This window comes from Alishewanella aestuarii B11 (assembly GCF_000280055.1).
Lineage (GTDB): Bacteria > Pseudomonadota > Gammaproteobacteria > Enterobacterales > Alteromonadaceae > Alishewanella > Alishewanella aestuarii.
Genome location: NZ_ALAB01000039.1, coordinates 1 through 115,343 on the forward strand (window position 1 = coordinate 1; position 115,343 = coordinate 115,343).

111 protein-coding genes, 1 tRNA gene and 2 pseudogenes are annotated in these 115,343 nt (G+C 49.9%); 75 read left to right on the plus strand and 39 right to left on the minus strand.

Annotated features, from left to right (window positions below):
• Positions 1 to 33: 33 nt before the first annotated feature.
• The 6 genes from AEST_RS14285 to AEST_RS14310 form a co-directional block, all read right to left on the minus strand.
• A complete protein-coding gene (locus AEST_RS14285) occupies positions 34 to 954 on the minus strand; it encodes a CHASE domain-containing protein (RefSeq protein WP_008609882.1) in 921 nt (306 codons plus the stop codon).
• 82 nt (positions 955 to 1,036) lie between these two features.
• Positions 1,037 to 2,239: a methyl-accepting chemotaxis protein gene (locus AEST_RS14290; RefSeq protein ID WP_008609883.1), complete on the minus strand. Its 1,203-nt coding sequence runs from the start codon at positions 2,237 to 2,239 to the stop codon at positions 1,037 to 1,039.
• A gap of 255 nt (positions 2,240 to 2,494) precedes the next feature.
• Positions 2,495 to 2,917, minus strand: coding sequence for a DUF6691 family protein (locus tag AEST_RS14295; RefSeq protein ID WP_008609884.1), 423 nt, complete (start codon positions 2,915 to 2,917; stop codon positions 2,495 to 2,497).
• A 10-nt stretch (positions 2,918 to 2,927) separates the two neighbouring features.
• Positions 2,928 to 3,332, minus strand: a complete 405-nt coding sequence (locus AEST_RS14300; RefSeq protein ID WP_008609885.1) for a YeeE/YedE family protein — start codon at positions 3,330 to 3,332, stop codon at positions 2,928 to 2,930.
• Between the two features lie 9 nt (positions 3,333 to 3,341).
• Positions 3,342 to 3,743 (minus strand): rhodanese-like domain-containing protein, encoded by a 402-nt coding sequence (locus tag AEST_RS14305; RefSeq protein ID WP_008609886.1) that lies wholly within the window; start codon positions 3,741 to 3,743, stop codon positions 3,342 to 3,344.
• A 30-nt stretch (positions 3,744 to 3,773) separates the two neighbouring features.
• Positions 3,774 to 4,526: a sulfite exporter TauE/SafE family protein gene (locus tag AEST_RS14310; protein WP_008609887.1), complete on the minus strand. Its 753-nt coding sequence runs from the start codon at positions 4,524 to 4,526 to the stop codon at positions 3,774 to 3,776.
• A 113-nt stretch (positions 4,527 to 4,639) separates the two neighbouring features.
• Between AEST_RS14310 and AEST_RS14315 the strand changes: the two genes are divergently transcribed.
• Positions 4,640 to 5,515 (plus strand): MBL fold metallo-hydrolase, encoded by an 876-nt coding sequence (locus AEST_RS14315; RefSeq protein WP_008609888.1) that lies wholly within the window; start codon positions 4,640 to 4,642, stop codon positions 5,513 to 5,515.
• Between the two features lie 54 nt (positions 5,516 to 5,569).
• Here AEST_RS14315 and AEST_RS14320 read toward each other — a convergent pair whose 3' ends face one another.
• The 3 genes from AEST_RS14320 to tsaA are packed head-to-tail and all read right to left on the minus strand — an operon-like array spanning position 5,570 to position 9,091.
• Complete coding sequence (locus tag AEST_RS14320) at positions 5,570 to 7,297, minus strand: proline--tRNA ligase (protein WP_008609889.1); 1,728 nt, start codon at positions 7,295 to 7,297, stop codon at positions 5,570 to 5,572.
• A gap of 53 nt (positions 7,298 to 7,350) precedes the next feature.
• On the minus strand, positions 7,351 to 8,409 hold the full coding sequence (locus tag AEST_RS14325) for a Kelch repeat-containing protein (protein WP_008609890.1): 1,059 nt from the start codon (positions 8,407 to 8,409) through the stop codon (positions 7,351 to 7,353).
• Complete coding sequence (gene tsaA / locus AEST_RS14330) at positions 8,363 to 9,091, minus strand: tRNA (N6-threonylcarbamoyladenosine(37)-N6)-methyltransferase TrmO (RefSeq protein WP_008609891.1); 729 nt, start codon at positions 9,089 to 9,091, stop codon at positions 8,363 to 8,365. The genes AEST_RS14325 and tsaA overlap by 47 nt, the downstream gene beginning before the upstream one ends.
• Positions 9,092 to 9,253: 162 nt before the next feature.
• Here tsaA and purU point away from each other — a divergent pair, with 162 nt between their 5' ends.
• The gene (gene purU, locus AEST_RS14335; protein ID WP_039925573.1) at positions 9,254 to 10,087 is read left to right on the plus strand and encodes a formyltetrahydrofolate deformylase; all 834 of its coding nucleotides are present in this window, start codon (positions 9,254 to 9,256) and stop codon (positions 10,085 to 10,087) included.
• Between the two features lie 2 nt (positions 10,088 to 10,089).
• On the opposite strand, the gene can is transcribed toward purU, so the two are convergent.
• Both can and AEST_RS14345 read right to left on the minus strand, forming a co-directional pair.
• Complete coding sequence (gene can, locus AEST_RS14340) at positions 10,090 to 10,725, minus strand: carbonate dehydratase (protein WP_008609895.1); 636 nt, start codon at positions 10,723 to 10,725, stop codon at positions 10,090 to 10,092.
• 45 nt (positions 10,726 to 10,770) lie between these two features.
• The gene (locus AEST_RS14345) at positions 10,771 to 11,958 is read right to left on the minus strand and encodes an IS4 family transposase (RefSeq protein WP_083840448.1); all 1,188 of its coding nucleotides are present in this window, start codon (positions 11,956 to 11,958) and stop codon (positions 10,771 to 10,773) included.
• Between the two features lie 384 nt (positions 11,959 to 12,342).
• Here AEST_RS14345 and AEST_RS14350 point away from each other — a divergent pair, with 384 nt between their 5' ends.
• Complete coding sequence (locus AEST_RS14350; RefSeq protein ID WP_008609901.1) at positions 12,343 to 12,870, plus strand: H-NS family histone-like protein; 528 nt, start codon at positions 12,343 to 12,345, stop codon at positions 12,868 to 12,870.
• Positions 12,871 to 12,935: 65 nt separating this feature from the next.
• Here the strand turns inward: AEST_RS14350 and AEST_RS14355 are convergent, their stop codons facing one another.
• Positions 12,936 to 13,688 (minus strand): YciK family oxidoreductase, encoded by a 753-nt coding sequence (locus tag AEST_RS14355; RefSeq protein WP_039925608.1) that lies wholly within the window; start codon positions 13,686 to 13,688, stop codon positions 12,936 to 12,938.
• Between the two features lie 222 nt (positions 13,689 to 13,910).
• On the opposite strand from AEST_RS14355, the gene AEST_RS14360 reads away from it, so the two are divergent.
• The 3 genes from AEST_RS14360 to AEST_RS14370 all read left to right on the plus strand — a co-directional run bounded on the left by AEST_RS14360 (position 13,911) and on the right by AEST_RS14370 (position 18,102).
• Positions 13,911 to 16,289 (plus strand): VolA/Pla-1 family phospholipase, encoded by a 2,379-nt coding sequence (locus AEST_RS14360; protein WP_008609903.1) that lies wholly within the window; start codon positions 13,911 to 13,913, stop codon positions 16,287 to 16,289.
• Positions 16,290 to 16,432: 143 nt separating this feature from the next.
• A complete protein-coding gene (gene sohB, locus AEST_RS14365) occupies positions 16,433 to 17,431 on the plus strand; it encodes a protease SohB (RefSeq protein ID WP_008609904.1) in 999 nt (332 codons plus the stop codon).
• Positions 17,416 to 18,102: a class I SAM-dependent methyltransferase gene (locus AEST_RS14370; protein ID WP_238534622.1), complete on the plus strand. Its 687-nt coding sequence runs from the start codon at positions 17,416 to 17,418 to the stop codon at positions 18,100 to 18,102. Before sohB ends, AEST_RS14370 begins: the two co-directional genes overlap by 16 nt.
• 67 nt (positions 18,103 to 18,169) lie before the next feature.
• On the opposite strand, the gene AEST_RS14375 is transcribed toward AEST_RS14370, so the two are convergent.
• Positions 18,170 to 19,510: a dicarboxylate/amino acid:cation symporter gene (locus AEST_RS14375; RefSeq protein ID WP_039925575.1), complete on the minus strand. Its 1,341-nt coding sequence runs from the start codon at positions 19,508 to 19,510 to the stop codon at positions 18,170 to 18,172.
• 166 nt (positions 19,511 to 19,676) lie between these two features.
• Here AEST_RS14375 and AEST_RS14380 point away from each other — a divergent pair, with 166 nt between their 5' ends.
• On the plus strand, positions 19,677 to 22,997 hold the full coding sequence (locus tag AEST_RS14380; protein WP_008609907.1) for a hypothetical protein: 3,321 nt from the start codon (positions 19,677 to 19,679) through the stop codon (positions 22,995 to 22,997).
• A 104-nt stretch (positions 22,998 to 23,101) separates the two neighbouring features.
• Here the strand turns inward: AEST_RS14380 and astB are convergent, their stop codons facing one another.
• Positions 23,102 to 24,442, minus strand: a complete 1,341-nt coding sequence (gene astB, locus AEST_RS14385; protein ID WP_008609908.1) for an N-succinylarginine dihydrolase — start codon at positions 24,440 to 24,442, stop codon at positions 23,102 to 23,104.
• 220 nt (positions 24,443 to 24,662) lie between these two features.
• Between astB and topA the strand changes: the two genes are divergently transcribed.
• A complete protein-coding gene (gene topA, locus AEST_RS14390; RefSeq protein WP_008609910.1) occupies positions 24,663 to 27,248 on the plus strand; it encodes a type I DNA topoisomerase in 2,586 nt (861 codons plus the stop codon).
• Between the two features lie 34 nt (positions 27,249 to 27,282).
• Here topA and AEST_RS14395 read toward each other — a convergent pair whose 3' ends face one another.
• Positions 27,283 to 28,047 carry a hypothetical protein gene (locus AEST_RS14395; RefSeq protein WP_008609911.1) on the minus strand — a complete coding sequence of 255 codons (765 nt, stop codon included), beginning with the start codon at positions 28,045 to 28,047 and terminating at the stop codon, positions 27,283 to 27,285.
• A gap of 266 nt (positions 28,048 to 28,313) precedes the next feature.
• Between AEST_RS14395 and cysB the strand changes: the two genes are divergently transcribed.
• Complete coding sequence (cysB, locus tag AEST_RS14400) at positions 28,314 to 29,291, plus strand: HTH-type transcriptional regulator CysB (RefSeq protein ID WP_008609912.1); 978 nt, start codon at positions 28,314 to 28,316, stop codon at positions 29,289 to 29,291.
• On the opposite strand, the gene mutH is transcribed toward cysB, so the two are convergent.
• Positions 29,277 to 29,954: a DNA mismatch repair endonuclease MutH gene (gene mutH, locus AEST_RS14405; protein WP_008609914.1), complete on the minus strand. Its 678-nt coding sequence runs from the start codon at positions 29,952 to 29,954 to the stop codon at positions 29,277 to 29,279. The genes cysB and mutH overlap by 15 nt on opposite strands.
• Before the next feature lie 380 nt (positions 29,955 to 30,334).
• Here mutH and rppH point away from each other — a divergent pair, with 380 nt between their 5' ends.
• The 8 genes from rppH (at position 30,335) to AEST_RS14445 (ending at position 37,938) form a co-directional block, all read left to right on the plus strand.
• Complete coding sequence (gene rppH, locus AEST_RS14410; protein ID WP_039925610.1) at positions 30,335 to 30,841, plus strand: RNA pyrophosphohydrolase; 507 nt, start codon at positions 30,335 to 30,337, stop codon at positions 30,839 to 30,841.
• 26 nt (positions 30,842 to 30,867) lie between these two features.
• A complete protein-coding gene (gene ptsP / locus AEST_RS14415; protein WP_008609917.1) occupies positions 30,868 to 33,126 on the plus strand; it encodes a phosphoenolpyruvate--protein phosphotransferase in 2,259 nt (752 codons plus the stop codon).
• Positions 33,127 to 33,276: 150 nt separating this feature from the next.
• The gene (locus AEST_RS14420; protein WP_008609918.1) at positions 33,277 to 34,071 is read left to right on the plus strand and encodes a sulfite exporter TauE/SafE family protein; all 795 of its coding nucleotides are present in this window, start codon (positions 33,277 to 33,279) and stop codon (positions 34,069 to 34,071) included.
• Between the two features lie 30 nt (positions 34,072 to 34,101).
• Entirely contained in the window at positions 34,102 to 34,911 is an 810-nt protein-coding gene (lgt, locus tag AEST_RS14425; protein ID WP_008609919.1) for a prolipoprotein diacylglyceryl transferase, read from the plus strand.
• Complete coding sequence (locus AEST_RS14430; protein ID WP_008609920.1) at positions 34,908 to 35,756, plus strand: thymidylate synthase; 849 nt, start codon at positions 34,908 to 34,910, stop codon at positions 35,754 to 35,756. Before lgt ends, AEST_RS14430 begins: the two co-directional genes overlap by 4 nt.
• A 69-nt stretch (positions 35,757 to 35,825) precedes the next feature.
• A complete protein-coding gene (locus AEST_RS14435; RefSeq protein WP_039925612.1) occupies positions 35,826 to 36,449 on the plus strand; it encodes a FlgO family outer membrane protein in 624 nt (207 codons plus the stop codon).
• Positions 36,446 to 37,105, plus strand: coding sequence for a FlgO family outer membrane protein (locus tag AEST_RS14440; RefSeq protein WP_008609922.1), 660 nt, complete (start codon positions 36,446 to 36,448; stop codon positions 37,103 to 37,105). The genes AEST_RS14435 and AEST_RS14440 overlap by 4 nt, the downstream gene beginning before the upstream one ends.
• Before the next feature lie 149 nt (positions 37,106 to 37,254).
• Complete coding sequence (locus AEST_RS14445; protein ID WP_237709290.1) at positions 37,255 to 37,938, plus strand: FlgO family outer membrane protein; 684 nt, start codon at positions 37,255 to 37,257, stop codon at positions 37,936 to 37,938.
• Between the two features lie 4 nt (positions 37,939 to 37,942).
• Here AEST_RS14445 and AEST_RS14450 read toward each other — a convergent pair.
• Positions 37,943 to 38,017: transfer RNA gene (locus AEST_RS14450), tRNA-Arg, on the minus strand.
• Between the two features lie 55 nt (positions 38,018 to 38,072).
• Positions 38,073 to 39,200, minus strand: a complete 1,128-nt coding sequence (locus tag AEST_RS14455) for a flagellar assembly protein T N-terminal domain-containing protein (RefSeq protein ID WP_238534617.1) — start codon at positions 39,198 to 39,200, stop codon at positions 38,073 to 38,075.
• 205 nt (positions 39,201 to 39,405) lie between these two features.
• On the opposite strand from AEST_RS14455, the gene AEST_RS14460 reads away from it, so the two are divergent.
• Entirely contained in the window at positions 39,406 to 39,867 is a 462-nt protein-coding gene (locus AEST_RS14460; RefSeq protein ID WP_008609925.1) for an LPP20 family lipoprotein, read from the plus strand.
• 6 nt (positions 39,868 to 39,873) lie between these two features.
• Here the strand turns inward: AEST_RS14460 and flgN are convergent, their stop codons facing one another.
• From flgN to flgA, 3 genes are all read right to left on the minus strand, one after another.
• Entirely contained in the window at positions 39,874 to 40,308 is a 435-nt protein-coding gene (gene flgN, locus AEST_RS14465) for a flagellar export chaperone FlgN (RefSeq protein WP_008609926.1), read from the minus strand.
• Complete coding sequence (gene flgM, locus AEST_RS14470; RefSeq protein WP_008609927.1) at positions 40,305 to 40,646, minus strand: flagellar biosynthesis anti-sigma factor FlgM; 342 nt, start codon at positions 40,644 to 40,646, stop codon at positions 40,305 to 40,307. The genes flgN and flgM overlap by 4 nt, the downstream gene beginning before the upstream one ends.
• Positions 40,647 to 40,730: 84 nt before the next feature.
• Complete coding sequence (flgA, locus tag AEST_RS14475) at positions 40,731 to 41,432, minus strand: flagellar basal body P-ring formation chaperone FlgA (RefSeq protein ID WP_008609928.1); 702 nt, start codon at positions 41,430 to 41,432, stop codon at positions 40,731 to 40,733.
• A 127-nt stretch (positions 41,433 to 41,559) separates the two neighbouring features.
• Between flgA and AEST_RS14480 the strand changes: the two genes are divergently transcribed.
• The 22 genes from AEST_RS14480 to AEST_RS14585 all read left to right on the plus strand — a co-directional run bounded on the left by AEST_RS14480 (position 41,560) and on the right by AEST_RS14585 (position 63,870).
• Positions 41,560 to 42,489: a chemotaxis protein CheV gene (locus AEST_RS14480; RefSeq protein ID WP_008609929.1), complete on the plus strand. Its 930-nt coding sequence runs from the start codon at positions 41,560 to 41,562 to the stop codon at positions 42,487 to 42,489.
• A gap of 16 nt (positions 42,490 to 42,505) precedes the next feature.
• The gene (locus AEST_RS14485; protein ID WP_008609930.1) at positions 42,506 to 43,339 is read left to right on the plus strand and encodes a CheR family methyltransferase; all 834 of its coding nucleotides are present in this window, start codon (positions 42,506 to 42,508) and stop codon (positions 43,337 to 43,339) included.
• Between the two features lie 63 nt (positions 43,340 to 43,402).
• Entirely contained in the window at positions 43,403 to 43,804 is a 402-nt protein-coding gene (gene flgB, locus AEST_RS14490; protein WP_008609931.1) for a flagellar basal body rod protein FlgB, read from the plus strand.
• A gap of 2 nt (positions 43,805 to 43,806) precedes the next feature.
• On the plus strand, positions 43,807 to 44,229 hold the full coding sequence (flgC, locus tag AEST_RS14495) for a flagellar basal body rod protein FlgC (protein ID WP_008609932.1): 423 nt from the start codon (positions 43,807 to 43,809) through the stop codon (positions 44,227 to 44,229).
• A gap of 10 nt (positions 44,230 to 44,239) precedes the next feature.
• The gene (locus AEST_RS14500) at positions 44,240 to 44,965 is read left to right on the plus strand and encodes a flagellar hook assembly protein FlgD (RefSeq protein WP_008609933.1); all 726 of its coding nucleotides are present in this window, start codon (positions 44,240 to 44,242) and stop codon (positions 44,963 to 44,965) included.
• 12 nt (positions 44,966 to 44,977) lie between these two features.
• On the plus strand, positions 44,978 to 46,285 hold the full coding sequence (flgE, locus tag AEST_RS14505; protein ID WP_008609934.1) for a flagellar hook protein FlgE: 1,308 nt from the start codon (positions 44,978 to 44,980) through the stop codon (positions 46,283 to 46,285).
• Between the two features lie 169 nt (positions 46,286 to 46,454).
• A complete protein-coding gene (gene flgF / locus AEST_RS14510) occupies positions 46,455 to 47,201 on the plus strand; it encodes a flagellar basal-body rod protein FlgF (protein ID WP_008609935.1) in 747 nt (248 codons plus the stop codon).
• Positions 47,202 to 47,270: 69 nt separating this feature from the next.
• Positions 47,271 to 48,059: a flagellar basal-body rod protein FlgG gene (flgG, locus tag AEST_RS14515; protein ID WP_008609936.1), complete on the plus strand. Its 789-nt coding sequence runs from the start codon at positions 47,271 to 47,273 to the stop codon at positions 48,057 to 48,059.
• Positions 48,060 to 48,070: 11 nt separating this feature from the next.
• Positions 48,071 to 48,751 carry a flagellar basal body L-ring protein FlgH gene (gene flgH / locus AEST_RS14520; protein WP_008609937.1) on the plus strand — a complete coding sequence of 227 codons (681 nt, stop codon included), beginning with the start codon at positions 48,071 to 48,073 and terminating at the stop codon, positions 48,749 to 48,751.
• Between the two features lie 9 nt (positions 48,752 to 48,760).
• On the plus strand, positions 48,761 to 49,864 hold the full coding sequence (locus AEST_RS14525; RefSeq protein ID WP_008609938.1) for a flagellar basal body P-ring protein FlgI: 1,104 nt from the start codon (positions 48,761 to 48,763) through the stop codon (positions 49,862 to 49,864).
• 1 nt (position 49,865) lies between these two features.
• On the plus strand, positions 49,866 to 50,987 hold the full coding sequence (flgJ, locus tag AEST_RS14530) for a flagellar assembly peptidoglycan hydrolase FlgJ (RefSeq protein WP_008609939.1): 1,122 nt from the start codon (positions 49,866 to 49,868) through the stop codon (positions 50,985 to 50,987).
• A gap of 34 nt (positions 50,988 to 51,021) precedes the next feature.
• On the plus strand, positions 51,022 to 53,052 hold the full coding sequence (gene flgK / locus AEST_RS14535) for a flagellar hook-associated protein FlgK (protein WP_008609940.1): 2,031 nt from the start codon (positions 51,022 to 51,024) through the stop codon (positions 53,050 to 53,052).
• Positions 53,053 to 53,056: 4 nt separating this feature from the next.
• Complete coding sequence (gene flgL, locus AEST_RS14540) at positions 53,057 to 54,292, plus strand: flagellar hook-associated protein FlgL (protein WP_008609941.1); 1,236 nt, start codon at positions 53,057 to 53,059, stop codon at positions 54,290 to 54,292.
• Between the two features lie 166 nt (positions 54,293 to 54,458).
• On the plus strand, positions 54,459 to 55,286 hold the full coding sequence (locus AEST_RS14545) for a flagellin N-terminal helical domain-containing protein (protein WP_008609942.1): 828 nt from the start codon (positions 54,459 to 54,461) through the stop codon (positions 55,284 to 55,286).
• A gap of 193 nt (positions 55,287 to 55,479) precedes the next feature.
• A complete protein-coding gene (locus AEST_RS14550; protein WP_008609943.1) occupies positions 55,480 to 56,304 on the plus strand; it encodes a flagellin N-terminal helical domain-containing protein in 825 nt (274 codons plus the stop codon).
• 65 nt (positions 56,305 to 56,369) lie between these two features.
• Positions 56,370 to 57,194, plus strand: coding sequence for a flagellin N-terminal helical domain-containing protein (locus tag AEST_RS14555; protein ID WP_008609944.1), 825 nt, complete (start codon positions 56,370 to 56,372; stop codon positions 57,192 to 57,194).
• A gap of 339 nt (positions 57,195 to 57,533) precedes the next feature.
• Complete coding sequence (locus tag AEST_RS14560) at positions 57,534 to 58,358, plus strand: flagellin N-terminal helical domain-containing protein (RefSeq protein WP_008609945.1); 825 nt, start codon at positions 57,534 to 57,536, stop codon at positions 58,356 to 58,358.
• Positions 58,359 to 58,426: 68 nt separating this feature from the next.
• Positions 58,427 to 58,816: a flagellar protein FlaG gene (locus AEST_RS14565; RefSeq protein WP_008609946.1), complete on the plus strand. Its 390-nt coding sequence runs from the start codon at positions 58,427 to 58,429 to the stop codon at positions 58,814 to 58,816.
• A 9-nt stretch (positions 58,817 to 58,825) separates the two neighbouring features.
• Positions 58,826 to 60,289, plus strand: a complete 1,464-nt coding sequence (fliD, locus tag AEST_RS14570; protein ID WP_008609947.1) for a flagellar filament capping protein FliD — start codon at positions 58,826 to 58,828, stop codon at positions 60,287 to 60,289.
• Between the two features lie 11 nt (positions 60,290 to 60,300).
• On the plus strand, positions 60,301 to 60,735 hold the full coding sequence (gene fliS / locus AEST_RS14575; protein ID WP_008609950.1) for a flagellar export chaperone FliS: 435 nt from the start codon (positions 60,301 to 60,303) through the stop codon (positions 60,733 to 60,735).
• Positions 60,735 to 61,040 carry a hypothetical protein gene (locus AEST_RS14580; RefSeq protein WP_008609951.1) on the plus strand — a complete coding sequence of 102 codons (306 nt, stop codon included), beginning with the start codon at positions 60,735 to 60,737 and terminating at the stop codon, positions 61,038 to 61,040. Before fliS ends, AEST_RS14580 begins: the two co-directional genes overlap by 1 nt.
• A gap of 19 nt (positions 61,041 to 61,059) precedes the next feature.
• Positions 61,060 to 63,870, plus strand: a complete 2,811-nt coding sequence (locus AEST_RS14585) for a 6-hydroxymethylpterin diphosphokinase MptE-like protein (protein WP_008609952.1) — start codon at positions 61,060 to 61,062, stop codon at positions 63,868 to 63,870.
• Positions 63,871 to 64,115: 245 nt separating this feature from the next.
• Here AEST_RS14585 and tnpC read toward each other — a convergent pair whose 3' ends face one another.
• From tnpC to pseB, 11 genes are all read right to left on the minus strand, one after another.
• A complete protein-coding gene (tnpC, locus tag AEST_RS14590; RefSeq protein ID WP_039925579.1) occupies positions 64,116 to 65,678 on the minus strand; it encodes an IS66 family transposase in 1,563 nt (520 codons plus the stop codon).
• Between the two features lie 92 nt (positions 65,679 to 65,770).
• A complete protein-coding gene (tnpB, locus tag AEST_RS14595; RefSeq protein ID WP_008609957.1) occupies positions 65,771 to 66,127 on the minus strand; it encodes an IS66 family insertion sequence element accessory protein TnpB in 357 nt (118 codons plus the stop codon).
• Between the two features lie 2 nt (positions 66,128 to 66,129).
• Positions 66,130 to 66,414, minus strand: coding sequence for an IS66 family insertion sequence element accessory protein TnpA (gene tnpA, locus AEST_RS14600; protein ID WP_008609959.1), 285 nt, complete (start codon positions 66,412 to 66,414; stop codon positions 66,130 to 66,132).
• Between the two features lie 181 nt (positions 66,415 to 66,595).
• On the minus strand, positions 66,596 to 67,468 hold the full coding sequence (locus tag AEST_RS14605; protein ID WP_008609962.1) for a class I SAM-dependent methyltransferase: 873 nt from the start codon (positions 67,466 to 67,468) through the stop codon (positions 66,596 to 66,598).
• Positions 67,461 to 68,132: an HAD family hydrolase gene (locus tag AEST_RS14610; RefSeq protein WP_008609963.1), complete on the minus strand. Its 672-nt coding sequence runs from the start codon at positions 68,130 to 68,132 to the stop codon at positions 67,461 to 67,463. Before AEST_RS14610 ends, AEST_RS14605 begins: the two co-directional genes overlap by 8 nt.
• Positions 68,116 to 69,093 carry an ATP-grasp domain-containing protein gene (locus tag AEST_RS14615; protein WP_008609964.1) on the minus strand — a complete coding sequence of 326 codons (978 nt, stop codon included), beginning with the start codon at positions 69,091 to 69,093 and terminating at the stop codon, positions 68,116 to 68,118. Before AEST_RS14615 ends, AEST_RS14610 begins: the two co-directional genes overlap by 17 nt.
• Positions 69,090 to 70,139, minus strand: a complete 1,050-nt coding sequence (pseI, locus tag AEST_RS14620; protein ID WP_008609965.1) for a pseudaminic acid synthase — start codon at positions 70,137 to 70,139, stop codon at positions 69,090 to 69,092. Before pseI ends, AEST_RS14615 begins: the two co-directional genes overlap by 4 nt.
• Complete coding sequence (pseG, locus tag AEST_RS14625) at positions 70,139 to 71,170, minus strand: UDP-2,4-diacetamido-2,4,6-trideoxy-beta-L-altropyranose hydrolase (RefSeq protein ID WP_008609966.1); 1,032 nt, start codon at positions 71,168 to 71,170, stop codon at positions 70,139 to 70,141. The genes pseI and pseG overlap by 1 nt, the downstream gene beginning before the upstream one ends.
• A gap of 1 nt (position 71,171) precedes the next feature.
• Positions 71,172 to 71,870 carry a pseudaminic acid cytidylyltransferase gene (gene pseF, locus AEST_RS14630; protein WP_039925580.1) on the minus strand — a complete coding sequence of 233 codons (699 nt, stop codon included), beginning with the start codon at positions 71,868 to 71,870 and terminating at the stop codon, positions 71,172 to 71,174.
• Positions 71,870 to 73,033 (minus strand): UDP-4-amino-4,6-dideoxy-N-acetyl-beta-L-altrosamine transaminase, encoded by a 1,164-nt coding sequence (gene pseC, locus AEST_RS14635; RefSeq protein WP_008609969.1) that lies wholly within the window; start codon positions 73,031 to 73,033, stop codon positions 71,870 to 71,872. Before pseC ends, pseF begins: the two co-directional genes overlap by 1 nt.
• The gene (gene pseB, locus AEST_RS14640; protein ID WP_008609970.1) at positions 73,030 to 74,031 is read right to left on the minus strand and encodes a UDP-N-acetylglucosamine 4,6-dehydratase (inverting); all 1,002 of its coding nucleotides are present in this window, start codon (positions 74,029 to 74,031) and stop codon (positions 73,030 to 73,032) included. Before pseB ends, pseC begins: the two co-directional genes overlap by 4 nt.
• Positions 74,032 to 74,228: 197 nt before the next feature.
• On the opposite strand from pseB, the gene AEST_RS14645 reads away from it, so the two are divergent.
• From AEST_RS14645 to AEST_RS14810, 34 genes are all read left to right on the plus strand, one after another.
• Positions 74,229 to 75,023: a flagellin gene (locus AEST_RS14645; protein ID WP_008609971.1), complete on the plus strand. Its 795-nt coding sequence runs from the start codon at positions 74,229 to 74,231 to the stop codon at positions 75,021 to 75,023.
• A 131-nt stretch (positions 75,024 to 75,154) separates the two neighbouring features.
• Positions 75,155 to 76,645 (plus strand): sigma-54 dependent transcriptional regulator, encoded by a 1,491-nt coding sequence (locus AEST_RS14650; RefSeq protein WP_051030632.1) that lies wholly within the window; start codon positions 75,155 to 75,157, stop codon positions 76,643 to 76,645.
• Between the two features lie 180 nt (positions 76,646 to 76,825).
• Positions 76,826 to 77,935, plus strand: coding sequence for a sensor histidine kinase (locus tag AEST_RS14655; RefSeq protein WP_008609973.1), 1,110 nt, complete (start codon positions 76,826 to 76,828; stop codon positions 77,933 to 77,935).
• Positions 77,928 to 79,274, plus strand: coding sequence for a sigma-54-dependent transcriptional regulator (locus tag AEST_RS14660; RefSeq protein WP_008609974.1), 1,347 nt, complete (start codon positions 77,928 to 77,930; stop codon positions 79,272 to 79,274). Before AEST_RS14655 ends, AEST_RS14660 begins: the two co-directional genes overlap by 8 nt.
• Before the next feature lie 50 nt (positions 79,275 to 79,324).
• Entirely contained in the window at positions 79,325 to 79,663 is a 339-nt protein-coding gene (gene fliE, locus AEST_RS14665; RefSeq protein WP_039925582.1) for a flagellar hook-basal body complex protein FliE, read from the plus strand.
• A gap of 24 nt (positions 79,664 to 79,687) precedes the next feature.
• On the plus strand, positions 79,688 to 81,388 hold the full coding sequence (gene fliF / locus AEST_RS14670) for a flagellar basal-body MS-ring/collar protein FliF (protein ID WP_008609976.1): 1,701 nt from the start codon (positions 79,688 to 79,690) through the stop codon (positions 81,386 to 81,388).
• Positions 81,381 to 82,412, plus strand: a complete 1,032-nt coding sequence (fliG, locus tag AEST_RS14675) for a flagellar motor switch protein FliG (protein WP_008609977.1) — start codon at positions 81,381 to 81,383, stop codon at positions 82,410 to 82,412. Before fliF ends, fliG begins: the two co-directional genes overlap by 8 nt.
• Positions 82,413 to 82,422: 10 nt before the next feature.
• Positions 82,423 to 83,226, plus strand: coding sequence for a flagellar assembly protein FliH (fliH, locus tag AEST_RS14680; protein WP_008609979.1), 804 nt, complete (start codon positions 82,423 to 82,425; stop codon positions 83,224 to 83,226).
• Between the two features lie 34 nt (positions 83,227 to 83,260).
• Positions 83,261 to 84,604: a flagellar protein export ATPase FliI gene (fliI, locus tag AEST_RS14685; protein WP_008609980.1), complete on the plus strand. Its 1,344-nt coding sequence runs from the start codon at positions 83,261 to 83,263 to the stop codon at positions 84,602 to 84,604.
• The gene (fliJ, locus tag AEST_RS14690) at positions 84,601 to 85,053 is read left to right on the plus strand and encodes a flagellar export protein FliJ (protein WP_008609981.1); all 453 of its coding nucleotides are present in this window, start codon (positions 84,601 to 84,603) and stop codon (positions 85,051 to 85,053) included. Before fliI ends, fliJ begins: the two co-directional genes overlap by 4 nt.
• A 221-nt stretch (positions 85,054 to 85,274) precedes the next feature.
• A complete protein-coding gene (locus AEST_RS14695) occupies positions 85,275 to 87,206 on the plus strand; it encodes a flagellar hook-length control protein FliK (RefSeq protein ID WP_039925583.1) in 1,932 nt (643 codons plus the stop codon).
• 90 nt (positions 87,207 to 87,296) lie between these two features.
• On the plus strand, positions 87,297 to 87,812 hold the full coding sequence (gene fliL / locus AEST_RS14700) for a flagellar basal body-associated protein FliL (protein WP_008609983.1): 516 nt from the start codon (positions 87,297 to 87,299) through the stop codon (positions 87,810 to 87,812).
• Between the two features lie 15 nt (positions 87,813 to 87,827).
• On the plus strand, positions 87,828 to 88,916 hold the full coding sequence (gene fliM, locus AEST_RS14705; protein ID WP_008609984.1) for a flagellar motor switch protein FliM: 1,089 nt from the start codon (positions 87,828 to 87,830) through the stop codon (positions 88,914 to 88,916).
• 5 nt (positions 88,917 to 88,921) lie between these two features.
• Entirely contained in the window at positions 88,922 to 89,299 is a 378-nt protein-coding gene (fliN, locus tag AEST_RS14710) for a flagellar motor switch protein FliN (RefSeq protein ID WP_008609985.1), read from the plus strand.
• The gene (gene fliO / locus AEST_RS16855; protein ID WP_051030630.1) at positions 89,299 to 89,880 is read left to right on the plus strand and encodes a flagellar biosynthetic protein FliO; all 582 of its coding nucleotides are present in this window, start codon (positions 89,299 to 89,301) and stop codon (positions 89,878 to 89,880) included. Before fliN ends, fliO begins: the two co-directional genes overlap by 1 nt.
• Before the next feature lie 8 nt (positions 89,881 to 89,888).
• On the plus strand, positions 89,889 to 90,635 hold the full coding sequence (fliP, locus tag AEST_RS14720) for a flagellar type III secretion system pore protein FliP (protein WP_008609989.1): 747 nt from the start codon (positions 89,889 to 89,891) through the stop codon (positions 90,633 to 90,635).
• Positions 90,632 to 90,901 carry a flagellar biosynthesis protein FliQ gene (gene fliQ, locus AEST_RS14725; protein ID WP_008609991.1) on the plus strand — a complete coding sequence of 90 codons (270 nt, stop codon included), beginning with the start codon at positions 90,632 to 90,634 and terminating at the stop codon, positions 90,899 to 90,901. Before fliP ends, fliQ begins: the two co-directional genes overlap by 4 nt.
• A gap of 10 nt (positions 90,902 to 90,911) precedes the next feature.
• Positions 90,912 to 91,685 carry a flagellar biosynthetic protein FliR gene (fliR, locus tag AEST_RS14730; RefSeq protein WP_176714589.1) on the plus strand — a complete coding sequence of 258 codons (774 nt, stop codon included), beginning with the start codon at positions 90,912 to 90,914 and terminating at the stop codon, positions 91,683 to 91,685.
• A 9-nt stretch (positions 91,686 to 91,694) separates the two neighbouring features.
• Positions 91,695 to 92,825 carry a flagellar biosynthesis protein FlhB gene (flhB, locus tag AEST_RS14735; RefSeq protein ID WP_008609994.1) on the plus strand — a complete coding sequence of 377 codons (1,131 nt, stop codon included), beginning with the start codon at positions 91,695 to 91,697 and terminating at the stop codon, positions 92,823 to 92,825.
• 93 nt (positions 92,826 to 92,918) lie between these two features.
• Positions 92,919 to 95,027: a flagellar biosynthesis protein FlhA gene (gene flhA / locus AEST_RS14740; RefSeq protein WP_039925584.1), complete on the plus strand. Its 2,109-nt coding sequence runs from the start codon at positions 92,919 to 92,921 to the stop codon at positions 95,025 to 95,027.
• A 9-nt stretch (positions 95,028 to 95,036) separates the two neighbouring features.
• On the plus strand, positions 95,037 to 96,419 hold the full coding sequence (flhF, locus tag AEST_RS14745; RefSeq protein WP_008609999.1) for a flagellar biosynthesis GTPase FlhF: 1,383 nt from the start codon (positions 95,037 to 95,039) through the stop codon (positions 96,417 to 96,419).
• A complete protein-coding gene (locus AEST_RS14750) occupies positions 96,412 to 97,278 on the plus strand; it encodes a MinD/ParA family protein (RefSeq protein ID WP_039925586.1) in 867 nt (288 codons plus the stop codon). The genes flhF and AEST_RS14750 overlap by 8 nt, the downstream gene beginning before the upstream one ends.
• 47 nt (positions 97,279 to 97,325) lie before the next feature.
• The gene (locus AEST_RS14755; RefSeq protein WP_008610001.1) at positions 97,326 to 98,006 is read left to right on the plus strand and encodes an RNA polymerase sigma factor FliA; all 681 of its coding nucleotides are present in this window, start codon (positions 97,326 to 97,328) and stop codon (positions 98,004 to 98,006) included.
• A 42-nt stretch (positions 98,007 to 98,048) separates the two neighbouring features.
• Positions 98,049 to 98,432, plus strand: a complete 384-nt coding sequence (gene cheY / locus AEST_RS14760; RefSeq protein WP_039925588.1) for a chemotaxis response regulator CheY — start codon at positions 98,049 to 98,051, stop codon at positions 98,430 to 98,432.
• 26 nt (positions 98,433 to 98,458) lie between these two features.
• Positions 98,459 to 99,208 carry a protein phosphatase CheZ gene (locus tag AEST_RS14765; protein WP_008610003.1) on the plus strand — a complete coding sequence of 250 codons (750 nt, stop codon included), beginning with the start codon at positions 98,459 to 98,461 and terminating at the stop codon, positions 99,206 to 99,208.
• A 15-nt stretch (positions 99,209 to 99,223) separates the two neighbouring features.
• On the plus strand, positions 99,224 to 101,386 hold the full coding sequence (locus tag AEST_RS14770; RefSeq protein ID WP_008610004.1) for a chemotaxis protein CheA: 2,163 nt from the start codon (positions 99,224 to 99,226) through the stop codon (positions 101,384 to 101,386).
• A gap of 11 nt (positions 101,387 to 101,397) precedes the next feature.
• Positions 101,398 to 102,555 carry a protein-glutamate methylesterase/protein-glutamine glutaminase gene (locus tag AEST_RS14775; protein WP_008610005.1) on the plus strand — a complete coding sequence of 386 codons (1,158 nt, stop codon included), beginning with the start codon at positions 101,398 to 101,400 and terminating at the stop codon, positions 102,553 to 102,555.
• Positions 102,548 to 103,291: a flagellar motor protein gene (locus AEST_RS14780; protein WP_008610007.1), complete on the plus strand. Its 744-nt coding sequence runs from the start codon at positions 102,548 to 102,550 to the stop codon at positions 103,289 to 103,291. The genes AEST_RS14775 and AEST_RS14780 overlap by 8 nt, the downstream gene beginning before the upstream one ends.
• Before the next feature lie 3 nt (positions 103,292 to 103,294).
• Complete coding sequence (locus AEST_RS14785) at positions 103,295 to 104,266, plus strand: OmpA family protein (protein ID WP_008610009.1); 972 nt, start codon at positions 103,295 to 103,297, stop codon at positions 104,264 to 104,266.
• Between the two features lies 1 nt (position 104,267).
• A complete protein-coding gene (locus AEST_RS14790; protein ID WP_008610011.1) occupies positions 104,268 to 105,044 on the plus strand; it encodes a ParA family protein in 777 nt (258 codons plus the stop codon).
• 1 nt (position 105,045) lies between these two features.
• On the plus strand, positions 105,046 to 105,909 hold the full coding sequence (locus AEST_RS14795; RefSeq protein WP_008610012.1) for a chemotaxis protein CheW: 864 nt from the start codon (positions 105,046 to 105,048) through the stop codon (positions 105,907 to 105,909).
• A gap of 25 nt (positions 105,910 to 105,934) precedes the next feature.
• A complete protein-coding gene (locus tag AEST_RS14800) occupies positions 105,935 to 106,429 on the plus strand; it encodes a chemotaxis protein CheW (protein WP_008610013.1) in 495 nt (164 codons plus the stop codon).
• Positions 106,429 to 106,863: a DUF2802 domain-containing protein gene (locus AEST_RS14805; RefSeq protein WP_008610016.1), complete on the plus strand. Its 435-nt coding sequence runs from the start codon at positions 106,429 to 106,431 to the stop codon at positions 106,861 to 106,863. Before AEST_RS14800 ends, AEST_RS14805 begins: the two co-directional genes overlap by 1 nt.
• 24 nt (positions 106,864 to 106,887) lie before the next feature.
• Positions 106,888 to 107,208 (plus strand): EscU/YscU/HrcU family type III secretion system export apparatus switch protein, encoded by a 321-nt coding sequence (locus AEST_RS14810; RefSeq protein WP_008610017.1) that lies wholly within the window; start codon positions 106,888 to 106,890, stop codon positions 107,206 to 107,208.
• Here AEST_RS14810 and AEST_RS14815 read toward each other — a convergent pair.
• The 3 genes from AEST_RS14815 to AEST_RS14825 all read right to left on the minus strand — a co-directional run bounded on the left by AEST_RS14815 (position 107,197) and on the right by AEST_RS14825 (position 111,053).
• Positions 107,197 to 108,228, minus strand: a complete 1,032-nt coding sequence (locus tag AEST_RS14815) for an MJ1255/VC2487 family glycosyltransferase (RefSeq protein ID WP_008610018.1) — start codon at positions 108,226 to 108,228, stop codon at positions 107,197 to 107,199. The genes AEST_RS14810 and AEST_RS14815 overlap by 12 nt on opposite strands.
• A gap of 11 nt (positions 108,229 to 108,239) precedes the next feature.
• Positions 108,240 to 108,830, minus strand: coding sequence for a thymidine kinase (locus AEST_RS14820; RefSeq protein WP_008610019.1), 591 nt, complete (start codon positions 108,828 to 108,830; stop codon positions 108,240 to 108,242).
• Positions 108,831 to 108,995: 165 nt separating this feature from the next.
• Complete coding sequence (locus tag AEST_RS14825; RefSeq protein WP_008610020.1) at positions 108,996 to 111,053, minus strand: site-specific recombinase; 2,058 nt, start codon at positions 111,051 to 111,053, stop codon at positions 108,996 to 108,998.
• Positions 111,054 to 111,183: 130 nt separating this feature from the next.
• Between AEST_RS14825 and AEST_RS14830 the strand changes: the two genes are divergently transcribed.
• Positions 111,184 to 111,600 (plus strand): MAPEG family protein, encoded by a 417-nt coding sequence (locus AEST_RS14830; protein WP_008610021.1) that lies wholly within the window; start codon positions 111,184 to 111,186, stop codon positions 111,598 to 111,600.
• Between the two features lie 76 nt (positions 111,601 to 111,676).
• Here the strand turns inward: AEST_RS14830 and AEST_RS17615 are convergent.
• The 4 genes and pseudogenes from AEST_RS17615 to AEST_RS14845 form a co-directional block, all read right to left on the minus strand.
• Positions 111,677 to 112,036 (minus strand): annotated as a pseudogene (locus AEST_RS17615) (ABC transporter permease); the annotation flags it as partial.
• Between the two features lie 135 nt (positions 112,037 to 112,171).
• Positions 112,172 to 112,903 (minus strand): annotated as a pseudogene (locus tag AEST_RS17620) (ABC transporter permease); the annotation flags it as partial.
• A complete protein-coding gene (locus AEST_RS14840) occupies positions 112,900 to 113,652 on the minus strand; it encodes an ABC transporter ATP-binding protein (RefSeq protein ID WP_008610024.1) in 753 nt (250 codons plus the stop codon). The gene AEST_RS14840 and the pseudogene AEST_RS17620, both read right to left, overlap by 4 nt.
• Positions 113,653 to 115,089, minus strand: coding sequence for an efflux RND transporter periplasmic adaptor subunit (locus AEST_RS14845; protein ID WP_008610025.1), 1,437 nt, complete (start codon positions 115,087 to 115,089; stop codon positions 113,653 to 113,655).
• Positions 115,090 to 115,343 lie beyond the last annotated feature (254 nt).

Sequence of the window (115,343 nt, forward strand, 5' to 3'; positions counted from 1 at the left end):
GATCGCGGTCAATCAGTTATGTTAAAGTGCGCGTTAAATGTTCGTGATCTTGCCCTGGTCTTGCAATGCATTTAAGCGAGCTTGTCGATAGGCGTAGTAAAGACTAAATAGTGCCAGAAAGAGCAAGATACACAGGCTGTAACCCACCAGCCTGACTAACAGACTACTTAAGCCAAACCGCCCTTGTTGGTCCTGAGGTAAGGCAAGAGCAATTTGCCAGCTGCCACTTAACAGACGAATATTCTCGATGGCAAAGGCATTGTTAAAGACGGCGGCATTCCCCAAAAACAGCTCTCCTTCAGCACCGGTGCCATCCACGCCACGCATCGCCAACTGGCCCTGGTTTGCCAGTGCGAACAACCCTGTGCTTTGGAACAGTTTGTCGATATCAATAACGACACTACAGGTGCCCCAATATTGCTGATTAGTTGGCGCATCATTAAAAATCGGCATCCGGGCGATCACCGCCGTGCCACCCTGCACCAAGGTCAGGGGGCCGGCGATCATAATATCCTGACGCTGTCGAGCCAGCTCCACTGTGCGAAATTGTGCCGGGACAGTACGGTAATCCAGACCGAGCGCGGCCTGATTACCCTCTATTGGGTAAATAAAGCGAATGATATTATCGGGAGCCACGGCGATATTACGGATACTGGTTGCTTTTCGCATCAGGGCCTGTGCTAATAGCTCCCAGTCGTCAGGGCCAGAAGAGGGGTTAACGCTGATAATGGTGGCCAGACTATCGGCCAGAAAAATATTGGCATTAAGTTCAGACTCAATATTAGCTCTGACCAAGGATAACTGCCGGCTCAGGCTTTGCTGTTGCTCAAGCGTCAGTTTCTGTAATAGGTTCTGGTGAAAAAATTCAACCAGCATAATGCTGCCAGCAAACAGCAGCGCACTGAGTGAACCAAGTAACCAACGATGGCGACGGCTGAGCAATCTTACTAGCATGGTCAGCACCGCCTGACTATCGAGGCGGTACCAATATGGTCCGGGCTACAGGGACGTTGCATTTGCCCTGGCAAGCCCATAACTAACTCTTGCGGGCAAAGCGCGCTAATTGCGCCTGCGTTGCCGCTGTGCCACTCAGTAAGTTGCGGGCAGCCTCGTCAATAGCAGCCATTTGTTGATAGGCCTGATTGGTCATCTGTTCGATGGCGCTCAAATGTCCCTGCGTTTGCTGATACTTTTGTTCCAGACTGGATACGCTGCCACTGATATTTTTCATGCCACCCTGAGCTGACTGTAACTCGGTTTGCAGCAATGAAAATTCGTGATTGGTGTCATGGATCTGGCTGCTGGCATCTTTGGCCTGTTGATTCAAGCTATCCGATTCTTGCTTGGTTTCCTTGACCAGCCGTTCCATATCATTAAGGAAGCCTGAAATTTGTTTCGTGGCATCATTAACTTTGGCGGCCAGCGTGCGGACTTCATCGGCAACCACGGCAAAGCCACGGCCGGCATCACCGGCTCTGGCCGCTTCAATGGCGGCATTTAGCGCTAATAGATTGGTCTGATCAGAAAAGCCCTCGACCATTACCAGGATTTGTCGCACGTTTTCCGAGTTTTTCTGCAGGCCATTGATGGTGGCGCCAAAGGAATCAAGTAAGCCAGCGATAGCGGCTAACTGGCGATTCAACTGCTGCATCTGGCCACTGGCGATTTTGGCTTTATCCGCTGCCAGATTAGTAACCTGGCCCATTTGGTCACTGCTTTGCACGATCCTGGCCAGGTACTCGATCACTTCATCACTATCTTTACGGATCTGCTGATTCCGATGTTCAGTATCCTGTAAATTACGGCGGGTCTGCTTAACCGCATCAGAGACTTTTTCATTGATCTGATGGTTGTCACTGGCTTGTACGTGAACTTTTGTTAATACCTCACTAAGCTGGCCAACAAAATGATTAAACTCTTCCGACAGGGTGCGGAATTCGTCAAAGGTGAAGGCGGGCAAGCGCTGACTGAGATCTGCGCCCTGACGATTGCTTTCATGTAGGGTGCCAACCAGCGCCTGTACCGGCCGTACAATCAGGTGCCGCAGATAAAACCCGGTAAACAAAAAAGCGGCTGCGCCACTTAACAATAACAACCACCAAAGTGTCGCATCGCCATTGGCCGGATACGCCATCCATAATGCCAAACCAAAGAAAATACCAATAAACAGCATATTGCCGGCAATTTTTCGGTTAAGGGTAAAGAAAAAACTACGCTCAATAAAGCTGTACAGGGCCATGAATCTCTCCATTACGACTGAGACCTCTTCTGTTTTTCAAGCAGCATAACATAAAGGATAAGCGAAACTTTGATCTCGGCGGGGTTCGCTGTTGTTTAACGTCTTGTGGCGACAAAACAAATAGTATACCCGGACCAAAACGCTGGTTTCAGACTGTTGCTACAGACAATAGCCTAGTTTTTCGCTGGCGCCAAGATAGCGTTACGATAAGAAGAGATACTCCCGGTGGTTTAGCCGGGAGTCAGACAAAGAAGGTTATGCCTGTGAAAACGGCAGTTTGATTTTTCGGGCAATAAACCAGCCTGCGGTCATCGCCAAAACAAAACCCAGGGTACCGCTGCTACCCGAGGATAAAGCACTGATAGCAGGTCCCGGACAGTAACCGACCATACCCCAGCCTAAGCCAAATACAGCAGCACCAATCAATAAGGGTTTATCGATATAACGGGCTGTGGGCAGATAAAACTGTTTATCAAACAATGGCGCCGGTTTATGGATAAATAACCGGTAGCCGACAGAATACACCGCCAGGGCGCCAGCCATGACCAGTGCTAAACTCGGATCCCAGCTGCCACTCAGATCAAGAAAGGCCAAGACTTTCTGTGGGTCAATCATCTTCGAGATCGCCATGCCCACTGACATCAACAAACCGGCGATAAAAGCGACTAATAACTTCATGGTTGACTCCTTAAAACAGCAGGCTGGCGGCTAGCACACCAAACAACATAAAAACCAGGGTGGCAGCTAAAGATCGTGGCGAAAAGCGGCCAATCCCACACACGCCATGACCAGAAGTGCAACCTGAGCCCCAAGCGGTGCCGAGGCCAACCAGCAAACCCGCGGCCAGCGTAAAGGGGCTAAGCTCAGGGGTGCTATAACTAAAGTCCTTATAAAACAGGGTTGTTAACAGTGGTCCTGCAACTAAGCCCAGCACAAAGGCCAGCCGCCAGAGCTTATCTTCTTTCTGAAATAGCAGAGTACTGGTAATGCCGGAGATACCGGCAATCCGACCCAGGCCAACCAATAATAATAAGGTGCCCAAGCCGATTAACGCACCGCCTAATAGTGCAGATACCGGGGTAAAGTTTTCCATTTAAACCTCCTACGCTTTAACAGGATAACCGGCGTCTTGCCAGGCCTGCATACCGCCGGCAACCGAATAGACATCGCTAAAGCCCATGCGCAGTAATGATTCTGCTGCCAGGGCTGAGCGGGCACCGGAGCGGCAAATCAGATAGAGCGGTCGCTCCGCTAGTTGCGCTAACGCCACTTCAGCGGCGCAGCCACTGGCGGCGACCAGTGGATGATTAGGTAATTGCATTTCTAACACGCCACGCGGGTAATTTACCGCGCCAACGATATGGGCCTGGGTAAACTCAGCCGGTTCACGCACATCAATCAGTAAGGGTTCGCTTTGCTGCTGCAGGTAAGCAGCCAGCTGAGCAACATCGACTTCTTTAATTGCCGCTTTAGCTTCGGCGACCAGCTGTTGTGAGGTTTTCATAAAGATCTCCGTTAAGTTGCAAGCATTAAGTTATTTCAGTACCGACTGGCTAATCACGACTACCGCCATCACCGCCAGGAAGAGTGCAAAACCTTTTTGTAATTTTGCTTTTGGCAATTTTTGACCGAGCCAGTTGCCGGCAAAACTGCCAATAAAACCCGCCACCACCATTATTGCAATCACCTGCCAGTTAAAGCTCATGCCGGCGGCACTAAAAGCCAGATAATACTTGGTAAAGCCAGCAAAAGACTTCATCGCAATGATGCCAAGGCTGGTTGCCACGGCGATACCCAATGGCAAGCCAGCCATCAGTACCAGTGCAGGTACAATTAAAAAGCCACCACCGACACCGACAAAGCCAGTAATGGCACCAACAACTAAACCGTCGGCCACCACTTTGACCGGTTGAAATGGTCGTTGATTTGCTGTTTCCTGCTGGTTGTTACGCCACATAAAAATAGCAGCAACCACCATCAGGATTGCGAAGACGAGTAGCTGCCAGCGGCTATCGACCAGAGTTCCGATCCAGGCGCCACCGTAAGTACCGAGCATGCCAGGTAAGCCAAACCACCACAGATGACGCCAGCTAATGCGCTTTTGCCAGGCGTTTTGCACGGATCCCAGTAAACTTATTCCGGCCACGATTAGCAGGGAGGAGGCAATGGCCAGCTCCGCCGGCATTTGCAGTAAATACAACAGCACCGGCACCGTCAGAATAGAACCGCCCGAGCCGAACAGACCTAAACTGATACCGATAATAAGTGCACCAAGCAGAACTAACATAATCACCTTATATTCTATTTTGGAATATGCTTATAACTTGTTTGCATTCTAGGCGCCTTTTCGCTAAGCTGCAACTAAAATTTAGTATTAACTAATTTTAGAGGCTGAATGCGATGTCACAACAAAATTTGCTGATTGAAATGTTCTTTGATCACGACAGCTCCACCTTTAGCTATGTGGTAGCAGATAAAGCAACAGGTCAAGCTGCGATTATCGATCCGGTATTAAATTATGATGCAGCAGCTGGCGCCGTAAGCACCATTGATGCCGATAAGATGCTGGCGTTTTTAAAGGCTAACAACCTGACGCTGCAATGGGTGCTGGAAACCCATGCCCATGCCGACCATTTATCAGCAGCACATTATTTAAAGCAACAAACCGGTGCCAGCATTGCTATTGGCGAAGGGATCCGTAAGGTGCAGCAAACCTTTAAGGTGGTATTTAATCTCAGTGATCAGGAGCTGCTGGCCAAGGGCGATTATTTTGATAAGTTATTTGCTGATAATGAGGAATTTCAGATTGGTACCATTAAGGCTAAGGTGATCAATACGCCTGGCCATACCAACGACAGCGTCAGTTATCTGATAGCCGGTAATTTGTTTGTGGGTGACTCCTTGTTTATGCCTGACGCAGGTACAGCGCGCTGTGATTTCCCGGGCGGCGATGCCCATATTCTGTATCGCTCGATCCAGCGTATCTATCAGCTGCCGGAGGAAACCGTGATCTATATGTGCCACGATTACCAACCAAATGGCCGCGAGCTGTTATATAAAACCACCGTCGCCGAGCAAAAACAGCACAACATCCATGTCAAAGCCGATACGGTTGAGGCAGATTTTGTCGCCAGACGTGAAGCGCGCGATAGAACCCTGGCGGTGCCACGGCTGATTTATCCTTCGGTGCAGGTGAACATTCGCGGCGGGCAGTTACCGCAGGCGGAGGCAAACGGCAGCCGTTATATTAAGATCCCGCTAAAAAGTGCGCTCTGACATCTCAAAAAAATAAAGGCAGCCTCGGCTGCCTTTATGCTATCAAGCGGTCACTCAGCGTTTGAGCTGCTGATTAACAAAGGCCAGCACCTCATCGATAGCCAGCAACTCGGTGGCACCGCTGCGGCGGTTTTTATATTCCACCTGACGGTTATCCAAGTTACGCTCGCCAATCACGATATGATGCGGAATACCGACCAGCTCCATATCGGCAAACATCACACCCGGGCGCTCTTTACGATCATCAAACAGGACTTCAATACCGGCAGCAGTCAGTTGCTGGTACAGCAGTTCAGTGGCTTCGGCGATCCGTACTGATTTGTGCATATTCATCGGAATTAACACCACCTGAAATGGCGCTATCGCGTCAGGCCAGATAATACCGCGCTCGTCATGGTTTTGCTCGATGGCTGCAGCGACGATACGTGACACGCCAACGCCATAGCAGCCCATGGTCATGATCTGGTGCTTGCCTTCTTCGTTCAGTACACCGGCTTTCATCGCCTGTGAGTATTTGTCACCCAGTTGGAAGATATGGCCCACTTCAATACCGCGCTTGATCACCAGCTTACCAAAGCCGCAGGGACTGGCATCGCCTTCCACCACATTGCGCAGGTCGGCAACCTGATAATCGGTGACATCGCGGTCCCAGTTAACACCGGTCAGATGGAAGCCATCCTGATTAGCACCACAGCTAAAATCGGCCAGATGCGCCGCGCTACGATCGACAATCAGCGGCAGCGGGCACTTTACCGGGCCTAATGAACCCGGGCCGGCACCCATTACGGCGCGGATTTCTTCTTCCGAAGCAAACACCAGCGGGCTGGCAACTTGTGGCAGCTTTTCGGCTTTGATTTCGTTTAATTCGTGATCGCCACGCAGTACCAGGGCGACCAACGTCTGGGGCGCATCGTCACTGGGTTTGGCGGCATAGACTATCAGCGTTTTGCTGATTTGACTGGCCGGCTGCTGTAACAGCGCGGCAACTTCAGCGACCGTTTTCGCGCCAGGGGTTGCTACCTGTGTCAGCTGCTGCGTCGGGGCAGGGCGGGAGCCTGCCGGTGCCTTGGCTTCCGCCATTTCGATGTTTGCGGCGTAATCGCTGGTATCTGAAAAGGCAATCGCATCTTCACCTGAGGCAGCAAGGACATGGAACTCGTGCGAGACACTGCCACCGATAGCGCCGGTATCAGCCAGCACCGGCCGGTAGTCCAGACCTAAGCGGTTAAAAATATTGCAGTAGGCGCTATACATCGCGTCATAGGTTTGCTGCAGCGATTCCTGACTTAAGTGGAAAGAGTAGGCGTCTTTCATCAGGAATTCACGGGCGCGCATTACGCCAAAGCGTGGCCGGCGCTCATCGCGGAATTTGGTTTGGATCTGATACAGATTCAGTGGCAGCTGTTTGTAACTGGTGATTTCGCGGCGTACCAGATCGGTAATCACTTCTTCATGGGTTGGCCCCAGCACAAAGTCGCGCTTGTGGCGGTCAACAAAGCGCAGCAGCTCAGCGTCCATTTTTTCCCAGCGCCCCGACTCCTGCCACAGCTCAGCCGGTTGTACCAGCGGCATTAATACCTCAATGGCGCCGGCTTTATTCATTTCTTCGCGGACAATTTGCTCAACTTTACGCAGCACCCGCATACCAGAGGGCAGATAGGTGTACATACCCGAGGCCAGACGACGGATCATCCCGGCGCGCAGCATAAGTTTGTGGCTGATCACCTCGGCATCGGCCGGGGTCTCTTTCATGGTCGATAATAAATACTGACTGGTGCGCATGCGATTCTCTGCAAAAAGCTGATTCTTAAGTGGCGGCTATTCTAGCAACGCTTTTACTCGGGCAGAAGTTTAATCTGCTGATTAATTACCTGATTGGTCACTTGCTGCTGTGCGAGCATCCCGCCCAGGCTGTAAAAACTGCCGTTGATCTCCACCAAAGCCCGTAGATCCATCACTGCGGTGGCGGCCTCGCCTTTAAACCAGCGTTGCTGCTTGGGCGAATATAGCCATACCGCAGCCGAGGGCTCTGCGGCCTCGCCCTGATAACCGACACCATTTAAGCGATAAGGGGTATTACTGCCGCCAATAAAGGCTGCAAATTCTTCACCATTGAAGCGCACTGTGCTGGCGGCTAAACGATACCGACCTTGTTGATCGGGGTGCGGGATCTGGCGCCAACTGATTTTAAGCGGATCGCTACCCAGAGTACCGGCCCAGCAAGCTGGCGATTTTTGTAACGCTGGCGCCTGGTCTTTGGCGTAATGCAGGGTGACGCCATCACAGACAACTAACTGATTGGCGGCGATGGTGGCAGCATGGCCGAATACCGGCGCACCGGGAAAAGGTGTGGCCTGCGCCCAGCGCTGGGTAAAGTTATCAAATACCTGCACCAGATTGACGGTGCCATGATCGCTCCAGCCGCTGACCAGATAAATATAACGGTTCTGGTGTGGCACTGCCGCAGCATGGTCAACCGGCACTGGCATATCATTCAGACGGGTAAAGCGCCGGGTGACAGGGTCCAGCCGGTAACTGTCTGAGGCGGTGGTCACATTACCATCGGACTGCATAAAAGCGCCGCCGAAAATAAAAAAGTTGTTATTCAGAGCAACGGCGCTAATACCAATCCGACCGGCCAGGCGTTGCTGACTGGGCAGGGCTGGCAAACTGTTCCAGCTAAACTCGCCGACGGTATGCAACCAGACCTTGTTATGCTGATCAGCGGTGTTTTTTCCCGGCGCTATGCCTCCGACTGACAAAACATAGGTTTTATCGCGGATGCTGGTACTCGCCACCGCATTGTTACTGACCGGCTCTGGCAAGTCAGGCAGGGCCAGTACGATACTACTGGCAGCCAGCAGGCTCAGACAGCTTAATGATTTCAGTAACATAGTTATGTTCTCCGTTTACCGTCCACTTAATATTGAAGTTATACAGCGTCATACCATAGGTTTGTTCACTCTCGCGCTGTTTTTTATAAGGCGGGCGTGGGTCTTGTTTCAACACCTTCTCTATCAACTGCTGCAACTTCGGGTAGGCGCTTTGTTGCCGGCAAAACTGCTCGGCTGCTGCACTAAACTCAACCGTCATACTGGTTTCCGGCGCCGCGTCAGCGAAACCACCCCGGGCATCAGCCAAGGCATCAGAGTAGGGTAGATAGGGTTTAATATCCAGGATTGGCGTGCCATCGAGCAGATCGATACCACTAATAAGTAACGTTACTGCGCCATTATGGATCTCAACCCCGTCCAGTTTGACTACCGACAAACCCAGTGGGTTAGGCCGAAAAGTTGCCCGGGTCGCAAAGACCCCTTTGCGGGTGTTGCCACCCAAGCGTGGCGGGCGCACCATTGGCGACCAGCCTTTATCGGCGGTTTCGTGAAACACAAATACCAACCACAGATGACTGAATGCTTCGATACCCCGAATCATCGTTTCGCTGGCGTAGGGTGCCTGCAGTTTAAGCTTGCCGGTGGCCTCTGGTATTAATCCCGGCTGCCGGGGAATCGCAAATTTTTGTTTGTAGGGTGACTCGATATAGCCAATCACCTGCATCTGATACGGGTTAGTCATGCGGCCTTAGCAGTTAAGTTGTGGGTTTTATTCGGACTTTATTATGCAAGCACCGGCTTGAAACAACAAGAAAAGTTAATTTTAGCTGTCTAAATGGCTTTGACGCCAGATGGATATGTTGTCAAAATGACAGGCATGATAGTTGAGTTGGAAGTTAACCAGATGGAACAACGGATCCTGCTTACCGCCTGCCCGGACTCGAAAGGGTTGATCGCCCAAATCACCAATATTTGCTACAAGCATCAGTTAAATATTAGTCGGAATACTGAATATGTGGATCCGGTCAGTGGGCAGTTCTATATGCGAACCGAGCTGGACGGTTTTTTTAACGAAACCACCTTACTCGCCGATCTGGATCGGGCTTTACCGGCAGGCAGCTCCCGCAGTTTGTTGCGTCGTCAGGCAAAGCGGGTAGTGATTCTGGTAACCAAAGAGGCACATTGCCTCGGTGATATCCTGATAAAAGTTTACGATGGCTCGTTATCGCTGGATATCGCGGCGGTAGTGGGGAATCATCCGCAACTGGCCACACTCGCGGAACGCTTTGCGATTCCTTATCATTACGTTAGCCATCAGGGATTAAGTCGCAAAGCGCATGAGCAGGCGTTACTGCAGACGATTCAGCCCTATCAGCCGGAGTATTTAATTCTGGCCAAATTTATGCGAATTCTAACGCCGGCCTTTGTCGCCGAGTTTCCAAACCGGATTATCAATATCCATCACAGCTTTTTGCCTGCCTTTATTGGTGCCAGACCCTATCAGCAAGCGTTTGAGCGTGGGGTGAAAATCATCGGAGCAACAGCGCATTTTGTAAATAATCAATTGGATGAAGGTCCGATTATTCAGCAGAAAGTGCTGCCGGTTGATCACAGCTACAGCGCGGAAGATATGGAAAGAGCCGGTCGTGATGTTGAAAAAGCCGCGCTTAGCGAAGCGTTGCAGTTTGTTACTGAGGATCGGGTCTTTGTACACGGCAACAAAACGGTGATTTTGTAGCCCTAGTCGCTGTCTGGCAGTTCCAGCGGATCCAGTGCGTAGATCCTGTCAATTTGCTCCAGACTCGAATGGCTGACTTTTAAATCCTTGACCCGGCCATTACGTAAGCTATACACCCAGCCATGAACACTCAGTTGTTGGCCGCGTTCCCAGGCTTCCTGGACAAAGCTGGTATGGCAGAGATTTTTTACCTGCTCAGCGACATTGAGTTCAATCAAGCGGTTCACCCGTTGATCCTCGGTTTCCAGGCAATCAATTTGCTGGCGGTGCAGCGCATAAACATCTTTTACATTACGTAGCCAGTTATCGACGAAACCTACCCGCTGATTTAATAGCGCTGCTTTAACACCACCACAGCCATAATGGCCAACCACTAAAATATGTTTCACTTTCAAAATATCGATAGCGTATTGCAATACCGACAAGCAGTTCATATCGGAATGCACCACCAGATTAGCGACGTTGCGATGTACAAAGAGTTCGCCCGGCATCAGGCCGACGATTTCATTAGCAGGAACCCGGCTGTCAGAGCAACCAATCCACAGATACTCGGGTGCCTGTTGCTCGGAGAGTTGTTTAAAGAAGCCAGGCTGTTCACGTTCAATACGATCGGCCCAATTGCGGTTGTTAATAAACAAATTGTTAAAGTCTGCTGAGGGATCCCCACAAATTGCTCCCCCATATTATCCACACTCTATCAGATCGTCCGGTGTCCAGCACCACTGAGCTATCCACTGCAAAATTTGCTTTAGCCCTTGCTGATAATATCGCCTACTTATATTAAGCTTTTGCTCTTTACAGAGCAGTATCCCAAGGGAACAAAGAGCGAGCACTCGTCTATGCTTAACGGTATTAGCCTGATAACGTCGTTGTAAGCCAGCCTTCTCACCCGCACTGCCAAGCAGGTAATGAAACCAGTTAGCTAGGGCTGCCAAGAGCAGTAAGATCTCCAAGCGTGATTTCTTGCGAGTACCATGTAGCTCGCTACCTAACCCGTAACGGTGACTTTTTTGATCCCGGAAGCTTTCTTCTATCTGCATTCGGCAGCTATAGCATTTGGCAATTTTCTCGGCATATCCATGACTTTCTGGTAAAGAGGAAACTAATAGCCAAGGCTCTTTGTATTGCCTGTTTTTATCTCTTTTCAATAACTTGTAACCTTTTCCAACCAAAACAGCTTGTGTTTCATAGCTCTGAGATTGGGTGAGTAAGATGTTGCCGACATGCTTGGGCTTGGCTTTGGCCTTACGATAAAATTGGTTAACAGAGATAAACTCTTCCTGCCCTGCCACTTTCAGCTTCACATTCCCTCTGACTCTGGCGACATAATGCCAGCCGAATTCGCGTACTTGTTTTAACCAAGGCACTTTAAATCCGGCGTCTGTCACGATAATTGGTTTGCAGCCTTCTGGTAACATGGCTTTAAGTTGCTCTAAGAATGCCTGATGCAAACGGGGGCTGGTGTACTCTTCTTCAGCAGCGATTTTTTGCAACAACGTTAATGCTCTGCCGTCCGCAGCAATACTCGCTCGTAAAATAAAGTGACGCTTGGCGGTATCCGCATTACTCCAATCGACTAAAATCGTTGGATGGGAATGGGGGGTTACAACAGAAGCAGTCAACGCGGCATAAATCAATGGTAGCTCTCGTTGCAGATTGGCATTATTGAGTAATCTGTCGGCTCGCTTGATGCTGATTTTGTCTGAGGGTCCTGGCATAGCGCGACCAATTGCTGTAACGGTGCAACGAGCGTCTTTAGCAAGAGCAGTAACCGCATCTAACAAGACAGAAAATCTGGCTTTATGCATGGTTTTTGGGGTGACAAATCGGAGGAAATCAGCGAGCATAGTTTTAACATTCATGGCGAGCATCCGCGGTGTGGGATTTTTGGCGAATGATCAGATCGGGAACCGCCATGAATGTTCCCTAATCACCTAAATTTTTATTTTAACTACAAAATTTCTGGGGATACCTCAGTAAAGTCTGGCATCTTAGCGCTCACGAAGACGAAATCGCGACACAATAACGGATTTTTTGCAAACTACAACACTGACCAGCCAAAACGGACTCAGCTACTGTATTGGCAGCACAGGCGTTTACAATAAATTTAGATAGCATATATCAAAACTAATGGGTACAAATTAGTAAGGCAATATTAAATGAATGATGGCTGAATAATATCGATATTATAAAATCACTTTTGTTGTTAAATCATTTCCGTTATCATGTCGCAGATTATTAAACGGGAGTCTAAGATGTCTTTATTACTTGATAAACGCGAGTTAAAGAAAGCCGCAAGAGAATTAACGCTGGCTAAGTTAAATGATGTTCTGGAGACGTTACAATCAGTGTTGGCAGAACGTCAGTCTGAGCTGGATGCGATCAATGAAATTGAACGCTTGGCCCGTGAAAAAGGATTTACAATGGAGCAGTTAGGTTATAAACAGGTACAAGAGGTGGTTGCCAGTACACCGGCGTCAGTAAGCAGTGATGACAAAAAGCCGGTTAAGCCTAAATTTAAAACACTGAATAAAGATAGCCAGTATTTTTATGTTGAGAATGGCAAGTTACAATTATTGCGGACTCATACAATGAAAAAAGGTCTACAGGATCGGGGTATTGATGTGGTACCAGCCGCCAAGGTAGACAAAAAGTTTGCCAAAGATATTGAGCGTTTACTTACTGAAGCCACAGAGCAAGCGGTGGCCAATTTTAATCAGAAAGTTGCCATCTGGAATGCCTGGGCTGCAGCCAATGGTGGTGAGATCCTGCAAAGCCGCTAAGCTTTATCCTTACAGCAGTGCTGAAAAAACCCGGCATGACCGGGTTTTTGTTATTTAAAGCTGTGTTATTTCGGTTGGGCGTCGAGCGACTGCCCGGTCACGCCGATACTGTCATCACTCATCAGATAGAGATACAGCCACATCAGATCAGCCGGCGTTTTCAACTTCTGTGCGTCTTCACCGGGATAGGCCTTGGCGCGCATACTGGTGCGGGTGGCGCCCGGATTAATGCAGTTAACCCGTAAACTGGTTTGATCGAGTTCATCAGCCAGAATTTGCATTAAGCCTTCAGTGGCAAACTTTGATATCGCGTAAGGGCCCCAGAAAGCACGACCTTTGCGGCCAACACCGGAAGAGGTAAAGACGACAGAGGGGTGTGCGCTTTGCTTTAGTACCGGCAACAGTGCCTGTGTCATCAGCATCGGTGCCGTAACATTAACCTGCATAATATCCTGCCAGGTTGGCAGGTCGATATGTTCAAAAGGGGTTAGCACGCCCAGTAAGCCCGCATTATGTAACAGGCCATCTAAGCGCCCGAACTCTGCCTGAATGGTAGCGGCCATATCCTGATAATGTTTCTTGGTCGCGCCTTTCAGATCCAGCGGCACTATCGCCGGTTCCGGATAGCCTGCCGCTACAATCTCATCATAAACTGCGGTGAGTTTGTTGGTGGTTTTACCCAGTAAAATGACGGTCGCACCATACTGGGCAAAAGTCATAGCGGCGGTTCTACCGATACCATCGCCGGCACCGGTCACCAGAATCACTTTATCTTGCAGCACGCCAGGCACTGCGCTGTAGTGTTGAGGTATTTGCATAACAGACTCGTCGTGTAAAAAATGGCGACAGGATACGCCCAATAACACTATTTTGCACCTTTCTTCACGATATCTGTGTTTTTACTCTAGCGATCTTGAAAACTTTGGGTTAACTTTAACTGGTCGTAGCTGTTAGTCGCTAACAGTCGCCAAATTCAGAATAAGTAAAGTAAGATTTTGCTTTGCAATAAAAAAATACCAGTGATGGACAGGGGAGAAATTATGAAGAAGCTGGCAATCAGTATTGCTGTCACCGCGGCGCTCGGTTTAGCAGCTTGTGGTGATTCGTTAGACGACATCAAACAGGATGTCGGGCAAGGTGGTAATGTTATTCCAAGTGCCCGGGTTGTTTTTGATCCTACCGCCGGGCAAGTCTCAGTTCCGAACGATTTATTATTTCAGGGTACTACCGATGGTACTCTGACTCTGGATGCCGGTGCCGCACCCGATTACACTAACCCACAGGTCGCGCTTGGCGCATTAGATGGCTGGTCAACGCAGAACCCGTTCAGTATCGCTTTAAGCTTCCCTGCTGGTGTGAGTTTGAATATGGACTCCGCCAGAGCTCCGGGTTCAGTGCGGTTATTTAAAGCGCTGATGGGTGATCCTGCGTCTCCGGATACCGCTTGCCGTGCGGTACCACGTGGCCTGGCGTGTAAGATCGTGTCTGAATTACAATATGGCGTTGATTTCGTTTCTGCTGGCAGTGGTAACAGTGTTGCGGTGATTCCGTTAAAACCGCTGGAAGCGGCGACTACCTATTTGCTGGCGCTGACAAATGGCTTAAAAGACAGCACAGGCGCGGCAATTAAGCCTTCAACAACCTATGAGTTGGTGAAACAAGATCTGGCAACCTTGCCTTTGGCAACAGAATCCCAGCGCGGTTTGCAAGCGGTGATCAACAGCTTCGAAAATACGATGCGCGGTCAGGGCTTGCCATCCGAGAGTATTATCTATTCTGCCGCCATTACGACCCAGTCTACCGGGGCGGTACTGGCTAATCTGAAACAACTGATGGCTTCGCCAACCCCGACCGGTTACGCACCTGGCGCTTTAGTGGTGCAGAACACCGGATTAACAGTATCTCAGGTTAACCCGGCTTTTGCATCATCCCAGGCTTTCCAGATCACCCGTTTATATCAGGGTAGTCTGACGCTGCCATACTTCCTCGGCGTACCCTCTGCTGAGAATGTAACAGCACCGTTAAATACACGCTGGTTGGCGCGTTGTGATAGTGGTGCCATTATCGCTGCCTTACCACCAAGCATGAAACCATCGACACCAGTGTCAGAAAATGATGGCTTCTGTCAGGCGGTCAGTAATGGCGCCTTACGTGATTTGGGCGTAGACAGTGCCCGTCATCTGACGAAATTTAATATTATTCCGAAGATTAATAGCTACCAGACTGTTGCGGTGCAGATGACAGTGCCTGATAGCAATGTGATCCCGATGCCGGCAGCAGGCTGGCCGGTGGTGATTTTGCAGCACGGTATCACCTCCCGCAAAGAAGATATGCTGGCAATTACCGGCACGCTGGCTTCACAGGGTTTCGCCACTGTTGCTATTGACCATCCGTTACACGGCAGCCGTGGTTTTAGCTTCTCAACGGCCGATCGCACCTTTAACTTTAATGCGTCGACTAATGCCGCTACCGACTATATGAACCTGTCAAACCTGCTGGTGACGCGGGATAACCTGCGGCAAAGTATTGCCGATATGCTGGCACTGCGGTTTGCGCTGAATAATATCAGCGGTGTGACCATCGACAAGAGCCGCATTCAGTTCCTGGGGCATTCATTAGGTGGTATTACCGGCACTGGTATGGTGGCATTAGCGAATGCACCAACGGGTAATGCAGCTTTAGATGCCGCCTTTAAGGTGGAAACCGCTGTGCTGGCAATGCCAGGCGGTGCTGTTGCTAACTTCCTGTTAGATTCGCCATCCTTTGGTCCGCTGATTAAAGCCAGCGTGATGTTAGGTGCCGGTGGTGAACTGACCAGTCAGTTTGTAACCTATGTTGCCACTAATACAGGTTGTGGTACGCCTTCTGCGGCAAATCTGGCGACCTGGCCAGCTTGTGCTGCGCCAATCGTCAACCAGTATCTTGCCAGTTTGCAGCAGACCGGTAATACCGCACAGTTAAACCGTATTACTGCGACCCTGACGCAGTTTGCCTTTGCTGCGCAAACAGTAACAGACAGTGGTGATCCGAATAACTACGCACAAATGCTGGTTGCCGGTGGTACTCCAACCTATATTATTGAGGTTGTTGGCGACGGGGCGGATAATAAGCCAGATCAGGTTGTTCCTAATGGTTTCTTTAGCCCGCTGACCGCTCTGGCTCAGGGCCGTATGGCGCTGGCCGGTACTGAGCCTTTGGCGCGGTTACTGAATGCCTCTGCTGTACCAGCACAGGCACCGGGTGTAGCGCTGACAGGTAATGCGTTGACGCGCTTTAAAGCGGGTGACCATAGTTCTATTCTGAACCCGGCATCCAGCGCAGCAGCGACCGGTGAGATGCAGTTCCAGACTGTAACTTTCTTCCTGAATCGCGGTAAGCAGATTGGTGTACAGAATCCGGCGGTTATTGCCGGCAATTAAGGTCTGAGTGACCTTACCCCTAACAGCCCGGCTGCAGAATGCGCCGGGCTGTTGCTTTATGATTTAGCAGTTAAGCATAATAGCGGCTTAGCAGCCATCTTTAACTCGCTTGGCAATAACGTCAGTGGCAGCAGGAGAATATTTTGGCATTTATCTACGAATATGGTTTATTTTTGGCCAAGGCGGCAACGCTGGTTCTTGCTGTGGCCATTATTATTGCGTTAATCGCCGGCGTCGCGCTGAAACAGCGCCCCCGCAAAGGCCAGCTTGAGATCCATGATCTGAATGAAGCCTACCTGCAACAGCAAGAGTTGTTACAGCACTATTTATTGCCAAAAAAAGCCTTTAAAAAATGGCAGAAGAATGCGCAGAAAAGCTATGACCAGTTAACTGAGCAACCCAAGCGTCTGTTTGTGGTTGAGTTTAATGGCAGTATCGACGCGCATGAGGCTGAAGCCTTGCGTGAAGAAGTCTCGGCGATTCTGGCGGTTGCTACCACAGAGGATGAAGTCTTACTGAAGTTGGAAAGTGGTGGCGGCGTGGTACATGGCTATGGCCTTGCAGCGTCGCAGCTGGACCGGCTAAAACAGCAACAGATCCCGCTTACCGTGGCAGTCGACAAGGTGGCCGCCAGTGGTGGCTATATGATGGCTTGTGTTGCCGATAAGATCCTCGCTGCGCCCTTTGCGATTATCGGCTCCATTGGCGTCATTGCGCAGTTACCTAATTTTAACCGCTTGCTGAAAAAGCATGATGTGGATTTTGAACAATTTACTGCCGGTGAATTTAAACGTACCGTCACCTTGTTCGGCGAGAATACCGATAAAGGCCGGCAAAAATTCCAGCAAGAATTAGAAGAGACCCATCAGCTATTTAAAGCTTTCGTTGTCCGGCATCGGCCAGCCTTAACGCTGGATAAAGTGGCGACCGGTGAGCACTGGTTTGGTTACCAGGCACTTGAGCTGGGTTTGATTGATGAGCTGAGCACCAGTGATAGTTACTTAAGTCAGGCTTGTCAGCAGCGACAGGTGCTGCAGGTTAAATACAGCCAGAAAAAGCGTCTGTCAGAAAAACTGGGTACAGCGGGGGCCAGTTTTGGCGCCGCATTGTGGCAGAAGCTGCAGCAGTGGCGTTGGCACTAAGCACAATGGAGCAGGCATTTTGGCATCAATGCTGGCAGCAGCAGCAACTTGGTTTTCAGCTCGCAGAACCCCATCCGTTATTACAGGCACATCTGGCAGAGGTGCTTGCCAGCAAAGCGGGTGCGCTAAACAGCATAGTGCTGCCATTATGCGGTAAAAGCCCGGATCTGATGTTTTGTCGCCAGTTTTTGCCGGTAACAGGTTTCGAGCTATCACCTATTGCCTGCCATGATTTCTTTAGCGAACAGGGGCTTGGCGTGACAGTGGATAGGTCACCCACTGCTGCGCCGGACTTTGTGCATTATCAAAGCTCAGACATAGTGCTTTGGCAGGGTGACTTCTTTCAGGTGCCGGCGGCATTAATTAAGCGGTCAGTTTTGCTGTACGATCGTGCCGCATTGATTGCCTTACCCGCACCGATGCGCCGGGCCTATGCAGATAAATTAAAGCAGTGGTTGGCGCTGGGCGCCTCGCTGTTGTTGATTAGTCTTGAATATCCGGAGGCAGAGCGTCAGGGGCCACCTTTTGCGGTATTGCCGGATGAATTAGCGCAACTATTTTCAGGCTATCAGCTAACGTTGCTGCAAAGCCAGGATATTACCGGTCAGGGATTTGGCCGCCGACGCTTGGCGACCAGTCAACTATGGGAAAAAATTTGGTTAATAGAATAGCGCGTGTTGACGTGTCAACACGCGCTGGCAATGGCGAGCTGCCATTGCTATTCCTGCGTTGTTACGCTCAGGAATCGCGCAGGTGATGAAAGTCGATACTTTCTTCTTTTAAGCCAGCGCGCGGATCGTTAAAGACTTTTTCATCAAACTCGCCCTCGCTTTTACCGACGACGACTGACACCATGGCGTCGCCGGTAATATTGACCGCAGTGCGTGTCATATCCAGCAGGCGATCCACACCGATAATCAGCGCAATACCCTCAACCGGCAGCCCCACCTGTTGCAGTACCATGGCTAACATAATTAAACCCGCGCCCGGTACTCCGGCAGTGCCAATTGACGCCAGTGTTGCCGTGAGAATCACCATTAGAAAGTCAGAAAAGCTAAGGTCGACGCCAAATAGCTGTGCAATAAAGACGGTGGCAACACCCTGCATAATGGCCGTGCCGTCCATATTGATGGTGGCGCCAAGAGGCACAGTAAAAGAGCTGATGGTATTTTTTACACCGAGCTTTTTGGTTACGGTTTCCATCGTGATGGGTAAGGTGGCGCTGCTGCTGGAAGTGCTAAAGCCAAAAAGTGCGGCTTCGCGCATTTTCTTTAAAAAGATAATCGGGTTTAAGCCGGTCAGCGCTTTTAAAATGACCGGATAAACCAATAATCCATGCACCAGCAGCACCGTTAAAACCACCATAAAATACATAAAGAGGTTGAGGATGGTCTCGTAGCGGATAAAGGTAAATAGTTTGGCTAACAGGAAAAACACACCATAGGGTGCCAGATTCATCAGTATGGTGACCAGGCGCAGTATCACTTCATTTAAATCGTTAAAGATCCCCGCCAGACGCTCTCCCGCTTTACCGGTAAGCGCCATGGCAATACCAAAGAGTAATGCAAAGACAATAATCTGTAGCATATTGCCAGAGGCCATCGACTGGATAGGATTGGTTGGGAAGATATTGATAAACACCTGCGCCAGTGACGGTGCGGCACTGACATCAAAGGTCGACTCAGCCTGCAGCTCAACCCCCACGCCAGGCCCGGTAAGCAGTGCCAAGGCCATCGCCAGGCTGATTGCCAGCGCGGTCGTGATCAGATAAAGCCCAATCGATTTACCGCCAAGCCGCCCCAGTTTACTGGTATCGGATAAAGAACAGGTGCCGCAGACCAAGGATACAAACACCAGCGGCACTACCAGCATCCGCAAGCTGGCGATAAAGATCTCACCACCAATATGAAAGATACCATCGACAAAGAAGGCGCGCAGCGGTATCGACAGCCCCAACAGTGATAGCTGACGCTCTTCAGCACCGGCCAGAATAAACTGAAAGAAGATACCGACAGCGATACCGGCAAGCATACCTATTACGATGCGGCTGGTGAGACTAAGTTTTTTTTTGGTTGTCATAAGGCTGAAAATCAGTTTGTTCGCAAAGGTTCCTAGGGTAGCAGGTTGTCAGGCAGCTTTGCAGTCAGGGAATAATTTTTTTTAAATATCGCTGCCGGCTGGATATTTATTAGTTTAAGATACAGAATTAACAAAACTATATAAGAAAGTGCTAGGGAGAGTTTTCATGCGATTGATCCAGTATCTGATAATTGGATTTTTCACTTTAGTCTTGGCTGCCTGTGGCGGTGGAGGCACATTAGAGAGTGGCGGTGGAACAGGTGGCGGTTCTGGCGGAAATACCAGCACATACACCCTAAGTGTAACTATAGTTAATTCTGCAGGGCAGGAAATTAGGCAGATTTCTGAACAGCAAGACGGCACTATAAGAGCAACTTTAAGAAGAAACGGTCAACCTGCTGCGAACCAATTAATTGTTTTCACGCTTAATGGCTCCGTCGGTGTTTTGAATCCAACCGATGGTTCAGCTAGAACAAACGAAAGTGGAGTTGCTGAGTTGAAAATTGCGGCTGGAACTGTTGCTGGGGCCGGTCAAGTTATAGCGACATTTAACGATGGCGCAATATCGATTTCATCAACTCCATATGTTTACGATGTAGTTGTCTCAGCGAATACAACCGAGCTTAAACTATCGATTGTGGACCGTGCAGGAAACGAAACTCGAAACATCTCACATACTAATCCCGGAATTGGTCTCGCTAGATTGACAATTAACGGCCAGCCTGTAGCTTTCAGATTAGTATCTTTTTCACTTGATAGCCTTGGTGTCCTTAATCCCACTAATGGCACCGCTATGACCGACGCGAATGGTTTCGCCCGTATTGATATTCTCGCAGGTACTGAAGCAGGTGCAAGCAAGCTTACTGCAAAATTTGTTACGAGTAACAACACCGAAATTACAGGTGATGATTTCGTTTTTACTACCGCTGGTGATGCTCCAGTCCAAGGAGATTCAGGTGACTTTAACCTTGCATTACGTTTAATTTCTACTTCGACTTTGCAAGATGTAAGTGAAATCAGTGCAAACAGTAGCGGTCAAATTGTTGCTCTGGTTACCGATCTCAACAACCAGCCTGTAGTAAACAAAGTTGTATCTTTTAGTTCCACCTTAGGTAATCTGAAACCAGCAATCGGCACTGCACTTACTGATATTAATGGCAGAGCAACCATAAATATTTCTGCTGGAACTATAGAAGGCGCCGGTTCAGTAAGAGCTCAGTATGAAGGCGTAACAGAGACGTTAGGTTTTTATACTAGGGGTGACGAGGTAGATCCTAGTCAGTTGAATGCGGCAGTTGATTTTAGAATTCTAACTGATTGTGCTGCAGAGTTCCGAACTTCCAGAAATCCTGCACTGTGTACCGAGGTTACCAGTATCTCCGCGGAAAAACCTGGTGTCTTATTTATTCAGACGACTCGTGCAGGCACAACTCAGCCTCTGGTGCAGTATTTAGTCAGTGCCACCACCACGCTTGGAACGATTAGTCCTAACACAGGTACTGCTATTACAGATACTAATGGTATAGCTTTACTGGATATTCTGGCTGGACGAGATGTCGGGGCCGGTGAGATTACTGTCAGTTTATTGAACGCACAGCGTCGAAAGGCGTTTGAAATTGGCGCGGCAAATGTTCGGATCCAAGTTTCAACTACTCCTGATCTTAGCTTGACTAAGTTACCGGCCGGCTCTACAGCATTAATAAAAGTTGCAATTACTAATGCTGCAACCTCAGAACCTTACTTACCACCGCTAGAAGTTCAATTTAGTTCTAGTTGTGCTATAGCGGGCTTGGCTGTTTTAGATCAGTCGGTATTTAGCACTGGTGGTACAGCAGTCTCGACCTACAGAGCGAATGGTTGTCAAACTTTAGATACCATTGTTGCTACTGTAATCGCAGGTGGGAACACTGTAACCGATTCCGTTAATATTGATGTGTCGGCAGCAAATGTAGGTTCTATTCAGTTTGTAGATGCATCTGAGTCGTATCTAGCCCTCAAGGGCACAGGTGGTGCCAATCGTACAGAGAGCTCTATTGTCCGTTTCCGCTTATTAGATGCTAATGGGAATCCTGTTCCAGCGACAACCGTCAATTTTACGCTGAGCACTGCAGTTGGAGGTATAGACCTGGATCCTGTTTCTGCATTCACCAATAGTGAGGGTTTTGTACAAACTGTTGTGCGATCTGGTTTAGTGCCTACTCCCGTGCGAGTTATTGCAAGAGCACAGGATCAGAATAATTCCATTCAGGTGCAGGCACCTTCTGATAATGTGTTGATCAGTACCGGCGTGGCGGATCAAAATAGCTTTTCGTTGTCCCGTTCTGCGTTCAACGTCCATGCACTTGATTTTGACGGCAATGAGGTTGATGTTAATGTATTTCTCGCGGACCACTTTAATAACCCCGTTCCAGATGGAACTGCAGTCAGCTTTATTGCCGAGGGTGGGTCAATTGAGCCTGGTTGTTTAACGGAAAATGGACGTTGTTCAGTTAAATGGCGCAGTCAAAATCCGCGACCTTTCACTAGTCCAATGTATAAGAATACAATTTTAGAGAAATGTCATGATAGATTACCGTGCCCGCTTGGTATTCTTGATATAAACGGAGATATTGATTTACCCCTTGGAGGCCGTGCAACGATCACTGCTTATGCTGTTGGTGAAGAGTCTTTTGTTGATAGAAATGGTAATGGTCGTTTTGACGAAGGTGAATTTGTCGGGTTATATGACTTAACGGAAGCTTTTACTGATCATAACGAAGATGGCCTTTTTGCCAAATCAAGTAACGGTGCGGCTATTGATTGTGGTACTGATATGAATACTGGACCATGTAGTGCAGATAATTCTGTCGGTGATGAATTTGAAGAGTTTATTGACTTCAATAGTAACGGTGTTTTTGACCGAGCTGATGGTATTTATAATGGTTTGCTGTGTCCTCTGGCCCTAGAGGTTCAGGGGCTTTGCTCAAGGGATCTTAAGCATATTTTCCAGAATCGTGAAATAGTGATGTCTGGTGATGTAGCTTATTTCCGTCTTGTTACTTTCGCCTCAGATTGCACCAATGGCAGTATTATTGGACTCGAAACCTCACAAGTTCAGTTGAGTGTAGTTAATGCGGATCCGGTCATTATCGGTGGACAGCGGATGTGTAATGTGAGATCTATTGATCTATCACGGGTTGGTCTTCCAGGCCCAGACGTTGGATTAACAAATCGAGATTTAAGGATTTATATTGCTGATATTTACAATAACCCACTGCCTGTTGGAACACTGATTGAGATTAGTTCTGATAATGGGGTTGTCACGGGCAATACTACCTACACATTCCCGAACACTACCAGTTTTATTCCGGTTAGTCTCAATTTTGGTGTTACCAGAGAGCCCTTTGGACAAGGGAATAACAAAACAGATGGCTTCTTGACAATCACTGCCACAGCACCCTCTGGTTTGGTTAGCACATTGACAATACCTGTAAAAGATGACCGCTAACTAGTTTATATAACAAAACTAGTAAAAACCCCCTGAGTTAACTCAGGGGGTTTTTGTTTCAAAAGTTTAAAACACTAAACTGCTATAAACTTATCCACTAAATACTAACGCTGGAAACTGTACACCGACCCCAGTTTTAGAATTTGCGTCAGCTCATCTAAAGCGGTGCGGGATTCAATCATTAACTGTGGATCCGCCAGATCCGCTTCGCTTAACTGGTCGCGATAATGCTTATCAACCCAGCTATTTAGCGTGGCAAATAGCTGCTCATTCATCAGCACAGCAGGGTTAACGGCCTGGCGCTCCTGCTCGTTCAGGACCACTCTTAACCGCAGACAGGCTGGACCACCGCCATTACGCATGCTTTGTTTAACATCAAAGTATTTTACCTGGCGAATGGGGGTATCCTGTTGGCATAACTCGGTCAGATAACGGTGTACACCGGCATGTTCCTGACATTCGGTTGGCGCGATAATCACCATCTCGCCGTTGGGTAAATTGATCAGCTGGGTATTAAATAAGTAGGTATTAACCGCATCGGCAACCGACACTTGCTGATCCGGCACTTCAATAAAGTGCAGGCTGCTGTCGTCGCCAAATTTACGCCGGATCTCAGACAGTTTTTGTGTCGTATCCAAAAACGCCTGTTGATGGTAAAACAGCACGTTGCGGTTGCCCACAGCGATAACATCGTTGTGGAACACGCCCTGATCAATTACCGCTGGATTTTGTTGTAAATAGACGGTGCCACGCTCACTTAAGCCATGTAAGCGGGCGACGGCCTGACAGGCTTCCAGGGTTTGCCGCGCTGGATATTTCGACGGTGCCGGCTTACTGCTATCAAAGGCGTGACGGCCATAAACAAAGATTTCGACGCCGGCTTTGGCGTAATCACTGCACAGGCGGGTATGGTTAGCAGCGCCTTCATCGCCAAAGTGATCGTTATCTGGCAAGTGTTGGTGATGGGCGAAGTGGCGCTGATCACTGAACATGGCACGCAAAATCCGGCCTGTTGTTTCCGGCTCTAACGAGCGGTGAAATTTATTGGTCAGGTTAGCCGGAGTAAAGTGTACTTTACCGTCAGCGGTATCGGCACTGGGTGAGACTGTCGCTGCATTGGCGGTCCACATACTGGACGCCGAGCAGACCGCCCGGTAAACTTCCGGCGCCTGTTTGGCCGCCTGGGTAATAACCTCGTTATCAGAGCCAGTAAAACCCAGCCGGCGCAGCGCGGCAATGTCAGGCCGCTCCTGCGGCGCTAACACGCCTTGTACCATGCCAAGGTCATGCAGGGCTTTCATTTTCTGCAGTCCTTGTTTGGCGGCTTGCTTGGGGCTGGAGGTATTACGGGCATTGTTTAGTGAGGCAACATTGCCTACTGATAAACCGGCATAGTTGTGCGTCGGCCCAACCAGGCCGTCGAAATTGGCTTCATAAGCTTGCATTAAGTTTATCCTTATTTGTGGCGACGCTGTTTTTGTTTTTTTTACGGTCGCGGGATCATGTGCTTCATTTTGTTATGGTCAGAGACTGGTCGATTCAGCGAAAAAACCAGCCAACAGGCATAATAATCAGTTTGAGCACTTGTCACAACAGCGGTTTGCGGATATACGTTTAAAAAGGGGCGCCGTTTACGGCCAAATGCTAAGGATCTTTGGATTAAAAATGGCAAAATCACTGGTAATAGTTGAATCACCGGCTAAGGCAAAAACGATAAATAAGTATCTGGGTAACGACTTTGTCGTGAAATCCAGTGTCGGGCATATCCGGGATTTACCCAGTAGCAGCAGTAAAGACAAGGCCAAAAGCTCAGATAAAAGCTTAAGTAAAGCCGAGAAAGAATATCAGGCGCTGGTTGATCGGATGGGCATTGATCCCGAGCACGGTTGGAAAGCGCGTTATGAAATTCTCGCGGGCAAAGAAAAAGTCGTTAAAGAGCTCAAGGCGCTGGCAGAAAAGGCGGATACCGTTTATCTGGCAACCGACTTAGACCGTGAAGGAGAGGCCATTGCCTGGCATTTGCGCGAAGTGATCGGCGGTACACCTGATAAATTTAAGCGGGTGGTATTTAACGAAATCACCAAAAACGCCATTACCCAGGCGTTTGAGCAGCCGGGTGAGTTGAACCTGGATCAGGTTGATGCGCAGCAAGCGCGACGTTTTCTGGACCGGGTGGTTGGCTTTATGGTGTCACCACTGTTGTGGAAAAAAGTCGCCCGGGGCCTGTCTGCGGGGCGGGTGCAGTCTGTAGCGGTACGCCTGGTAGTCGAGCGGGAGCGGGAAATTAAAGCCTTTGTGCCCGAAGAGTATTGGAGTATTGATGCCGATACACTGACCCAGGCCAAGCAGGCACTGCCGCTGGAAGTAGTCAAACAAGGCGGCAAAGCGTTTAATCCGGTTAATAAAGCCCAGGCCGATGCCGCACTTGGGATATTACGGCAGGCCAGCTATCAGGTGCTGGAACGGGAAGATAAGCCCAGTAGCAGCAAACCGCAGGCGCCCTTTATTACTTCGACGCTACAGCAGGCAGCCAGTACCCGTTTGGGCTATGGCGTGAAGAAAACCATGATGTTGGCGCAGCGTTTATATGAAGCAGGCCACATTACCTATATGCGTACCGACTCCACCAACTTAAGTGCGGAAGCGGTATCCAGCTGCCGTGATTATATTGCAAAACAATTTGGCGCCGCCTATTTGCCGGCAGAGCCGGTAAGTTACGGTAACAAAGCCAATGCGCAGGAAGCGCACGAAGCCGTGAGGCCATCAGATGTGTCTGTTCTGGCTTCAGCACTTGGCGATACGGAAGCCGATGCGAAAAAGCTTTATGAGCTCATTTGGCGTCAATTTGTTGCCTGTCAGATGCCAGCAGCGCAGTACGATGTAACCAATATCACTGTCGCAGCCGCGGATTTTGAGTTAAAAGCCAAAGGCCGGGTATTGCGTTTCGACGGTTGGACCCGGGTGCAACCGGCGGTAAAGCGCAAAGGCGAAGAAGAGCTGGAATTGCCGGATGTTAAAGCCGGAGATAGTCTGGCGCTGGTTGATTTGCATGCGGCACAACATTTCACCAAGCCGCCAGCCCGTTTTAGCGAAGCCAGTCTGGTTAAAGAGTTAGAGAAACGGGGCATCGGCCGGCCGTCGACCTATGCTGCTATCATCTCTACCATTCAGGAGCGCGGCTATGTGCGGGTTGACAACAAACGGTTCTACGCCGAGAAAATGGGAGAAATTGTTACCGACCGTCTGGTAGAAAACTTTGATGATCTGATGAACTATGATTTTACCGCCAATATGGAGCTGAAGCTCGATGATATTGCAAAAGGGCAATTAGATTGGCGTAAAGAACTGGACCAGTTCTATCAGGGCTTTAACGCAAAATTAAAGACCGCTGAGCAGGAGCCGGAGCTCGGTGGTATGCGGGTGAATCAGTTTGTATTAACCGATATCGCCTGTCCAACCTGTGGCCGGCAGATGGGGATCCGTACCGCCTCTACCGGGGTATTTCTCGGTTGCTCAGGCTATAACTTACCGCCAAAAGAGCGCTGTACCACCACCATGAACCTGGTGTCGGGTGAAGAGGCGGTGTTAGCGGCTGATGACGAGCTGGAAACCGAAGCGCTGCGGCAGAAAAAACGTTGTCAAAAATGTGGCACCGCAATGGATTCATATCTGCTGGATGAGCACCGGAAGCTACACGTCTGTGGTAATAACCCGCAGTGTGATGGTTATCAGGTCGAACAAGGGGCCTTTAAACTGAAAGGTTATGAAGGGCCAGAGATCGAGTGTGATAAATGCGGTGCTCAGATGCAGCTGAAATCCGGCCGCTTTGGTAAGTATTTTGGTTGCACCAACAGTGAATGTAAAAATACCCGTAAGCTGTTACGTAGCGGCGAAGCGGCACCGCCAAAAGAAGATCCGGTGCATCTGCCGGAACTGAAATGTGAAAAGTCAGATACCTACTTTGTGTTGCGTGATGGCGCCTCGGGGGTGTTTCTGGCGGCGGCGAATTTTCCGAAATCCCGCGAAACCCGGGCACCTCTGGTCAGCGAGTTAAAACGCTTTAAAGACCGGCTATCGCCGAAGTTCCATTATTTGGCCGAAGCGCCGGAGCAGGATCCACAGGGTAACCCGGCGATTGTACGTTATAGCCGCAAGACCAAACAACAATATGTGATGACGGAGCAAAATGGTAAAGCCACAGCCTGGTCGGCCTGGTATGAAAATGGGCGTTGGGTGGTCAGTAGTAAGTAAGACTAACTAACAGTAACAGGGGCTAAGGCCCCTGTTACCATTTACGCTTCGGCGCAAATAACTCGTCAATATCTTTGTTGTCTTTTTCACCGCGCTTTTCAATATCTTTGGCATTACCCTGTTTAAGTGCCTGAGTAATTTCTTCCAAAGCCATCTGGGCTTCTGAAATGCGGTTGGTTATATAGTCATGCTGATGATTAGTATTGCGTAAAAACGCCAGTGCTTTTTCAAAATACTGCCGGGCTGAGCCAAGCATATTGTTGGACTGTGCGGTGCGGCCACGTTTTAACTGGCTCTCAACGTTGATTCTTAACTGCAGCAAATCAAGTCGCTTGTCTTCGTCGATCACCAGCTGCGTCTCCACATTACCTCTGGCGTGCTCTGCCCGTAACATGGTACGTAGCTTCTTAATACCTTTGATCATCGCCAGCAACTGCTGATCATTATCTGGCAGTGGCGGTACTTCAGCCACGCTAGGCGTTGCTTTACTGAGTTCGTTGATACGATTTTCGGTGTCTTCCAGTCGTTGCCGGATATCCTTTACGTCTGGTTCTAACTCCACCATGGCCCGCAGCAGGTAAGCATTGCGGCGCAGTAACATCAGGGACAGGCCGGTCGATAATGGGACATTTGCTGCGTTAAACAGAATTTCTTCAGTTTCTTCCAGGGCATGACGCAGCTTGGTATATTCCGCACGCTTCAATGCCCGGATCCGCTCGCGGTGCTGTTGCACCACGTTAACGGTAACGGCAATAATCACCAGAGCTATCGTTAGCGTGATGATCAGGGGTAAGACCATTTATACCTCTGTCTTATTCTGCATAAGCAGTATCTTAATCGGAAACCCTACAGCTGAACAGATGCTCTGCCAGGCAGTGTGCGGTATTGTCAGCTAGTTAGCTGTCAGACTAGCAAAATCCGCACCAGAATCCACTATATTTTTCTGACGCCAGTAGCACTTTTGTCTAACAACATTTTGTTCTAGGTGCTGCTATTATAGAAAATTATTGGAATATCTCAGCTATCCGGTATAGTAGATTGCTGCGTTTGAAAGGATCCTTATCGATGAAGTTACAGCAATTGCGCTACATTGTTGAAGTGATGAATCACAATTTAAATGTGTCATCGACAGCAGAAAGTTTATACACCTCGCAACCGGGGATCAGTAAGCAAATCCGTATGCTGGAAGATGAGCTGGGGATCCAGGTATTTGGCCGCAGTGGCAAGCACCTGACACATATTACGCCAGCCGGCCGTGAGGTGATTGATATTGCGCAGCAGATCCTGGCCAAGGTAGAAAATATCAAAGCCATCGCCCGTGAGCATACCCTCCCGGATCAGGGCAAGCTGAATATCGCCACCACACATACTCAGGCCCGCTATGCATTACCGCCGGTGATCCGCACCTTTATGCAAAAATTTCCGCGGGTGTCATTGCACATGCATCAGGGCTCACCGCAGCAGATCTCTGAAGCTGCATCGCGTGGTGATGCGGATTTTGCTATCGCCACTGAGGCACTGCATCTGTATGGTGATCTGGTGATGTTGCCTTGCTACCACTGGAATCGTAGCATTATTGTCCGCAAAGACCATCCGTTGACTCAACTGACTTCCAAGGTACAGATTGAAGATGTGGCGCGTTTTCCTATCGTCACCTATGTATTTGGCTTTACCGGTCGCTCCGAGCTGGACCGGGCTTTTGCTGCCCATCAGTTGGAGCCACAAATTGTCTTTACCGCAACCGACGCTGATGTGATTAAAACCTATGTCAGGCTGGGGCTAGGAGTTGGGGTGATTGCGTCGATGGCGATCGACCCACAACTGGATCAAGACCTGGTAGCCATTGACGCCAGCCATTTATTTGAAGCCTCGACGACTAAGATTGGTTTTCGCAAAGGCGCATTCTTGCGCAGTTATATGTATGACTTTATTGAGCGTTTTGCGCCGCATCTGACCAAAGATGTGGTAGAGCGGGCCAATGCGTTGCGTAGCCAGGAAGAAATAGATCGGATGTTCAGTAAGTTTGAATTACCGGTGCGCTAGCGCAAACTGCTGCTGTAAGATCGCCGCGGTAAACTGACTCTTCAGATAGAAACCCCGCGGCAGACTTTGTACCGGGCGGCCGTCCGGCCCAATGGCCGCTGTCAGGGCTTTACTGTCGGCGGCTTTAGGTCTTAACTGCAGCACCTTGCCATGGGCGCCCTTAATCTGGTCCAGGCGCCCGAACGCGATTAACTCCATTAACTCTTCCCAGTCTTGCTGCAGCAGCGCCGCCTCATCTGGGCTGGGCTGCCATAAAAAGCCCTGCCCGATAATGCGCTCTGCCGGCGCGATATGCCGTTCAGCCAGGACTGGCAGCCAGAGCACCCGGCTTAGTTTGCGACAAACCCACGACTCCTGCCATTGTTGACCGGTAGCGCCCGTTAACGGCGCCACGCAGACATAAGTACTTTCCAGCGGTTTACCATATTGGTCAATCGGTAGCGTTTTCAGTTCGACGGCCAGCTCGGGAAAATCCTGTACCGCCTGCGAACCTGCAGTTGCACCCAGTGCCATCTCCAGTAATTGCCCGGTCCAGCCCTTTTCACGGCGTAAATCGGCCGGCACGGGTACCTGCAATTGCGCCGCTAACTGACCCAGGGTTAAACCGGCAATCAGCGCGCAGCGCTCTAATAACTCTGTAACAGAAGCAGGCGAGGTGGGCATATGACAATTCTTTGACTTAATGAATGATTACCCTAGCATTTTTTTATGTTGTCGGCTGCTTAAAAAGCCAACAAACTAACTTATGCACAGTCAGAATTTATAATCACACCTTGATTGATTCACTTAATGTTATGAATTTAATGGTAAAAAAGCATTTATTTTGATGCGGGTTGTTAAAGTGCCTAAAGTTATTCAGTGATTAACTTAGGCTTATCCAGAGTGTTATGCACAGCAGCTGTGAAAAAACTCACAGTACCCTTGCTTATCTTCTGCTCATTGTGGATAAGTTGTGTGATGTTTGGCTGAAAATACCGTTTGCCGCCACGACAACTTTATGAAAGAATCCTTGTATAGCAGAAATTTAGATGCTTGAGGTTTGTGTGATCGATGCCGAGGGTTTCCGGCCCAATGTCGGCATAGTGATTTGTAACACCTTTGGACAGGTGTTTTGGGCGAAACGATACGGTCAGAATTCCTGGCAATATCCACAGGGTGGCATTGATGATGGCGAAACGCCAGAACAGGCCATGTACCGTGAACTGCACGAAGAAGTTGGGCTCAGGCCTGAAGATGTGGAAATTATAGCGACAACCAAACACTGGCTACGCTATAAATTACCCAAACGACTGATTCGTAAAGACAGTAACCCTGTGTGTATCGGGCAGAAGCAGAAGTGGTTTTTACTGCGGCTGACCTGCCGGGAAGAAGACGTAAATCTGGCGAAAACCAGTCACCCGGAGTTTGATAGCTGGCGTTGGGTCAGTTACTGGTATCCGGTCAGGCAGGTGGTTTCCTTTAAACGGGAAGTTTATCGCAAGGTTATGAAAGAATTCGCTCCGGTCGCTTTGCCTTTTGTTCGTCGGGACAGCAGTAAACGTAAAGTATAAACAACCTTTAATGTGAAGAGGTTAGCATGCTAGGCCAGTTGCGGCGAATTGTTCAGGATGTGGCACAGGAGCCGATACTTAACAAGGCGCTCGCTGGCTTGGTAAGTAGTGTCAAGCAAGCATTGGCAACCGAATGTTGTTCGGTTTATCTGGCTGATTATCAGCAACAGCACTTTATGCTGATGGCAACCGATGGTTTGAATCAGGATGCGGTCGGCAAAGTCTCCATTGGTTTTTCTGAAGGCTTGATTGGCTGGGTTGGCCAGCGTGAAGAGCCGATCAACCTGGCGCAGGCTCACCTGCATCCGCGTTTTAAAGTCACCCCCGAGGTCAGCGAGGATCGCTTTTCAGCTTTTCTTGGGTGTCCGATCATCCACCACCGCAAAGTATTAGGCGTACTAACAATTCAGCAATCGGCCGAGCGGGTATTTAGCGAAGATGAAGAGTCTTTTCTGGTTACCCTGGGCGTACAGCTGGCGTCTGTACTGGCTAACGCCGAGATGCGCGACGCGGCCAGTCGCAGTTCCGGTTACCAGCAACAGGTTTCTCAGCTAGCTGGCTTGCCCGGTGCGCCCGGCATGGCCATTGGCCAGGCTTATGTGTTGCAACCGGCCAGTGACTTTGCGGCGATCTCATTGAAAAAAGCCGAGGATCCGGAAAAAGAACTGGCGCACTTTTACCGCGCCGTCAAAATCACCAAGGCTGAATTTAACCGGCTGGCCGAGCGTATGTCGCAGCATTTACCGGAAGATGCGCTGGCTATTTTTGATGTGTATCATCAGCTGCTGGATGCCGCCAGCCTGGGGCGGGAAATTGAAGCGCAGATCGCAGAAGGCTGGTGTGCAAAAAGCGCATTAAAACGCGTGGTAGAGCGCTTTGCCCGCCAGTTTGATGATATGGAAGATCCCTATCTGCGCGAGCGTGGCCTGGATATCCGCGATCTGGGGCAGCGGGTGCTGAATAATCTGCTGGATACGGAACAGCGGCGTGCGAAATTACCCGAGCAGGTGGTGCTGGTTGCTGATGAAGTCACAGCAACCATGCTGGCAGAAATCCCGCGTGAACAACTGGTTGCAGTAGTGTCTTTGCGTGGTTCGGTTAACTCACATGCTGCTATTATGGCCAGAGCCCTCGGGATCCCGGCGGTAATGGGCGTCAGTGAGCTGCCGCTGTTGCATTGGCATGAGCAGAAACTGATTGTCGATGGTTATCAGGGGCTGATCCTGTTGTCGCCAACTGAGGCGTTGAGCAACGAATATTTACGCCTGATCAGTGAAGATCAGGCCATGCATGCCCGCTATCAGCAAGAAATCGCGCTGCCGTCACAATCACAATGTGGCGAACGTTTTAAGTTAATGGTCAACTCTGGTCTGGCGGTTGAGCTGGAGAATCAGCATGCGCAGTACACCGATGGCGTTGGCCTGTATCGAACCGAATTTCCTTTTATTATCCGCAGCCGCTTCCCGACTGAGCAAGAGCAAATCGAACTCTATGCCAAGGTATTAAGCAGCTACCCGCAGAAAACGGTAGTGATGCGCACTCTGGATGTTGGGGGCGACAAAGCTTTACCTTATTTCAGTATCATTGAGGAAAATCCGTTTCTGGGTTGGCGGGGGATCCGTTTGACGCTGGATCATCCGGAAATTTTCCTGGTGCAGATCCGGGCGATGGTAAAAGCCAATGTCGGACAAGATAATCTACATATTTTATTGCCGATGGTGTCGGATCTGGCGGAAGTTGATGAAGCCATCCGACTGATCCGCCAAGCCTGCTTCGAGGTTGGTGACGAGTTAGGCATTGCGGTACCCCGGCCGAAAGTGGGGGTGATGATTGAAGTGCCTTCGGTACTTTATCTGTTGCCTGAGTTGGCGGCCCGGGTCGATTTTTGCTCCGTGGGTACCAACGATTTAACCCAATACTTATTAGCCGTTGACCGCAATAATGCCCGGGTGGCAAACCTGTATGATGCGCTGCATCCTGCCGTATTACGTGCCTTGCACCAATTAGGGCAACAGGCGCAGGCGCTGCAGTTTCCAATCAGTATTTGTGGTGAGCTTGGCGGTGAACCGGCTGGGGTCTTACTTTTGGCGGCGATGGGGTTTCGGCGCTTTAGTATGAACAGCAGCAATTTGGCGCGGATCAAATGGTTACTGCGCCGGGTAGAACTGTCTGAACTGGCGTTATTGCTGCCGGAAGTGCTGTGTTGTCATTCGCCAAAACAGGTACGGTTGCAGGTTCAACGTTTCCTCGAGCACAAGCAGTTGCTAACCCAGGTCAGAACCTGACAGTGCGGGAGCTAATGGTCAAGAAGCTGATAGCCCAGATGAATTTACGGTACCTCCAACCCGATAATGCTGACAAACAGAACGGCCAAGGCTCAACAAGCGCAGTCGCCTCTGCTACACTGGGCGTACTTTTCTAACTGAGTTGTCATTTTGCTATCCATTTTCCTGTTAACTGCCTTGTTGGGCGCACTGGTCGGGTTATTGGCCGGTTTGCTCGGTATCGGTGGCGGTTTGGTCATAGTGCCGGTGCTGGTGGTGATGCTGCCGGCTTTTGCAGTAGTGCCGGCTGAACATGCGATGTTGGTGGCCATTGCAACCTCGCTCGCTTCGATCATTATTACCTCCCTCTCGTCAGTGCGGGCGCATCACAAACGGAATAACGTCAGCTGGCATATCGCCGTGCCGGTGATGCTGGGGGCAGGGAGCGGCGCCTTATTGGTCGGCTATCTGGCGCACAATTTAAGTGGCAAGACGCTGCAACTTATTTTTGGTGTCGCTGTCGGTTTATTGGCGCTTAGAATGTTAAGTGCGCAAAGTGCCACCGGCAAGCTACCACTGCCGGCAAGGCCGCTGTTGGCCGTACTGTCGGCATTACTGGGCAGTTTCGCCGCCTTACTGGGGATTGGCGGTGGTGCGCTGATTGTGCCTATGCTGAACTATTTTAGTGTCGACATGCGCCGGGCTATCGGTTGTGCGGCGGCCAGCGGTATTGCGATAGCAGTATTTGGTACCGTCGGCTACGTCAGCGCAGGCTGGCAGCATTATAGCTTGCAGCAGGGCTTTATTGGTTATATCTATTTACCTGCATTACTGGGGGTAATCAGTACTTCGGTGTTTACCACCTCTGTCGGAGCCACGCTGACGCAGCGGTTGCCGGTGTTGACCATTAAGCGGGTATTTGGCGTATTTTTGTTACTGGTGGCGGCGCGGATGATACTGAGCTGAGATCGTCAACCGCATTAAAGTAGGGACATTATGACAACTGAAGTTTTTTACACCCATGCAATTAATCCGGTGGCACTTGACCTCGGGTTTTTGAAAATTCACTGGTATGGTGTGATGTATCTGGTGGCCTTTGCTATCGCCTGGTGGCTGGCGAATCGTCAGGCGGCGGAACCCGGTTCCGGCTGGGACAAGGAGCAAGTCAGCGATCTGTTGTTCTACGGCTTTCTCGGCGTGCTGCTGGGTGGCCGCCTGGGTTATATTCTGTTCTACCAGTTTAGTTATTTGCTGCAGGATCCGCTCTATCTGGTGCGGATCTGGGAAGGAGGCATGTCGTTCCATGGCGGCTTACTTGGGGTATTGGCGGCAATGGCGCTGTTTACCCGTAAGTATCGCAAGTCTTACCTGGCTCTGGGCGATTTTGTTGCGCCACTGATCCCGCTTGGGTTGGCTGCCGGTCGGATCGGTAATTTTATTAATGGTGAATTATGGGGCCGGCCGACCGATGTGTCCTGGGCAATGGTGTTCCCGACCGGTGGCGACATCGGCCGCCACCCGTCACAACTCTATCATGTGGCGCTGGAAGGGCTGTTGCTGTTTGCGATCATTATGCTGGTGCGCCGTGCTAAACCGGCAACCGGCACCCTGGGCGGCGTCTTTCTGGCCGGTTATGGCATGGCGCGCTTTAGCGTCGAGTTTTTCCGTGAGCCGGATGCACATCTTGGCGTTTTATCCTTGGGCATGACGATGGGGCAGTGGCTATGCTTGCCGATGATAATTGCCGGCCTGGCGATTATTGTTTTCGCCCGCTCCCGTGCCGCAACTGCCGGAGCTAAAGCATGAAGCAGTATCTTCAATTATGTCAGCGGATCATTGAGCAGGGAACCTGGGTGGAGAATGCCCGCACCGGTACCCGCTGCTTAACCGTGGTTAATGCCGATCTGGAATATGATGTGGCGAATAATCAGTTTCCACTGCTGACGACCCGCAAAAGCTATTACAAGGCGGCGATTGCCGAGTTGCTGGGTTATTTACGCGGCTACGACAGTGCGGCACAGTTCCGTGCACTCGGTTGCAATACCTGGAATGCCAATGCGAACGAAAATCGCGCCTGGCTGGCTAATCCGCATCGTAAAGGTGAAGATGATATGGGGCGGGTGTACGGTGTGCAGGGCCGGCGTTGGCAGAAACCAGATGGTACCACCCTGGATCAGCTACAAAAGGTGGTGACTAATCTTAGTCAGGGCATTGATGACCGGGCGGAAATCCTGACCTTTTATAATCCGGGAGAGTTCGAGCTGGGTTGTCTGCGGCCTTGTATGCACACCCATACCTTCAGCCTGCTTGGCGATACCCTGTATCTGACGTCCTACCAGCGCAGCTGTGATGTGCCGCTTGGCCTGAATTTTAATCAGGTACAATGCTTTGTGTTGCTGGCGCTGATGGCACAGATCACAGGTCTTAAACCGGGCAAGGTGTATCATAAGATCGTTAATGCCCATATTTATGAGAATCAACTGGAGCTGATGAAAATACAGCTGCAGCGCGAGCCTTACCCGTCACCGCGGTTGACCATCAACCCACAGATCCGAAGCTTAGCCGATCTGGAAACCTGGGTAACACCGGATGATTTTGTGCTACACGATTATCAGTGCCACCCGCCAATTAAATACCCTTTTAGCGTCTAGTCAAAAAATCATCTCTTGTTGTGGCCTGCTTTTTGCTTGAAGCAAGTTGATAACCAGCAAGAGGTGATTATGAACAAGTGTCTTGGCCTGCCGCTAGTGGCATTGCTTGCCAGCTGCGCGCATCAGCAACCTGAACCGACAGTGTCGATGCCGGTTCGTCAGGTCTCTGCCGTTGGCTTAAGCCCACAGCCACTGGGATTTTATACTCAGCGTCTGGCGGAACAGCTTTTTCAAACGCCTGCCGGACAACAACCGCAGTTGCGGCATAAAATTGCCATCAGTAGTTTTGTACCGGTGCGGCAATTGTCACTGGTCAATGCTGGTACAGAGCAAACGGATTTAGCCAATCAGCTGGCGGAAAGCTTACTCACCGAAGCGGTACAGCGCGGCTATGAAGTCGTCGATATCCGGTTACGTGCTGCAGTACTACTGCAACAGGATCATGAACAAGCCTTTTCCCGCTTATTGCACGAGCTACAGCAACAACAGCAAGCCCGGGTATTACTCAGTGGTACCTTTATACCGCAGGAGGATGGCTGGATTGTCAATGCCAGACTGATTGATATCCAAAGTCAGCAGGTGCTGGCTGCGGCCACCGACTATGTGCCGGATAATGTGTTGTGGAGTGCGGAGAAGATGCTGAAAAGAGGCAATTTTTTATATCGTAGCGATCGAATTGGAGAGCGCCCATGAACAAATCAGCTATCAGTGTCGCTATCTTGCTGGCATTAAGCGGTTGCGCCCAGCAAACGGCACAACCCAAGGTAGTACCGGAAAATGCGGTGTCGATGCGCGGCGACCTGGCACGGCAAGAGCGTATTTTACAGCAGCAGGCGTTCGCGGTTGAGTCGGCCCCGACGCAGCAGCGACAAACCCCGGTTATCACGCTGGACCATTATGCTCGTAATCTGGTGCATGATTTGATGGCAAATCATCACCGGGTAGAAGAGCAAGCCATGGTTGCAGTGACGGATCTGGCATTTCTGGACTCAGATCTGCAGCACGGCTCGGTATTTACCAATCACCTGAGCGAAGCCATTATCTATGACTTGCATCTGTTTGGCGTGCCGGTACTGGATTTTAAAGTCACCGATTATATCCGGGTGACGGAGAAAGGTGACTTTGTACTGAGTCGTGATTTTAGCGAGTTATCGGCAGAGTTACCGATCAAATACGTGGTTACCGGTACTGTAACGCGGCATCAGGCTGGAGTGATGTTAAACGCCAGATTAATCCAGATCGACAATAAAAGGGTGGTATCGGCGGCTCGTACCTTTGTGCCGGCGGCGGTTTATAACGCTATTCTGCAACAACGTCAGGACAACAGTCTAAAACTGAAACAGGGTTGATTGCCGGTGCTGTACCCGGCAATACACAATCTTAGCGGTTAACATCAATATGCTCCGTACAAACCTCGTTATTTTTCTGAGGCTTTGCTAAAGTTTAAGCCAAGGCCGCCGACAAGTAGAGGTTAGCCTAAATCTGGGGTCAGGAGCGTATGATGAAAAGCAACTATCTGGCATTGCTTGCCGGTGCCGTCTTGCTAAGCGGCTGTTACAGTTACCAAAGAACGGAGTGTGATAGCAAAGGCAATTGCCGGACTGAGGTCCGCCGCCAGGTACAGGACCAGGCGCCTGCCGACCGGGTTATGCCGGTATCTTCTGGTCAGGCCGCCAGCCCGCTGCGGCAGAATGGCTGGATGGTGCCACACCAGTATGTCACCAGTTTAAATGCTAATAAGCAGCTTAATGACTATGTGGCGCAGATGGCGATGCAGCTGGTTGAAACCTTTCATTATTTCCCGGTCGAATCCCGCGTGGCCGTGGCATCCTTTGTTGATTTAGACAGTGAGTTAAACCGCACCAATATTATTGGTAACCAACTGGCTGAAGCCTTTATTCATCAGTTCCAGCAGTTCGGTATCCAGGTTGTCGATTTTAAAACCACCCGCGATATTCAGGTGACACCGAGCGGTGATTTTGTCTTTAGCCGGCAGCACAACCAGCTTGATATGATGCAGCAAATTGATTATGTGTTATCAGGAACTATGGTATTTACCCCAAGAGGTATTATGGTGAATGCCAGAGTGATTAACTTTCGCACTAAAGTAGTTGCTGCCAGTTCACAGCAGTTGATCCCACATTTTGTGGTCAGCTCGCTGTATCCGCAAATACTGCGCTAGGAGATGGCCGCCCCAACAGGAATCGAACCTGTAACTGCCCCTTAGGAGGGGGCCGTTATATCCATTTAACTATGGGGCGGGCGGCGCAGAGTCTAACAGACTGAAAAGATTCTGTGAATCTTTTCAGGCTGTGGTTAGTTTGCTGCCAGACTGACGATATCACCAGGCTGAATATGATTAAGTAATTGCTGTGACGGTGATGCGGCCCAGGCGCCATCAGGGGTAACTTCCGTGAGTAGCAACTGTAAGGGGCTGTGTAGCAGGCGCCGGATTTGATTATCTTGTGGATCCCGCTGCAACTGGATGATTTGGATCTGATCACCCACCCGCAAACCGTGATTGCTACCCAAAGGAATTTGCAGCTGTTGTTGGCGAACCTGACGGATCTGGGTCAGCAAAGGCTGGCACTGCAGCTGCTGGCCAATATCCTGGGCCGCAGTACGCAGCACCTGGTCAATTCTCTGACCATAAGGCATTTGCCAGAATGCCATGCTGTGACTGGCTGGCGTGGTGTCAGAGGTAGGCCAGTAACTTCCGGTACGATATTCCTGCTGGTAGCGAACCCGCCGCTCAAAGGTATCATATAACCAGAGTTCGAAGGCGAAGAAGCGCTCATGTTGACTGCTTTGCCAGAACTTGTTCAATTTTTTACCAAGCGACAGGTCATTAATACTGGCTATTAGAATAAACTGATGGCCGCGGTTAAACAGGGCATCTGCGGTTGCCTGGTCCAGCATCTGTAACGGGATTGGCTGAGGCGATGGCTCCACCAGCAGTGCCGGAGCAAAGTCACGCAGATGCCGGTTTAATTGCCGGCTACTATCGCTACCCAGTTGAAACAGCTGGCCTGAAATCGCATCCTGCCGGGCCTGAAGCTGAATTTCGCTTACAAGTAGCGGTGTGCGGTACTGGGCCTGGCAGGCCTTGCCTTCAGCGACAATATGGGCTTTGAGCGTGATCGTCACCTGGTTTTTACTCTGAACCTCTGACAGCAGCTGTACTTCTTTTAATTCCGCAGCGCTGCTTAAGGTGATCTGACTGTGCTGCATAATGCCCTGGATCACCTGTTGCTGGCTTTGTAATCTGGCGCCGGCAAATAAGCTGGCCCGTTGCAATGCATCTTCAATTGCGGCTTTGCGTGCGCTGTTCAGGTCACCCCGTTCAATCGCCGCCTGCCCGGTGGCTTCATACCAATTGGCGTGCAGTAATGGGCTGAACAGCAGACTCAGGCCGCTCAGCGCTGTCAGAAGCGCTTTTGTCATAGGTTTAATCGTCATCCCGCTTTCGCTCGTGTCAAAAGAGTGCTGTGTTTAATAAAGCAAAGTTTATGCCTAACTGGCATTTTTTTTGCTAAACAAAAACAGTAGCAATAGGTTTTGTCGCCGGGCTTGTCGAGTTGTCGGCAACTGGCAACAACAGCATGGCAGTATTACAGTGAGCACAGTCACTTTGCTAAGGGTAAGTACTATGAAAGTTATAGGTTTCGTATTGCTTGGTAGCGGCCTGATGATCTCAGGCTGTAGCCAATTCGCGGATCGGCATATTGAATACCAGCATGAAACACCTGTCAGTTTTCCGGTGATCACTGCTTTGGGTGCCGCGCCCATATCGTTACAACAAGGCAGTAATGAGACGCAACGTATGCTATTAGCGATGCGGGCGTCGAAGTTGGAAGCCTATCGCGAGTTGGCGGAGCGGGTATATGGTCAAAGAATTGACAGCCAGAACACCGTCAGTGCAATGGTGGCAAAGAATGATGTGCTGGAAGCGTCGGTGCAGGGCTTGATCCGTGGCGCCAGAGTAGTGAAAAGCTATGCTGTGGATGATACTTACGTGACGGAGTTGGAGCTGAATTTCGCTGAAGTGTATGCCACCTTGCAACATACCCAACCAAAACAAAGCATCAGGAGTGTGCGCTACCTGTGGTAGCGCCGGTCAGGCTTTAATGCCTGGCCCTTTATTCTCAACAGCCGGTTGGCCTTTACTGGTATAGGTCAGGCCGGATTTGCCCTTAGCGCCCAATAATTCGTTCTTAAAGCGTTGTAAAATAAGCTGACTTTGTTCCAGTGCTTGCTGGTTAACGGCGGTTTGAGCTTTGCAGTCAGCCAGTTTTTGTTCCAGCAGTGCGCGTTGTTCAACAAACCAGGCTTCAGCTTTTACCGCTGCCAACTGTGGCTGTGCGGCAAGTTCAGCGTCAGTGGCACTGATTTGTGTTAACAGCGCCGTTTTCTCGGCAATAACCTGCTCTAAGGTTTCCACCTGTCTTTCAGCGAGGGCAGAGAGTTCATTTTTTAACAATAGCAACAGCGCATCCAATTGCGCTGCTTGCTTGGTCAGGACAGTGATGATGAGATCGTGGCTGCTATTCATTTACGGTCGAACAAATCGCCTTCAAATTGCATAATGCGTTTTGCCAGCATCTCTACATTCACTTTGTATTTGCCTTCAGCAATAGCTTGCTTGATTTTGTTCACCCGCTCCTGATCAATACCTGAGCTATTGGCTGCCTTTTCCTGTAATTTGGAAAATTGCTGCGCTTGCGGGGTAATGGATACCGAATCCTGCTTTTGTACTGCCTGATTGCTGGCATTTTGCTGCACCGCCGTTTGTTGGCGTTGCACTAATTGCTCAGTGCTACCGGCATTGCCGGCTTTGTCAGTTTTGACCTGCGGTGCATTTTGCTGCAGGTTATTGATATTTATAGCCATAGTAGAACCTCATCACCTTAAACACAGTCCTTATGCTTAGGTTAACGGCAGTTTGCCTCTAAACTTTAGCACTTTTTTCAGAATTTAAAACCGGACCTTTACCTGATTGACACCGGTCACTTCGGTGCTAATGGCACGGCCAGATTGTTGATTACGCACCTGGATGACTTCACCCAGGGTACCATCCTGTTGTGCAACGCCTGTGGCGGATACGGCAAGGCCACCCTGGCTGATTTCTATTGTAACAATATCTCCCCGGCATACAAGACAAAGATCCTGCAGACTAAGGATTTGGCCGGCACTCAGGCTGCGTTTATTCCGGCTGCCAGCAACCGTCGCGATGTCTTGCACAATATTACCACGTACCAACCGACGTTCCCGGCGCTGCACTTCTAACATATCGGCAGTGATGACGGTTCCTGGAGCGATATTTTGCCTGCTCACCACCAGGGCCAACCATTCAGTAAGTCTGGCCGGTACAAATAGCTGCCAGCTGGTTGGCGCACTACAACTAATCTGCACCGTCGTCTGACGCGGGTTAGCATTGGCCGGCAGACTGATTTGTGGCTGATGGGCGCAGTCTTTACTGCCAATCCGGCTATCAAGTGCCGTGACGTGGATTTCGCTCTCCAGCTCATCGACTGCCCATGCCGTTTGCAGCCAGTCCTTTACCGCATCAGTCAGTTGCGATGGACTAAATTGTTGCACTTGCGCCTGACACCAGGGACTGATGGTGAAGGCAAGTAGCAGGATGCAGCTGCGGATAAAATTTTCGTACTTTTTCATATAGTTTGGCTATGCTTTACGAATAAAGGGTTATAACATGCCTGAAGATAGACAGTGCCGTAGTTTTGACTATGGCTCCACGACAGTATGCAAATACCAAGCCGTTTGGCTGCCTAAGGAGAGCTTGATGTCCAGTATTCTCGATTCCGTTAACCAACGTACGCAGCTGGTTGGGCAGAACCGCTTGGAATTATTACTTTTTAAGCTCAATGGCCGCCAACGTTACGGCATTAACGTGTTTAAAGTGCGGGAAGTATTGCAATGTCCAAAGCTGACGGCGATGCCGAAGCGAAATCCTTTTGTGCGGGGCATTGCCCATATCCGTGGCCAAACGATTTCCGTGATTGATTTAAGTTTGGCCACAGGTGGTAAGGCAATCGCCGATTTATCGACTGCCTTTATTATCATTTCTGAGTATAACCGCTCAGTGCAGGGGTTTCTGGTCAGTGGGGTAGAGCGTATTGTTAATACCAACTGGGAATCTATTATGCCACCACCCAAGGGCACCAGCGGTAAGCAAAGTTACCTGACCGCGGTGACCGAAATTGATAAAGAGTTGGTTGAGATCCTGGACGTTGAAAAAATCCTCGAAGAGATTTCCCCTTCGCCGACGATGATTCATGATGAGGCCGTCACCCAGAGTATTACTACTGATCTTGGCGGTCGGGTGATTTTAATTGCCGATGATTCGGCTGTCGCCCGAAATCAGGTAAAACGGTCATTAGAACCACTGGGTGTCAGGATGCATTTGGTAAATAACGGTCGTGAGGCCCTGACTTATTTACAGCAACAGGCGAAAGAGTGTCAGGAGTCTATTACTGAAAAAGTAGGTTTGCTGATCTCTGATATCGAGATGCCGGAAATGGACGGCTACACCTTGACCGCAGAAGTAAAGGCCGACCCTAAACTGCGCCGTCTGCACGTTATTCTACATACCTCGCTAAGTGGGGTTTTTAATCAGCAGATGGTACAGAAAGTGGGGGCGGAAGACTTTATCGCCAAGTTTAACCCGGACGAGCTCGCACAATCGGTGCAAAAATGGCTACATGTTGATTAAAGGCTGAGGACGTCGCGTGTCAGATAAGCAATTACAGGACGCAGAGTACCGGCAATTCCGGGATTTTCTGGAACAGCAGTGTGGCATCGTGCTGGGTGATAATAAGCAATATCTGGTCAAAAGCCGGCTGGCGCCACTTATGCAGCGTTTTAGCATCGCTACGCTGTCTGAGCTGCTTACAAAAACGATGAATCCGTTTGAACGGCAGTTACGTTCAGCAGTAATTGACGCGATGACCACTAACGAAACCCTGTGGTTTCGTGATACCTACCCATACGAGTTGTTAAAGAACCAAATTTTTCCGGAGCTGGAAAAAACTTGCCGCAGCGTCAAAATTTGGTCAGCTGCCAGTTCTTCCGGTCAGGAACCGTATTCTATTTCCATGACAGTTCTGGAATACCAGCAAGGCCGGCCCAATGCGTTTCCTGCCGGAGTGAGTATTTTAGGCACGGATATCTCCAATACTATGTTAGAACACTGCCAGCGCGCCGAATATGATGGATTGGCTTTAGCTCGTGGTTTATCACCGGAGCGGCGCAGCCGTTTTTTTGAAGACAGCGGCAAAGGTATGATGCGGATCAAGGAGCAAGTGAAAAAAAACGTGAGTTTCCGGCACCTTAACCTGTTAGATAGTTATACCTTGTTAGGTAAATTCGATATTATATTTTGTCGTAACGTGCTGATTTATTTCTCTCCTGAAGTTAAAGCAAAAATTATCCGCCAGTTTTCGCAGGCATTAAACAGTCGCGGCCATTTGATCCTTGGCGCCTCAGAGTCCTTGTCCAGCCTGAACGAGGACTTTGAAATGTTACGCTGTAATCCAGGCATTATTTACCGCAAGAAAACCTGACTTTTCAATTTGGCCTGCTTTTTGCTTCCTCATATTTAACGTGTAACAAGAGGTGGCAAGAAAATGGCTATCAGCTTTGACAAAGCCTTTGGCATGCACCCGGATGCATTATTAACCCGGGATCGGCGTGCGCAGGTGCTTTCAGAAAATATCGCTAATGCAGATACGCCGGGTTATAAGGCGAAAGATCTGGATTTTCAGCAGGCGCTGAACAATGCGCAGTCGCGGCAGAGCCGGCCGGTGAGTCGCACGCACGAAGGGCATTTTGCCATCTCTACCCAGAGCCGGCAGGAAGTAAAATTCCGTAACCCGGATCAACCGGATACCGGCGATGGTAATAGTGTCGACGTGCATCACGAGCGGAATGCGATGATGCAAAACGCTATTCAGTATCAAACCAGTTTGCAGTTTTTAAACAGCAGAATCAGTGGCCTGAAAAAGGCTATCACAGGTACGGGACAATAATCATGAGCTTATTTAAAGTTTTCGATATTGCCAGTTCCGGTATGACCGCGCAATCAGTACGGATGAATACCACGGCCAGCAATATGGCAAATGCCAACAGTGTCAGTAGCAGTATTGATCAGGTTTATAAAGGCCGGCATCCGGTCTTTGCCGCGGAGCTGTCGGAGGCAAAACGGCAACAAGATGCCGGTAGCGGTGTAAAAGTACTGGGTATCGTCGAGTCTGACGCGCCACCGGTAATGGAATATGCGCCTAATCATCCGATGGCAGACGAAAATGGTTATGTATACAAGCCGAACGTGAACATTATGGAAGAGATGGCGAATATGATTTCGGCCTCCCGCTCCTATGAAACGAACGTACAGACGGCAGACGCTGCTAAGCAAATGCTAATGCGCACCTTGCGTATGGGCCAGTCTGGCTAAGGAGTAACGGATGAGTAGCGTAAGTAATAATTCGGCACTGAATAACCTGTATTGGGAAGAAAAGCCTAAAGTCCAGGATAGAAATAACGGTGCGCTAACCCAGGCAGATTTTTTTGCGCTGTTAACGCAGCAACTGGCTTATCAGGATCCAACCAAACCAGTTGAAAATGATCAGATGATTGCGCAAATGACCAACTTTACTACTGCCGATGGTATCGGGAAGTTAAATGAGAACTTTTCCAGCCTGGCGCAAAGTATGACGTCTAATCAGGCACTGCAAGCCTCTTCTCTGGTGGGACGCTCAGTACTGACACAGTCTGACCAGCTCGTGTTTACCGGTGATAGTCTGGCGCGCGGTGTTATTGATTTGGAGCGGCCAGCCAGCTCACTACGAGTGATGATTGAAAACGAAAAAGGCGAGCTGATTCAGAGTTTCAGTGTAGAAAACCCGAAAATGGGCCGTAATAGCTTTATCTGGGATGGCACCTATTTACCCTCGGGAGAAAGCAGTGCCGACCTGATCGATGGTGAGCTATCGGAGCGGGTCAGAGCGGGTACTTACAAGTTAAAAGTAGAAGCGAGTTATAGCGACGGCTCCCGTGCCAGTGTTCCGGCGAATGTCTATACGCCGGTGGGCAGTGTCAGTATGAATAGTAATGGTAAAGGCATCATGCTGAATCTACTGGGACTTGGTGCGGTGAAACTGGGTGATGTGTTAGAAGTATCTTACGGTTAAGCGAGGTTTGTTATGAGTTTTAATATTGCACTAAGCGGCCTGGCTGCCGCACAAAAAGATCTGGATGTTACAGCGAACAATATTGCCAACGTAAATACCACGGGCTTTAAGGAATCTCGTGCTGAATTTGCGGATGTGTATGCCACGTCTATTTTTGCTTCCGGGCGTACTAAGGTTGGTGATGGTGTAACGACTGCCGTTGTTGCGCAGCAGTTCAATCAGGGGTCTTTACAATTTACAAATAATTCACTGGATCTGGCGATCACCGGTGAAGGCTTTTTTGCAACGACACCGGATCGGGTATCCCGCGATATGACCTATAGCCGGGCTGGCGCCTTTAAGCTAAATAAAGATAACTTTATTGTTGATAATAAGGGTAATTTTCTCCAGGGGTTTTCGGTAGATCCGGTAACAGGGGAGAACCAATCGGTCAGCTTAAGTACGACCTCGCCAATCTCAATTCCAACTTCTGCTGGTGCGCCAAGAGCGACCAACAATATCTTTTTGAGTATGAACCTGGATTCCCGGGAAATAGGTAAGGATCCTGCGGTTCCCTTTAACGCAGCCGATCGCTCAACTTACAACCACTCCACCTCAGTCACGGTGTATGACAGTCTCGGTGAGGCTCATACTGTAACGAGCTACTTCAGAAAGATACAAACCACTCCACCGGCGAACTCAGAATGGGAAACCTGGGTTGTTTGGGATGGTTTGACCAGTGCTCCCATCCAGGGAAATAACATTCAGTTTGACTCCAGCGGTAATTTTATCGATACACCCCCGGTACCCAACATTACGCTACCAGCTGCAACGTTAAATGATCCTTCAGCTGGCTATCTGACTAATGGTGCGCAGTTTGCTGCTGATATCGTTGTAAACTTCCGCGATGCCTCTGGCGTGCGGTTACCAACGCAGTATGCGGCTGCTTTTGATGTCACCAATCTTAGCCAGGACGGTACAACGGTGGGTTTCCTGACCGGTGTGGATATCGATGCCTTCGGCCGGGTGCTGGCAAGTTATAGTAATGGAGATTCTGCGTATCTTGCTCAGGTAAGCCTGGTGCGTTTTGCGAATGTGCAAGGCTTAAAGCAAGTCGGCAATACCTCCTGGAAGCAGTCTATCACGTCGGGTGAACCCATTGCCGGTCAGGCTAATATTGGGACCTTCGGTGCTATTAACGCCTCCGCATTGGAACAGTCAAATGTTAACCTAACAACGGAACTGGTCGATCTCATTACCGCGCAGCGTAATTTCCAGGCTAATTCGCGGGCACTGGAAGTGAACAGTCAGCTGCAACAGAGTATTCTGCAGATCCGGTAATTATTTTCAGTCTGGTAAACAGCAACCCTTCACTGACACCCCGGCACTTTGCCGGGGTATTTTTTGGATTTTATTTTTTTGGCCGCCCTGGCTTATTCCATTTACTGTTGGCACTTTTATTGCTTCACATATCACACTTAACTTCGAAAGTTGCTAAACGGAGTCTGTTATGGATCGTTTGCTTTATATCGCCATGAGCGGTGCCAAAGAAAATATGCATGGCATCAGTGTACGGGCGAATAACCTGGCCAATACCGGGACCGTTGGCTTTAAAGCTGATTTTGAGCAGGCCCGCTCGATGCAGGCCTTTGGTGCCGGCTTGCCAACCCGTGTGTTTTCAATGACAGAGCGCCCTGGTCAAAACTTTGACAGCGGCGCTCTAATCATTACCGAGCGCGAGCTGGATATCGCGATCCAGGGCGATGGCTGGTTTGCGGTACAGGACAAAAACGGTAACGAAGCCTACACCCGTGCAGGTAACTTGCAGTTAACGCCAGACGGTATGCTGCGCACCGCCAATGGCCATCCGGTGTTAGGTGAGGATGGTCCTATTATACTGCCCTTACCCCTTGCAAAAATGGAAATTGGTCAGGATGGGACCGTCAGCGCCAGAGTTCAGGGTGCTCCGGCCAATGTGTTGGAAGTAGTTGGCCGGATCAAGCTGGTTGATACCGAATACCGGGCGGTGGAAAAAGGTAGTGACGGTTTGTTCCGACGTAAAGACGGCGAACTAGCGCAACAAAGTGCCGCAGTAACGCTACTACACGGTGCTTATGAAGGCAGCAATGTTAATGCGGTATCCGAAATGACTACCATGATCAGTTTGCAGCGCCAATTTGAGCTGCAGGTGAAAATGATGAAAAAAGCGGAACAGATGGACCAGCAGCAGAATCAGCTAATGCGGATCATCGGCTAATTATTTTTCACAACGGCCGCTGTTACAGCTGTCGTTGCCGTTAACAGGGTTTAGGCCCGGGAGGTACAAATGCATCCGGCTTTGTGGATCAGTAAAACCGGTCTCGACGCAAAACAGCGCGATATCTCGGTTATTTCTAACAACCTGGCGAATGCCAGTACTGTCGGCTTTAAGAAAAGCCGGGCGATTTTTGAAGACTTGCTATATCAGAATATTAATCAGCCGGGCGGGCGCTCGTCGCAAAACTCTGAGCTACCAAATGGCTTAATGATTGGCGCCGGTACCAAGGTAGTGGCAACGCAAAAGAGTTTTACTCAGGGCAATATGATTACCACGGAAAACAGCCTGGACTTGATGATCCAAGGTCATGGTTTTTTTGAGGTACTGATGCCGGATGGCACTATTTCGTACAGCCGTAATGGTCAGTTTACTGTAGACGGTGATGGCAATATGGTGACCTCAGGTGCCGGTTATCAGGTGCAGCCGAATATTGTAATCCCGCCGGACGCGACTGCCATCATGGTATCACAGGACGGTGAGGTGTCGGTGCGGTTGGCTGGCCAGGTAGAAAATGCGGTATTAGGGCAGTTGACGGTCACTAATTTTATTAATCCGGCAGGCTTAGAGCCGATTGGCCAAAACCTGTTTAAGGAAACTCCGGCCAGCGGAGATCCGGTGCAGGGCATTCCGGGTCTGGAGGGGCTTGGTATCATTGTGCAAGGCGCGCTGGAAACCTCCAACGTCAATGTCACGGAAGAGCTGGTGAGCTTGATTGAAAGTCAGCGGGTGTATGAGATGAACTCGAAAGTCATTTCTACCGTCGACCAGATGCTTGGTTATGTTATTCAGCAATTATAACGGGGGCTACGATGCGTAACGTTGCTTACTTGATAGGGCTCAGTTTGCTGTTATTGCTAACCGGGTGTGCGGCAACACAGGAAGCCAAACCTGACGATCCTTTTTTTGCGCCCTTGCCACCTGAGCCAGCGCCGCGGCCGGTGCTGCGTAATGGTTCGCTGTTTACGCAAAGTCATTCGAATAGTCTGTATACCGATAATCGTGCGCGGCATGAAGGCGATATTATTACCGTGGTGCTGCGCGAACGGACCCAGGCTTCAAAGAATGCCAAGACCGAGAGTAAAAAAGACAGTAACGTCGCTTTTGAGCCGATCAATATCGCGGGTCGCAATGCCTCAATCGGTGGTAACGTGTTGCAGTTTGGTTCCAGTAGTAATCAGGATTTTAAAGGCGATGCCAAAGCCAATCAAAGTAACAGCCTGGTAGGGGATATCTCGGTCAATGTGTTGCAGGTGCTGGCCAATGGTAATCTGGTGATCCGTGGCGAAAAGTGGTTAACCTTAAATACCGGTAAAGAGTACATCCGGCTGACCGGTGTGATCCGGCCACAGGATGTCGATGTGAATAACACGGTTGAGTCTACCAAGATCGCTAATGCCCGCATTGAATATAGCGGCACGGGCGCACATCATCATGGCCAGTCTCCTGGTTGGTTAAGTCGGTTTTTCAATGGCCCGCTGTGGCCGTTCTAGGAGCAGCACATGCGTAGCGCTAATATTGTCACTGTCTGTTTGTTGCTGCTAGCCAGTTGTTTGCCGCTGGCGGCACAGAGTGCCCGGATCAAAGATGTCGCCGATATCGAGGGTGTGCGTTCAAACCAACTGGTGGGATACGGACTGGTAGTGGGGTTGCCTGGCACCGGTGAGCAAAGCCCCTTTACTGAACAAAGTTTTCGTACCATGTTGGCAAATTTCGGCATTAATTTGCCGGCCGGAGGCCGCACGCAAATCAAGAACGTGGCTGCCGTTGCGGTACACGCCGAATTACCCCCCTTTGCCAAACCAGGACAGAGTATTGATATTACCGTTTCGTCGGTGGGCAGTGCCAAGAGCTTACGTGGCGGCACCTTGCTGCAAACCTTTTTAACCGGTCTGGACGGCAATGTTTATGCGGTAGCACAGGGTAGTCTGATAGTCAGCGGCCTGGGAGCGGAAGGGCTGGATGGTTCACGTATCGTCGTCAATACTCCGACAGTAGGGCGTATTCCGAATGGTGCCGTGGTAGAGCGCGAAGTGGAGTCGCCCTTTGGCAATGGCGATTTTATTACCTTTAATCTGAAACGTCCCGATTTCACTACCGCTAAGCGGCTGGCTGAGACCATTAATGGCTTTATGGGACCGGAAACGGCGTTTTCACTGGACGCCTCTTCGGTAAGGGTGCGGGCGCCACGGGATATTAGCCAGCGCGTATCCTATTTAGCGACCCTGGAAAATCTGACCTTTCAACCGGCGGATCAGGCAGCCAAGATCATTATTAACTCCCGCACTGGTACCATTGTGATTGGCAAAGATGTGCGCTTGTTCCCGGCGGCAGTAACCCATGGTGGTTTAACCGTCACCATTGAAGAAAATCGGCAAGTTTCTCAACCCAATCCCTTTAGCGATGGTGAAACGGTAGTGGTAGAAGACAGCATTATTAATGTTAATCCGCAAAACTCCCGGATGTTTAAGTTTGATCCCGGCGTGACGCTGGATGAGTTAGTGCGTACCGTCAATGCGGTAGGGGCGGCGCCTGGCGATCTGATGGCGATTCTGGAAGCCTTAAAAGAAGCCGGTGCCATTCATGGTGAATTGGTGGTGATCTAAGATGGACAGCGGCAAGCTTCAGCACTCCTATCATGATCTGCAAAGTTTGCAGCAGATCCGCACCGCGTCCCGCAGTGATGAACAGGGGGCGCTGCGTCAGGCTGCCGAACAGTTTGAAGCCATTTTCTTTAATATGCTGCTGAAAAGTATGCGCCAGGCAAATAAAGCGTTTGAAGCCGAGGGGCTGATGAACAGTCAGACCACCGAGTTTTACCGCGATATGCACGATAACCAGCTGGCCACTGATCTGGCACAAAAAGGCGGGCTGGGGCTGGCCGAGCTGTTAGTGCAACAGTTAGATCCGGCTGCGGCAGCCAAGCAGCGAAAAGCTGTCGAGTTACTGATGCCTGGGCAGCGTGCGGAAAGCCTGAGCATGCCACAGGCGCAACAGTATCAGGACAGCTCAGATTTGGGATTGTTACAAGCTCAGGCTGCGGCACAGCTAACACAAAGTGGCGTACTACAGCCGGGGCGGCGGGATGAGTCGGTACTGGCACCGTTACTGGAAAAGCTGGAATTGCAGCGCGCTGAGCGCGCAAAACAGCAAGCACAAAAAGCGGCAGCTAATCAGGCAAAGAGCGAGGTGGCGCCGACCAACCACTGGCAGATTGAATCGCCCACCGACTTTATCCGTGCCTTGTTACCGGCAGCCCGCAAAGCAGCCGGCGCCCTGGGCCTGGATCCTCTGGCGCTGATTGCACAGGCCGCGCTGGAAACCGGTTGGGGAAAGCGAATGATCCGTACCAATGATGGCGAAAATAGCTTTAACCTGTTTGGCATTAAAGCCAGTCGCAACTGGCAGGGCGATACTGCTGTCGTCGATACTCTGGAGTACCGGCAGGGGGTGGCCCGTAAAGAGCAGGCAAAATTCCGCGCCTACAGCTCACCGGAGCAGAGCTTAAAGGACTATACTGATTTTATCAGTAACAGTGTCCGTTATCAGCAGGCGGTTGCCGTCGCAGCTGAGCCGGCTGCCTATTTCAGTGAGTTACAAGCTGCCGGTTATGCCACTGATCCGAACTATGCACAAAAAATTATGGCGGTTTACCGCAGTTCGGCATTTGAGCAAATTCGCGCTGAATTGGAAACGGCTCAAGAAGTTCCGGCTGCGGCCGATGAATAAGCTAGCGGCTTAGTCAAGACGCTGTGGAGAGAGCATGTCAGACAATCTGTTAAAAATTGGTAGTTCAGCGATCCGGGCCAGCAGCCTGCTGCTAAACACCACCAGTAACAACATTGCCAATATTAATACGCAGGGCTATGTGCGCCAACGCACCGAATTTGCGCCTGATCCACTGGGGATCGGTGTGGGTCGTGGCACGACTGAGCGACTGATTAGTGAGTTCACCGTCAAACAACTGCGCCGGGATACCTCGCAGTACTCCTTTGCACAGCAATATGTGTCTGAAGCAAACCGGATTGATGCCTTATTTTCTAATCCCGCCAATAGTATTGCCACTGGCATGAACGATTTGTTTGCTCAGTTGCAGAGTGCTAACAACGATCCGGTACAACCGGCCAGTCGTCAGCTGGTGATTGGTAGTGCGCAATCACTACTCAATCGCTTTGAAGGCATGTCCAAGCTATTAAAGGATCAAGAAACCTTTATTAATGACCAGTTCGATATTTACGTTAATGAAGCTAATGATCTGATTAAACAAATTGCGATTTACAACAAAGATATTGCTTCTTACGGCAATGGTACTACCCGGCAGCTGCCGCTGGAACTGCTCGACAAGCGCGACCTGGCAATCCTGAAGTTATCGGAAATGGTCGAAATTAACGTGCTGGACGCGGCAAACGGCGAAAAACTGGTATTTATGAATGACGGCCAGTCGTTGGTGGTAGAGCAGGGCGAGTTTCGATTGCTATCCTTGCGCGGTGATCCTGATCCATTGCGTAAAGAACTACAGTTACAGTTAAATTCTAACAGTAACGTTGTTCGCGATGTTAATTCCAAAGCCATAGGCGGCAAGCTTGGCGCTTTGGTGGCGTTTCGGGAAGAAATTCTTGACCCAACCCAGATCCAACTGGGTCAGCTTGCTCTCTCTTTGGGGGATGCGCTAAATAATCAAAACAAGCTTGGCATGACGCTAAACGGCACCCTCGGCGGTGACTTATTCCGACTGCCGGTATCCAATGGTTTAGCCTATCGCAATAACACTGGTGAGATGGCGATCCGGGTTGGTTTAGAAGCCGGGCAAGGTAAAAAACTGCCGCCCAATGACTTTTTGGTTACTGTTACCGGCGCTAACGAAATTACCGTGCAAGCCGTTGATAGCAGAGGGCAGGTGATTCCGGGCTCAGATAAGGTTATCGGTGGTCTGGATTTAACCGCAAACCTGACGCTTAATTCCGCCAGTATGCCGCCTGGTGATGATCTCTACGGTCTTGAAATCAATATTTTTATTGGTGCCGGCGGTGCAGCAGTGGGTGATCGGTTTTTGTTAAAACCATTACAGGAATCGGCCAGTCAGCTGCAACTTGCGACCAATAGAGGTGAAGATATTGCGTTGGCCAGTCCGGTACGGGGTGGTTTTAATGTCGCAAACCTGGGCAATGGCCGAGTCGAGCAGCTTGTAGTTACTAATACTGATACCGCAACGCCCTTTATCGGTAATTTACCGTTGAACCTGGTGTTCACCGGCAGTGACACCTTTGAGATTTACGACAATACACTGCCGGTGCCAAACCTGTTAGGTACCGCCAGTTTTAGCAATAATAATTACAATAATGTGTTGGCTCAAGCGGGTTTGGCAGGTACTTACGGCTTTGATTTTAATATCAGCGGCGTACCACGCCCCGGCGATCGTTTTACGCTGGAGTTCAACCAAAACGGCTTTAGTGATAACCGCAACGGCTTGGCGCTGGTTGGGCTACAAACAGCAGAAACCACCCGGCGTAATGCCGTATCGGTTGCCAATGCAGTTAATGAATACAGCTTTAACCAGTCTTATGGCACTATGGTAGGCAGTATCGGGGAACGAACCCGACAGGGACGTACGTTGGAAGAGGCTAACGCGGCTATTCTGGAACAAACGACACTGTGGTACGAGTCTTTGTCAGGCGTCAGTTTGGACGAGGAAGCGGCTAACCTGGTGCGCTTCCAGCAAACTTATGCTGCGGCAGCCAGGATCTTATCAACGTCGCAAACCATTTTTGATACCCTGTTACAGGCAGTGAGGTAAGAGTATGCGGTTAACCTTTAATATGCAGTTTGCTCAGAGTCTGAATGGCATCCTCAACACTCAGAAGAAGATGTCGATTGCTGAGCAGCAATTAACCAAGCAAACCCGCATTTTAAGTCCGGCAGATGATCCTGCTGCCTCTGCTAAAGTACTAGCTTTAGATCAGAACTTGTCGCAAATTGAGCAGTTTCAAACTAACAGTGTGCTGTTAAAAAATGGCTTGGCGTTACAGGAGACCATTCTGACTAATATGCGTGTCAATTTTGATCGGATAAGTCAGTTAGCGATTGCATCTGGTAATGGTACTTTTACTATTGCTGAACGCCAAGCTGTCGCTTTAGAGTTAGAGAACATTCAAACCGAATTTTTCGATCTGATGAATACTCGTGATTCTGATGGTGGTTATATATTCGCTGGTTTCCAAGATAAGTCACCGGCGTATGAATTAAACGCTACGACCGGTCGTTATGAATTTAGAGGTGATGATGGTAGCCGCAGATTGCAAATTTCACCATCGATTAGTCTTTCCGGAAGAGACAGTGGCAAGCAGATCTTTGATGACGTCTTCGGACGTTTCAAACCTGATAATCCGGTAGTGATATCAGGTACTCCTGATTCTGTAGCTTTACGTGTTAATAACCAGCAGATTTTCGATCAATTTTATAGAGAGAAATACGACAGTCAGAACCCGGCGAACAATTTATATAGTTTGCAGATTGATGCCGGAAGCAATTATCAAGTACTGAATAATGGCGCTCCTTTAACACCACCAGTGAACGGAGTCTTTGTCTCTGGAGAACCTATCAGGTTCTCAGGTTTGGAGTTACGTGTCGATGGCGCTGCCGCAGCTCCTGGACAAATTGATTTTACTTTGCCGACACCTGAGAAGAGAAATATTCTCGATACACTTAATGATTTTATCACTGCACTCCGAGACCCATCTGTGACTGGTGTCAATTTCAATGAAGCAATAGCTGATGTGTTAGTTCAAACTGACAACAGCGCGAGAAACGTCGATAATACTCTTGCCAGTATAGGTGGCCGTGTGAATGTACTTGATAGCGTGTTCTCAAGTAATGAAGACCTAATTATCAACAATAAAGGCTATAAAGCCGACATTTCCGAGGTCGATTTTGCTGCTGCTCTGACAGAGATTAAACGTCAAGAAATAGCGTTGCAGGCTGCCTCTACAGTATTTAGTAAAATAGGTACGACGACCCTATTTGATTATTTACGTTAATACCTCTATGCCCGATTTATCAACAATTGGGCGTAGAAGCAAATCGGAAATATGGAAAGTTTTTCTAAAGTTTCTCTCAGACTAACCGATAACTAATTAACACGGCAACGCTAGACAAAAACATGTGCTGGTTGCGCTAGAACGGTCAGAATGAGAGGAAATAATCATGGCTCTATATGTAAACACCAACACCAGTTCATTAAACGCTCAGCGCCAGTTATTTAACTCAGGTAGTGCGTTAGATACAGCATTTAAACGTTTATCATCCGGTTTCCGGATTAACAGCGCCGCCGACGATGCAGCCGGTCTGCAGATTTCAAACCGCCTGACCAGTCAAATTAACGGCTTAGACCAAGCCGCGCGTAATGCCAACGACGGTATCTCTCTGGCGCAGGTTGCCGAGGGGGCCATGGAAGAGATCACTAACTCATTGCAGCGCATCCGTACTCTTGCTATTCAGTCACAGAACGGTATCAATAGTACGGATGACAGAGCTGCGCTGCAAAAAGAAGTGAGTGCATTAAAAACCGAAATTACCCGTGTTGCGGATACCACTCAATTCGGCACGACGCTGCTGCTGGACGGAAACTTAAATGTTGATTTCTTGGTCGGTGCTAATGCTGGACAGAATATAAATGTAGCGCTGACAAATAGTGGTGGTTATGGAACTACGGCATTGGGTTTGGCTAGCTTAAGTGTCGCGTCCGTTACAGCTGCGGGTTCGGCGTTAGCATTAATTGATACAGCAATCGGGACTATTGATGGTGCGCGCGCGGATTTAGGTGCATTGCAAAACCGCTTCCAGGCCACTATTCGTAACCTGACCAATATATCAGAGAACGTGTCAGGCGCCCGCAGCCGGATCCGGGATACGGATTTTGCCAAAGAAACCGCAGAGTTAACACGCACGCAGATCCTGCAGCAAACCAGCACTACCGTGCTGGCGCAGGCTAATCAGCGTCCGCAAGCCGCGCTGAGTTTACTGCAAGGTTAGTAAAATCATTCGGATAAAAGGCCGCTTAATTGCGGCTTTTTGCCTTTCGATAAGAAATCAATATTTAAGCGTTATTTTTATAAATTATCTAAAGTATTCTCTTTTTTTTCCGATACATAAGTAACACGAAAATATAGTAGCATCGTCAGTTATGGCGGTTGTCAGTGTTTAATTAGGTAGCAGGAGAGTTAAGATGGCTTTATATGTCAATACCAATACTTCATCGCTGAATGCACAACGCCAGTTGTTTAACTCAGGTAGTGCATTAGATACAGCATTTAAACGTTTATCATCCGGTTTCCGGATTAACAGCGCCGCCGACGATGCTGCCGGTCTGCAGATTTCAAACCGCCTGACCAGTCAGATTAACGGCTTAGACCAGGCAGCGCGTAATGCCAACGACGGTATCTCTCTGGCGCAGGTTGCCGAGGGTGCCATGGAAGAGATCACCAACTCATTGCAGCGCATCCGTACTCTGGCTATTCAATCACAGAACGGTATTAATAGTACGGATGACAGAGCTGCGCTGCAAAAAGAAGTGAGTGCATTAAAAACCGAAATTACCCGTGTTGCGGATACCACTCAATTCGGCACGACGCTGCTGCTGGACGGAAACTTAAATGTTGATTTCTTGGTCGGTGCTAATGCTGGACAGAATATAAATGTAGCGCTGACAAATAGTGGTGGTTATGGAACTACGGCATTGGGTTTGGCTAGCTTAAGTGTCGCGTCCGTTACAGCTGCGGGTTCGGCGTTAGCATTAATTGATACAGCAATCGGGACTATTGATGGTGCGCGCGCGGATTTAGGTGCATTGCAAAACCGCTTCCAGGCCACTATTCGTAACCTGACCAATATATCAGAGAACGTGTCAGGCGCCCGCAGCCGGATCCGGGATACGGATTTTGCCAAAGAAACCGCAGAGTTAACACGCACGCAGATCCTGCAGCAAACCAGCACTACCGTGCTGGCGCAGGCTAATCAGCGGCCACAGGCCGCATTAAGTTTACTGCAGTAACTGAGGTAGAGTGATGAACTGCTATAAGGCGGCTCATCACTCTCTAACCGAGAAGGAATTGCAGCATGTCGTTAGTGGTAAATACTAATCAATCATCGCTCGCATCACAGCGTTTACTTAGCAATGCGACCTCGGGGGTAACCACCAGCTTTGAACGCTTAACGTCAGGTTTTCGTATTAACCGTGCAGCTGACGATGCTGCCGGGTTGGTGATAAGCAATGTATTGACCAGCCAGGTTAATGGCTTAGATCAGGCGGTACGTAATGCTAACGATGCCATTTCACTGGTTCAGGTGGCGGAAGGGGCCTTGGATGAAATTGGAGTCAGTTTACAGCGTATGCGGGTATTAACTATACAGTCAGAGAGCGGCATTAATACAGCAGCCGACATCACGGCTATCCAGCAAGAATATAATGAGCTGGCGGCTTCTATCCAGAACATTGCCGATAATACTGAGTTTGGTAGCCTGAAATTACTTGATGGTAGTGCTCAAACTTTGGTTTTTCAAGTGGGGGCTAATACCGGACAAAAAATTGAAATTGATTTGTCTGCTGGCTATGGTAGCGGAGTGATGGGTCTTAATATTGCAGCAGTGCAATTAGGTGTGGATGATGTTGCTAGCTCGCTTAGCACGCTGGATGCAGCCATTTTAGCTATCGACAATGGTCGAACTGAGCTGGGGGCTTGGCAAAATGTGTTGGATACAACAATACGTAATTTGACCAATATCAGTGAAAATGTATCGGCATCACGTAGCCGTATCCGCGACACTGACTACGCCAGAGAAACAACCGAGTTAACCCGCACTCAAATTATACAACAAAGCAGTACTACAATGTTGGCACAGGCAAATCAGCGGCCTCAGGCTGCATTAAGTGTTTTAAATTAATGTTTGTAACTAGAAAAAATGGTGCTGTTTGATTGCAGTCATATCGCTCCATTATATCGGACAACATTCAGGCTAATATCCCGGAGTGACCACCTGAATCGGTCTGATAGTCTCTACAACCACCTGCAAAGGTGGTTTTTTTAATCTAAATAACCCTACTTTTTACGTTTTCGGTACTCCAAGTTTTTTTTCAAAAAAAGTAATAATTTTTCTAAAGTTCTTAATAAGCCGGTCGATAACGTTAATAAGTCAAGTTGCAGCTTGGCTCAGTTAACGGGATACCCGTATTTTAAATATCAGTTGAAGGTAGTACTTTCACCGACAACTAAGGAGTGACTCATGGCTTTATATGTAAACACCAACACCTCGTCGCTGAATGCGCAGCGTCAGCTGTTTAACTCAGGTAATAACTTGGATACGGCGTTCAAACGTTTGTCTTCAGGTTTTCGTATTAACAGCGCGGCAGATGACGCAGCCGGCTTGCAGATTTCAAACCGTTTAACCAGCCAGGTAAATGGTTTAGATCAGGCTGCGCGTAATGCTAACGACGGTATTTCAGTAGCTCAGGTAGCGGAAGGCGCAATGGAGGAGATTACTAACTCTTTACAGCGTATCCGAACCCTGGCGATTCAATCGCAAAACGGTATCAATAGCGCGGATGACAGAGCTGCTTTGCAAAAAGAAGTTGATGCGTTGAAATCTGAAATGACTCGGATCGCTAGCGATACCCAGTTCGGCACAACTAATCTATTGACAGGCTCTTATACTGCCGATTTCTTAGTTGGGGCAAATGCTGGACAAAATATTACTATTGCCCTGACAAACTCTGGTGGATATGGTACTGCTGCACTGGGACTTTCTGGTTTAAGTGTAGCCTCAGTCACTGCAGCAGGTTCAGCTTTAGCGCTAATTGATACAGCAATAGGCACTATTGATGGCGCACGAGCCGATTTAGGTGCGTTGCAGAACAGGTTTCAAGCGACAATTCGAAACTTAACCAACATCTCTGAAAACGTATCAGGTGCTCGTAGTCGCATTCGTGATACTGACTTTGCTCGTGAAACCGCTGAGCTGACTCGTCAGCAGATCCTGCAGCAAACCAGCACAACCGTGTTGGCGCAGGCTAATCAGCGGCCACAGGCAGCTTTATCGTTATTGGGTTAAACTAATACGCGTAGCGGTGAGGTACTTGGGTAAAGTTCTCACCCTACGCGCCGATAAGGAGTCTGAAGATGAGTAGCATTAATGCCAATAGTGCGTCGGTTTTCAGTTATACGGCCACTGCTGATAAAATTGCTAAAGCTGTTGCAGCCGAGCCTAACGTAGTGAATGAAACGTCGCCCGGAGCATTGGCGGTAGCTGGTGTGCAGCCCATAAGCAAAGCTGAATTACAGCAAGCGGTAGATGTAGTAAACCAGGCCGTCGCGTTAGAGCAGCGTTCTTTAAGCTTTTCCATTGATGATGTATCAGGCCGTTCTGTAATTAAAGTGGTAGACTTTGAAACAGAAGAGCTAATTAAACAGATCCCGTCAGAGGAGCTGTTAAAAGTAGCGCAGGATATCAAACGGTTACAGGAAGAAATGGGACAGTCTATAGGCCTGTTAATTGATAAAACAGTATAGAGGTGGATTATGTCTGGTATTAACTTTCTGGGGGCAGCTTCAGGTTTACCGCTTGAGGAGCTGGTATCTACTTTAGTAAAAGTAGAGCGTGACAGTAAACTCGGGCGCATTAATACTACGAAAAAGACATTAAACACCTCATTGTCTGGGGTTGGGCAGCTAAAATCTGCTTTGTCTGCGTTTCAGGATGCGGTAAAAAAACTGAGTGGAAACACCTTAAATGCCCGAATCGCAACCGTTACTCAGCCAACAGAGAATAAAACCTACCTAGAAGCCTCTGCTTCCAGCACGGCCGCGGCAGCGCGCTTTGATATTAAAGTGAACCAGCTGGCATCAGGCAGCCGTTTGGAAAGCGCTGATGCAACCTTTTCGTCTGCTAACGACGTAATTTCCACAACTAATGGCACTTTAACATTTGCCGCCAACGGTAAAAGTTTTGATGTCGAAGTAACCGCAGGCATGACACTTAATGAGCTACGACAAAAAATTAATGCAAAAAGTGATAATTTTGGCGTAAATGCCAATATTATTAATGCTGGCGGTGCTATTGGTACTAAGCTGGTATTAACCTCTGACGAAACAGGCTTTGGCAATGATTTGGTTATCACCAATAACAATGCCGAGCTTGATAACGTCTCAACCGTGGCAACAGGCACCACAGCGGGTTTAAGTGTCATCCAGGCAGCACAAGATGCCATTATTGAAATTGATGGTATCACTGCTAACAACGCCAGTAATACCTTTAGTAATGTTATCCAGGATGTCACCCTTACCGTTAAAGCGGTGACGCCTGATGGTAACAATGCCAGTGTGAATATTGCCACTGATAATGCCAGTGCAGAAGCAAACATTCAGAATTTTATTAATAACTATAATGTGCTGGTTGACCAAATTGCTAACCTGACGAAAAAACGTACTTTAGGCGCAGACGGTAAAACTGTGACTGCAGAGGGGGGGGCATTAGCTACGGATCAATTACCAAAAAACATTATGTCGCAGTTACGTGGTTTATTAGGTAATGCCATTGGTGGTGCAGATGCATCAATATCAACCTTATATTCGTTGGGCATTACATTTCGCGAAGATGGTAAGCTTGAGATTTCCAGTAGCTCTCAGTTTGGGGCGGATTCTGGCCGTAAACGCTTTGATAAAGCACTTAGTGAAAACTACGACGCTGTGGCTAAGCTTTTTGGCGGCGATACGGGGTTGGCAACAACACTAGATGATTTTTTAAAAGAGTTTACAAAGTCAGGCGGAATTATTGCCAGTAAAGAAAATTCACTGAAAACACAAATTGATAAAAACACTAAAGATTTAGACGCAGCTAACCGATATATAGCTAGTTTCGAGCAAACTTTGCGTAGCCGTTACACTGCATTAGATGCTTTACTTGGCTCAATGCAAAATATGGCCTCTACTGTGACGGCTCAACTAACAAGTCTGCCCGGTTTTATTACCAATAAATCTAAATAGTGGAGTGCATCATGAGCTATGGCATTAAAGCATACAAATCAGTTGGTATTAAAGATGATCTTGCGGTGGCAGACCCCCACCGTGTTATTCAGTTGTTAATGCAAGGTGCTTTGGAAAATATGGCTAAAGCCAAAGGTTGTATTGAACGCAAAGATTTTGTTGGCAAATCAGAGTCAATTTCGAAGGCGATAAACATTATTTCTGCTTTACAAGGTTGTTTGGATATGAGTGCAGGACAGATTTCCGATAACCTCTTTGCTTTATACGATTTTATGCTTGACCGGTTAATTCAAGCCAGCGGTGAGAAAAGCATTGAAATGCTTAATGAAGTAATGGAAATTCTGCTCACTATAAAAGGTGCTTGGGATCAAATTCCGGTTGCAGAACGTGAGAAAGGCTATCAGTTGCAGGCCCAGAAACACCAGCAGCAAGCAGTGGGCGCTTAATGCATTTAAAAAACAGAGCGCAGCGTTGTGAAAAGCTGCGCCAACAAATCGAAAAGTTGGTACGTAAAGAGATGTACCCAGTTGAGAGCTTGGTAGAACTTATTGAGCAGTTAAATGCTACGCTCAATCAACCTGCTAGCCCAGATGACAACATCGCTGAATATTCAGCTTTCTTACAGCTAAATCTTGACTGGCTGCAGTTAATCATGGCACAACTGTCAGCAGAAAAAGACGCCGTAGCTGTCAGCATGAACAACATCAGGCAGGGTAGAAAAGCTCTGCGTAGCTATGGTCAACACAACTAACTAAAATCAGGCATACCGCATGCTGAAGTATATCAACTACCAGCTACACTCTGATCAAAAAATCCAACAGCAGCTTGAACGTGACGCTGCAATTCAAATTGATAAACGCCTTAAAGCAAACCTTGCGGCTTTTTCTCAGCATATGCCCAGTATTTTGCCGCTAATACAGGCTTACAAAGTTCAGCAATACTCGTTGTTTTGCACAAAACAAGGCGAAATGAATATCGTCAATTTTGCCACAGGTCGGGTCTGGTATAGTGATAACGCTACTAGCGAAGTTGCTGAGGAGGTTAAAAGTTTTTGTCAAAAAGCACCCTTTACAGCTTTAAGCACTATTCATCCATCTGAACAACAAGATTGGCAAACAGAATCTAAACCAACCAGTATAGACGTGTTGATTATGTTTGGTCTTGGTTTAGGTTATCAGTTAAATGATTTACTTAGTAAAGTAAAAATAAAATACTTAATCATTTATGAGCCAAGCTTAGATGTTTTATTTTGTAGTTTGCAAGCAAATGATTGGCAGAAAACCTTTGATATCTTAACCAAGAGTGGTACGCAGATTTTTTTGCAACTAGAAAATGCTGGCAATTCGTTGTCTGAAGACTTAATTGAGCTAAGCGCTGTTATAAAATTTGAGCGAGTTTATGTTTATCGGCATTATTTTCATGCAACAATGGATAGGGTTGTTGAATATCTATTATCTGGACGTTTTAAATTAGGAGAACAGAATGTCGAGATTGCTTCGTTCTTGCCTTATGATGATTTTAATGATTCAGTCTCTGAGCGGGCTGGCAATGTACTCGGTAACAAAAAATTTGAATTGAAAAGAGAAGCAAGCCAGCTGTACGATAGAAATTTGTCTGCTTTCAAAAAATATTACCCAAATATCTTTTGTCAGATAGAAAAGTATAAAACTCATAGTTGGGTGTGTATACTGGATGATTCCGGAAAAGATAATATATTTCATAAAACGCGTAGGGCGTTTTTTTACCATGATAGTGAGCAAGATTCCGAAGAATTGGTTTCTTATTTCTCACTTAATCCATCTAAAGATAATGTTGCCTTGCGCCAAAGCTCGACTGGTAAATTTGACCACTATATTCATTTTTCTTATGCTGAGAAAGTTGAGAAATTAATCGAAAAAAATATCCTCGGACATCTCGAACTGCCAGCTGAAGTAAGTTCACTTGTGGTTTTTGGTATATGTCTAGGCAGGCACATTGATGTTTTGCTTAATAGCTATACTATACAAAATTTATATATCTTTGAACCGAATCTAGATTATTTTTATGCAAGCCTTCATGTTTTTGATTGGGATGGTTTATTTAGCGCGGCTGCTAAGGGAGGTCAGCGAGTTTATCTAAATCTTGGAGGCGATGGTTCTGATTATTTCAAAGATATAATTGCTCAGTTTTATCTTGCAGGTCCTTATTCTATTGCCGACACCTATATCTTAACTTCTTATTACAATAATAGGATGAGTAAAGCTATAGCAGAGCTTCGCGAAGAGTTAAAAGTGGTGTTGGCTTTTGGAGAATATTTCGACCATGTTCGATATGGAGTAGCGCACACTTACCACAGCTTGACTCATAATCATCTATTCCTTAAAGAAAATAACGCTTCGTATAAAGATTTAGAAATATTAAATATGCCCGTTTTTATAGTAGGCAACGGACCGTCATTAGATGTAAATTTTGATTATATAAGAAGTTATCGCGATCGAGTAATTGTTATCAGTTGCGGCACGGCTCTCTACTCGCTTTATAAATATGGTATAACACCTGATTTTCATGCAGAACTAGAACAAAACAGAGCTACTTACTGCTGGATTAATAGGGTGGAAGATAAATCATTTTTGCGCAAGATTAGGTTGATAAGTATAAATGGTATACATCCTGAAACGGCGTCGTTATTTAAAGATGTTATGTTATGCTTCAAGAGCGGTGAAGCATCAGCAAATCTCTTTAGAAATGGCTTACAGAGGTTAGGCTTTAAAATATCTGAGATATCATATGCTTATCCTACAGTAAGTAATTTAGCATTAAACTTTGCCTTGCATGTTGGATTCAAAACAATTTATCTCTTTGGCGTAGATTTGGGCTATGCTGATGTAAAGTATCATCACTCTAAAGCTTCTGCTTATTATAAAAAAGATGGGTCAGAGATATTTAGCTATGAAAAAGCTCATGGCTCCGGCGATCGAGTTAAAGGTAATTTTCGCCCCTATGTATATACAAAAAGGGAGTTCAATTTGTCTAGAAAACTTATTGAAGACGCTATTAAGAGTAATAAAGGAGCTGCAGAGATTTATAACTGTAGTGATGGGGTGAAGATTGATGGGGCAATACCGCTTAAGGTTGATAATATTTTAATTAAAAACTTAGGTTTTGATAAAGAGCACGGAATAGTAGAGTTTTGTGACAAAGCATATTATTCAGATTTAAAAGGAAGCTCTGAGCTCGTTTTTTCTAATCTTAGTATGGAAAAGCTTTCCATAAGCGTAAAAGAATGGCTAGCTATTCTTGAACAAGAGGTTATAGACCAGAATGGAGCTAGAGAAATAATTAGGGCGCAGTGGGGCCTGTTACATAGAAAAATAGCCTGTCTAGACGATCCAACACCTTTTCTTTTGCAAGGGAGCTTTTACTACTTTGGGGGCATCATGACAAAATTAGCGGCAAATATAAGTAATAACAACCCCCAAGTATTGGCTTGTTTTAATGAAATTAAAAAGATTTGGAGAGAGTATATTGAAGTTGCAAGTACAGAGTTTTTTGAAGAACCTATGAAATTTGATGATGTGGATGTTTCTCACTTGTTTTCTTAAAGTTACGCGAACTGGACTTTTTATATAACTCTTCCATAATTCTAATACGCGCCAGATCCATACGGCGTATAAATAGACCTAAATTGTTCAGCATTTCTGCCGGGGCACTGGATAATCTCTAAAGGTTTGGTAAAAAATGTTTGCGGCTGTCTGCTTCTGATGCTGACGAACATGTTGATGCCACGGGATTGGTGTGTTTTTTGTGTAAGCGTAACAGCAACCACACCTTGCAGTGTGGCTGCTGTTCAGTAAGGCAGAAGTTGTTGTAATTGCTCATGGGTATTGGCTTTGGGCAACTCTGTTAGCAACCGGCATAAGTAATCATAGGGTTCCAGACCGTTGATTTTGGCGGTTTCAACCAGGCTGTACAGTGCCGCACTTGCTTGTGCTCCCGTCTTGGTATTGGCAAATAACCATGCCTTACGTCCAATCACGAACGGTTTGATTGCGCGCTCAGCACGGTTGTTGTCGATATTTAATCTGCCGTCATCCAAGTACCGGATAAGCTTAGGCCACTGATTCAGGCTATACGTTATAGCGGCTCCCAGTAAACCTTCTTTCGTGACGCTCTCGCTTGATTTATCCAGCCAGCTTTTGAATTGCTCCAACAGTGGCTTGGCTAGCGTTTGTCTGGCGTCATATTTCTTATCAGGCGGCACGGTTTTTAATTTACTCTCCAGTGCATAAAGTTTCTGGATATGGTTAAGGGCCACATCCGCCTTACCCGTTTTGCCTTTGCCCTGCGCTTTTTGTGCTTCAACGAACTTACGTCTGGCATGTGCCCAGCAGCCGACTAAGGTTGCGTGGGTTTTCTCATATCCGGCATAACCATCAACCTGCAGGTAACCGCTAAGCCCCGCCAGGAAGTCGGTGGGATGTATACTGCTGCGGCTATCCTGATAATCAAACAGCACCAGCTTGGGGCCGGTACTTTGCTCTAAGCCACAGCCATATACCCACATGTAGCAGGTGCTTTTCTCAACATCCAGCACATTAACCGTGGTTTCATCTGCCCACAGCACCGGCTGCTTCAGAAGCTCGGCTTTCATTAACGCCAGTAGCGGTTTCAGTTTCTCTGCACAGGTTATCAGCCAGCGGCTCATCGTTTGACGGCTAAGCTCAATACCGGCCTGATTAAACAACTGCTCCTGACGGTACAGCGGCAAGCCATAGTGCATTTTGCTGCTGATGATTTGGGCAAGCAGACTCGGTGTGGCCATGCTTTTCGGGATAACCGCCGGTGGCACATCGGCAATCTTAATGTCCACCTTCATGCCATTGGTCTCACACTGCCGGCAGCTGTATTTGAGCCGCACGTTTCTCAGCACCCGGATTTGTGCTGGCACGAACTCGATTTGCTCACTGACTTCTTCGCCCATTTTATGCAGCGCATGGCCGCAGCAGGCACAGGTTTTATCGTCAATGTCATGGATAACGTCAACGCGCGGCAGCTCAGGGGCAATCCTTGGTCGGCGTGGCTTAGCGGCGGATTTCTCAGCGCTCTCGGTCGTCTGAGTATCTGGCTCTGTCGCTACTGAATCGTCTTCAATCAGCTGCTCGGCCTCATTTAACACCTCGCCTTCACCTTCATAGGTTTCACTGCTGGGGCTGAATTTCTGGTACTTCGTCAGATTGTAACGCTCCAGCAATTGCTGCAGCTTGTCCGACAGCTGCTGGTTAACCCGCTCTAATTTGGCGATGCGTTTATCTTTTTGCGCCAGTTTGCGCTCAAGCTTTTGCGTCTGCTCAAGCAGCATACGCTTAAGCGTTTCGATATCGTCAGGTAAGGATTGAGGTGTCTTTTTCATGGCCGCTATTGTAACGGCCAATCGGGCTAAGTGCTTGGTAAGATTTAGATTGTTTTGGATGCGATCACAAGGATTTATAGCCGATCGGCATATCAACCGACGCTTTGGTAATGCAGTGGCTGATGTGCGGTGATTTTTTGAATATCGACACCTTGCAACAGCCAATGCCACTGCTGCTCGCTAATGGCTAACACTTTACCTGGCATTTGCCGTGGCCAGCGAAACTTGTCTTTTTCAAGCCGTTTGTACCACAGGCAAAAGCCGGTGCTATCCCAGTACAGCACTTTTAACCGGGTGCGCTGCTGATTGCAGAACACAAACAGTGCGCCACTAAAAGGCGAGAGCTGCATCTCTTGCTCGACCAGCAACGATAAGCCATTAATGGATTTACGAAAGTCGACTGGCTGTTTATGCAAATAGACCTTGGGCACATCGAGGAACATTTTCATTATCAAAGCGCTCTTAGCAAGGCCGCTAACCACAGGGCATCGGTGCCGGCTGGAAACTGCAATTCCACATCACGCTTACGGAGTAAAATGGATTGATTCAGCTGCAAGCCCTGTGGCGTGAGCTCAACAAAGCCACCGTCATCATCCTGAAACGCCAGCAACTGACGCTTGCGATAACTAAAATACGTAGGAATGATGCCCTGGCGTTTTGCAAATTCAGTTTGGGTGAGACCACTTTGGGCTTGCTCGGCAAACAAGGCCAGCCATTGTTCTTTGGTGCGGTGCATGATGATTACCCTGACAGTTGATAGTGGCAGTCAGGGTAAAGTTGATCAGTTAGGATTGGAATGTGTGGTTGGCGTTACGCTTACTTTTTTGTTGTTCATTAGTGAGTGTAACACCAACTACACCGCAAGGTGTGGTTGATATTACGCTGACGTTCATTATTCTATTCCCGAGAAGTAAAGCCTATTCAGGCGTGACGTAAGCGATCAGCTCGCGGCCAAAGCCCAAGGCTGCACTAGCCTCAGCATAGCGAATATAGTTGTCGATGTTTTTGCCAATCAGAAAGTTTTCACAAAATATCCGGCTAAAATGTGCCTGCTTACCAAGACTTCTGTCCTGCCAGTAATTAGAATGCGAATTGGTCAGGAAAACTTCGATAGGAAAGTTGGTTTGCAGCGACAATAAGCGATAGCCGCACGCCGAGATAAAACTGATTAAGTTTTCATGATTAAAATAGCTGAGATGCTCCGGTGGCGCAAACCATGTATTGTCGGTGTAGCCTTGTTGTTGCAAAGCTAGTTGGAAGTCTGAATAGTCATTCGGTACTTTAATTCTCAGGGCGGAATTGGCTGACAACAGGGGTTTGAGTATGGCCATGGTTTGGAACGGGTCCAGCACATGCTCCAGCACGTTTTGCAGGTTAATCAGGCCAAAGGTGCGGCCTTTATAATTTGTCAGGCTTTGTTCAATGCTGCCTTGCTGAAAATATGGTAACAAATGCGGGTTGTGCTTACTGATGCCAAAATCGGAGTAGTCACAGCACGCAAGCTCCCAACCAAAAGTTTCAAATGCGTTGACAAAAAAACCTTCACCGCAGCCCAGGTCAAGTAAGCTTCGCGGCAGATTATTCTGTTTTGCTACCTGGTGGGCGACACTGGCGATATTGTGAAAGTATTGCAGTTCCTGCTCAGTATAAGTGCTGTGGTAAGAGCCTTCAGGTACCTGATAGTACTTAGCATTATAATGCGCCTGTAGCTGTGCTTCAGACGGTTTCGGCATCGCTTCAATAAAACCCAGCGCATGGCGTTGTTCGGTAAATTTGGCTTGGTCAGACATTATTGCGGTTACCTTTTAGCAGTGGCATCAGCTCAGTAAGAGTATGCAGCCGCGTTTTAGCGTCATAGCCTGGTTTAGCCTGCACATCCTTATGGCAGCCTGTCAAAATTCGGACGGTTTGGGCACCTTTTTTATTCAGATTAACGAAGTCTTTTGCCGGGTTATCGCCGATATAAACCAGATCCTGCCAGCGGCATTGTTCTGCCTTTTGGATTAACTCAAAACAATAGGTAGAAGGTTTAGCATGCTTTATGCCAAAACGGTGAGTAATAAATATACGTTTAAAATAAGGCGCTAAACCAAGCGCCTCTACTTTGTTTTGCTGCACTATTTTATGGCCGTCGGTAACAAGATACAGCGGAGCTTGCAGGCTTTGCAGCATGTGCCGGTGTGCTTGCGGCATTGTCAGAGCCGGTTTGTGCAGGCGGTAGCGACTTACGCAGTTACGGATATTGGTTTTCGTAGCCAGGTTGTACGGTGCTAACCACTCGTCAAAAATACGTCCGCGGCCATGGCTGTCTAACAGTTGGCATAAACGTTGAAAACTGGATTCTGCATCTAGTTGCCAGCGCTGTTGCGCCATAGCGGCTACAGTGCGAAAACCGCTTTCGACGAACTGACGTTCGTCATATAGGGTGTCATCCAAGTCAAAAATCAGGATCATACTGATAGGTATCCATGCTGTAGCGCAATTGCCTGATTTGCTGCGTTGCTGCGGTAAAATCGCTAAGCTTTGCTTCTGGCTCTATGGCTTGCAGAAAACTCCAATACAGGCTGTCCAACCCCGCTACTATGCTCAGGGTAGAGGCACCGCCAAAACGGCTGTTACACTCTATAACGTGCGGCTTGCCGCTGGCATCAATAATGGCCTGCATTACCACTGGGCCTGTTAGGTTCAGCTGTGCCAATATATGGCTGAACTGCTGTGCTAAAGCAGCATCGCTGAAGGTGGTGCTGATTTGCGATTCGCCGGCAACAACTTTATCCCGCTGTCGCAGTATCAGGCCTTTTACACAGCTGTCTCTGTCCAGCCAGGCGTCGATACTGATTTCTTTGCCACTTTGCATGGGCTGATAAATCGGTGCCTGCAACTGCCTGGCATGCTGTTTGGCTTGAGTTTTCGTCAGGGCCAGGCCGATAGATTTGGCCCCGGCACCAAAACGCTCTTTCACCACAAATTGCTCTGCGTTGATATCGTCGATCTGTAATGAAGCCGGAATAATGGCTAACTGATGTTGCCGGCCAAATTCAGCGAAGGCCAGTTTATCCAGGCACAAGTTAATGCCGGCCTCAGGCGACACAATAATGTGAATGCCGGCGTCAGCAAAGTAATCGCGGTTTTGCGCCCAAAACAATAACTCTGCGTCCCGGCTGGGTAAGATGACCTTGATGTTGCGTTCAATACAACCACGGCGCAGTTCGGTTTTATTGGCATGGATTGTGGCAGGCATTTGCCAGAAACTATCGGCAAAAGCTCTGCTTACGCTTAAAGGCTGCATGTCGCCAGCAATAATGCTGCCGGTTGGAAACAGCCGCAGCCAAGCTTGCCTGGCTGCTTGCAACATAGGAATTTTGGCTCCGGCACTGGTTAACAGCAATGCGCTGCCGGACAGTGGCTCTGTCACAGCAAATCCCAACTAAGCGGTGTGCCCATCGTCACATCCTGTTTTACTTTACGGCCAAGAAATTGTGGCAAATATTTCGGTGCTAAACCGAGCCCCGGGCGCACTGAGCGCAGGTTTTCTGTAGTAAACATATCACCGGCTTTCATATCTTTAGCAATATAGAGTGAACGACGGTGTACCCTTGAAGCAATCTCTTTCTCGGTACAACCATAATGCACAGTACCAAGCGCGTCATGCGCGCGGGCAGTTTCTTCTACCAGCATTTTTAATTCATGAGGTTCCAGCGAGAACTCTGCATCAACTTCTCCGCCGTTTCTGTCCAGTACAAAGTGTTTTTCAATGACGGTAGCGCCTAATGCGACAGCTGCGACGGAAACGCCTACTCCAGGAGTGTGATCCGACAGGCCGATCTGGCAATTAAACAGTTGAGCTAAATGGGGAATGGTGCGTAAGTTCGCATCTACCGGGCGGGCAGGGTAGTTGCTGGTGCATTTAAGTAGAATAAGATCTTTACAGCCGTTATCCCGCAATAATTGCACGGACTCGGATAACTCTGCTTGTGTTGCCATTCCGGTTGACATAATAACTGGCTTGCCGGTTTTAGCCACAGCCGCCAACAGACCATGATCGATATTTTCAAAGGATGCGATTTTGTAACAAGGCACATTAAGTGACTCAAGAAAATCTACTGCCGTTAAGTCAAACGGCGAGCTAAATGCCAACATTCCTTTGTTATTGGCATAATCAAAAATCGATTTATGCCACTCCCACGGTGTCATAGCAACTTTGTATAAGTTATACAGCGATTGACCTTGCCACAAGCTATTTTTATCAGCGATAAAAAACTCGCGCTCGTGCACATCCAGAGTAATGGTATCTGGTGTGTAGGTTTGCAGTTTGAGTGCATGTGCACCTGCTGCTGCGGCGGCATCCACTAGCGCCATCGCTTTTTCCAGTGATTGACCGTGATTACCAGACATTTCGGCAATGATAAAAGGGGGCTGATTTGACCCAACCAGACGGTTACCTATATTTATCTCTAACATTATCTATTCGCCACCACGTTTAATATTTGCTCTACCACTAAAGGCGTTCCGGCATTATCCGGTACCAGGTTTTTCGCCCGCCGGCCAATCTCGTCCAGCAGTGCTGGTTGGGACAGGTAATAGCATAGTTGCTCTGCAAAGAACTCTGCTGACATTTCAGCAGCCTGACCCAACCAGACACAGGCACCAAGCTTGTTCAGATACGCCGTTGTCGCCTGCTGATTTTCGGCAACGGTTACGACTAAGCCTGGCAGGCCACAAATACTCCTTTCCCAATGTGTGGTACCACCCGCACCCAGCATGAGTCGTGCTTTGCGCATCAGTGTTGCCATTGAAGTTGTCTGAATATGCAATTGCACATCAGGCAGGTTCGCCAGTTGCCGTTGCAACATAGCACGCCACGGATTATTTGCCCCAATCACTATATCGGCTGTTATACCCCGAGGCTTTAGCATTACTAGCGCATTAATTGCCATACTGGTTAGATTATCGGCATCACTCCCCCCGAAGCTGATCAATAAGTGGTTGGCCAAAGGTGTCGCGGACGCAGAATAGAATTCATCACGTAGCAAGGCGAACTTAGGACCGAGCAAAGTACGACAGTGAGCAGGAATAAGTCCCTGATAACGCAGGTGTTGGTCTGGTAGCAGATTTTGGTCAAGTAACAGCTCGCAGTCCAGCGCTCGGTTCGCCAGATCATCTATGACCATGACATACTGACAGCGTTGACGTAATAATTGGCAAAAAGTCGCAGTCAGTTGATAGTGATCTACTATCAATAAGCGGTAGTCGTGCTGCAACGCCGCCAACAGCAACTGACTCTCGTGTTCTTCGTTTAAAGGCTCTGATATTAGAGAAATAACATTAAAGCCTTGCTGTTGCAGCCAGGCAATTAAATGTCCGGATTCAACCCGACAGGCAAAATCACAAACTGCACCCCGTTGCTGTAACGCTTTTGCCAACGTCAGACAACGCATAATATGGCCACTGCCACGCGCTATTGAGGCATCAGCACGAAACAGTACGCGCATCTCAGCGACTTTCCTGTAGTAATATCTGATACAGCACTTCCGCGCGTCGCCAATCTTCGATAGTGTCGATATCTTGCACCAAATGGTCAGGTAAGACATACATACGGGAGCGCTCCCCGAATATCTTTTTGTTGCGATCTAACCAGGTATCCGCTTTAGCCCAATAAAGTTGTCCTGCATCGTGAAAAGTCGGTGGTAAATCTTGCGACCGTTTGCCGATGGCAAGTGGGTCGAATGGCGTGACTCCGCCCAGTTCGGTTTGTAGCAGAGCCCGCTGGATCGGGAAAGAAAAGCGGGCACTGGTAAAGACATAATCAGCTGCGGTGTCATGTAGCAGGTTTAGGCTCTGTTTTACAACGTCGGAGCTGAGTAAAGGTGCGGTAGCGTAAAGGCAGGCGCAATGATCTAATTGCCAGTTCAGCTGTCTGAGTCTCAGAATGGCATCCCGGATCACCGCACTGGTACCGGTATAGTCGTCCGCGAGGTTGGCGTCGCGGATAAAAGGAACTTCAGCGCCAAAGCGGACAGCGATGTCGGCAATTTCGCTATCGTCTGTCGATACCACAACTTTATCGACTACACCACTGGCGAGCGCTGCCTGGATCGGGTAGCTCAGCATAGGTTGGCCAGCAAAATTCTTAATGTTTTTGCGTGGGATGCGCTTGCTGCCGCCTCGGGCAGGGATAATTGCAACGTTCATCAGATGCTCTCTAGCAAGCTCTGCAAGGTGTTTATTACCAATTGTTGATCTTGCGAGGTTAAACCGGGAAACAGCGGCAAGGTCACAGCTTGTTGATAATATAGCTCGGCCTGCGGGCAGTAACCTGCTTTAAAACCAAGTTGCTGGTAATAAGGCTGTAAGTAAATCGGAATGTAGTGCAAATGTCCGACGATGCCGTGTTGCCTTAGAAAACTGATACAGTCTCTATGTTGTGTTTTATCGATGTTAATCAGTCTAACGACATACAGGTGATAGCTACTGTAACTATCCGGTAGTTGTGTCAGAGGACAAACGCCAGGCATTGACGCAAAGGCCTGATCGTAAACTTTGGCCAACTGGTGGCGCGTGTTGACGAAGGACTCCAGTTTAGCAAACTGACTAAGACCAAGGGCCGCTTGCAGATCAGTTAAGCGATAGTTAAAACCCAGCAGTTGTTGCTGATAGTACCAAACGCCATGACTGGGCTCAGTCAGCTCTGAACTCTCAGAAGTGATACCATGGCTACGCAACATCTGCATTTTTCTGGCAAGTTTCGGATTATGCGTAGTCGCCATCCCACCCTCACCGCTGGTAATGATTTTTACCGGGTGAAAGCTAAACACACAAATATCGGAATAGCGGCAGTTGCCGATAACGTCATGCTGATAGCGAGCGCCGATCGCATGCGAGGCATCTTCGATGACATAGAATCCGTAGCGTTCAGCCAGGGCAGCAATTTGCTTCATCTCGCACGACTGGCCGGCAAAATGTACCGGTATCACAACCTTGGGTAAGGCGTTTTCTCTCTTAGCCAGTATTAACTTTTCTTCCAGCGCACTCACCGAGATATTGCCGGTGTGTAACTCGATATCGACAAAATCGACATTGGCGCCACAATATAATGCGCAGTTAGCTGAGGCAACAAAAGAGTTAGGGGATGTCCAAACCCGATCACCAGGCCCCACGCCCAGTGCCAGACAGGCAAGATGTAAAGCGGAGGTGGCGCTATTTACTGCGACGGCAAACGGAACCTGGCAATAGTCTACAATGGCTTGTTCGAAGGCTGGAACCCTGGGGCCTTGTGTTAACCAATTTGACTGTAATACCTCTTGAACGGCTGCCAAATCCTCCGCATCGAGTTGTTGTTTGCCATAGGGAATCATAAGTCAGCTACCAGATTACAGTGTCGGATCTCATCGACACTTAAAAAGTGGGGGTTAGTGTCTGAGACGTATTCGAAGCCTTGCTGAACCAATTTACCCGATTCCCCCAGTGCGTTGGTGGTAAAATCATTACTTCGGTTAAAAAACTTTATTGCTGGTGCAATAACAAAATGGTCATTGAATTCGTAAGTATGGAATGACATATCTCCCGGACACATCATTTCATGCAGTTTTTCTCCGGGGCGTATCCCCACTAGCTTAATCGCTAATTGCGGTGCCATAGCTTTAGCCAGATCAATAATGCGGATTGATGGGATTTTAGGTACAAAAATTTCGCCACCGAGCATACGTTCAAAGTTCTTCAATACAAAATCTACACCTTGTTGTAAGGTGATCCAGAAGCGCGTCATCTCCTGGTGGGTGATCGGCAGATGATCGGCTCCTTGATTGATTAATTGCTGAAAATAGGGCACGACAGAGCCTCTTGAACCCACAACATTACCATAGCGGACGACGGAAAATCGTGGTCGGCTGCCACCTGTCATGTTATTTGCAGCGATAAAAAGTTTGTCGGACGCGAGTTTGGTTGCGCCGTACAAATTGACCGGGTTGGCGGCCTTGTCCGTGGATAATGCGATAACTTTTTCAACATTGGTTTCTATGGCGGCATTAATCACATTTTCCGCGCCGTTAATATTGGTTCTAATGCATTCAGTCGGATTATATTCTGCAGCAGGGACCTGCTTTAATGCCGCGGCATGGATCACATAGTCAACGCCATGCATAGCCCGGATTAACCGCTGTTCATCACGAACGTCGCCGATAAAGTAACGCATGCAGCTTTGGTGATACTTTTGCTGCATTTCATACTGCTTAAGCTCATCGCGGGAGAAAATAATGATTTTTTTCGGTTTGTAGCGGGCCAGCAAGGTCGCAGTGTATTTATGTCCGAAGGAACCGGTGCCGCCGGTAATCAGTATCGTTTTATTATCAAACATAGTCCGCCCTCTAACGTGGCTGTTGGCGCTGCCATCCTCTGTTAACTGAACGATAGCATAAATTATGCCGAAACCAATAAAAGTGTCAGTAAAATCAAGCTGCAATTACTTTTGTCGTTGATATTTCATACAGCGCTGGTCGCCGCTGTGGTGATTGACTATACTTAAGGTTAAACACAGAGCGCGGGGCATGGCCAATGAAACTTAATACCTCAACGGGTCTGAATACGCTAAATCAGGCACAACTGCAGCAGGAAAATTTGTTAAAGAAGCTGGCTAATGGTCGGCGGATAAACAGTGCGGCTGATGATGCCGCCGGTTTGCAGATTGCCAACCAGCTTAGCAGCAGTATTAACGCCAAAGCTCAGGGCGAACGCAATCTGTATGATGGTATCTCGTTATCCCGGGTTTATGAACAGGCATTGCAAGGGGTTAACGATAACTTTGCCGAGCTTGGCCGGCTGGCTGTCGCCGCAGGAAACGGTATTTACGGCACCCAGGAGCGGCAGGCGCTACAAAAGGAAGCCAACGGGTTGTTGGATAACGCCCGACAAATTATTGATAACACGGAGTTTGCTGGTAAAAAGCTCTTCGGTGCCGATGCCAGTATCAATTTCGAATCTGGTAACGGGGCATTGAGTTTAACCACTACTGATTTGGGCACGGCCTTGCAAAGCCAAAATGCCTTTAATCTCGACCTGACTAATCCGGCGGGGGCCGCCCAGGCGCTGGGGCGCATTGAGCAGGCTCGCGATTTTATCGGTGCTTTGCAGGCAGAGGCAGGAGCGGAAGCGAATCGTTTTGCCGCCGCCGCCCGTAACTCATCAGGGCAGCAGGTTGCCGAATCTGCTGCCCGCAGCCGGATTGCTGATCTGGATTATGCCCGCGCCAGCAGTGACAGAGCGGCAGCCAATATTCTGACCCAAAGCTCAATCAATGTGGCCATGCAAGCCCGCATTTCCTCTGAGCGAGCGTTATCCTTACTAAGCTAGTTTCAGCACCGCGTTACCTGCTGGTTTTTTGACGTCGATTAAGCGTAAGCGTCAAAAAACCAGCATTTTACCTTGCAAGCCAGCGCTTAGCTTGTACAATGAAAATAAATAATCAGAAAAATCGCGCTGTTATGTCTCTCACACCACCGCTATATATCTTTGATTTACAGCCACAACGGGCTGAACGTTTATCTACTGTACTGAGCTTTGTGACCGAACCGCATCAGTTGCTCGGTGCCGATACTTTACAGGATAAATTGCAGCAACAGCCTGAATCCGTAGTGATATTGGGAGCGACAGGTGTGGTTGAACCCGCGGTGCTGGTCAGGCAATTTCCGGCCTCGGCGTTTCTGGTGATTGGCGACGCCCTGTCTTATCTGCTCGAGCATGCCAATGTGGTTGGCGTATTAAGCGAGCCCTTTGTTTACAGCAGCCTGACACAGCTACTGCGCGATGCCCAGCAATATCACCGCCTGCTCCCCACCCATAAACAACCGGAATTACTGGCGAAGTTTGATGGCATGGTGGGGCAGACTGCCGCGATGCAAAAAGTGCGGTTCTTAATTCAGCAAGTAGCGAAAACCGAGGCCAATGTGCTGGTGCTCGGCCCCTCCGGTACCGGTAAAGAAGTGGTAGCGCGCAATATTCATTTACTGTCGAACCGTGCCAGCGGGCCCTTTGTGCCGATTAACTGTGGTGCTATACCGGCAGAACTGTTAGAAAGCGAGCTGTTCGGCCATGAAAAGGGCGCCTTTACCGGCGCGATTTCTACCCGCAAAGGCCGTTTCGAACTGGCGCAGGGTGGCACTCTGTTTTTAGATGAAATCGGCGATATGCCGCAGCCGATGCAGGTGAAATTACTGCGAGTATTGCAGGAGCGTATTTTTGAACGGGTAGGGGGCGCTCAGACTATCAAGGCGGATGTCAGAATTATTGCCGCCACCCACCGCGATCTGGAAACCATGATCGTTGATGGCAGTTTTCGCGAAGATCTGTATTATCGGCTGAATGTCTTTCCGATTGAAACACCGGCACTAAGCGAACGCGCTGATGACTTGCCGCTGCTGATTAACGAACTTTTGAACCGGCAATATCAGGCGCATCAGGCCCGGGTGAAATTTACCGAACGGGCGATTGAAAGCCTGAAGTTACATAGCTGGCCCGGTAACGTGCGTGAACTGGCCAACCTGCTGGAGCGGCTGGTGATTATGTATCCGGATCAGGTGGTAGATGTCGCTGAGTTGCCAAAAAAGTATCAGCATTTGGAAGTCGATTCCTATCAGCCGGTGTATCCGGAAGCACTGCAAGAGCGGGATTTACTGAATTCACTGTTCCAAAGCTCTGAACCCGAGCCTGATATTGACAATGACAATGTAGAGCAAACTGATAGCGCCGAGCTGCAGCTGATTTTTGCGCAAAGTTATGCGCAGCCGGTAATGCAGGATTTGCCCGCCGACGGTTTGGATTTAAAGGAGTTTTTGTCTGAGCTTGAGGTGCGGTTTATTTCACAGGCGTTAGAGCGCCATGATTATATTGTGGCCAGAGCTGCTGAAATCCTCGGTTTGCGTCGTACTACCCTAGTCGAAAAAATGCGCAAGTATAATCTGGGGAAAGAAGAGTAACGCCGCCGCTCCGGTGTCCAGTGTGAACAAAAGCTAAGTAGTAAACGTCAACACGCCCTAATAGGCAAATCACGGCTGACGTTTTTTTGACTCTAAATATCTATTAATAATTAATGCCTTATGCTTGGCATGCTCTCTGCATATACAGTCGTTATGCAAGGCTAGAGAGTATGTTGTGTTATGTCAGATCCTGTTTGTACTGTTGCCAAGGCAGACGCTGTGCCATCGGCTGGCCAGACCCAGCCGTTGGTCATATCAAACGCTGCCCGGCTGGAACATATTCTGCGCGCCTTACCCTCTGGCGTCATTATCCTCGATGCCAAAGGTCGGGTTGCCGAAGCGAATCCTCAGGCCTGTAGCATGTTAGGCGAACCCTTGTTGGGGCAGAGCTGGTTACAGGTGATTGGTCGGGTATTTCAACCCCGCTCTGACGATGGTTTGGAGGTATCGCTAAAGGATGGCCGGCGCTTAAAGATCGCCATCAGCGCACTACACCCGGAGCCCGGGCAACTTATTGTTATGACGGATTTAACCGAGACCCGGGCTCTGCAGCACCGGCTGCATCATTTACAGCGCTTATCGACGCTCGGCAAGATGATGGCCACGTTGGCACACCAGATCCGTACCCCTTTATCCTCAGCAATGCTGTATGCCGAAAATCTGACTAACAGTAAACTGGCCGCGGCACAACGTGGCCAGTTTCAGCAGAAGCTGGTGTTACGGCTGCAGGAGTTAGAGCAGCAGGTAAACGATATGCTGCTGTTTGCCCGCTCTGGCAGTGCCCAGGCGGTGCAGCCGTTGCAGCTGAGCGCTTTGCTACAGCTGTTTCAGGAACGTAGCGAAACCCTATTGATGCAGCACCATGCCAGGCTGCAGCTGACAGCTCCAGACACTGAGGTGCAGTTGCTGGGGAATACGCAAACCCTGTGTGAAGCCCTGCTTAATCTGTTGCAAAACAGCTTGCAGGCCTGCACTGAACCTTGCCTGTTCCGCATTGAGGCTCGGCTGCGGGGAACTGAACTGGTGTTGCTGCTCAGCGATAACGGGCTGGGGATCCCGGATGCGATTCTGCCGCAAATCTTTGAGCCTTTTTTCAGTCAGAAAGCCGGAGGCTCCGGTCTTGGCCTGGCCGTGGTGCAGGCGGTATTGCAAAGCCACCATGGCCAGATTAGCTATCTTAAACCGGCACAGCGGCCGGCAGGGACACTCAACGGCGCTTGTTTTGAGTTGCGTTTACCTTGTCTGGCTGCCGATCTCATCCCGACTGCACAGGAGATTGCCTATGTCTGAGCTTAATCTATTGATTGTTGAAGACGACAACGGCTTGCGCGAAGCCCTGACCGACACCCTGCTGCTGGCCGGCTTTACGCCGCTCAGCGTGGCAAGTGCCGAGGAAGCGTTATTGCTACTGCAAAAACAGCAGGTGCAGTTGGTTATTTCTGATGTTCAGCTCGGCTCGGTATCAGGTTTAGGTTTGCTGAAAACACTACGGCAGCAATACCCGCAGTTGCCGGTATTGTTGATGACAGCCTATGCCAGGGTGCAGGATGCGGTAGAGGCCATCCGCCTGGGGGCTATCGACTATCTGGCGAAGCCCTTTTCGCCGGAAGTGCTGGTTGCTATGGTTAGCCGTTATGTGCAGCCAGCAACGCAGAGTGCACAGCAGCCGGTAGTGGCCGATCCGCAAAGCCTGGCGCTGTTGCAACTGGCGCAAAAGGTTGCCAAAAGTGATGCCAGCGTGATGATTACCGGCCCCAGTGGCTCCGGTAAAGAGGTGTTAGCGCGTTATATCCATCAGCAATCCGGTCGTAGTCAGGCGCCTTTTATCGCGATTAACTGTGCGGCGATTCCGGAAAATATGCTGGAAGCAACCTTATTCGGCTATGAGAAAGGCGCCTTTACCGGGGCAGTGCAGGCGTGTCCCGGCAAGTTTGAGCAAGCCAATGGTGGCACCTTGCTACTGGATGAAGTGACAGAAATGCCGCTTAACCTGCAGGCTAAACTGTTACGGGTGTTGCAGGAGCGCGAGGTTGAGCGTCTTGGTGGTCGCAAGGTACTAAAACTGGATTTACGGATCCTAGCCACCAGTAACCGGGATCTGCGCCAGGCGGTGGCTGAAGGCGTACTGCGCGAAGACCTCTACTACCGGTTAAATGTTTTTCCACTTGGCTGGCCAGCGCTAGCCGCGCGGCCGGGCGATATTCTGCCACTAGCCAGTTTTTTACTGGCGCGCTATGCCAAACAGCACGGCAAGGCTACACCAGCTTTCAGCGAGGACGCAGAGCTGCGACTGCTCAGCTATCATTGGCCGGGTAATGTCCGGGAACTGGATAATGTGATACAGCGGGCGCTGATCCTGCAAACTGGCCCGCAAGTCACCGAGCACGATATTCTGCTGGAAGATCTGCCCTTTGTTCCTAGCATAGCGCTTGACGACCATACTGAGCTGCCCGCAAGCGACAGCAACTTTAAAAGCGAACTGCATCAACAGGAGCATAAGCTGATATTGGCAACGCTGCGTGCCTGCGACAACAGACGTAAAGAGGCGGCGGCCCGGCTTGGTATCAGTGATCGTACCCTGCGCTATAAACTAGCCAGAATGCGCGAGCATGGTATAGAGGTGGCATAACCCTTGCTTTAGTCCCTGTCAGAAGCAGCAAATTTTTGACAGGCACTATTATGCAAATCAAAGGTCAGGCGTTATACGCACAAATGCAGTCCATGGCCAGCCAGGCCAGAGCCTTACCGGCAGACGCTAAACCTGCCATGGATATCGCGCCGGTTAATGGTAGCCAGTCTGATTTTACTACCCTATTTAAAAATGCCTTGGGCAACGTTAATACTCTGCAGCAACAGGCCGGTGCTATGCGCAATGCTGTTGAGCTGGGCGATCCCCGGGTATCGCTGGCGCAGGCCATGATTGCCTCGCAAAAATCTTCGTTAGCTTTTGAAGCCACGGTGCAGGTTCGCAACAAGTTGGTCGAAGCTTACAAAGAAATCATGTCGATGCCGGTTTAAATTGGCGCCTGTTAGGAGAGTATTGTGGCAGAAAATCAATCAACAGAGCTGGCGCTGAGCAACACTGACTTTAACCCGGAGCCGGCCGCACAACCAAAAACCGGTATCATGGGCGCCTTCAATAGCGGTGGCGACTTGATGCGGCAATTGACGCTGGTGATCGCGCTGACGATCTGTCTGGCGATTGCCATTCTGATTATTTTGTGGGCCAGAGCGCCGGAACTGCGGCCACTGGGTACCTATAGCACTCAGGAATTAATCCAAACGCTGGATCATCTGGATGCGCAGAAGTTTAAGTACAAACTGGAAGGTAATGTCATTCTGGTTCCGGAGAATACACTGCAACAGGTACGGCTTAGTTTATCCCGCGCCGGTATGAGTAACGAACCGTCTTTGGGTACGGAGTTTTTATTGCAGGACAGTGGCTTTGGCGTCAGTCAGCGGCTGGAAATGGAGCGTTTGAAGCATAGTCGCGAGCAACAGTTAGCCCGCACCATTGAAGAGCTGCAAAGTGTGGCTCGTGCTCGCGTATTACTGGCAATCCCGAAAGAAAATGTGTTCGCCCGCCAACAAGCACAGCCGTCGGCGACCGTGCTGGTAACAGCGCGCGGCGGGCGGGTGATCCGAGACAGCGAAGTGGATGCGATTGTTGATCTGGTCGCCTCTGCGGTACAAGGGCTGGCACCCAGCCGTGTCACTGTGACCGATCAGAATGGCCGCTTATTAAATTCCGGTTCTATTGATGGCAGCGCAGCACGCAACCGCCGCGAACTGGAGATCCAACGTAGCCGCGAAGACGAATACCGTCAGAAGGTTGACTCTATCCTGATGCCTGTGCTGGGCGTAGGTAACTACACCGCGCAGGTTGATCTGGTCATGGACTTTACTGCCGTAGAGCAAACGCAAAAACGCTTTAACCCGGATCTGCCGGCAGTGCGCAGTGAAATGATTATTGAGGAAAACAGTGTCGGTGGTGGCAGCAGTGGTATTCCCGGTGCGCTGTCCAATCAACCACCGATGCCGTCCGCTATTCCTGAACAAGCAACAGGTACGGCATCACAAGCCGTAGTACCAGGGCGGAATAGTCGTGAAGCGACCCGTAATTTTGAGCTGGATACTACCATCAGCCATACCAGTCAACAAAGCGGCGTGATCCGCCGGCTGAGTGTCTCAGTCGCCGTTGACTATAAAGCCGCTACTGCCGAGGATGGCTCGGTTGCGATGACACCCCGCAGCCAGGCGGAACTGGAAAATATCCGGCGTTTATTGCAAGGTGGGGTTGGCTTTGACGCCCAGCGTGGTGATACTATCGAAGTCATTGCCGTACCCTTTGTACGTGAAGCTGTCGATGCTGACGTCAGTACACCTTTCTATCTGGAGGACTGGTTCCTGCAAGTGGTGAAGGTCGTAGTCGGTGGTTTGCTGGTGATCGTGATTATGTTGGCGATTGTCAGACCTATGCTGCAAAAACTGATGAATCCGGCAGATACCAGCGATACTTATGACGAGCATTCATTATCACAGGGCTTGGATCTGGGCGATGATTTTGATGCCACTGCCTCGGTGTTTGACGATAAAGCGGTGGGCTTTGCCCCGGATGGTACCCTAATGTTACCTGACTTACATGGTGATGAAGATTTGTTACGCGCAGTGCGGGCTCTGGTTGCCAATGAACCTGAACTGTCCTCTTTGGTCGTCAAGAACTGGTTAGCTGAAGATGAGTGAGAAAAAAGCCGTTAAAGAATTTGATATCAGCAAGCTTGACGGTGTTGAGAAAGCTGCCATCCTGCTGCTGAGCTTATCAGAAGAAGATGCTGCCCAGATCCTGAAACATCTGGAGCCGAAGCAGGTACAGAAAGTGGGTTTGGCGATGGCACAAACCACTGATCTGAATCAGGCCAAAATTGCCGCGGTGCACCGGCGCTTTATTGAGCAGATCCAGAACTTCAGTACCATTGGCTTCCAAAGCGAGGAATTTATCAAGCGTGCTCTGACAGCAGCGCTGGGTGAGGAAAAAGCCGCTAATCTGATAGACCAAATCGTATTAGGCGGTGGCGCCCGCGGTCTGGACTCGCTGAAGTGGATGGATTCAAAACAGGTTGCCAATATTATCCGCAATGAGCACCCGCAGATCCAAACCATTGTTTTATCCTATCTGGAGCCGGAGCAGTCAGCCGAAATTCTATCCCAGTTCCCGGAGAAGGTGCGGCTGGATCTGACGATGCGGATCGCCAACCTGGAAGAGGTACAACCGGCGGCGTTACAAGAATTAAACGAAATTATGGAGAAACAGTTTGCTGGTCAGGCCGGTACCCAGACCGCGAAGATGGGTGGCCTGAAAGCGGCTGCCGATATTCTGAACTATCTGGATACCAACCTGGAAGGTCAGCTGATGGATGCTATCCGTGAGCATGACGAGGAAATGGCACAACAAATTCAGGATCTGATGTTTGTGTTTGAAAACCTGATTGATGTCGATGATCGTGGTATTCAGACGATACTGCGGGAAGTGCAGCAAGATGTGCTGATGAAAGCACTGAAGGGCACGGACGAGAATCTGAAAGAGAAAATCTTCAAAAACATGTCGAAACGCGCAGCTGAGCTGTTACAGGATGATCTGGAAGCCATGGGGCCGGTGCGCGTCAGCGAAGTGGAAACGGCGCAAAAAGAAATTCTGTCGATTGCCCGTCGCTTATCTGATGCCGGTGAAATTATGCTCGGTGGCGGTGGCGGTGAAGAATTCCTCTAAGGCCAGCTGAATGAGTAACCAAGATGCGTTCCGTTACAAGAAACCGTTCTCACCAGACGCAGAGGTCGAAGATCTGCTGCGTGCCTGGCAGACGCTGGATCTGACTGCCGAGGTGGAGCAGGATGAGACCACCAACGCACTGAACCTGAAACGGCCGACCTCGTCAGTGGTAGCCCAGGAAGAAGACAGCAGCGAAATCAAGCCGCTTACTGCGGATGAGATTGAACAGATCCGGCAGGCTGCGTATGAAGAAGGTGTAGCTCAGGGTAAAGAAGAAGGCTTTAGTCAGGGTTATCAGGACGGACGTTTGCAAGGTCTGCAGGATGGCACGGCGCAGGGATTGGCTGAGGGTAAGAAACAAGGCCTGATGGCAGTGCAACCGGAAATTGATGAAAAACTGGGCCAGCTGACCTTGCTGCTGGACCAGCTACAACAACCGTTGGCCGGTTTGAACCAGCAGGTAGAGCAGAGCTTGCTGGAGTTAGCCCTGGCAATGGCCAAGGCGGTGATTGGGGTCGAGGTCAAGACCAATCCGCAGGTGATCCTATTGGCTGTACAGGAAGCAACTGCCGCATTACCACTGAAAACCGAACTGATGCGGATTAAATTACATCCTGATGATCTCGCCATTATCCGTAGTCATTACAGTGACGAGCAAATACAAGCCCAACACTGGCAACTGCTGGCCGATCCCTTGCTTGAGCGCGGTAGTTGCCTGGTCGAAGCTGAAAAAACCAGTGTTGACAGAAGTTTGACGCAACGCATTAACAGCAGTCTGGAACACTTCCTGCATCAGGCCGATAACGAACACTAATCAGGCCCTCCGGCCGTTGTGACAGTGAGCTAAGATGGCTGAACCCGCTAAACTGCAGCAGTTTTTGCAGCAACAACATCAATTTATTCAATCCAGCAAGCCTGCGGTGTCCGGCCGTTTGGTGCGGGTCGTCGGTTTGACCCTGGAAGCCACCGGCTGCAGCGCTGCCATTGGTCAGGCGTGTTTAGTTGAGGGTGCCCGTGGCGATCTGCTGGCTGAAGTGGTTGGCTTTGCACAGGATAAAGTGTTTTTAATGCCGCAAGAGGATATCGAGGGCGTGGTACCGGGTGCCAGGGTAACTCCGTTACTGCAGTACAAAGGGGTACCTCTAAGTATGAGCTTATTGGGGCGGGTGATTGACGGTGTTGGCAGACCTCTGGACGGTAAAGGCCCCATCGCGGCGACGCAGTTTAGCAGTGGCAAAGGTAAAGCCATAAACCCTTTACACCGGCGTCCGATTAAACAGCCGCTGGATGTCGGCGTCCGCACTATCAATGCCATCCTGACAGTGGGAAAAGGCCAGCGTATGGGCCTGTTTGCCGGCTCTGGGGTCGGAAAGAGCGTACTGCTCGGCATGATGACCCGCGGCACTGCCGCAGATGTTATCGTGGTCGGGCTGGTCGGTGAGCGTGGTCGGGAGGTAAAAGAGTTTATCGATGAGATCCTGGGCGAAGACGGTAAAAGCCGGGCTGTGGTCGTGGCGGCGCCGGCAGATGTTTCGCCGCTAATGCGGCTAAAAGGCTGTGAAACTGCGGTTCAGGTTGCGGAGTATTTCCGGGACCAGGGGCTTGATGTGTTATTACTTATTGATTCGATCACCCGCTATGCCCAGGCCCAGCGTGAAATAGCGCTGGCCGTTGGTGAGCCGCCCGCGACTAAAGGTTACCCCCCTTCGGTGTTTGCCAAATTACCGGCACTGGTTGAGCGGGCCGGTAACGGTTCTGGCCACCAGGGCTCAATTACGGCCTTTTACACGGTATTATCTGAAGGCGATGATTTACAGGATCCGATTGCCGATGCGTCGCGGGCGATCCTGGATGGTCATATCGTGTTATCGCGGCAACTTGCTGACGCTGGACACTTTCCTGCCATTGATATTGAGAAGTCAATTAGCCGGGTGATGCCGGCCGTTACCAGCGAAGAGCATCAGTTACTGGCGCGCAGTATTAAGCAACTCTATGCCAGCTACCAGCAAAGTAAAGATCTGATCGCTATCGGCGCCTATGTTCGCGGTAGTGATCCCCAGTTGGATCTGGCTATTCAGTTGTTACCGCGGATCAATCAGTTCCTGCAGCAGGGGATGAAAGATGTGGTGCCTTACGATGATTGCCTGAGCGCATTAAGCCAGTTGGCGCCAAATCAGCGGGGTAGAGCATGAGTAGTAAACTGGCCCTGCTGATCAAAGTACAGAAAGAACGCGAAGAGCAACTGCAGGCAAATTTTGTCCGGGCACAACAGATGTACCAGCAAGCCGAGCAAAAATATCAGGGGCTTGCGCAATACCGCACTGACTACATCCAACAAAGCCAGCAGCAGGGCTCAATAGGGCTGGGCGGCAGGCAGTATAACCAGTTTCTGGCCTTTATCAGCAAATTAGATGAGGCATTAAGCCAGCAAGCGCGGGTGGTACAGCAAAGCCGAAACGCAGCTGAACAACGCAAACAAAGCTGGTTGAAGATGCAAACCAAACGTAAGGCATTAGAGAAATTGCTGCAGTTAGCAGCTGAACGTGAACAGCTGACGCAGGAGCGGCAGCAACAAAAACTGGCAGATGATTATGCCCTGCAGCGCTTTATGCAGCAGCGGCTGTTGCTAAACAGTGACTAAGCAGAGGCAGCGGGTCAAACCGACAGCGTGAGCTGGCGCGCCGATGTCATTACCCCGGGTCACTGAAAACTGGCGCGAATTTTGAATGTAATTTGTCAGCAGTACTGTGACAAGCATTTTTGCAGCGCAAAGATGGCGAACAAATAAAGCCCAAGGTCAGTCAGTGCACAAGCTAATACTGACCGCAGGCGCAAGTAGCAACGGATTACAGGTATATCTCTATGACGCAAGGTGTGCAGATATCAATGCTGTTAAACCCGGCAGAGTCGCTGGCATTTAGCGAAGTGCCGGGTTTTGCCACTACGGCGGAGGCTGGCTATAACGGCGAAACCACTTTTGCCCGCTTGCTCAGTGACGAACAACAACAACAGTTGCCGCAGCGGCAGTCTGTTGCCGCTGTACCCAGCCAGCTTGCCTCCCCTGAACCCGTTGCAGAAGCTGAGCTGACTCCGCTACCGGTACCAGCCGTTGTGGCAGCGGATCCGGCCGGGCAATCAGTGGCAGCAGCTGCTGAATCAATACCAGTAGAATTGTCTGATGCGGACATTGCCGTCTGGTCCGAAATTTCGTTACCGCCTGTTGAACCTGAGCCGGTTGCACAGCAGGCGGCTATTTCCTGGTTGGGCTTAATTGAACAGGCAAACCAAACCAGTGCACAGTTGGATAAAAAGCGTTTTATGGCGATCCAACAGCAGTTAATGCAGCACCAGGTAATTGAACAGCAAATCGGGCCTGTACCAGAGTCGCCATTATTACCGGCAGAGCAAGCAGAGTTAATTTTCAGTCAGCAGTTTGACACCACAAGACAACAGAGCAGTAGCAGCCCGACAACTAAAGTTGGCACGGCGCAGCAATTATCAGAGCCTGTAATATCTGCGCCCGCTATAGCGGCGTCGGCTACTGAGCCATCAGGCACCGAGGTTGAGCAAGAAACGGCTCAAGCCAACCTCGACCCCGTGCTGCAACTTCAGGCGAAGTCGGAGCGAACCGCTGTCACGCAAGCAGCGGCTGATTTAGAACGTACGATCATGCAGCCGGTGGTCAGTGCCAAAGCTGCAGGCGTTACCGACGGTCAGGCTGATAAAGCGATAGTCAGCACGCCGACTTCTGCTGTGCCGCAGACGCCACTTCAGCCAGCGATAGCTCCGGAAACTACCTCTGCCGCGCTGCTTACGCCGGAGCAAGAAGTTGTTGAACTGATGCAACAGATGCTGCCGTCCCAAGCGGCTCAGCAGACAGCCCCGTTGAGTAGCAGTAAAGCCGTCGCGGATCCAACAGTGCCAGTGGATAAAACGCCGGTTGAGCCAGTTGTTGTTATTAACGATGTAGCTGAGGTCGCTACCCTGGCTGTTACGGCAGCGCCTCAGGCTGTCAGCCAGTCTGCGGCGCCGCTGCAAGCTGCGGTTAGCCGTGTTGCGGGAACCTCGCCGGCAGCAAAGGGAACAGCGGAGCGGCATAGTAAAGTTGACAGCGAAACAGCGTCACGCGAACGCAGTGCTGGTCGTAACGTCAGCCTGACAGATGCGATTCCGCCAGTGGAAACCAGCGCAGACAAAGCCTTGCCGCCGATTAGTCGGTTGGAGGTCGTGCTAGCCGCAAACAGCGCCAGCGCAGTGCAAGTGCAAGCTGGCAACTTAGCTGAAACGACGACCCAATTACAAAACCGGTTTGAGCAGCAGCTTATACAGCAACAGAAAGCGGATGCTCCGGTTGCCAGTCCAGAGCTGAGTGCGAAATTAAAGCAACTGAATCTGCAGCAGCAGGATGCCACTTTGCAGCTGCGTGAGCGGGTGCATGTAATGGTCAGACAAAATATTCAGGTTGCCGAAATCCGGCTTGATCCTGCAGAGCTTGGTCAGATGCAGATCCGGGTAAATCTGCAGCAGGAACAAGCGTCAGTGCAATTTATCGTGCAGCAGCAAGCAGCAAAAGAACTATTGGAGCAGCAAATGCCCCGTTTACGGGAAATGTTACAGCAACAAGGGATCCAATTGGGAGAAGGCCAGGTGCAGCAGCAAGAGCGGCAGCAAACCGGTCAGAATAGTCAGGGGCAGCAGCAAGGCACAGAATTGGCTGATACAGGCGATGACGCAATGCCGACCCAGCAAATTAAGGTTAAGCTTTCTGAGCGTTTGGTTGACTACTATGCTTAAGCAACAGCCAACTGTCTGACTTTTCATTTACAAAGTTTCGGGCCGGTGAGCATAATAACATCTTTACAGTGGGGCTGAGGGAGCCGTGGTATGGCGGAAAATGAACTGGAATTGGTCGATCAGGGTGCAAAAAAGAAAAAACTGATCATTATCGGCGCAGCGGCCGGCCTGCTACTGGTATTGGCGGTGGTGGCATTTTTTCTGTTAAGTGGCGGTGACAGCAGTGCGCCTGTAACCACTGAGCAAGCTGGTGTTGAAACCGGCGCTGGCCCAACCGTGGCGCAGGGCTCGGCGCTTTATGTGCAGATGCCACGACCTTTTGTGTTTAATGTTGCGGGGGCAAACCGGGATCGGCTGGTACAGATCCGGGTGCAACTGATGGTCCGTGGCGATGCCAATCAGGCGCTGGCGATGCGGCATATCCCATTAATTGAAGGAACTTTACTGGCGACCTTTAGTACCGCCAGTGCTGATGAATTAATAACGTCAACCGGGAAAGAACAATTAAAGAACAAAGCGCTGATCGATTTGCAAACCGCGATGCTGGATGTGGTGGGCAGTGCTGTCGTCGCAGAAGTTTTGTTTACCGGTTTTGTGATGCAATAACAAGAGTGAATAACAGTGTCTGACTTACTATCGCAGGATGAAATTGATGCGCTGTTACATGGCGTCGATGAAGTCGAAGAAGAAGAAGTAGATAGCAGCGATGGCGCCGATGGCGGGCGCACGGTGCAGTTTGACTTCTCATCCCACGACCGTATCGTTCGTGGTCGTATGCCTACGCTGGAAATGGTAAACGAGCGGTTTGCCCGTCATATGCGGATCAGTTTGTTTAATATGATGCGCCGCACTGCCGAGGTGTCAATCAACGGCGTGCAGATGATCAAATTCGGCGAATATGTTCATACCCTGTTTGTACCGACCAGCTTAAATATGGTGCGGTTCCGGCCATTAAAAGGTACCGGCCTGATCACCATGGAAGCGCGTTTGGTGTTCATTCTGGTAGATAACTTCTTTGGTGGTGATGGTCGTTATCACGCCAAGATTGAAGGCCGCGAATTTACGCCAACAGAGCGGCGTATTATTCAAATGCTGTTAAAACTGATTTTTGAAGATTACAAAGAAGCCTGGGCACCGGTAATGGATGTCTCGTTCGAGTATCTGGACTCTGAAGTCAACCCGGCAATGGCGAATATCGTCAGCCCGACAGAAGTGGTGGTGATTAGCTCCTTCCATATCGAACTGGACGGTGGTGGCGGCGATTTTCATGTCACCTTGCCGTATTCGATGTTGGAACCGATCCGCGAACTGCTGGATGCGGGTGTGCAGAGCGATAAGGAAGATACTGATCTACGCTGGTCAAAAGCGCTGCGTGACGAGATTATGGATGTGAAAGTTGACCTCAGTACCAAGATGCTGGACGTGGACTTGACCTTGCGTGACATTATGGAACTGAAAGCCGGTGACATTATCCCGGTTGAGATCCCGGAGCATATCACGGTATTAATCGAGGACTTACCCACCTTCCGCGCTAAGCTTGGCCGCTCACGGGACAATGTAGCGCTGAAGATCACCGAGAAAATTAAGCGGCCAGAGTCGGCGAAATCCGAAATGCAGGTCTTTACCAAGGGCGGCAGGCGCCTGGATAACGATGCCGATATTTTAGAATTAGAGGCTGATTTAAATATCAGCGAACGAGACAGAAGGTAACGAAGATGGCAAATGATCAGGACACCATGGATGAATGGGCAGCCGCAATGGCGGAAGCCGAAGGCGGTGCTAAAGCGGTTGAGCTGGAAGAGCTGAGCGATGATAAAAGTTCTGAGGTGGACAGGCGCAAGCTGGATACAATCCTGGATATTCCGGTTACCATTTCGATGGAAGTCGGACGCTCAAAAATCAGTATTCGTAATTTGTTACAGCTAAACCAGGGCTCGGTAGTGGAGTTGGACCGTATCGCCGGTGAGCCATTGGATGTATTGGTAAACGGTACCCTGATCGCGCACGGTGAGGTGGTGGTGGTTAACGATAAATTCGGTATCCGTCTTACTGATGTAATCAGTCAAATCGAACGTATTAAGAAGTTACGTTAATGGCCAATACTGATTGCAGATCATTGAATAAAGGCGTGTTGTTGGCAGTGCTACTCTCTGCTAGTGCTGTGCAGGCAATATCGCCCGAAACTGGTAATCCGACAGCCGTAGCGCAGGCAGTTGCAGAGCAGACAGAAACAGCAGAGCCGGCAAAAGATGAGCAGAGTAGTGCGCCAGCGCCAGCCACTGCCAGTAAGACCGCCACACCAGCTACTGGTCCGAATCAGTTCACCGAGCGCAGCGCGGTGCTTAATCCGGGCAGCGAGCAACGCAGTTCGCCGATGACGATACTGCAAATAGCCAGTTCTCTGACGCTGGTTATTTTACTGGTACTGGGTTTGGGCTGGTTATTCAAGAAATTGACGCTACGCTTGCCCGGTGGACGCCATATCAAGGTGGTAACGGCTATGCCACTGGGGCAGCGAGAAAGGCTGTTAGTTATTGAAATACAAGGAAAACAGCGGGTTATTGGCGTCACTCCACATAGTGTTAATTTCCTCTTTGAATTAGAAAATCCACTTCCTGAAGAAAAGTTGGCATCAGATTTTCATACACAGCTGCAGTCATTCCTGAAAAAATAGAAGTTGGCATGCTGCGAGTGTTGTTTATTCTGTTGCTGGTGCTGTTAAGCCCACAACTGCTGGCCGATAACGGCACCTTATCGGCCGTTACTGTTACGACTAATCCAGATGGTTCTCAGTCCTACAGCGTGACGCTGCAGGTGCTGGCCATTATGACGGCGCTGAGCTTTATTCCGGCGATGGTCATTATGATGACCAGTTTCACCCGTATTATCGTAGTGTTAGCGATCTTGCGTCAGGCTATCGGTTTAATGCAAACGCCTTCTAACCAGGTGTTAATTGGTATCACACTATTTCTGACGTTCTTTATCATGGCGCCGGTCTTTAAGAGCATTAATGAGCAGGCGATTCAACCTTATCTGGAAGAAACCCTAAACCCGGTGCAGGCATTGGATGCAGCCATAGTGCCGTTAAAAGCTTTTATGCTGCATCAGACCCGGGTAAGAGATCTGGATACCTTTGCTCAGATCGCCGGTTTAGAGGTTGCGGAAAATCCGCAGGACTACCCGATGACGGTGGTGGTACCCGCCTTTGTCACCAGCGAGCTGAAAACGGCGTTTCAGATTGGTTTTATGTTATTTATCCCATTTCTGATTATTGATTTGGTGGTGGCGAGCGTACTGATGGCGATGGGTATGATGATGCTATCGCCAATGATTATCTCGTTGCCGTTTAAACTGATGATGTTTGTACTGGTTGACGGCTGGATCCTGGTGATGGGCACCCTGGCGACCAGTTATGGAGTCGGCACATGAGTCCGGAAACCTTTGTTGACGTATTACGGGATTCCTTGTTTATCGTTATCCTGTTGGTCAGCGCCATTATTCTGCCATCGTTGTTTGTCGGCTTAATAGTAGCAATCTTCCAGGCGGCTACCTCGATTAACGAGCAGACCTTAAGCTTCTTACCACGCCTAATTGTCACCCTGCTGGCGCTGATTTTCGGTGGTCACTGGCTGGTGCGGGTGATTATGGATTACACCACTGAACTTTATCAAAGCATTCCGCAGATAGTCGGGTAGGGCAGTACCGATGGAAATTTTGATGGCAACCCTGATGCAGACCATAGCAGATTTTTTACTGCCGCTGTGTCGGGTATCCGGTATGCTAATGATTATGGCGGGTCTTGGTGTCAGGACAATTCCAACCCGAATTAAAACCGGATTAGTAGTGTTAATTACTCTGGTAATGATGCCGATGCTGCCGAAAACCATCTACCCTGAACTCATTTCATTTGCGATGTTACTGGAGGTATTGCTGCAGCTGACCATCGGCTTTGCACTGGGCTTTATCTCACTGATGTTTATCAATACTTTTATTTTAGCGGGGCAGTTATTGGCAACCCAAACTGGTTTAGCTTTTGCTTCGATGGCAGATCCGGCCAGCGGGATTTCGGTGCCTGCTATTGGTCAGTTTTATCTGATCCTGGCTACCTTGCTGTTCTTTGTCTTTAACGGCCACCTGATTATGATCCAAATGCTGGTATTCAGTTTTGAGACGCTGCCGATCAATGGTCAATGGTGGGATGTAACCAGTTACTGGACCGTTGTTGAATTCGGTGGCTGGATGTTTGCTACTGCTCTGGCTATTGCGCTGGCACCTATTGTCGCCATGTTAGTGGTGAATCTGTCCTTTGGTATTATGACCCGTGCCGCGCCGCAGTTAAATATTTTCTCGATTGGTTTTCCAATCACCATGCTATCCGGTTTGCTGATTTTATGGTTGACGCTGGATACTTTCTTATTTCATTACGAAAAGCAGTGGGAGCATGTCATCGACTATAGCTGCCGGCTGATAGGCTGTTAGGAGGCTGACGTGGCAGAAGATTCCGGCGCCGAAAAAACCGAACAGCCCACGCCCAAGAAGCTGCAAGACGCAGCGAAAAAGGGCCAGATCGCCCGCTCAAAAGACCTTGGCACGGCTTTTGTTTTAATCGGCAGCGCCGCCGCCTTACTGATTTTTGGCAAGATGTTAGCGATGGCGATGTTAAACATCGGCCAACGGCTGATGCGCTTAGACCAAAAAGATATCTTTGAAACCAACAGTATGTTTACCGCCTGGGGGGACGCCGGCAGAGAGCTGGCGGCACCCTTGGCCGGCATTTTTTTACTGATCCTGATTGCGGCCTTTATCGGCAATATTCTGTTAGGTGGTTATAACTTTAGTTGGGAAGCCGCAGCACCGAAAGCCAGCAAAATGAGCCCGCTCCAGGGGTTCAAGCGGATGTTTGGTTTACAGGCATTAATGGAGCTTGGCAAAAGCATTCTAAAAGTAGCGGTAGTGGTCGGCATTGCCTATTTGCTACTAAAGCTGTTCTTTATGGATATTATGGCGTTGTCGCTAATGAGTGAGCCAAATAATATCGAATCGGCACTCTATTTTCTTGGCTGGTTGTTTTTAGGGTTGTGTGCCAGTATTTCAGTAATAGCGCTGGTCGACGCACCCTATCAAAAGTGGCATCACACCGAGCAGTTGAAAATGTCGTTGCAGGAAATCAAAGACGAGCACAAAAATACTGAGGGTAGCCCGGAAATCAAAGCCCGGATCCGCCGCACCCAGATGCAGATGTCGATGAAGCGGATGATGCAACAGGTACCTACCGCGGATGTTATCGTCACCAACCCAACGCACTATGCGGTGGCGCTGAAATATGATCAAGGCAAGTTCCGCGCGCCGGCCGTGGTTGCGAAGGGCGTGGATGAGGTTGCGATGCATATCCGTAATATTGCCAGAGAGCATAAGATCCCGGTGATTGAATCACCGGCACTGGCGCGCTCAATTTATTACACTACCAAGCTTGATCATCCAATCCCGGAACAATTGTTCGCCGCAGTAGCGCAGGTACTGGCTTATGTTTATCAGCTTAACCTTTATCGCAAAGGCAAGGGGAGCAGGCCGAAAGCACTGGCTAAAGAGTTGCCAATCCCACCAGAGGTGCGTCACTAACGCTGTAATTTTCAGCACTTAGTACAGCTCACTAACAGACTGGAATAGTTCTTGCCTAAGCAGGGGTAGTGTCAATACCTTGTCAGGCCGCTCATGCAATTTGCTCAGTATTTCAGTAAATTTGATAAAGCTCATCTTCAACACCTAAAAGGGATCGGGACGCCCATTTTGATTCTGGCCGCATTGGCGATGGTCGTGCTACCGCTGCCACCGTTGATGCTGGATATCCTGTTTTCTTTTAATATTGCGCTGGCGCTGGTGGTACTGTTGGTGACGATATATACCCGCAGACCGCTGGATTTCGGTATTTTCCCCAGTGTATTGCTGGTTGCCACTATTCTGCGTCTGGCATTGAATGTCGCCAGTACCCGTGTCGTGCTGTTGGAAGGTCATAATGGCGGGGATGCCGCAGGGGCTGTGATTGAAGCCTTTGGTTCCGTGGTTATCGGTGGCAACTATGCCGTTGGTATCGTGGTGTTTCTGATCCTGATTATTATTAACTTTGTCGTCGTTACCAAGGGCGCTGGCCGTATTGCCGAAGTATCAGCCCGCTTTACTTTGGACGCGATGCCCGGTAAGCAAATGGCGATTGACGCCGATCTAAACTCAGGCTTGATTACCCAGGAAGAAGCACGCAAGCGCCGCGAGGAGGTGACCAGTGAAGCCGACTTCTATGGCTCGATGGATGGTGCCAGTAAGTTTGTAAAAGGTGATGCCATTGCTGGTATCGTGATACTGGTGATTAACCTGGTTGGCGGTATTTTTATCGGTATGGTGCAGCATGGCCTCAGTTTTAGCCAAGCGATGGAAATCTATACCTTGCTGACCATCGGTGATGGCCTGGTGGCCCAAATCCCTGGCCTGTTATTGTCAATCGGTACCGCCATTATTGTCACCCGCCAGAATAAAGAGGGCGATCTTGGTAAAGAGATGCAAAGCCAGCTTGGTGATAATACCCATGTGCTTTTTGTTGCCGCAGGGGTTATGACCTTGATGGGGGTAGTCCCAGGCATGCCACATTTCGCCTTTCTTTCATTGGCAGCGCTTTTGGGTGGGGTGGCCTGGTATACGAAAAAATTGGCAACCACTAAGGCTGCCCAGTTACAGCAGCGACCAACCAGTGCCAGCAATGCGATGAGTGATGTGCAACCGGTAAAAGAAATTGGCTGGGATGACGTGCAAGGCGTGGATGTGATTGGGCTTGAAGTTGGTTACCGTCTGATCCCACTGGTAGACAAAGCTCAGGGTGGGGAGCTGTTAAATCGAATCAAAGGTGTTCGTAAAAAGTTATCCCAGGAGCTGGGATTTCTGATCCCGCCGGTACATATTCGCGACAACCTGGATTTGGAGCCAAACAGCTATCGGGTGGCCCTGATGGGAGTCACCAACGGAGAGGGTGAGCTGCGCCATGATAACGAGTTGGCAATCAACCCGGGCCAGGTATTTGGTACAGTGAAGGGGATTGCGACCCGGGATCCGGCGTTTGGCCTGGATGCGGTCTGGATCAGCAAAGATCAGCGAGAGCATGCGCAGACATTGGGCTACACCGTAGTAGACGCTGCGACAGTAGTGGCGACCCATCTCAGTCAGATCCTGACCAATAATGCGGCCAGTTTGCTGGGACATGAGGAAGTACAAAATCTGCTGGATATGTTGGCTAAGCATTCTCCGAAGTTGGTAGAAGGTCTGGTACCCGATACGCTACCGCTAACCGCCGTAGTGAAGGTACTGCAGAATCTGCTGCACGAGGGGGTGCCGATCCGCGATATGCGTACCATAGTGCAAACTCTGGTCGAGTACGGGGCTAAGAGTCAGGATATTGACGTCCTTACCGCTGCTTGCCGGATTGCCCTGCGCCGGTTAATTGTGCAAGAGGTCGTTGGTAGCAAACAGGAAATTCCGGTTATCACCTTTGCACCTGAACTGGAGCAAATGCTGCATCAATCGATGCAGGCCGCCGGTAATGATGGCGCTGGTATAGAACCGGGGTTGGCCGATCGCATTCAACAGTCGCTGCAGGAAGCTCATCAGAACCAGGAATTAACCGGTGAAAGTGCGGTGATGCTGACGTCAGGAATTTTACGCTCAGTGATGGCACGATTTGTGAAGTACACCATTCCAGGATTACGGGTGTTGTCGTATCAGGAAATTCCGGACGATAAGCAGATCCGCATTGTCAGTGTCATCGGTCAGTCGAACTAGGAGTAACTCATGAAAATTAAACGCTTTGTTGCCAAAGATATGCGCAGTGCCCTGGCCGACGTTAAGGAGTTCCTTGGACCGGACGCCATTATCCTGTCCAATAAAAAAGTCGCTGAAGGCGTGGAAATCGTTGCCGCCATTGATGCTGAGCCGGCTGTCCCGAAAGCTAAAGTTGCTGCTGCACAGGTCGAAGACATTACACCTCCGGCTAAGCGCAATGAACCCAGAGTTAATCTGGCCATTACCGACGAAGCAGAGCCAGCAGATTCACTACGTGCCTTGCTGGAGCGTCAAATGCAAAAGCAAGGGCAAGTGCCGGACGCGCCAAAAGCTGCCAGCGCTGCGCCCAAACCCACGCTGCAAAAAGCCAGTCAGTTCGAACGTCAAAATCCTGTCGCTGCGACCCCAGCGCCGCAATGGCAGGAAATCAGTAAACTGCAACAACAACAGGCTGAGCTGATGCAACAGCAGTTTAGCAAGATGCAGGCTGAGATGTTGTCGATGCGGCAATTGCTGCAGCATCAGGTATCTGGCCTGATGTGGCAGGAACTGGCGCGGCGTGAGCCGGTGCGGGCACTGGTCATTGAAAATCTGCGTCAGCTCGGTTTATCAGAGCTGGTCGCCGATCAACTGGCGTGTTTTATGCCGGAAGATTTAAATACGCAGGATGCCTGGCAAACTGCGCTCGAGTTACTGGCTGGCCAGGTGAGTACTACTCAGGACGATATTTTGCGCCGCGGTGGCGTGGTGGCGCTGGTCGGCCCTACCGGCGTAGGTAAAACTACCACCGTAGCCAAGTTGGCCGCAGCCTTTGCCAAACGTCACGGTACCGATCAGGTCGCGTTAATTACCACCGATTGTTTCCGCATTGGTGCCTTTGAGCAGTTAGCGACCTTTGGTCGTATTATTGGCTGTCCGGTTAAGCAGGCTAAAGACAGTGAAGAATTATCTATCTTGTTGAATCAACTACAACAACGTAAACTGATCCTGATTGACACTGCCGGCATGAGCCAGCGCGATCTACGACTGGCTGAGCAGCTGGCGTCACTGGTGCACAACACCCGTGTCAAAATTCGCAGTTATCTGGTATTGTCAGCGACAGCGCAGGCCCGGGTGATGCAGGAAACCGTGCTGCAATTTAAACGTTTGCCACTGGCAGGCTGTATTTTTACTAAGCTGGACGAGTGTCTCAGCCTGGGAGAAGCGTTAAATATCGCTATCCAGCATGCGCTACCCATTAGCTATCTGACCGATGGCCAACGGGTGCCGGAAGATTTACAGATCGCTGATGCGCAGACACTGGTCGATAATGCCGAACAGTTACGTCTGGCGCATAGCCAACCAGCTCATCAGTGGTATCCGCAAGAGCAGACGGATGCCTTATATGCATAAGAAGTCAATAGCAGAAGATCAGGCCAGCGGCCTCAGACGCATGAATAGACAAAAAGTAAAAGTGATCTCCGTTACCGGTGGTAAGGGCGGGGTCGGAAAAACTAATATCACGCTGAACCTGGCGATGGCATTGGCGCAAATGGGCAAGAAAGTCCTGGTGCTGGATGCTGATCTGGGTTTGGCAAATTGTGACGTGATGCTGGGTTTGCGGGTTGAACGCAATCTTTCTCACGTATTAAGTGGTAAAGCCAGTCTGGACGATATTCTGGTAGAAGGCCCTTTTGGCATTAAAATTGTCCCCGCCACCTCGGGTAATCAGGATATGACTGAATTATCGCCGGTGGAGCATGCCAGCCTAATCCGTGCCTTCAGCGAGCTGGAAACGCCGATCGACGTGTTATTGGTTGACACGGCTGCCGGAATTTCCGACATGGTGCTCAGCTTTTCCCGCGCCTCGCAGGATGTGTTGGTGGTGGTTTGCGATGAACCGTCATCCATCACTGATGCTTATGCGTTAATGAAAATCCTCAGCCGCGACCACGGTGTTGAAAAATTTAAAATAGTTGCCAATATGGTGCGAAGTAGCAAAGAAGGTCTGGAATTATTTGCTAAACTAACCCGGGTAACAGACCGTTTTCTGGATGTAACGCTGGAGCTGGTTGCAACCGTACCGCAGGATGAAAATGTCCGCCGGGCGGCGCGTAAACAAAAAGCCTTTATTGATGCTTACCCAACCACCGCAGCCAGTATGGCGGTGAAAGCGCTGGCGCTAAAAGCAGCTAAGTGGCCTTTGCCTGAAAATGCTTCCGGCCATTTGGAGTTTTTTCTGGAGCAGCTTGTCCAGCCACAATCTGAGTAGGGGGTTCTTTGAACAGTAAGTTGGCCGCATATGGTGGTATTGATCACATGCAGCAACTAGTGGAGCGCCATGCACCACTGGTCAAACGCATCGCCTATCATTTATTAGCCCGGCTACCGGCCAGCGTACAGGCCGATGACCTGATCCAATCCGGTATGATTGGCTTAATTGAAGCCGCCAAAAATTTTGATGGTAGCAAAGGGGCCAGTTTTGAAACCTTTGCCGGCATTCGTATTCGGGGTGCCATGCTAGATGAAATAAGGCGTGGCGACTGGACGCCGCGCTCGGTGCATCGTAATGCCCGCTTAATCGCCGATACCATTGCTGAGCTCGAAGCTCAACTTGGGCGTGATGTTCGTGATTATGAAGTTGCAGAAAAACTTGCTATCTCTTTAGATGAATATCATCATATGCTTAGTGATGTGAGTTCGGGTCGGATTATCGGCATCGAAGACCTCGGTATCTCCGAAGATGTTTTGGTGACGGCTGAGGATTCAGATACCGATCAGCTGTACCATGAGCAGGCTAATGAGGCGTTTAACGCGGCACTGGTGAAACATATCAGTAGTTTGCCGGAGCGAGAGGCATTAGTCTTATCACTGTATTATAATGACGAACTAAACTTAAAAGAAATTGGGGCTGTACTGGATGTCAGTGAGTCCCGGGTCAGTCAGATTCATAGTCAGGCATTAGTGCGGTTAAAAGCCCGAATGCAGGCTTGGTTGTAGTGTATCCTGAATAATGGGATGACGTGCTCTTCGGAGGGGACTTTGGATAAGAATATGAAGATTCTCGTAGTCGACGATTTTTCGACCATGAGACGGATCATCAAGAACCTGTTACGCGATTTAGGCTTTACCAATATTTCAGAAGCGGATGACGGCAGCACGGCTTTGCCGATGTTGCAGAATGGCGATTTTGATTTCGTGGTAACCGACTGGAATATGCCTGGGATGCAGGGCATTGACCTGCTACGTGCGATCCGGGCAGATGCGAAACTTAAGCATATACCGGTATTGATGGTGACTGCCGAAGCCAAGAAAGAGCAGATTATTGCTGCCGCTCAGGCTGGCGTGAATGGCTATATCGTCAAACCTTTTACTGCAGCAACATTACAGGAAAAGCTGGCGAAAGTATTCGAACGGATCGGCTAAGCCGGAGCTGACCAAGGAGTGACGCCATGTCTGCCAATTCGGCTCCGTTAATCACGCTAGACCAAGCCAGAGAGCTGGTACAACTGTTGGAGATGGGCGAGCAGGACATCGCCAACCAATTGGTACAGCAACTCGGTATGCCCGGCTCGTCGGAATTATTTGCCGAGGTTGGCAAACTGACCCGGCAATTACACGAGTCATTGAAAAACTTTCAGATTGATCCCTCGCTAAACAATATTTTGGTTGAAGATATCCCCGATGCCAAAAAGCGCCTTAACCACGTTATTGATATGACTGAGCAAGCGGCTAACCGGACTATGGATGCCGTAGAGTCATGCTTACCTATTGCCGATCAAATCAGTCAGCAACTCAATCAGTTGTTGCCAAGATGGCAGAAACTGATGAAGCGCGATCTGGAATTGGGTGAATTCAAAACCCTCTGTCATGGCATTGATGCTTTTCTGGCAGAGACGGTGACGGAGTCAAACCGACTGAATCAATTATTGACTGACGTATTAATGGCGCAGGATTATCAGGATTTAACCGGTCAGATTTTACGCCGGGTCATCGAATTAGTCCGTGAAGTCGAAGAGAGCCTGATCGGCCTGCTTACTGCTTTTGGTAACAGTAACGTGCAGGTAATGGAACCCAAAGCTGCCAAACGAAAGATTGAAGCTAATGAAGCTGAGGGGCCTATTATTGATAAAGAAGGCCGCAATGATGTCGTCAGTGGTCAGGACGATGTGGATGACTTACTGTCGAGCTTAGGTTTTTAACAGAGGTGTTTACTGATGAGTTTTGATATGGATGAAGACATCCTCCAGGATTTTCTGGTCGAAGCCGGTGAAATACTAGAGTTGTTGCAGGAACAGCTGGTCGAGCTTGAGAATAACCCTCATGACACTGCTCTGTTAAATGCCATTTTCCGTGGTTTCCATACAGTAAAAGGTGGGGCTGGTTTCCTGTCACTGACCGAATTAGTTGATGCCTGTCACGGCGCTGAAAACGTGTTTGATATACTTCGCACCGGTAAGCGCAGTATCACCCCCGAGCTGATGGATGTGATCTTACAGGCTCTGGATGTGGTCAATGAAATGTTTACTGAGGTGAAAGCACGTCAGCCGTTGACCCCGGCCGATCCTCAGCTATTAGCGGCACTGCATTTCTATTCCGAGCCGGAAACACCCGGCGAGGCAGCACCTCAGGCAGCCAAGGCTGCACCTGCGGTTACAGCTCCGGTTGCGCCACAGGTTACAAAGGTACAGCAACCAACCGCTTCACCCGATAGCGATGATGTCGATAGCATCACCGAGGATGAATTTGAGCGTATGCTCGATGAGTTACACGGTTCGGCCGCTCCTGGTCGCACCGAAGTGGCTGCCAGTGCGCCAGCGGCGCCAGTGAGCGCAGGCGATGATATTACTGATGATGAGTTTGAAGCCTTACTTGACCAGCTGCATGGCAAGGGGAGCTTTAAGCCGGAAGTGCCTGCTGCACCAGCTGTGACAGCTACTGAGCCGGCCGCGCCCGCGGCCAAGGCTGATGAAATTACTGATGACGAGTTTGAAGCCCTGTTGGATCAGCTGCACGGCAAAGGCAAGGCGCCAGTAACCCCGGCAGCGGCTAAAGCAGAAGTTCCGCCGCCAGCACCGGTTGCCGCTCCTGCTGCCGCGCCGGTCAAAGCCACAGAGGCACCGGTTGCACCAGCTGCCGGTAATGCCGCTGCGGCAGATAAAGGTGCCGTCGCAGCAGAGACTACGGTGCGGGTTGATACTAAACGCCTGGACCAGATTATGAATATGGTCGGCGAACTGGTATTAGTCAGAAACCGGCTGGTCAGTTTATCGGGCTCTGCGCAAAACGAGGAAATGAGTAAAGCCATTGCTAACCTGGATGTGGTGACTGCCGATATTCAGGGCGCGGTAATGAAAACGCGAATGCAGCCAATTAAGAAAGTATTTGGCCGTTTCCCGCGCGTGGTGCGCGATCTCGCCCGTTCACTAAAAAAAGATATCGATCTGGTGCTGGAAGGTGAAGAGACCGATCTGGATAAGAACCTGGTCGAAGCATTGGCCGACCCATTGGTGCATTTAGTGCGAAACTCGGTTGACCATGGTATTGAATTACCAGATGTGCGTCAGGCTGCCGGTAAGTCGCGTACAGGTGTGGTCAAGTTAGCCGCGCAACAAGCCGGTGACCATATCCTGCTGACAATTCAGGACGATGGCGCCGGTATGGATCCGGAGAAGCTGAAAAACCTGGCGATCAAGCGCGGCGTTATTGATGCCGATACTGCAGCGCGGATGTCAGATACCGATGCCTTTAACCTGATTTTCGCACCGGGTTTTTCAACCAAAGAACAGATCTCAGATATATCCGGCCGCGGTGTCGGTATGGATGTGGTGAAAACCAAGATCACCCAACTCAACGGTACTGTGCATATTCACTCCAAACTGGGTGAGGGTACCTTGCTGGAAATCAAGGTACCTCTGACGCTGGCGATCCTGCCAACGCTAATGGTAATTGTCGGTAAGCAAACCTTTGCCTTACCTCTGGCAGGTGTGAGTGAAATTTTCCACCTCGATCTGGCAAAAACCAATATTGTTGACGGTCAGCTAACAATTGTTGTTCGCAACAAAGCCATTCCATTGTTCTACCTCGAGCACTGGCTGGTGAAAAACTCGGATAAAAAACTGCGTCGGGCCCAAGGTCATGTGGTCATAGTGCAAATTGGTCAACAGCAGGTCGGTTTTGTGGTTGATCAGTTGATTGGTCAGGAAGAGGTTGTGATTAAAGCGCTGGACGCCCTGTTGCAGGGAACACCGGGTATGGCTGGCGCGACCATTACTTCTGATGGTGGTATTGCGCTAATTCTGGATGTGCCTAACTTGCTTAAGCATTATGCTAAAAAATCCAAAATTAAGTTTGAACAGTTTAAGCAGCTGCATGGATAAGCAGGTGATCTATGGCAATTAGGGTATTAATCGTTGATGACTCCAGCTTTTTCCGCCGCCGGTTACAGGAGATCCTGTCGGCTGATGCAGAGCTGGAAGTTATCGACAGTGCAGTGAACGGCCGCGAAGCGGTCGAAAAAGCGCTGGCACTAAAACCCGATGTTATCACCATGGATATTGAGATGCCGGTTTTAGACGGCATTTCAGCAGTGCGTGAGATTTTAAAGGTCCAGCGTATTCCAATTCTGATGTTCTCATCTTTGACCCACGAGGGAGCTAAAGCCACGCTCGATGCGCTGGAGGCCGGTGCCGTTGATTTTCTGCCAAAGAAATTTGAGGATATTGCCCGCGATAAACAGGAAGCCGGTGAATTACTGCGCGAGCGGGTCAGGGCGGTAGCCAGACGCAGGCCATTGGGGCGTTCAACCTTTAGTAGTTCAGCCTTAGCCCGTAATAGCCAGAGCAGTACGCTGCGCCAGCCACTTGGTAGCAGACCGGCAGAGCGGACAACGGAGTCTGGGGCAGCAGAGCGCGGTCGTTTCGAACGGCCGGCTTTAACGCCACGCAGTCATTTCAGCGCTAGTGGCAAGGATTATAAAATTGTCGCTATCGGTACCTCGACCGGCGGGCCTGTCGCGTTACAACGGATCCTGACCGCGTTGCCAGCGACCTTCCCGTTGCCGATTATTCTGATCCAGCATATGCCGGCCGCCTTTACCGGAGCTTTTGCACAGCGACTGAATAGTTTGGCCAAAATTGAAATAAAAGAAGCCGAAGACAATGATCTGTTAAGGCCCGGCGTCGCCTATCTGGCACCTGGTGGTAAGCAGATGTTGGTGGAAGGTTCAGAAGGTCAGGCACGCTTAAGGATCAAAGAAGATGATTCGCCACGGATCACTTTTAAACCCAGCGTCGATATTACCTTTGCCACTGCTGCCCGTGTATACCAGGACAAGGTGTTGGCAATAGTACTGACCGGAATGGGCGCCGATGGCCGGGAAGGCGCCCGACTACTGAAACAGCAGGGCGCTACCATCTGGGCCCAGGATGAAGCCAGCTGCGTGGTTTACGGTATGCCGCAAGCCATTGCTGCAGCAGGTTTAATGGATCAGGAAGTAAGTCTGGAAGATGTCGCTACCCGCATACTGCAGGAATTAAAGCATGGATAAGCTGGCGCTTGGCGGTCTGCTGCTGGCGCTGCTTGCCGTGACCGGTGGCTTTATGCTGGAGGGCGGTGCTGTTGCTACCTTGCTGCATTTACCGGCCTTTATCATCGTGTTCGGTGGTACCCTCGGCGCCGTGATGCTGCAGACGCCTTTTAACCAGTTTCAACTTGGTTTTCGCCTGTTACCCTGGGTGTTTCAGTCCTCGCGCTTACCCGTGAAACGCACCATCGGCCGGATTGTCGATTGGGGTTCTGCCGCCAGGGCGAATGGTTTTTTATCTCTGGAAGATGCTGCGCTGCAGGAAAGTGATCCCTTTTTACATCGCGGGCTGAACTTACTGGTTGACGGTGCCGATGCCGCGCAATTGCAAGCGACGCTTGATGCCGAGCTTAGCTTGGAGCGCGAGCGTTTACTGCGCGGTGCCAGAATCTTTGAAGCCATGGGGGGCTACAGCCCGACTATCGGCATTATTGGTGCTGTGTTGGGATTGATCCAGGCGATGGCCAATATCAGTGATCCCAAGTTGCTCGGCGCAGGCATTGCCACTGCCTTTGTTGCAACCATATACGGTGTAGGTTTTGCCAACCTGGTGTTTATCCCGATAGGCAATAAGCTAAAAAACCTGATCCAACAGCAAAGCCTGTACCACGAGCTAATTATTGAAGGGCTGGTTTCTATCGCTCAGGGCCAGAATCCCAAAGCCATTGAGCCTAAACTGCAATCCTATTTACCGGGCTAAGCTATGTACCGGCAGCGCAGACACCAGCAAACTACAGAGCGCGAAGATCTTGACCGTTGGTTGGTTTCCTATGCTGACTATATGACCCTGATGTTTGCCTTGTTCGTGGTGCTCTACGCCCTGTCGCTGTTAAAGCAGGAAGAATACAGTGTTTTAACAGAGTCTTTGACCCGGATTTTTGATAAACCGCGGCAAAGTGAAACCGGCCTCAGCGGCGCTGGCGTGTTAACTCAGACTGTACCGCAAAGTGACTTTGAACGCTATGGCAGCTCATTAGAGCAGGCAAAAGGCCCGGAGCTATTAGCTGATGCCAAAGAGTTGACCGATCTTCGCCAGCATTATCTGGGAAGTCCGCTACAATCGCTGGAGCAGGAACTCACCCAGTCGCTGACGCAACTGTTGGACCAGGGTTTAGCCAAGGTTCGACTGGAGCAAGACTGGTTAGTGATTGAACTGAGTAGTGGCTTGCTGTTTCCATCCGGCAGTTCGGCGGCAACCAATTCGGCACGGGTAGTACTGCAGGAAATTGGTAAAATTATAAACCCGATCAATAATTTTTTACGCATACGCGGCTACACTGATAATGTACCGATCGCGAATGAGCTATTCTCGTCGAATTGGGAACTGTCGGTGGCGCGGGCGACCTCAGTACTCAGATTGCTGGAAAGTCAGGGCACGCCGCCGCAGCGTATGGCGATAGAGGGTTACGGCCAGTATTATCCGACCGCGGATAACAGTACGGCTGCGGGACGGGCCGCTAACCGTAAGGTGGAAATTGCGATTTCCCGCTACGGTTACCGGCCTGATAATAATGTGCGCCCTGCCGAGCTGCCGGCAGTCATCGCCGAGCCACAGCCTGGCGAGATACAAAGCGAGGATGGAACCATTCAGGTGATTAGCCTGCCAGGTGGCGGCATCCGGATCACTACCCGTCGTGATAACCCCGACGCGGTACCCGAACAACAGGATCCATAACGTGGTAATTTGGACTATTGCGAATCAAAAAGGTGGCGTCGGTAAAACCACCACTACTGTCACACTGGGTGGTTTGTTAGCTGAGCGCGGCTATCGTGTGTTGTTGGTCGATATGGATCCACACGCGTCTTTAACCTATTACTTTGGTATTGACGCCGAAGAACTTGAAGTCAGTGTCTACGATATTTTCACCCGGGGTAAAGCCATCAGCCGTGAGGAAATTCTGCAATCACTTTGCCCCAGTACGGCAGAACGGCTCGATATCCTGCCGGCTTCAATGTCACTGGCGACGCTGGACCGCTCGTTAGGAAACCAGAGTGGTATGGGCCTGATCCTAAAGAAAGGTCTGAAGCTGATAGAGCAGGATTATGATTATGTCCTGATTGACTGCCCACCGGTAATGGGGGTGTTGATGGTTAATGCACTGGCGGCCTGTGATCGGGTATTGATCCCGGTACAAACCGAATTTCTGGCGCTGAAGGGCCTGGACCGGATGATTGCTACTATGGCGTTGATGCGTAGCTCGAAGCAGGAGCTGACCTTTACTATAATCCCAACCATGTACGATAAAAGGACCAAAGCCTCACTGGAGGCCTATAAAGAGCTGAAAGCTAAATATCAGGATCGGGTCTGGTCTGCCGTAGTGCCGGTAGATACCAAGTTTCGTGATGCCTCTCTGGCACAAACCCCGCCCAATGTCTTTGCCGGTAATTCTCGCGGCGTCTTTGCCTATAATACCTTACTGACCTATCTGTTACAGTTAAGTCCGGAGGCCTGAAATGAGCAGTCTTATTGCGAGTCAGAAGGTCATCCAGCATTATCTGCAGGCGTTGTTAACCGAGGATGATGCTGAGCAGCCGCCGGCGCCAGCAGCTGTGGCCAAGCCAGCCGCAGCGAAAGCGGCAGTCCCTGTTACAGCGGCGCCGACACTTGCTGAAGCCGAGCTGGCACAGAGTCGTAAAGCAGAATTAAATCGGTTGCTGGCTCAGGCCGTGCCCGTTGCCAAGGCCGCAGAGCCGGTGGTGCCTGCTACAGCAAAAGTGCAAACCACGGCGAAAACGCAGACCACACCAGAGGTTCAGAGCGCACCCGCAGTGCTGAATACGCCGGAGATGTTGCAACGCGCTATTCCGATCGCCGAGCGTCTGGCGCAACCTACGGTAGCCGCGACCGTTTTGAAAACCGAAAAAACCTATCGCCAGCAGCGTTTTCAGGCATTATTTTTCAGTGTCGCCGGTTTAAAAATTGCGGTGCCGCTGACCGAACTTGGCGGTATTCATGAAGTCGGTGCCGTGAATGCGTTATTTGGCAAACCAGACTGGTTTAAAGGCATTATGCTGCATCGGCAACAAAAAATTCAGCTGGTGGATACTGCCCGTTGGGTGATGCCGGAAAAATATACCCCGGAGCTGGCAACAGAGCTAAACTATCAATATGTTATTATGCTGGGAACCAGCGATTGGGGCTTGAGTTGTGAGCAATTAATTGACACCATTACGCTAGAACCAGAACAAATAAAATGGCGTGAGCACGAGGGGAAACGTCCCTGGATGGCGGGCCTGATTAAAGAGCAAAAATGTGTACTCGTTGATGTTGATGAGCTGGTCAATTTATTAAACCAGGGCCTTGATATTAACGCCTGAACCAGCAGACCCAAAGGAGCTGTAGATGAATAGTAAGTTTTCAGAGCAAGCTGATAAGAACCAGGCCGCGGATCAGGTATTGCAGTGGGTAACCTTCCGTTTGCAGGAAGAAACCTACGGTATTAACGTGATGCAGGTGCAGGAAGTGTTGCGTTACTCCGAAATTGCACCGGTACCGGGTTCACCGGATTATGTGCTGGGGATCATCAACCTGCGTGGTAATGTGGTAACAGTGATTGATACCCGCGCCCGTTTTGGTTTACCGCCGGCAGAAGTCAGCGATAATACCCGGGTAGTGATTATTGAAGCTGAGAAGCAGGTGATCGGTATTCTGGTCGATAGCGTGGCGGAAGTGGTCTATCTGAAACAATCTGAAATTGATAACGCGCCTAATGTCGGTACTGACGAGAGTGCCCGTTTTATTCAAGGCGTTGCTAACCGCGATGGTCAGCTGTTAATTCTGGTTGATCTGAATAAATTACTGAATGACGAAGAATGGGACGAAATCAGTAGCATCTGATGAATATCATACTGATTACTGTTGCACTGGCCGCGCTGGCGATCCTACTGCTGCTCACTGCCGCCTTCGGGTATCAGCGGCTGCGCCAGCAAGCTGAGCAGCTGGGCATCTTGCAGCAACAGTTTGACGCGGCGCAAAGCCAGAACCAGCAGCTACACGCCGAACTCGAGGAGCTGCGCTCTGGCTTGATTGGCGTGGGGCAGCGGGTGCTGAAGATGCAGGAGCAGCAACAGGGCTTGCGTCAGTGCCTGGATGAGTTACAACAGCAACAGCAAGTTATTGCTTTAAGCGATCCTGAAAGCAAGATCTACAGCCGGGCAGTGAAAATGGTAGAGCTTGGCGCCGATCTGGAAGAAATTATCCGTGAGTGTGAATTGCCACGGGCTGAAGCTGAACTGTTATTTAATTTACACCGCCAGCAGCGCGGTCAGTAAGCTTGCGCTGGCGCAGGTGACACTATGCCGGACAAAACCGATAATCCCCATCCCGAACTTAGTGCCAGTGCGCTAAAGTATGACGGCAGTCAGGCGCCGCTGATCATTGCCAAAGGCCATGGTCAGTTAGCTGCCGATATTATTGCGCTGGCCCGCGAGCATGGTGTCTTGATCCATGAAGATGCTGAGCTAAGTAAACTGCTGAGTAAGCTAGAACTGGGCGAACAGATCCCGCGCGAGCTTTATCTGATTATTGCCGAGCTGATTGCGTTTTCTTATGTGCTGCAGGGCAAGTTCCCGGATAACTGGCACAATATTCACCAACGTATAGACCTAAAAACCTGATACCTGCTGCCATAACGCTTTGCTCAGGCTCGCCGCCTGATCCGGCGTATCAGCTGCCAGCCACTGGCAAATGGCCCTGGCGACATCCGGATACTGTACCTGTCTTAGTTGACTATCGTTATGCAGCCAGTTGGCAATCACGGCGCTGTTAAGGCTATCACTGCGCTCTGCCAAACCTAACTTCGTTAGTGCCAGAGCGTTTGACTGCTGTTCCATCTGCCCTTGTAGCGGTTTAACCAGAATGCGTTTTTGCAATTGCAGCGCTTCACTAATTAACTCAAAACCGGCATTGCTCAGCACTGCGCTGCAGCGCGCCAGCGTTTGTTTGAAGGCATCCAGACTAGGCGGCTGGGTTTGAATGTGCCCCAGCTGCTGTGCCGGCAGGCCCGGGCCAAACACACTAAACTGATATTCGGTCAGTGGCGACAATAACTGTAACACCTGTTGCTGATCTTCAAACGGCAGATAGACCAGCACCAGTGTCGGTTCGCTGGCCACCGCTTCAAAGGTGGTATGAATAATCGGCGGCAGGATAGGGGCGTTAAAATGATGCCAGTGTAATCCCAGGCTATAGTTGGCAGGGGCAAAGTAACGAAAGATGCCCTGACTGAGCAGGTTAGCGTTTTCCATCGGGATCGGATGCAAAAACGCGTACTGATGGCCAATGCCGATACAGGGTTTTTTCTGCCGCCGTGCTGCCCAGGCCGTTACCGGTTCAAAATCGTTCAGAATAATATCGTAACGGCTCAGATCCAATTGGCGGACATCCTGCCACAGTTGCCGTACAGAGGCCTGGCGGAAGCTTTGCCAGTAATTTACCCGGCCCGCCGCTGTGACAAAGGTCAGACCCTGTCTTAGCTGGTAATGGCCAAAGGCCTGCATATCAAAAAACTGCTCCGCCGGGCGGCCGGAAAACAGAAAGTCGACCTCGGCACCCTGCTGGCGTAAATACGGCTCCATGGCTCGGGCGCGGCTGATATGACCATTTCCTGTTGCCTGCACACCATAGAGGATCCGCATACTTTACTCCATTAATCGTCGTCGACTTGCCAGACAAGCGCTTTAAAGTGCTGGCGGCACATTGAAACATAGCTTTCATTACCGCCAATCTGTACCTGGGAGCCAGCTCTGGCCGGTTGTCCCTGTTCATCCAGCCGCACTACGAAGTTGGCTTTACGGCCGCAGTGACAGATGGTTTTCAGTTCAATCAATTTGTCGGCCCAGGCTAACAGCGCCTCACTGCCGGCAAAGGTCTCCCCGAGAAAATCGGTGCGTAAGCCAAATGCCAGCACCGGGATCCCAAGAGTATCAACCACATCGGTGAGTTGCCTGACCTGGGCCTTACTTAAAAACTGCGCCTCGTCAATCAGCACGCAATCGAGCCGGCCTTGTTGTTTTAGCTGGTCAATGTGTCGCACAAAGTCAAAGTCCGCGTCAAAAATATGGGCGTCCATCGACAGCCCAATCCGCGAGCTGACCTTACCTAAACCAAAGCGATGATCCAGCGCTGCGGTATAGATCGCGACGGTCATACCGCGCTCCTGATAGTTGTAGGCACTTTGCAGCAGCGAGGTCGACTTGCCGGCATTCATTGCCGAATAATAAAAATAGAGTTGCGCCATAAGCTTACCTTTTGCAGTTGAAGGCGCAGTATAACAAGACTCTGGCAGAAAATATAAAGTAGCAATATGACAGCAGTAAGACAGTGCGGTTTAAACGAAACACCGCCGCGCAATACGTTGAGCGGCGGTGTAATTAGGCATCACGTCAGGCACCTGGGCCGGCAGCTAGGACTGTTGTTTGGGCTCAGCAGGGCTGTCTTCTGCTTTTTTAACAGCAGCAGGGTTATCTTCGGCTTTTTTAACCGCGGCAGTGGTTTTTGCCAGCACCGTAACCGGCACAAACAGATTTAGCGGGTTTTGTTTAATTTGTTCCACTACCGCTTTTAGCAGCAGCGAGAATTTACTGATCCGGCTGCCGCGGGCGCGCAGTGCGACCGTTAAGGCCAGCGTAAAGCTGACCCACAGGTTAACAAAGCCAATCAGCAGCACCAGAGATAAATAAAACAAAAAGCTAAAGGGCCCCAGGCCGCCGCTGATGGTGCTGTAACCCAGATTAGCTGAGGCGAAGGCGACATGGCGGATATCCAGCGGCAGTTGCAGCAAATAGCCGACGTAGCCAGTCATGCCCAGTAACAGGCCGAAGATAAAATTACCGGCCAAGGGGCCATAGTTATCATGCCAGTAGTTGGCAAAGGCGTGGCGGGGGCGTTCCGGCAGCAGTTTCTTCAGCAACGGGTGGTGATAAAGCCGTTGCCGCAGATCCAGATAATTGGCTCTGTTATCAAAAAAGCCGGCGATGATACCTGAGCAAAACAGCCAGATCCCGGCAATAGCGGCGAAAAACAACGAGCCATGCCAGGGAGCGACCGCTTGTAACTGATAGCTGACGGCGGCGCTGTCCAGGAGCGGCTTACCCTGCCAGGCAGCGTATGCCAGCGCGATACTGCTGGCGGTCACTACTGCGACACTGACGTTACCCCAGACGGCGGCCCACTGCGAGCGGTTTACATCGAGCAGCAGAGTGGCGAGTTTTTTATGGGCAGCGCGGCCGTTTTCACCTTTTTCAACTTCTGCGGCAAAGCTGGCAGCGGTCATCGCTGGCTGCTTGGTGGCTACCGTCAGCCCTAATAAATGGATCAGCACAAAGCCCAGACCATAGTTCAGGCTAACCAGCAGCGCATTGCTAAAAGCCGATAATGGCAGGCTTTCGATATAAATCTTCAGCAAAGCCATAGAGGCAATAATCACACCGGCACCGGCAGCTGAGCCAAATAAGCGCAGATACTGCTTTTTATCGCGCGCAATATAGTGCTCACCATGACTACTTTTATTGACACTGATGCTTTTCGATAATAACTGGGTGCTACTGCGCCACAGGGCCCGGACACTGCTATTATCGCGACTGGTATCCAGCAACTGCCCGGCCAGTTCAATACTTAGCTGGCGTAACTGGGGCGCTTGTCCGCAGGTAACCAGTGTGACCAGTTGGGTGATCCGTTGCAGCGTTTGCTCCAGTCGCTCCAGAAGATGAGCTACAGCAACAGAGCTCCCCGCTGTTGCTGTGCGCCGGCGTAGCCGGTCAACCTGTTCATTACACTGCGCCATCATCACATGATAATGGGCGACATCATAAGGTTGTTCCTGCTGCTGGCGGCAGTGCTGCACCAGTGCGGTCAGCTCACGGTGCAGGGCGATAAAGGCCGAGTCGATATTATTCAGGCGCTTATCTAGGCGCATCAGATCCGGCTCCATCTCTTCGGCGGCGATCCAAACGCTTAGCATCTCCAGGGCGCATAATGTCTCTTCGCGCAGATGAGCATCGAATTGCGCTAATACCGTCGGGCTGGCCGCTGGCAGCAAGAGTTGACTGAGCTTTAGCAGCAGTCCTTCATTGCTATCGTCAGCCTCTTCGTCGTGAGCCACCTCTTTATACAGCTCCGCCAGCACATCTTTTAGCTCGGTCAGATCGCGTGGCGCAGGGTTGATTTTTTCGTACAGTCGGCTGGACAGCTCGCGTAAAAAACCGCGGCGGGAAAATACGCCCAGACTGACCAAGGCCGGATACAGATGCACCTGACAGAGCCAACTTAGCAGCGTATCGGCGATCTGACGTTGCTCGGCCGGGTACAAGGCCAGGGTTTCCAGCAACTTTTGCGCTCTTTTGCGGCGCTCAAAACTAAAACGTGGCCCCTGTAGCCACTTAACCAGGGTTTTTAACAAGGCCAGACCATCTTGTTCGGCGGCCAGACTTTTTAGCAGCATCAGAGCATTAGCTTGTTCCATTAATTCCTTGTTCCGATGATTCAGTCGCGGTTCATTGTCAACTAAGAGCCGGTTCACAGTAAAAAGTTGCATGCTTCTGGCTGAGCGCGGCATACTGCCGGCAGTAAACCACAGAATCTAAGGAATAAAAATGGAAAAATGGTTGTTACTGACGGTATTTGCCCAGGTATTACTGACCAGTGGCGTAATGATCCTGATGGGGCGGCGGCGGTTTCAGGCGGCCAAAAATAAAGAGATTAAGATGGCGGCGTTTCGCACTATGGACCTGAGCGGTGCCAACGAGCAGGTGATAGCGACCAGCCGTAATTTTGATAATCAGTTCCAGATGCCGCTGTTATACATTGCCGCGGTATTGTTTATTCTGCAGTTCGGTCTTGCCGATCTTGGCTTTGTACTATTGGGTGCAACCTTTGTGGTACTTCGCTACTGGCATAGCCTGATCCACATTGGCAGTAATGTGCTGCGTAGCCGCTTCCGGGTATTTTTACTTGGCTGTCTGGTGCTCTGGATTATCTGGCTGCGCTTATTGCTGCTGGCCTTAATCTGACCGACAGCGCCAGCAGGGCGTAGCATCAAACTTGAAACTACGCCCTCTCTTATCTTGCTGCCTTGCGAAGGCTTCGTTACTCGTAACGCAGTGCTTCTATCGGTTGTAAGCGTGAGGCTTTGCGCGCCGGATAATAACCGAAAAAGACGCCGATTAAGGCCGAAAAGCCAATACTCATCAGCACCACTTGTGGCTCAATAATAGCGGTATAGCCCAAAAAGTGCTCCACCGCCCAGGTGGTGCCTAGTGCCAGCGTTAAACCCAGGGCGCCACCGAGGGCACAGAGCAGCACGGCTTCAATCAAAAACTGGCGCAAAATATCGGCCGGCCTGGCGCCAACCGCCATCCTCAGGCCAATTTCCCGGGTCCGCTCTGTTACCGATACCAGCATAATATTCATAATGCCAATGCCTCCCACTAACAGCGAAACTGAGGCTACAGCCGCCAGTAAGCCATTAAAAATCTGCATGGTTTGGGCACGGGTTTCGACCATCTCGGATAAATTACGGATCCGAAACGGCGGGTCGTTAGCGGTGGTGCGCAGCCGCTGTCTGAGCAGGGCATCCAGCTCCTGTTCCACCAGTGGCATATCCCGATCGGAGGCCACCTGCACTACTATGGAGCGCACGGCTTTCGGGCTCGACAGCGTGATACCGGAGATCCTTTTACGCACGGTATCAATCGGCATAAAGACGATATCATCCTGATCGTTGCCCTGAGTATTCTGCCCTTTGCCGTTTAATACGCCGATAATGGTGACCGGTACCTTGTTAATGCGCACGGTTTGCCCCAGCGGATCACTGGCACCAAATAGCTCACGTTTTACGGTCTGGCCAATTACCGCTACCCGACCCGCGCTGCTTAGCTCGGTTTCAGTAAAGGTGCGGCCTTCGGCGAGTGACCAGCTTTGGGCCTGATAAATCTTATTATCGACACCGAGGATACTGGGAGCCCAGTTCAGGTTGCCGTAGATCACCTGACCCGACGATTGCACCATGGGCGCGGCCACTGTTACCTGCGGGATCTGATTTTCAATAGCCAGGGCATCCATCTCGGTCAGGCTCTGACCGGTGCCACCTTGCTGGGCGCCGCCCATAAAACGCATCCGGCTAAACACAATAAAGACATTACCACCAAGGTTCTTGATCTGTTGGTCTACTTCGTAACGGGCACCGGAGCCCAGTGCCAGCATAATAATAACCGCGGCGACACCAATAATAATCCCCAGCATGGTCAGAATACTGCGCAGTAAATTGACCCGCAGTGCCACCCAGGCTACGTTTAACAGCATCAGACTATTCATTTCAGTGCCTCCGCCAATCGGTGTTGCCTGAAGTCTGCCAGTGCTTGCTGCGCATCCAGTGGCGAACTTTGCCGATCGGTCAGCAGTAAGCCATCGCGAAATACCAGTTGCCGGCTGGCAAAGGCGGCGATATCCGGCTCGTGGGTAACCAGTACCAGCGTTTTACCTTGCTGATGCAGTTGCTGGAATAAAGCCATGATCTCAAGCCCGGTTTCAGTATCGAGGGCCCCTGTGGGCTCATCCGCCAGAATAATATCTGGTTCATTTACCAGTGCCCGGGCAATCGCCACCCGTTGTTGCTGACCACCAGAAAGCTGTGATGGATGATGGTCAAGGCGTTTACCCAGACCAACCAGCTCCAGACAGTGCTGGGCCCGCTCCCGGGCTTGTGCCCTTGGCATAGCGGTATACAGCAGTGGCAGCATCACATTGTCCAGTGCAGTGGTGCGTGGCAGTAAATTAAACTGCTGAAACACAAAGCCGATGTGCCGGTTGCGCACTGTCGCCAGTTCAGCGGCGCTCATCCTAGTAACATCAGTGCCTTTCAGTAATATTTGCCCGCTGCTCGGAGAGTCAAGACAGCCGAGCATATTCATAAAGGTGGACTTACCCGAGCCGGAAGGCCCCATCACCGCAACAAAATCACCTTGCCCGATACTGACACTGACCCCTTTTAAGGCTTTAAGTACCTGCTCACCCATCCGGTAGTGCTTTTCAACCTTCAGGGTTGCCATCACCGCGTTTTGCATTTATTCCACCCTGACTGCACGGACTATCACCTTGTCGCCCTGGCTGAGTTCACCGGACAACACCTCGCTGTACTCGTCATTGCTAAGGCCAACCCTAAGGTTGATGGCCTTGGGTTGTTGCTTACTATCCAGCACCCAAACAGTGGCTGCCGTACCGCTGTCACCCTGGCCCCGTTGCTGGCGGCGCTGGGCGTTTATTTCGCTATAGCGCTGATACTCCTGCTCCGACAGTACCAGCTGTAACTCATTGTTTAGCTTTTGTCGCAGTTGCTGCATCTGCGCCCGCATATCAGTCATCGGGTTATTGGCACTGGCGCTGCGCGCCTGCTGTAAGCCACTGGTAAAGTCAGCAAAGACCCGGCGCACCGCACTGGCTTTATCGCTGCTTAATCCCAGCTCCCGGATCAGCTCAGCAGCCGGATCCGGTTGCGAAGCTGCGGGGTTGGCCGCGCCGGCGGGCCGAAAACGCAGCGCGGCATTAGGTACCCGCAGCACGTCAGTTTGCTGGCCACGAATGACATTGATATTGGCTGTCATGCCGGGTAACAGTAATTGCTGTTGGTTTGGTGCATCGATAATCACTTTGTAGGTCACGACGTTGGAAACGTTGGTCGCAGCTTTGCGTACCTGCGACACCTGGCCGTTAAACTGGCGGTTCGGATAGGCATCGACCTGAAATCTGACTTGCTGGCCTTCAGCTAATTTACCGATATCGGCTTCGTCAACGTCGGCTTCAATCTGCATCTGCCGCAGATCCTGAGCGATGATAAAGAGGGTTGGTGCTGACAGGCTGGCGGCAACGGTCTGCCCAATATCAACCTGACGGTCAATAATGGTGCCATTGACCGGGGAGCGGATTTGGGTGCGATCCAGATCCAGTTTGGCCTGCTCTAACTGCGCTTCCCGTTGCAGCAATTGTGCCTGAGCGCTGCTGATCTGAGCACGGGCGACACTGATTTGCGCCCGTGCCGTTTCAAAGTTAGCCAAGGCGGTGTCCAGTTCACTCTGGTTGGTCAGCCCCTGGCTCATCAGTTGTTGCTGGCGTTGGTGGGCGCGCTCGGCCCGGCTTAATTCTGCTTCGGCTTTTAATAAGTTGGCCTGCTGTTGCTCCAGATTGGCTTTGGCCATCACCACGTCGGCCTCGGATTGGCGTAATCTGGCCAGATAAGTACGGTCATCGAGGCGCGCGATCAGCTGACCCTGAGTCACATCGTCATTAAAATCAGCCAGTAATTCGGTGATCAGACCCGAGACTTCAGTACCGACCTCCACCGTGACCACGGCACGGGTGGTGCCGGCGGTATTGACCACGCTCTCAATATCACCGCGGCTGACGCTTTGGGTTTGATATTGAATTTGTTCTTTATTATCGGGCATCAGGTACCAGCCCAGCCCGGCCAGCAAGGCGACAACAATCAGGATCTGCCAAAGGCGCATAGAAATAACTCCATAAAATTTCTGGTTTTACTATAACCAGTTACGCCAGACTGACAAAGAGGGGGTAGGGTAAAGGTTGTGTAAAGCCGGCTGAGAAGGCGAAAAAATACGATTAATCGCGGCTTTTCGCTGGCTGCGGCTGGAGCAAGCCTAAAAGTTACTGCTATGATAGTGACATAAGATAAGACGCTGTGTTGGTGTGAACGGCGTTAACAATATAAGAAAACTGAATAAGCAACCTGACGTTGCCGAGG

Bases quoted from the DNA above. Each gene is read 5' to 3' on its own strand.
- AEST_RS14825 (WP_008610020.1), bottom strand. From the start codon at position 111,053: ATGGAACAAGCTAATGCTCTGATGCTGCTAAAAAGTCTGGCCGCCGAA.
- pseG (WP_008609966.1), bottom strand. From the start codon at position 71,170: ATGCGCGTACTGTTTCGTGCTGATGCCTCAATAGCGCGTGGCAGTGGC.
- flhA (WP_039925584.1), top strand. From the start codon at position 92,919: ATGCAATTTGCTCAGTATTTCAGTAAATTTGATAAAGCTCATCTTCAA.
- fliN (WP_008609985.1), top strand. From the start codon at position 88,922: ATGGCAAATGATCAGGACACCATGGATGAATGGGCAGCCGCAATGGCG.
- tnpA (WP_008609959.1), bottom strand. From the start codon at position 66,414: ATGCACCGCACCAAAGAACAATGGCTGGCCTTGTTTGCCGAGCAAGCC.
- pseF (WP_039925580.1), bottom strand. From the start codon at position 71,870: ATGAACGTTGCAATTATCCCTGCCCGAGGCGGCAGCAAGCGCATCCCA.
- fliL (WP_008609983.1), top strand. From the start codon at position 87,297: ATGGCGGAAAATGAACTGGAATTGGTCGATCAGGGTGCAAAAAAGAAA.
- AEST_RS14580 (WP_008609951.1), top strand. From the start codon at position 60,735: ATGCATTTAAAAAACAGAGCGCAGCGTTGTGAAAAGCTGCGCCAACAA.
- AEST_RS14300 (WP_008609885.1), bottom strand. From the start codon at position 3,332: ATGGAAAACTTTACCCCGGTATCTGCACTATTAGGCGGTGCGTTAATC.
- AEST_RS14555 (WP_008609944.1), top strand. From the start codon at position 56,370: ATGTCGTTAGTGGTAAATACTAATCAATCATCGCTCGCATCACAGCGT.
- AEST_RS14820 (WP_008610019.1), bottom strand. From the start codon at position 108,830: ATGGCGCAACTCTATTTTTATTATTCGGCAATGAATGCCGGCAAGTCG.
- AEST_RS14380 (WP_008609907.1), top strand. From the start codon at position 19,677: ATGCGATTGATCCAGTATCTGATAATTGGATTTTTCACTTTAGTCTTG.
- fliG (WP_008609977.1), top strand. From the start codon at position 81,381: ATGAGTGAGAAAAAAGCCGTTAAAGAATTTGATATCAGCAAGCTTGAC.
- AEST_RS14765 (WP_008610003.1), top strand. From the start codon at position 98,459: ATGTCTGCCAATTCGGCTCCGTTAATCACGCTAGACCAAGCCAGAGAG.
- fliP (WP_008609989.1), top strand. From the start codon at position 89,889: ATGCTGCGAGTGTTGTTTATTCTGTTGCTGGTGCTGTTAAGCCCACAA.
- ptsP (WP_008609917.1), top strand. From the start codon at position 30,868: ATGCTAGGCCAGTTGCGGCGAATTGTTCAGGATGTGGCACAGGAGCCG.
- fliO (WP_051030630.1), top strand. From the start codon at position 89,299: ATGGCCAATACTGATTGCAGATCATTGAATAAAGGCGTGTTGTTGGCA.
- AEST_RS14785 (WP_008610009.1), top strand. From the start codon at position 103,295: ATGTACCGGCAGCGCAGACACCAGCAAACTACAGAGCGCGAAGATCTT.
- AEST_RS14810 (WP_008610017.1), top strand. From the start codon at position 106,888: ATGCCGGACAAAACCGATAATCCCCATCCCGAACTTAGTGCCAGTGCG.
- AEST_RS14565 (WP_008609946.1), top strand. From the start codon at position 58,427: ATGAGTAGCATTAATGCCAATAGTGCGTCGGTTTTCAGTTATACGGCC.
- flgA (WP_008609928.1), bottom strand. From the start codon at position 41,432: ATGAAAAAGTACGAAAATTTTATCCGCAGCTGCATCCTGCTACTTGCC.
- purU (WP_039925573.1), top strand. From the start codon at position 9,254: ATGGAACAACGGATCCTGCTTACCGCCTGCCCGGACTCGAAAGGGTTG.
- AEST_RS14550 (WP_008609943.1), top strand. From the start codon at position 55,480: ATGGCTTTATATGTCAATACCAATACTTCATCGCTGAATGCACAACGC.
- fliE (WP_039925582.1), top strand. From the start codon at position 79,325: ATGCAAATCAAAGGTCAGGCGTTATACGCACAAATGCAGTCCATGGCC.
- AEST_RS14845 (WP_008610025.1), bottom strand. From the start codon at position 115,089: ATGCGCCTTTGGCAGATCCTGATTGTTGTCGCCTTGCTGGCCGGGCTG.
- AEST_RS14480 (WP_008609929.1), top strand. From the start codon at position 41,560: ATGTCCAGTATTCTCGATTCCGTTAACCAACGTACGCAGCTGGTTGGG.
- AEST_RS14655 (WP_008609973.1), top strand. From the start codon at position 76,826: ATGTCAGATCCTGTTTGTACTGTTGCCAAGGCAGACGCTGTGCCATCG.
- tnpC (WP_039925579.1), bottom strand. From the start codon at position 65,678: ATGAAAAAGACACCTCAATCCTTACCTGACGATATCGAAACGCTTAAG.
- AEST_RS14500 (WP_008609933.1), top strand. From the start codon at position 44,240: ATGAGTAGCGTAAGTAATAATTCGGCACTGAATAACCTGTATTGGGAA.
- AEST_RS14440 (WP_008609922.1), top strand. From the start codon at position 36,446: ATGAACAAATCAGCTATCAGTGTCGCTATCTTGCTGGCATTAAGCGGT.
- AEST_RS14805 (WP_008610016.1), top strand. From the start codon at position 106,429: ATGAATATCATACTGATTACTGTTGCACTGGCCGCGCTGGCGATCCTA.
- fliJ (WP_008609981.1), top strand. From the start codon at position 84,601: ATGAGTAGTAAACTGGCCCTGCTGATCAAAGTACAGAAAGAACGCGAA.
- AEST_RS14325 (WP_008609890.1), bottom strand. From the start codon at position 8,409: ATGTTACTGAAATCATTAAGCTGTCTGAGCCTGCTGGCTGCCAGTAGT.
- AEST_RS14290 (WP_008609883.1), bottom strand. From the start codon at position 2,239: ATGGCCCTGTACAGCTTTATTGAGCGTAGTTTTTTCTTTACCCTTAAC.
- fliI (WP_008609980.1), top strand. From the start codon at position 83,261: ATGGCTGAACCCGCTAAACTGCAGCAGTTTTTGCAGCAACAACATCAA.
- astB (WP_008609908.1), bottom strand. From the start codon at position 24,442: ATGCAAGCTTATGAAGCCAATTTCGACGGCCTGGTTGGGCCGACGCAC.
- flgE (WP_008609934.1), top strand. From the start codon at position 44,978: ATGAGTTTTAATATTGCACTAAGCGGCCTGGCTGCCGCACAAAAAGAT.
- flgH (WP_008609937.1), top strand. From the start codon at position 48,071: ATGCGTAACGTTGCTTACTTGATAGGGCTCAGTTTGCTGTTATTGCTA.
- AEST_RS14320 (WP_008609889.1), bottom strand. From the start codon at position 7,297: ATGCGCACCAGTCAGTATTTATTATCGACCATGAAAGAGACCCCGGCC.
- AEST_RS14355 (WP_039925608.1), bottom strand. From the start codon at position 13,688: ATGCAAATACCTCAACACTACAGCGCAGTGCCTGGCGTGCTGCAAGAT.
- AEST_RS14435 (WP_039925612.1), top strand. From the start codon at position 35,826: ATGAACAAGTGTCTTGGCCTGCCGCTAGTGGCATTGCTTGCCAGCTGC.
- AEST_RS14345 (WP_083840448.1), bottom strand. From the start codon at position 11,958: ATGCTCGCCATGAATGTTAAAACTATGCTCGCTGATTTCCTCCGATTT.
- AEST_RS14610 (WP_008609963.1), bottom strand. From the start codon at position 68,132: ATGATCCTGATTTTTGACTTGGATGACACCCTATATGACGAACGTCAG.
- flgC (WP_008609932.1), top strand. From the start codon at position 43,807: ATGAGCTTATTTAAAGTTTTCGATATTGCCAGTTCCGGTATGACCGCG.
- flgF (WP_008609935.1), top strand. From the start codon at position 46,455: ATGGATCGTTTGCTTTATATCGCCATGAGCGGTGCCAAAGAAAATATG.
- topA (WP_008609910.1), top strand. From the start codon at position 24,663: ATGGCAAAATCACTGGTAATAGTTGAATCACCGGCTAAGGCAAAAACG.
- AEST_RS14305 (WP_008609886.1), bottom strand. From the start codon at position 3,743: ATGAAAACCTCACAACAGCTGGTCGCCGAAGCTAAAGCGGCAATTAAA.
- AEST_RS14780 (WP_008610007.1), top strand. From the start codon at position 102,548: ATGGATAAGCTGGCGCTTGGCGGTCTGCTGCTGGCGCTGCTTGCCGTG.
- AEST_RS14750 (WP_039925586.1), top strand. From the start codon at position 96,412: ATGCATAAGAAGTCAATAGCAGAAGATCAGGCCAGCGGCCTCAGACGC.
- AEST_RS14840 (WP_008610024.1), bottom strand. From the start codon at position 113,652: ATGCAAAACGCGGTGATGGCAACCCTGAAGGTTGAAAAGCACTACCGG.
- AEST_RS14815 (WP_008610018.1), bottom strand. From the start codon at position 108,228: ATGCGGATCCTCTATGGTGTGCAGGCAACAGGAAATGGTCATATCAGC.
- AEST_RS14395 (WP_008609911.1), bottom strand. From the start codon at position 28,047: ATGGTCTTACCCCTGATCATCACGCTAACGATAGCTCTGGTGATTATT.
- flgL (WP_008609941.1), top strand. From the start codon at position 53,057: ATGCGGTTAACCTTTAATATGCAGTTTGCTCAGAGTCTGAATGGCATC.
- AEST_RS14310 (WP_008609887.1), bottom strand. From the start codon at position 4,526: ATGTTAGTTCTGCTTGGTGCACTTATTATCGGTATCAGTTTAGGTCTG.
- AEST_RS14605 (WP_008609962.1), bottom strand. From the start codon at position 67,468: ATGTCTGACCAAGCCAAATTTACCGAACAACGCCATGCGCTGGGTTTT.
- AEST_RS14830 (WP_008610021.1), top strand. From the start codon at position 111,184: ATGGAAAAATGGTTGTTACTGACGGTATTTGCCCAGGTATTACTGACC.
- fliH (WP_008609979.1), top strand. From the start codon at position 82,423: ATGAGTAACCAAGATGCGTTCCGTTACAAGAAACCGTTCTCACCAGAC.
- tnpB (WP_008609957.1), bottom strand. From the start codon at position 66,127: ATGAAAATGTTCCTCGATGTGCCCAAGGTCTATTTGCATAAACAGCCA.
- flgB (WP_008609931.1), top strand. From the start codon at position 43,403: ATGGCTATCAGCTTTGACAAAGCCTTTGGCATGCACCCGGATGCATTA.
- AEST_RS14315 (WP_008609888.1), top strand. From the start codon at position 4,640: ATGTCACAACAAAATTTGCTGATTGAAATGTTCTTTGATCACGACAGC.
- cysB (WP_008609912.1), top strand. From the start codon at position 28,314: ATGAAGTTACAGCAATTGCGCTACATTGTTGAAGTGATGAATCACAAT.
- AEST_RS14360 (WP_008609903.1), top strand. From the start codon at position 13,911: ATGAAGAAGCTGGCAATCAGTATTGCTGTCACCGCGGCGCTCGGTTTA.
- AEST_RS14645 (WP_008609971.1), top strand. From the start codon at position 74,229: ATGAAACTTAATACCTCAACGGGTCTGAATACGCTAAATCAGGCACAA.
- AEST_RS14445 (WP_237709290.1), top strand. From the start codon at position 37,255: ATGATGAAAAGCAACTATCTGGCATTGCTTGCCGGTGCCGTCTTGCTA.
- tsaA (WP_008609891.1), bottom strand. From the start codon at position 9,091: ATGACTAACCCGTATCAGATGCAGGTGATTGGCTATATCGAGTCACCC.
- AEST_RS14755 (WP_008610001.1), top strand. From the start codon at position 97,326: ATGCAGCAACTAGTGGAGCGCCATGCACCACTGGTCAAACGCATCGCC.
- lgt (WP_008609919.1), top strand. From the start codon at position 34,102: ATGACAACTGAAGTTTTTTACACCCATGCAATTAATCCGGTGGCACTT.
- flgJ (WP_008609939.1), top strand. From the start codon at position 49,866: ATGGACAGCGGCAAGCTTCAGCACTCCTATCATGATCTGCAAAGTTTG.
- AEST_RS14695 (WP_039925583.1), top strand. From the start codon at position 85,275: ATGACGCAAGGTGTGCAGATATCAATGCTGTTAAACCCGGCAGAGTCG.
- mutH (WP_008609914.1), bottom strand. From the start codon at position 29,954: ATGCCCACCTCGCCTGCTTCTGTTACAGAGTTATTAGAGCGCTGCGCG.
- AEST_RS14585 (WP_008609952.1), top strand. From the start codon at position 61,060: ATGCTGAAGTATATCAACTACCAGCTACACTCTGATCAAAAAATCCAA.
- AEST_RS14560 (WP_008609945.1), top strand. From the start codon at position 57,534: ATGGCTTTATATGTAAACACCAACACCTCGTCGCTGAATGCGCAGCGT.
- flgK (WP_008609940.1), top strand. From the start codon at position 51,022: ATGTCAGACAATCTGTTAAAAATTGGTAGTTCAGCGATCCGGGCCAGC.
- AEST_RS14455 (WP_238534617.1), bottom strand. From the start codon at position 39,200: ATGACAAAAGCGCTTCTGACAGCGCTGAGCGGCCTGAGTCTGCTGTTC.
- flgG (WP_008609936.1), top strand. From the start codon at position 47,271: ATGCATCCGGCTTTGTGGATCAGTAAAACCGGTCTCGACGCAAAACAG.
- AEST_RS14770 (WP_008610004.1), top strand. From the start codon at position 99,224: ATGAGTTTTGATATGGATGAAGACATCCTCCAGGATTTTCTGGTCGAA.
- AEST_RS14650 (WP_051030632.1), top strand. From the start codon at position 75,155: ATGTCTCTCACACCACCGCTATATATCTTTGATTTACAGCCACAACGG.
- fliQ (WP_008609991.1), top strand. From the start codon at position 90,632: ATGAGTCCGGAAACCTTTGTTGACGTATTACGGGATTCCTTGTTTATC.
- flgM (WP_008609927.1), bottom strand. From the start codon at position 40,646: ATGGCTATAAATATCAATAACCTGCAGCAAAATGCACCGCAGGTCAAA.
- fliS (WP_008609950.1), top strand. From the start codon at position 60,301: ATGAGCTATGGCATTAAAGCATACAAATCAGTTGGTATTAAAGATGAT.
- flhF (WP_008609999.1), top strand. From the start codon at position 95,037: ATGAAAATTAAACGCTTTGTTGCCAAAGATATGCGCAGTGCCCTGGCC.
- flgN (WP_008609926.1), bottom strand. From the start codon at position 40,308: ATGAATAGCAGCCACGATCTCATCATCACTGTCCTGACCAAGCAAGCA.
- AEST_RS14460 (WP_008609925.1), top strand. From the start codon at position 39,406: ATGAAAGTTATAGGTTTCGTATTGCTTGGTAGCGGCCTGATGATCTCA.
- pseC (WP_008609969.1), bottom strand. From the start codon at position 73,033: ATGATTCCCTATGGCAAACAACAACTCGATGCGGAGGATTTGGCAGCC.
- AEST_RS14295 (WP_008609884.1), bottom strand. From the start codon at position 2,917: ATGAAGTTATTAGTCGCTTTTATCGCCGGTTTGTTGATGTCAGTGGGC.
- pseI (WP_008609965.1), bottom strand. From the start codon at position 70,139: ATGTTAGAGATAAATATAGGTAACCGTCTGGTTGGGTCAAATCAGCCC.
- fliD (WP_008609947.1), top strand. From the start codon at position 58,826: ATGTCTGGTATTAACTTTCTGGGGGCAGCTTCAGGTTTACCGCTTGAG.
- AEST_RS14545 (WP_008609942.1), top strand. From the start codon at position 54,459: ATGGCTCTATATGTAAACACCAACACCAGTTCATTAAACGCTCAGCGC.
- AEST_RS14660 (WP_008609974.1), top strand. From the start codon at position 77,928: ATGTCTGAGCTTAATCTATTGATTGTTGAAGACGACAACGGCTTGCGC.
- AEST_RS14375 (WP_039925575.1), bottom strand. From the start codon at position 19,510: ATGACAACCAAAAAAAAACTTAGTCTCACCAGCCGCATCGTAATAGGT.
- AEST_RS14350 (WP_008609901.1), top strand. From the start codon at position 12,343: ATGTCTTTATTACTTGATAAACGCGAGTTAAAGAAAGCCGCAAGAGAA.
- fliR (WP_176714589.1), top strand. From the start codon at position 90,912: ATGGAAATTTTGATGGCAACCCTGATGCAGACCATAGCAGATTTTTTA.
- AEST_RS14430 (WP_008609920.1), top strand. From the start codon at position 34,908: ATGAAGCAGTATCTTCAATTATGTCAGCGGATCATTGAGCAGGGAACC.
- AEST_RS14285 (WP_008609882.1), bottom strand. From the start codon at position 954: ATGCTAGTAAGATTGCTCAGCCGTCGCCATCGTTGGTTACTTGGTTCA.
- AEST_RS14795 (WP_008610012.1), top strand. From the start codon at position 105,046: ATGAGCAGTCTTATTGCGAGTCAGAAGGTCATCCAGCATTATCTGCAG.
- AEST_RS14800 (WP_008610013.1), top strand. From the start codon at position 105,935: ATGAATAGTAAGTTTTCAGAGCAAGCTGATAAGAACCAGGCCGCGGAT.
- pseB (WP_008609970.1), bottom strand. From the start codon at position 74,031: ATGTTTGATAATAAAACGATACTGATTACCGGCGGCACCGGTTCCTTC.
- AEST_RS14525 (WP_008609938.1), top strand. From the start codon at position 48,761: ATGCGTAGCGCTAATATTGTCACTGTCTGTTTGTTGCTGCTAGCCAGT.
- AEST_RS14775 (WP_008610005.1), top strand. From the start codon at position 101,398: ATGGCAATTAGGGTATTAATCGTTGATGACTCCAGCTTTTTCCGCCGC.